This is a genomic window from Candidatus Zixiibacteriota bacterium (assembly GCA_016933955.1).
Classification (GTDB): Bacteria; Zixibacteria; MSB-5A5; order GN15; family PGXB01; genus JAFGTT01.
In genome coordinates this window covers 1-115343 of the sequence record JAFGTT010000014.1, presented here as the reverse complement: position 1 = coordinate 115343, position 115343 = coordinate 1, and the positions used below count along the sequence as shown (strand labels likewise).

Sequence of the window (115343 nt, the reverse complement as noted above, 5' to 3'; positions counted from 1 at the left end):
ATTTCGGCGCTATGGCTTGCGCCGCCAATGCCGCTTTTGTCAATCGGCAGTTGATAGTATATGGTATCAGAAAGGTATTCAGGGAAGTATTCGGAATCGGAGAAAAAGATTTAGGAATCGAGACAATTTATGATGTCGCGCATAATATCGCCAAGCTGGAGACTTATGTTATTGATGGCCGGGAGGAACAGGTCCTGGTCCATCGCAAAGGTGCCACCCGTTCATTAGGGCCGGGACGACAGGGAATTCCCGCCGGATATAAATCTACCGGGCAACCGGTTATTGTGGGGGGATCAATGGAGTCAGGGTCAGCCCTTCTCTGCGGAACCAATACAGCCGATACAGAAACCTTCGGTTCATCGCTTCATGGAGCGGGACGAACCATGTCTCGAATTAAGGCAAAAAAATCAGTCAGGGGAGACGCCGTAAAGGAACGTATGGCCAGGAGGGGTATTCTGGTCAAAACCGCTTATCTGCCCGGTCTGGCTGAAGAAAATATTGATGCTTATAAAAATATAGATGCAGTGATCAGAGCTGTCGATGATCTGGGTATTTCGAAAATGGTCGCCCGCTTCCAGCCAATTCTGAATATAAAGGGCTGAATTTCAATTGTCCAGCCGGATATGACGTCCCATATTCCGATTATCTACCAATAACTTAAGTGGAATTAACGAATATTGATAAAAAAGAGGGCGCTACTCTGGTTGGGTAGAGGGGGCTAGGAAACTACCCAGGGACAGCAGAGAGTCACCCTCAAAACATATCATAAAATACTACTGGAATAACATTTTATTGTCAAGCACTTTTTGTATAAAATAACGTCCCTTATCTCATAATTTCGTTTGTTTTAAATAAGTAAAATTATTTTCAATAATTACAAATATTTGACAAAATATACGATTTATTGTCCCGACAATCAGCCAGATTATCAAACTTTATAGATCATTTCGGCAATAATAAAACATTCTTTAGCAATGCAAAGATTTGATACCAAGCATGGGTATTAAATCCTAAATTATACCAATAATATTTCGAATTATATCAAATCTCGACCGGGTTGTTCTAAAATAATATCAATAGCGCACGATCTTAACCGGGACGGTTAAACGGGCATCGGATTTGTCGCCGAAATTAACCGTGAAATTACTGTAATGGGTCCCCCTTGGTAAGGATTCAAGCGGCTGAACATCAAGAATGGTTGAATCCCTGGAATCGATTTCACCCGAGGTTTTATTGACTGTGAATAGCGATCCCGGCTCAATTTCAAGATCGTATTTTAGTTTATCCTCGGATAAATTTATCAGGGTGATTTTCTTGGATTTGTGCCCGGGAAGATAAAACAATGACTGCGGTTCCACTTTGAAATATCGAGGGACCATACCGATAGCGGAGGCATACTCCAGCTCCACGGCCGGATTGTCGGGATCATTAGAATGCACCGTGATATGCCGGGTACTTGGTCCATAATAATTTTTGGTATCAAAAAGTATTTTGATAGTCGTGATCGAGTCGGGTGCCACCAGAGTATCCATAACCTGGGCATGAGTGCAATCACAATTGGGGACCAATTTATTAATTACCAATCCGGCCTGGCCATCGTTCCGTATTTGAAAGGTGTGGATCAGCTTATAATCTATGGGGACAAAACCGAAATCATAGAAATTATCAAGCAATTTGATACTTGGCTGCCGGGCTTCGGCCCCGAATCCAGTCTGGTTTATAAGCAAAATAAGAGAAATCATAAAAAGGGAAACAATATGGCGACCTGTCATGGAAATCAAACCTCCAGCTTTTCCTGCTTCAGCTTTTCTTCAATAAAACCGTTTTCCCTCATCCAGATATCATTATAACATTTACTTAAATACTTGGAGCCGGGATCAGGTATAATAACAACAATCAGATTGCGCTCATCCAGGTTACGAGCAACCCGGTAAGCGGCCCACAAAGCCGCCCCCGATGAACCACCCACCGAAATTCCTTCTTTGCGGGCGATTTGCCTCGCTGTCAAGAAAGAGTCCCGATCAGATACCGTGATGATTTCATCCACCAGATCAGGGTACATGGCCCCGGTTATACAATCGGTTCCGATTCCTTCGACTTTGTATGCCGCCGGTCTTACGATTTTTTTAAATTTAATGTAATCCGTGAACATCGAACCCTCGGGATCGACGGCAATGGCTTTTATTTCGGCCTTTTTCTCCTTTAAAAATTTAACGGCGCCGGAAAAGGTTCCGCCGGTGCCGATACCGGCCACGAAATGCGTGATTTTGCCGTCCGTATCATCCCATATTTCCGGGCCGGTAGAATAATAGTGGGCTTCGACATTATCCCGGCTGTGATATTGGTTCATATGGAAATAACCGTGTTTTTTGGCCAGATTAATAGCCAGCATATAAGCCCCCTGGGGATCCTCATGTTCCAGATCGGATGGTGTCACAATCACTTCCGCTCCAAAGGATTTAATAAGGTCCACCTTTTCTTTACTGGTTTTTTCCGGGGTCGTCAGAATGGCCTTAAGTCCCAGGACTGAAGCTACCATAGCCAACGCTCCGCCGGCATTGCCGGAGGTATTGTCAATGACAGTATCACCCGGCTTCAGCTGACCTTCGTCCAGGGCTTTTTTAAGGATGTAAAGAGCCATGCGGTCTTTTACAGATCCCCCGGGATTCAGAAATTCCAGTTTGCCCAGCATCAGGGGACCGCCCGAGGTTAAGCCGTTATTGATCCTGACCATGGGCGTTCGACCGATTAATTGCAATATATTTTCAGCATATTTCATAAATTTTATCCCTATGTTTATAACATTTTATGCAAATATTGTTTCAAATTCAACCGATTAATTTATTAGAGGTTCCGACCTGTTTACGGAATATTTTCTTTTAGCTTGACAAACATTTTAACGTCGGCCTTTATTGGCAAAGGTAAACAAGGAGGGTTCATGAAGAAGCTACTAATACCTTTTCTGCTTCTCGCAACTCTGGGATTATTCTATGGTTGCAGCAAGGACAAGGATGTTCAAGATCTGGAAAATGAAGTGATGGAATCGGAATCACAGGATTACCTATCCGATACATCCACGGCGGTTGCGACGCAACCGGCGGTACCGGCAGTTAAGGATTCGGTTAAACCGGCATATGCAAAGACTCCTGAAACGGCGCCTATCGAAAAAAACAGGGTTGAAACCAGCCTGCCCGAGCGTCAGGGAATCGGGGCTTACACCGTCCAGGTGGCAGCCGGAACCAATCCTAAATATGCCAAATACCTTGCTGAAACGTATATCAAGAGAGGTTTCGATGCCTTCGTAACCGAAGCGGTGGTCAATGGCGAAACATTTTACCGAATCAGAGTCGGCACCTATGATTCGTTTTCCCAGGCCAAGACGGCCGGGTTGGATCTCAAAGACCGTTATTCGACCGATTTCTGGATTGATAACAATTATTGATGAAAAGTTATACCGAATATTTAACCTTTAATACCAAGAAGAGACGCGAGTATTTAAACATTACCGATCAGGTCAACTCGGCCCTGAGAAAAAGCGGAATTCAGGAAGGATTCATTCTTGTTTCCACCATGCATATAACCGCGGGTATTTATGTTAACGACGCCGAAAGCGGTTTGATCGCGGATATAGATGACTGGTTACAAAAACTCGCCCCCGATGGGGTCGATTATCGGCATCATCGGACCGGTGAGGATAACGGTGATGCTCATTTGAAAAACCTCCTGATTGGGCATCAGGAGTTAATCCCGGTGACTAAAGGCAAGTTTGATTTTGGACCCTGGCAGCAAATTTACTATGCCGAGTTTGATGGTCGACGTGACAAACGAGTCATCATCAAAATAATAGGCGAATAAAAAACCCCGCTTATAAACGGGGTTTTGCGCACCTTTTTTAAGACCTTTTACCTCTTTAAGTATTTATCAAAAAACTCCACCATTTTTCGATATAGCGTCAGGCGGTTTTCCAGTTTGCCGACACCATGGCCTTCATCGGGGAATATCAGGGAATCGGCTATCCCGCCGCTTTCATTTACCGCATTGATTATTTGCCGGGCCTCATCAATCGGTACCCTGGGATCGTTTTCCCCGTGAATCACCAGAAGCGGCGTTTTAATGCGGCTGGCGCGATGGATGGGGGAGATGGATTCCAGAAATCCCGTATCATCAAGAGGACCATATTCCGCCTCACGCAGATTCCGCCGATAAGAGCGGGTGTTTTCCAGGAAGGTAACAAAATTAGCAATACCCACCTGATCTATGGCCGCAGAAAAAAGGTCGGGATATTCGGCAATACTGGCCAGGACAACATAACCACCGTAACTGGCTCCCTTAATACCGATCTGACCCCGGCTGGTATAATTCTTTTCAATCAGATAATCAACGCCGGCCTTAATATCCCTGATGGAATTGATACGGTTCTTGTAATTATCAAGATTCAAATACTCTTTGCCATATCCCGAAGAACCGCGGATGTTCGGGGCCAGTATACCATAACCGTTTAAAAGCAGGTAATTGAAATGCCGCTGGAAAAACGGCTGGAACTGGCTTTCCGGACCACCATGGACATGAATGATGAACGGTATCGGACTTCCATCATAATCCGGTGGAAGATATAGAAAGGCCGGAATTTCCAGACCATCAAAGGACTTGTATTTGATTAGTTCAGGCTCAACAAACAGCCCCATATCAATACCGGCATTGATAGAATGCGTGACTTTCGTCAATTCCGGCTCCCGCCAGTTCCAGAGCCAGATATCGGGGGCTTGGGTGGGGCTGTTAAACTGAAAAATTACCTTCCCATCATCAGTCAATACCGGTGACTGGATAATTCCATCCATCGGCGGACTTTGTACCGGTTGTCTAAGGATCATATCACGGAGACGCAACCGCATATATCCATTTTCGTTTATCAGCCAAGCCATATATCTGCGATCGGGGGAAAACTCCAGATAATCAACCGGCCAAGGAGAATCCGGGTCGATAAATTCCAGCGCACCGGTTTCAATATCAAAACGGGCCAGTTTAAGGATACCTTCGGGATTGTCATTGCTTATCAGGTAAACCGTTCTTTTGTCAGGCATCATAACCGGGTAATCATAAATCGTTTCTTCACCACCTGAGGCGATCATCCGGTTTTCCCCGGTAAGCAGGTTGACAAGATATATCTGGCTGGCATAATTGGAAACCAGGTGCCGAACCAGCATCAAAGTCCCGTCCCCGGATACGTCGGAAATGGCATTATTGCCTTCTTTATCAAAGATCAAAGTTCGTTCACCGGTGGTCAGACTATGTGAATATATTTTGAAATCGCGTTTGTTTTCCACATTGGAAGTATAAAAAAGACCGCTTTCATCTTGCCGCCAGAAGATTGTACCGTAACGCACCTTTTCATCGTTGGTCAATTGACTGATACGTCCGGTCCCGATATCAAGCAGATAGAGTTGCGCATCTTCGTTACCACCGATGGAAGCCCCGACGATTGCCTTATGGCCACCCGGAGAAACGTCATACCATTCTATGCCGTCATCGAAAATAGTCAACTGGTACGGCCAGCCTTCAACCGTCAGGCGATACATTTGGCTGATCCCGGACATGGCTGTCTTAAAAAAGATATCTCCGGTGGTGTTGGAAATATATGGGGAAGAGGCATATCCTATTTTCATAAAGGTCTCAATGTCAGGCACATATTTTTCCGGAACCGATCCGGATACTCCGGCTGAGCAGAGTTTTGAGTTGAACACCATTATGATAAAGATCGTGGAAAGCCATTTCAATTTGAAACATCTATAGAGCATTCTTCCTCCTGATAATAAAAAATCGATGGTCACACCGTATTATACGAAATTAATACGGCCATGCCACCGATAAATACTTGTTGTGCCTGATATTCGGTCAATAGAACCGAAAATCATCAGAATGATAGATTTTTAATATATCCGAACCGGTTTTTCGATTGTCCGTTCATCGATTTTATGATTTTCTTCGTTTTCAACCCGAAGATAGAATTCGCACAAGTAACACGACTGACGGCTGTTGCGGCAAATCGGATGATCTTCGTGCGAACCGCTGTGATTAACCATCCAGCAGGCGCGTCCGGCTCCCCGACCACCATTAATACCATCCAGTTTCATCACCTGAGCTACTTTACAAGTCCCATAAATCCCGGTCAGGACGCCGCCCGGTTCCAACCCGCAGTTTCTGAACTCCCAGCAATTCAGTTTCCGGCTCATCTTGACTACCTATCTTCTTCTTTGATTAACCGGAGGACAGGTTCAAACCTTGTGGACGATTTGAATTCGGCCAATTCGGCCGGTCCCGCAACCGTTTTAAAAGCGGCGTAGGTATCCCGCATTTTATTGATATTATCCCGGGCCAGGTAGTTCAGCATCATATACTGGTACAGGTAAGGATCGGAGGCATCGATTTTATAGGCCTTATCGAAATACTTTTCGGCTTTCTTGTATTCGGCCATTTTGAAATATGATACTCCGGCGCCGTATAGGGCGGGATAGAATTTGTCGTTAATATCAAGGGCTTTTTCAAAATCGTCTATACTTGTCCGATAATCGCCATTGTCGGCATAGGTTCCGGCCCGCCCGACATAGGCTGCGATACTTTTGGATGAATGCTGAAGGGCTGATGTGAAAGCCTTAATGGCCCGATTATTGTTTTTGGCCATCCGGGCAATTTCGCCCACTCGAATATAATCAAGGGCCGCCGACTCCGATTGATTACTCATGGCATATGCTTTGGCCCGGCCTTCATAGGCATCGACCGAACCGTGATTGTAATCTATCGCCTTGTCGAAATCGGCAATCGCCTGATCGATATTATTGGATGCCATGGCATCATAGCCGAGTTTAATATAGTCTTTTTCTGTGATTTTTGTCGCCTGAGTCCCCTGGCTTCGTTTTAAGGTAGCGTTTATGATTGTGGTTTCGCCCGGAACGACTTTTATGGTGGTAACAAAATCATCATATCCGGCCTTACTTAAAATAACCCGTCTTTCACCCGGTCTGATTTTGGAGTAAGTATTATTTCCGGCTCCCAGAATCTGCCCCTCAAGGTCAAATCGGACATTTTCAACGTTGGCTTCCACCTTAATTTTGCCATACTGATCGCCTGTCGTAGTGGAAGTCCCCTTATCGGCCCGGGTTTGGGATGTGGTCGAAGAAGGTTTTGAGGATGTGCCTAATGACGTCACCTGCGTGACGTCATTTTTTTTTTGGCTGTACTCCCGGCGTACAGGTTTATTAAAACTCATTACCGTTAATTGGCCAGCCGTTACGGTTACATTGCCCTGTCCGACATAATCATCGCCCAATTCATAAACAATTTCATAGGTTCCGGTCGGAATAAGTTCGAACCGGAAAAAGCCCTGCGCATTAGTTCTGGCGGCCTTGCCCAGGGAAGGAATCGACACCAGGGCGCCTTCCAGATATGGCTGTCCATCCTTATTCAGGATCATGCCGACAATTTCGCCCTCACCGGAAAGATTGGTTTTGATAAACTGAGAAGCGATTACTGCCAAAACGACAAACACCAGGGCGGCAAAGAGACCGATAGCCAATCGCTTGTCGAGTTTTTTGGTTCGAAGCAGGTAATGCTTATTGTTAACCACGATCTCATCGCCGTCATGGAGAAAAGGATTCCCCACAAGCTGGATGATGTTCTTTCGATAATAAGCGAGTCCTCGGGCTTTCTGACTGACTTGCTGTGAAACCGCAGCCAGCGCCGGATCGGAAATGGAACGGACTGTATCCGCTAAGGCCGTATCGGACTGAGCGGATTCATCCGAAATCCTTGGTCCGGGGGGGAGGTCGTTTTCGGCATAATGTTTGTTCAGGCGCTTGGTAACCTCCTCCGATCGAACCGGTTGATCAGCGCCGCTTTTCGCCTGCTTTTGCGAATCAGCATGCCAATCGATAGGCGGTATCTCTTTTTTGACCGGATTGTTCGGCTTTACCTCTACCGGACGCGCGGGCGCGGTGTCGGCAACGGAAGAGACAGTGCTTTCCTCTTGAGGCGGAGGAACCAGGTTTACCGGCTGGGCAGGAATATTATCATCAATATCATCGACTCCACCCAGGAGATCGGCGTTATTGGCGATTTCCAACCGATCTTCAGCCGGCTCCGTGGTTTTCTTCTTTTCTGCGGGGTTATCCAAAAATCCGTTTGACCCGGGACTGGCAGTCTCGGTCACAACAAAATCAAGTCTATCATCGGAGTCGTGCTCAGCGGAGATTTCTGGTTTGCCGTCCGCCTGATTGCTCAATGGACTACCGCATTCCTTACAGAATTGCGCGCCATCGAACGCATTCTCGGATTTACAGTTGGGGCAAATCTTCAATTTTAACTCCAAAAATTTAGGAATTGTTTAATCTAATTATCGACTTTATGCGTCATTTCTTTAGAAAATGATATAAGGGTGATTGGTCAGGATTTTAGGAGGGGATTTTTTGTATTTAGGTCTTGACAGCCTCAATTCTTTGAGGTATAATCGCTTATTAATTTTGAATGTTATTATGAGGAGGAATCAAATATATGTTCGGGCGCTTTAATGGCTTACTATTTTCAGGTATAGTTGTTTTGCTTTTATCCCTGTTTTTGGGATGTTCCCAGTCCGACGATGTTATTGCCCCAATCTCATTGAGCGAGTTCCATTTAAAGCCGGTCATGCTTCCCAATGCCCCGGCAGGATATCTTTATGAAATGTGGGTGATAGATACTCTTGGCAATTCATATTCTCTTGGCAAGTTCATATGGAATGCGGACTTATATCGGTTTTACGACAGCGATTCGAGCCGTATCGATTCTGTCTGGACCGTTGAATATGATATCCTGGATCCTTTCTATAAATATATGGCAGTATCACTGGAAACCCTGGATGATGCTCAGCCGGATACCCCGGGACCGATTATGCTCAGAGATGTTATCGTGGATCCTGGAGAACGCGAATTGCAAATGGTAGTACCCTTTAATTTCAGTCTGAGTACGGCCGGATATTGTGTCCAGACTCCAACCGACAAACAATCCCGACAAAAGGATGGTTGCGGAATCTGGTTTGCATATTATCAATATGCGGAGACATATTATAACGATACTACCAAAGTTATGCTGAGTAAGCAGGTTAATGACCGGCAACTTGATATCGCCAATACCTATTGGGATTGCCTTAACATTGATTGTTCCGAGCGTGAGGATGTAACTGATTCCGTTAAGGCCAATCCCTCATATCCATATGATACCCTGATTGTCGATACTCTTAATCTTGAGGAACTGGCCAATACGCTTGATACCGTAGCCATAAAGTGCACAACCACTGTCATTGACTCGTTTTTCGTTCCTGATACCTTGACTATGGATACCTTTATCCATAAGAGCATGTCTTTTGAATATGTCGATTTCCCGGTCAATGTCGGTGCGGCCAACATCGACACTTTTTACTATGATTCCTGTCTCGATGTAACCACCAACTTCACAATTCCACCTTTTAAGGATTATAATCATTCTATCTTTTATACTTATACCACGCAAACCCTGCTTCTTGACAAATTTCTCATCAATTATGAAGAGATGCCGGATTTGACCGGGTCTAACTGGCACTATAAAGGATGGGTTATCTCTCCGTATTTACCGGAAGACTGCACAGAACTGGGTCGTCTGACACCGCCCAACTGGCTGAAAGTTACGGTTGACCAGTATTTTACCGAGCCCGAAGAATGGCCGGTTATAACCACCGGTAGTTTCAAGGATTTCAGTCGGGCTGATGATGGCAACCCGTATTCGATGAATTTGAGGGTTCCCAATTTCCCGGGTGAGGATTTTATCCAGAATCTTCCCTGCGGGGCCGATTCGTTTTACTTTTCTTCTCAGGATAGCATCTATACCAGACACGGCAGGGTTTTTATAACTCTTGAACCGGATACCTACAATGAAAACACCAACTTCCCGCTTATTCTGTTTACCGGTCGGTATACCATGCCCAGTTATGTATCTGTTTCGGATACGACGACCAATCATTATCAGAGTCAGGAATTGCAGAATCAATCCAGTCGGGTCGATAACAATCCTTTTGGATTTCCCGGGATAAAAGTGTATATCGTGCAGGAATAGAAAGATTGACTTTTTATGACCGGCATAAGAAATTATGCCGGTTTTTTTATGTCCAAAACATGCTTGGATATTGTAACATTTTTGAATATTTTGCGTCAATTCCGGTATATTATGAAAATTGAAAATTATCACTAAATAATAAAACCAGGAGTATAATCATGGAAATGGAGAATAACAACTTGCCATCAGGGCCGGAATTGCCGGCCGAACCAAAATCCGGCAAACCGGCGGCCATTTTTAAAGTATTTTCCGAACCATCGGGGGTTTTTGGCACCCTGACAGGAAAACTGGATTGGCTGATACCGCTTATAGTCATTGCCGTTATCAGCTGTGCCCTGTGGCCTCTGACGGCACCCATAACCACCCGCGATATGCAAAAGAAAACGGTGGCTAATCTGGAGAAATATCGTGACCGACTTCCCGCAGACCAGTATGATAAAATCGTCAGTGATGTTAAAAAGAGATTCGAGGAAGGTGCCAGTTTCAAATGGTACACGCCGCTTATATTCCTGCTCTGGCCGTTTATTAGTATGCTGATTATATCCGTGATAGGCTATATCAGCGGCAATTTTGTTTTTGGCGGGCGATCATCCTTCTGGATAGTCATGAATGCTGTGGCCTTTGCCGCCTTGATCGGGTTTCTGGGGGATATTGTCCGGGGGCTTTTAATGTACTGGAAAGACACGATGTTTGTTTATACCGGTCTGGGTCTTTTAAAACCGGCTGAAGATGGCTCGTTTCTGCATTACCTTTTAAGGCAGGTGGATATTTTCGGTATCTGGAGAATCATTGTTACCTGTATCGGGCTCGGTGTTGTCTATAAAATGAAACCATCTAAATTCGGATTCGTATTATTTCCCATATGGATTGTCTTTATATTATTAGTTGCTATTTTGAACAGCACCATTATGATGGGCAATTTAATATATTAAACCACAGGAGAATAACGGATGGGATCCCTTTACCGCAAAACCTTATTGGTTATATCTATTATAATGCTGATCAGCGGATCGGCATTAGCCGAAATCTTAACCTTGGATGACTGTATCGAACTGGCCCTGAAGAAAAATCAGGATGTCATTCGCGCCCGGAATATGGTCAAATCCGCCGATGGCAATGTCTGGAACGCTTTCGGTTCTTTCCTTCCGAGTATTTCGGCCAGCGCCAGCGCCCAGCAAACCCGTTCAGATCGTTATATTGTCACCGACAGCGGTCACGCCATTTATATCCCTTCTGAACATGAAAACGACACTCTGGTCATACCGCCCGACACATTGCTTTTAATGCCCTATCAGTCAGAAGTCGAGATGGGTGGTGTTTCCAAGTCTTATTCGCTGGGAGCCTCGGCCTCGCTGACGGTCTTCAACGGCGGGCAGAATATATTTAATTATTTGGGTTCCCGCTCGGACAAAGAATACTATAAGTATCAGGCTGAGGCCTCGGAACAAAATCTGATTTATAATGTAAAAGCTTATTATTTCAACTACCTCAAGGCCCTGGATAGCCGTAAGATCAATGACGAGGCGGTTAAGAGAGGCGAGGAGCAATTAAAATTGGCCCAGTCCCGGTTCGATGTCGGAGCGGCTTCGAAATCCGATGTTCTCAAGGCCAAGGTGCAGTACGGGAATGACAAACTGGCCCTGATTTCAGCCGAAAACGATGTCAAAATCGCTCATGCCAATTTGACTTATTTGATCGGTCTTAATGTTAACACTGATGTCGATTTCGCCACCGATTATGAAAGCCGGGAATATAACAACAGCGAACTTGATGCTCTAAAATTCGGTATGGCCAATTATCCCGGGCTCAATGCTTCAAAAAGCAATCTGACTTCCGCCAAATACGCCGTTTGGTCGGCCTATGGCCGCTATTTACCGACTCTTTCGGTAAGTGTCGGCCGGTCATGGTCTAATTCGCGGTTCAGCGAGGTTACTAAATTCCGAAGCGAGGATGCCCACTGGACAATTCAGACCAGTCTCAGCGTACCGATCTTTTCTAATTTCAGCCGTAAACGAGATGTTACCAGTGCCAAAGCATCTTTCAACAATGCCCGCGCCGATTACTTTTATGCCGAAAACAGCGTGGCTCTAAATATAAAAGAGGCCTATCTCATTATCAATAAAGCCAAAGAAGCCCTGAAGGTTGCTGGTGAAAATGTGGCCGCCGCCGAAGAGGATATGTCTCTGGTGCAGGAAAAATATAATCTCGGGGCCGCTACCATCCTGGAGTTGATGGATGCACAGGTGAGTCTTATTACCGCTCAAAATTCCAAAGTGGAAGCGGAATTTGATTATAACCTGGCCGTAGCCAGGCTGGAAAACGCTATGGGTATAAAATAATTTTGGGGATACATAGGGGATTACTTCATGAAAAAAGGAAAAAAGAAACTCCTGATATTCGGGGCTATTGCCGTGGCGCTTATTATTGTCATCGCCAATATGTTGTCGTCAGGCAAGAAACTTACAAAGGTGACGGCCGAAGCCGTTGCGGTCAGAGACCTGGTCGAGGAAGTTTCCGCATCAGGCTGGGTTCAGCCCAAAAACAGAGTCAATATTACCTCGGAAGTGACAGCTGAAATAATCGCTATTCCCGTAAAGGAAGGCGATCAAGTAACCCGGGGACAATTACTGGTTCAGCTGGATACCACTCAGTTGAAAAAAGATTTCGACCAGTACCGTTATTCTTTGGATGAAACCAAAGCTCATACTGAAGCCTCCAGATCGCTTTTTCTCCAGTCCGAGGAGGAATTCAATCGCCAGAAGGAATTGTTCGAACGGAAGTTAATATCGGAAACCAATTATAATAATGCCGAGTATTCATACCTGAACAGTAAATATACTTATGAGGCAATGGTTAATCAAACCAAACAGGCTCAGGCAAGATATGAAAAAGCCGAGGATAATCTGAACAAAACCAGGGTGGCGGCACCTATGGACGGTGTCATAACTTATATGGATGCTGAGGTAGGTGAAATCGCCGCCGCTCAGACCATTTATAGCCAGGGCAAGACCCTGATGACCATCTCCAACCTTTCGGCCTTCGAAATTGAGGTCGATGTCGATGAGACTGAGATTGTCAAAGTCCAAATAGGACAACCGGCCAGGATTGAAGTCGATGCTTTTCCGGATACTATTTTTGCCGGAGAAGTCGTTGAAATTGGCAACACAGCTGTTATCTCGGGCGTGGGAACCACGGAACAATCGACCAATTTCAAGGTAAAGGTCCTTTTTACGGAAGGCAATGCCAGTATCCGTCCGGGGATGTCGGGGACAGTTGATATTACCACCAATCGGCGGGATGATGTTATGGCTGTTTCCTATGGTGCTATTGTCATGCGGGAACTGGATCCTGATTCACTTGAAACAGCCCAAAAACCCGAAATTGAAGGATCATCCACGACGGCCATAGCGGCCGAAACGACCTCAGATTCTCTGGCGGCCGACACCAATATCAAAGCCCCCGAAAAGACCGAAAAGAAAGAAGTCAAGGGCGTTTTTGTCGTCAAAGATGGTGTGGCCAAATTTATTCCAGTCGAAACCGGGATTGCCGATCAGAAAGATATTGAAATAACCAGCGGTATCAACAAGGATGATATGATCATAACCGGACCCTACCGGATATTGAGAACCTTGAAGAGCGGGGAAGAGGTCGAAATCTCCAAAGAATTTTTGGCGGGTGAAAACTGATGGCAATGATTGAAACCAAAGAAATCTGGAAAACCTATGATATGGGAGCAATCAAAGTGCATGCTTTGAGGGGCGTTTCCATTTCCATTGAAAAAGGAGACTATCTTGCCATTATGGGGCCATCGGGATCGGGGAAATCGACCTTGATGAATCTCATCGGATGTCTTGATACTCCCAGTAGCGGTGAATATTACCTCAATGGCAGCCTTGTTAGCCAGATGCATGACGATGATCTGGCCGTTATCCGTAATAGAGAAATAGGTTTTGTTTTTCAAACATTCAATCTCATGCCGAGGGCCACAGCATTGCATAATGTAGAACTACCTCTTGTTTACGGGGGAACCGGCAAGGCTGAACGGGTGGAACAAGCCAAAAAGGCGCTGGCCGAAGTTGATTTGGCTGACAGGATGTTTCATAAGCCCAATGAACTTTCGGGCGGTCAGCGTCAGCGGGTAGCTATAGCCAGGGCACTGGTCAATAATCCCTCCCTGGTTCTGGCCGATGAGCCAACCGGTAATATCGATACCAAAACCGGCCATGAAATTATGCAGTTGTTCTCTGAATTACATCGGAAGGGCAACACCATTATTCTTGTGACTCATGAGCTGGAAATAGCCCAATATGCGGATCGGATTTTGCATATTAGGGACGGCGTAATAGAAAAAGACGAGACAGTTCGTCATTCGGCGTGAATATTATGAATGCAAGAATATATCTTGATATTTTCCGAATGGCCGCCGATGCCATCTGGGTTAATAAACTCAGATCGACTTTAACGCTACTTGGAGTTATAATCGGTGTTACTTCGGTGATAACTATTATTTCGGCTCTTGAAGGATTAACGCAATCAATACAGGCGGAAATCGATCGGATGGGCCCATCTACTTTCATGGTCCGCCGAATGGGGATATTTAACACCGATGATGAATGGCGCGAGGCGCTCAAGCGCAAGCCCATTAAATTTGAGTATCTTAAAGCCATCGAAGTAGGCTGTGATGAGTGCGAACAGGTTGCCGCCCGTACTTTCACTATGGTCAATGTCAAAGCCGGGCGCAATAAATTGAGCCGCGTTTTTATTGCCGGGACGACCTCGAATTTTATCAATATTGTCGATTATGAAGTCGGTCAGGGGCGTTTTCATACGACCGAGGAAGATCACGCCAAACGTCGGGTGGTAATGATAGGAGATTTTGTCAAAGAGGAATTATTTCCCAATGTCGATCCCATTGGCAAGCATATGAAAATAGACAATATCAGATATGAGGTGATCGGGATTGCCAAAAAACAGGGCGCCAGTTTCGGACATAATAGCGACAATATCGTTATTATTCCCTACAGCACTTTTACCAAGGATTTTGGCGATCCCTGGAACAGCCTTGATCTGATGGTCAAGGCCAGGTCGGTGGAAAACATTGAAGTGGCTATGGATCAGGTTCGAGTTGTCCTCCGGGCGTATCGCCATGTTCCTTATGATAAACCTGACGATTTTGCATTGATTACTGCTGACAGCATTATGGAAGCCTTCAACAATGTGACTAAATATCTCAGACTTGGATTGGTGGGCGTAACCTCCATAAGCATTATTGTCGGTGGTATAATTATTATGAATATTATGATGGTTTCGGTAACCGAGCGGACAAGGGAAATAGGTATCCGCAAGTCAATTGGAGCCAAACAAAAGGATATTCTCTGGCAATTTCTTTTCGAATCTTTATTATTGTCTCTCGGGGGAGGATTGATTGGTATCGCCATTGGGATCATCTTGGGAGATGTTCTTATTGGCCTAATAAATATGAATATGACGCCCTCGCTATATGCCATTGCGATCGGTCTTGGAATTTCCACGGCGGTGGGTCTGTTCTTCGGCATTTATCCGGCCATGAAGGCGGCCCGGCTTCAACCCGTCAAGGCTTTAAGTTATGAGTAATGAAATATGACTCTTGTGGAATTAAAAGAAGGTATAAATATGGCCCTGGGGGCTATCTGGGGGAATAAATTTCGGTCTTCTATGACCATTCTTGGTGTTCTGATTGGAGTCTGGTCGGTAATTGCCATGACTTCACTGATAACCGGGCTCGATCAGGCCGTCCAGGGGTCGATCGATAGTATCGGGAGTAATGTTTTGTTTATTGACCGTTTTCCACCCGAGGTCCAGTGGGATGATTTGTCCGATGAGGAAAGAAATCGCAAATTCATGACGGTTGAGGAAGCCGATGCCATTCGTAAAAATTGCCCGGCGGTCGTGGCCGTATCCCCGGAAAATCATTATTGGGCACCCGGCGGAAATGTCGTCAAATTCAAGGGCAATAAAGCCAATCAACCTGCCATTGTCGGTGTTGTGCCGGATTATTTAAAGGTACATGATATTGAAATACATATGGGCCGCTTTATCTCAAGCCTTGATAATGAGACGAGGGCCAAGGTGGCGGTCATCGGTTCCAAAATCAAAGAAGCTCTTTTTCCGTATGAGGATCCCCTAGGCAAAGAGATTCGGATCAATAATGTCAGATTCACTATAGTTGGAGTCCGGGAAAAAAAGGGCAACCTGTTTGACGATGATAGCGAGGACAATAAAGTGGCCATTCCGCTGGAAACCTTCATGAAACTTTACCCCTGGGATGATGCCCTGACCCTGGTTGTCAGCGCCATTTCGCAGGATAAAATCGAAGAGGCCAGGGAACAGATAACCATGACCCTGAGAAAAGTCCGCAAAGTCCCCTACGACCAGGATAATGATTTTGCCATTTTCGGCCAGGAAAATATCCTGGAACTGATTCGGAGCATCACCCAATATATATATATAGCTATGATCGTTATTTCATCGGTTGGTTTAATGGTCGGTGGAGTTGGTGTGATGAATATTATGCTGGTTTCGGTCACCGAACGAACGCGTGAAATCGGGGTTCGTAAGGCCATTGGCGCCAGACGGACCAATATTCTCTGGCAATTTCTGATTGAGGCCATGACCCTGTCCGGGACAGGGGGAATGCTGGGTATCGGAACCGGGTTGCTGACCGCCCTTTTAATCGGGATTGTATCACCTCTTCCATTCGGTGTTTCTCCGCTTTATGTTACCCTTGGTTTCGTTGTGGCCATTTCCGTTGGATTGATTGCCGGCCTTTATCCGGCATACCGAGCTGCCACAGTCGATCCTATTGAGTCACTTCGCTATGAATAGACAACAAATTTGTTGCCTTATTTTTAATTCTGGTTTAACTTGATAGTTTTAAGCGTATAATTATTTGGAAGATAATGAAATTAATAAAACTAATGACATATTTTGGATGGCTTATACTTTCCATCTTTTTGAATGTCGCCGCTGACGGTCAGGATACTTACAACCGAATTGGGGAATTTAAAAGCAGCCTGTTTCAAATTGACTTTGCCCAGTTTAAGTCCGATGAACCGGACCTGGTACGTCTCGAGGTTTATTATAAAATATTTAACAAGGAATTACAATTTGTCCGGGATGGCTCCAATTACCGTGCCGAATACGAACTTACCGTAACAACCTACGATGATGACAATCGTCAACTCGATGCCTTCAGCAAAGATAAGACAGTAATTGTCTATTCTTATGAAAGCACGGTATCCATCAGCGATTTCCGTATCTCCCAATTCGATTTAAAACTCCCCCCGGGAAAATACAAAATCGAAGTCCACATCATTGATAAAAATGCCGGTACCGATTCACGCCGGATAATTAAGCCGGAACTTCATGATTTCAATGGAAGATATGCCGATCTATCAGGGATTGAATTTGTTCATGCCGTGGATACTTCGGTTATCGACTCGTCTTTTCTCAAGGGCAACATGACGATTATTCCGTCGGTAAGCCGACAATTTACAGGTGATACAACTGCCAGGATGTTATACTATTTCGAAATTTATCAGGGTACTGATGAGCAGAAAGAGGTCTTTGTTGAATCAAAAATCCTGGGGCGAAAACTGGAAGCCATATACTATGACAGTATGACCTCGGTATTCCCTGAGGGACAGACCCTCCTGCGTCAAATCAGGGAAATATCGTTGAACAAATTGAAGTCCAACGACTATTATGTTGAAATTACTTTAACCGGGAGGCGAGGACGCCAGATTGATCGAGTCAGTGAAAAATTCAATCTTTACTGGCATCCGCGCGCCATGGTTTTGAACGATTTCGAAACGGCTGTCAGTCAATTGAAATACATCGCCCGATCGGATGAAATAAAGAAATTAAAGGACGCTTCCACACCTGAAGAACGTGTTGAAAAATGGGAGGGGTTTTGGACTTCCCATGATCCTTCACCGGGAACGCCTGAAAATGAGCTTCAACGAGATTATTATAATCGCATCGCCTTTGCAAACCTGAACTTCGGAATTCTGAAAAAGGAAGGCTGGCGAACCGATCGCGGGATGATTTTTATCCAATATGGTTTCCCCGATCAGATTGAGGATTTCCCCTTTGAACTGGATTCGAAGGCCTATCAGATATGGTACTATTATCAACCCGTTTCGAGTTTTGACGAGCCTTCCAGTGAACCGCGCAAATTTATTTTTGTCGACGATTGGGGCGATGGAGATTTTCGTCTCCAGTATCCCTATGATGGACGACGATGGTAATATATGTTTATGGGTAATGAGGTGGGCAGGATGAAGATAGGTGTAATTTCATTATCTTTTTTGCTGATGAGTCTGATGCTTGTCCCGAATCGCGTTTCCGGCAGCAATATCAGCGTTCAGGCCGGGATTGTATCTTATCCCGATCCCCGGACAAATCCCGATGTTTATGTTGAATTTCCGTTCGCGGTTCATCGGAACCAGTTTCAATTCCTGCCGGAGAGCCATGAAGGGGGGGGGCTGTATGCGGGGATTTATGCCGATGTTGTACTTTATGATCAGAATGGGGGCGTGGCTGATTCAACCAGTACTTATTTTCTGACCAGGGCGAATGACTCAACTGGTGCCGCAAATTCTAATATAATACTTTTTAATCGGCTGACCATGATGGTTTCACCAGGCAACTATTCCGGGCGTCTGACCGTCATGGATGCGGTCAGCAAGAAAGAGGGATCTTTTCTATATGACCGGCTGGAAATAGATTCGGTTAATACCCGAGATTTGAATCTTAGTGCCCTGGAATTCGCCCATTTAATCCGGGATATCGATACTGCCGGAAATAGCGGTAATCGCCTGATAAAAAACGGGACGCAGGTTATCCCGAATCCCATGGGGATATATTCGGAAAAAGACTCGACCCTGTATATTTATGCGGAATTGTATAATCTGGATTACAGAGGCAATCCTGAAGATGACTTTTCGGTTCATTATCAGATTCTTGATGGAAACGGGGCTATATACCAGGATTATGGAGAGACGTTTAAGAATATGCCCGGATCCACTTCGGTTATCAGAAATGTCTTGAATATCACCGGCATTAAGGCTGGTCGGTATGTTCTTCGTTTGATGGCGCGAGACAATAATAGTGGCGCTGAAGATACGGCCATGGCTCGATTTGTTGTATTTACTTCGGGCGGAGACATACAAGAAGGAAATCTTGTAATCTATAATGTAATCAATCCCTATGATACGGCCAGCGGGGAAACCAAATACGAATTGGTCAAATATCTCCTGGCGCCTCAACAAATGGCCACTTATAAAACTCTTAATGAAGGCGGTAAAGGGCGTTTTATTGACCAGTTTCTGGCTGATCGGGACCCCGATCCTTCCACTTCGGAGAATGAGTTCATTGATGATTTATTTAGCCGTTATATCTACGCCAATGAGCATTTTTCGACTCTGCCGGGATTGAGTGATGGCTGGAAGACTGATCGCGGTCGAATTATCATGCAATATGGAAGATGGGATGAAAGGGAAGAGGCCAATGCTCCGGCTTATGGAAAACCGTGGGAAATCTGGCACTACTATGCCCTGCAGGGAGGAGTCATCTTTGTTTTTCAGGATGTCGATGGCTATGGCGATTATGAACTTGTGCATTCGACGGCTAAAGGTGAAAAATACGACAGCGATTGGGATGAAGTCCTGGAAGATTTGAATCCGGCCACTTTAAGATAGGAATCCCGTTAAAAAAGCAGTATTGCAAAGCGGGGGAAATTTAAATACTCCGCCAGAACAAATAAAAACAGCCCGCCTTGAATTGACGGGCTTTTTCATATCAATGAGAATAATATATTAATTGCTCGAATGCTCTCCCGTCGGCTGTCCGGGAATACGGATTGTCCGTTTAACTGGAATCGTAAATCGGGTTTTATTCTTATCGGACAGCTCAATGGTGAGTGATTTCTGGAATTCGTCAGTCACATACTTGTCGAATAATTCGATTTCGCCCTTCTCGGTTTTTCCAGCCTTGACCTTCTTGGGCATCTTTACCTTGAACATATTAACGGGCATATCAATTAGACTCACCTCAAGGTCATTCTCGGACATATTGATGAGTTCGAATTCCAGCTTCCGGCGTTCCTTTTCTCCAAACTGCGATATATCGAATTTATAAGGCTTTATTATTATCGGATAGGTGGAGTCGGGATTGGTTATTACCTCTGCCGAAATCTTCACATTCTTCACATCAGGACCCTCGTTGGTCGTAATTGAGGGCCGTTTGACCTGGGTGCCGCGATATGATCTAGTGTCGAATATAATTTCAAGCCTGGTGCTGTCACCGACAGCAAGCTCCTGTTTGTCGAGTGGAGCCTTAGCGCAGCCTCAGCCAGGCGACACTTTGATGATGTTCAGAGAATCCGTTCCGGTGGAATGTAACCAAAAAACATGGCTGATTTTGGAATGCTGAGGAACAAAACCAAAGTCGAAATCGGGTTCGGGAATGGCAAGTTTCGATTGAGACAGAACAGAAGTAGTCGCAGACAGAAAGAACACAGCGAGGAAGAGGAGCATGCTTAATTTATTCATATTATTCCTCCAAATATTGTCAAGCCTTTTTCTAAGCTATCGTCATAAAAACATGCTGTTTAAGCAGTTTATTTAATATATCAAAATTAATTTATCTGTCAATCTCTTAATTAATTACGTTTATAACTGTCAATTTTCCGGTTTAAAAATCTTTCTTTTTATCGGAATGGAATACAGCCTTGTTTCGGAGTCTTCGTTAAGATATTCAAAAGTTATGGCGGTTTCGAACTCATTTTCCAAACCCTTTTGATTCAAATTAATCCATCCCAGGGCAGAATCCTTCGGGGCCACATGAGTCGGGAAATCAAGCGTAAAATAATCATCCTCGGCGTAGGTCAGCCGAAAGGGAACATTTTCCTCGCAATTATTATATATTTTTATGGGGAAACGGGTTATGGCATTATCGCCAAACTGGGAAGCATTGACCGTATGAGGATCGACGAATATCCGTTTCTGGTGCTTTATTTCATCAACGACAAAAGCCATTACCCGTAATCGATAGCCCCGGTTGAATTTGTTAATATAAAAATGAGGCCGCCATTCCTTATTCCCGGAAAAAAAGGATGATTTGAAACGCAATTCGGTTACCAAACTATCACCCGGCATCAGAGTCATATTCTTAATTGGAATCTCAATACAGTCGCAATAGGTAATTACACTGTCGATTTGAACCGGGGCATCGCCAACAGATCTTAAAATCAATTTTCTGATAAGAGTGACATTCTGCGGTACCCGTCCGAAGTCGTATTCTTCAGTATTCGCCTCAATTTTGGGCTGAGCGACCAGGGAAGAGGTAATTGACAGAAACAGAATAATCACATAATTAATTAGACGCATAGCGTAATAATCCTTATTACTATTTTATAAGTTTTGAAATAATAATTGGTTCCCGGGAAAATGCAATAAATTTTTTAATTTAACTCCTTGCCAGTTTGATTTTTGGAAGTATAATACATATTTTCGAATTTGCCCGGTAAAATATCGGCCGGACGTCTATATAGAAAGGCGGCTGAAAGATTGGATAATCGTCATTTGTGACCTATAATTGAGAATTATATTTATTTAACCGGAGAAGTAATATGAATCCCAAAGAGTATCTTGATAAAAACAAACAGACCCGGCTTGACCAGTTGTTTGATTTCCTAAGATTTCCATCAGTGTCTGCCCGGAGCGAACACAAGGGCGATATTAAGGCCTGCGCCGAATGGCTGGCGACCCATCTGAAAGGCATTGGCATCGACGCCAGAGTCATGCCGACCGGGGGGCACCCTCTGGTTTTCGGCAGTCATATTTCATCACCCGATAAACTGACAGTATTGTATTATGGCCACTATGATGTTCAGCCGGTGGAACCGTTAAACCTCTGGAAAAGTAAACCATTCGAGCCGTTTATCGAGAATGGCTTTATTATTTCGCGGGGAGCCACCGACGACAAAGGACAGCTATTCACCCATTTAAAGGCACTGGAGGCTTATACCGCCACCAAAACCGAACTCCCTATTAATGTCAAGCTATTGATCGAAGGAGAGGAAGAATCAGGGGCGGAGAATCTTGCCAACTGGGTAAAAGAAAATGCGGATCTTCTCAAGGCTGATATCATTGTCGTTTCAGATAGCTCGCAATTTTCCCGTAATATTCCCGCTGTTACCTTTGGATTACGCGGTGTGGCCTCTGTCGAAGTTAAAATAACCGGCCCTAACCGCGACCTACATTCCGGCGGATTTGGCGGTGCGGTACCCAATCCGGCCAATGTCCTGTCTAAAATTATCGCCGCTATGCATGATGATAATGGGCGGGTTCTTATTGACGGATTTTATAATAATGTCGAACCGGTCTCGGATTGGGAACGGCGGCAATTCGCCAAATTACCCTATAATGAAAAAGACTATCTGGCCATGGTCGGTTCTCCTGGGTTACATGGCGAAAAGGGCTATACGGTCTATGAACAGGTTTGGTCGCGGCCGACTCTGGATGTCAATGGCCTGACCAGCGGCTACCAGGGCGAGGGAGGTAAAACCATAATCCCGTCCTGGGCCTCTGCCAAAATTACCATGCGGCTGGTGCCCAACCAGAAAGCCGACGAAATTTGCGGAAAAATCAAGAAATATATAACCAGAATATGTCCTTCCTATGTCAAATGCGATGTCACCATCCATGGCGGAGCCGAGGCGGTAGTTGTCCCCATCGAAGGACCTTGGCTTGAGGCCACGGCCCGGGCCATAAAAAAAGGATTTGGGCTGGAACCTGTTTTTATGAAGGAGGGCGGCTCAATTCCGGTGGTGGGAACTTTCAAACAGGTTCTTGGCCTGGATACCTTGCTTTTGGGATGGGGGCAAAATGATGATAATGCTCATTCGCCAAATGAAAGATTTGCAGTTGATGATTTCGAACGCGGAACTTATTCCTCGCTTTATTTGATTGATGAACTCTCCAGGGTGAAGGCATAAAATATGGACCTTGGTTTAAAGGGTAAACGAGCTCTGGTAACGGGAGCGTCGGCCGGTCTGGGATTGGCGGCCGCTGAAGCCTTGGCTGGCGAAGGGGCCGCGCTGGTGATTAATTCACGTTCGGAAGAAAATCTAAAAAAAGCCGCTTCCATTATGCAATCAAAAACCGGCCACAAACCTGATTTTATCGCCGGCGATTTATCGATTCAAGGGCGGGCCGAGGAAATCGCACGGAAGGCCATTGCGTTATTAGGAGGAATCGACATCCTTGTTTCCAATGCCGGGGGGCCGCCGGCGGGGAAATTCCCCCAGCATGATAGAGAAACCTGGGACAAGGCAACCACTCTGACGTTACATTCAGCCATTGATTTAACCAGAGCCCTCCTGTCCGGAATGAAGGAGCGGGGATGGGGGAGAATAATTTATATTACTTCGGTCGCGGTCAGGCAACCAATTGATAATCTGATTATCTCAAATACACTCAGGGCTGGCTTGACTGGATTTGCAAAGTCCTTGTCCAATGAAATGGCTGCCTTCGGCATTACCGTTAATACCGTTCTGCCCGGCTATACCGATACCGACCGTCTTAAGGTCTTGGCCCGGACTAATGCCGAAGTAAGCGGTCAGGATATCGATGCCATATATTCGGGTTGGACCTCAAGCATCCCGGCCGGAAGGGTCGGGCGGCCCGAAGAATTAGCCGCCCTGATAGCCTTTTTGGCTTCGGAAAAAGCCTCCTATATAACCGGAACAGCTATTCCTGTCGATGGTGGTATTGTTAAGGCGTTACTTTAACTTATTGTCGTAATATATTATATTGCAGAATATTAAAGCACTGCCGATGGTGATATTCTTTGATTGTCAATAAATTACCCCGGTCGATTGAATCAGGCTCGTTTTCGACCCGGTTTTTATACTCGACAATCCTGATCCATCAAGTAATAACCGCCATTGCCTTTCCGGTTGCCAAACTGGGCCTGAATGAAATCGAACCATATACCTACGCCTTTCTGCGATTTATAATTTCCTCGGCCATATATGCCCCGATATTATTTCACCTGAGGAAGAGGAAATTGATACCGATCCGGGATCATTTTAGAATATTCCTTTTGGGTCTAATAATAATACCACTCAACCAGGTCATATATCTGGTTGGTCAATCACTGACTCTGGCGAGCCATTCCGGTTTGTTATTTGCCATGGTTCCGATATTCATTTACCTTCTGGCTGTAATATTCCTGCGAGAAAAACCAACTGTTCGAAGATCGGCAGGAATTATTATAGCCTTTTCCGGCGTTTATATTATCCTTTCGGGCGGCAAAATAGAATACGATACCAATTATATTCTGGGTGACCTTCTGGTTCTAATGGCTGTGGTGGCCTGGGCGGCCGCAACTGTCATGGCCAAACCGCTGGCCTTGAAATACGGCGCCTTTCGAGTCACCGGTCTGGCCCTCCTGTACGGCTCCGTTTTATATTTGCCCTATGGTTTTTACCGGGCTCTGTCTTTCGATTTCGGTCATGTAACCTGGATGGGGTGGTTTTCAGTCTTGTATATGGCAATCCTGGTTTCGATTCTGGCCTATTTTCTGTGGTATTGGTTGTTAAAGAATATGGAGGCTTCGCGACTGGCCATAATGCAGAATATTCAGCCGATTATTGCCGCGGCGGTGGCGGCTGTCACTCTGGCCGAACCAATCAGCCGGGCCTTTGTAATTGGTGGAATAATAGCCCTGGCCGGCGTAATTATAACGGAAATCAAATAATGGGCTTGAGCCGATTCAGCATTTTGACGATTATTGTGTTATAATAGGGCGGATTATTAGAATATATGAAGGAGTTCTTTCTTTATGAAAAATGAAAATCATAAAGCGGATAATAGCCGGGGGCCAGGCAATAATATCCATACAGATCATGATCTCTGGTCGGTTTTCAGGATTATGTCTGAATTTGTCGAGGGTTTCGATACTCTCAGATATTTGAAACCGGCGGTTTCCATTTTTGGCTCGTCGGCTTTGCCTGAAAGTTCGAGGTATTATACGCTGGCACGGGAAATAGCCCGGAAATTGTCCGATTCAGGTTTTTCGATAATAACCGGAGGCGGGCCAAGTATTATGGAGGCTGCCAATCGCGGTGCTTTTGAAGGCAATTCAAAATCAGTCGGCCTTAATATTGAGGTTCCTTCGGAACAACTGGCCAATCAGTATCAGGATATATCTCTAGATTTCCGCTATTTCTTTGCCCGCAAAGTCATGTTTGTCAAGTATGCCGCCGCCTTTGTGATTATGCCCGGCGGATTCGGAACGCTGGATGAGCTGTTCGAATCATTAACCTTGATTCAGACCAAGAAAATATTTCATTTTCCCGTGATTCTGGTCGGTTCCGAGTTTTGGGGAGGACTCATTGACTGGATTATCTCCGGTCCGATTAAGGTGGGAACTTTGGCCAAGGATGATCTTTCATTGTTTTCCATGACCGACGATCCCGAAGAAGTCGTTCGGATTGTAAAGGACAGTTATCGCCAGGTTCGGCGATCGAAAGCCATATAAAAAATTATGATAGCAATATGGAAGGCCGGATTGATATCAATCCGGCCTTAATAATTTAAAGAACTATCATGATTTAAGATTTTCTTCGGAGAAGGCTTGCTCCAATTTGGGATCGGTGAAGATACCGTCCTTTCGAATTAACTTGTCATCGAAGTACAATTCGCCGCCGCCATAATCAGCCCTTTGAATCAGAACCAGATCCCAGTGGATAGCCGAAACATTGCCGTTAGGAGCCTCATCGTAACAGCAACCGGGTGTCAGGTGTATTGATCCTTTGATTTTCTCGTCGAATAGGGTATCTTTCATCGGATGCAGGACAAATGGATTCACGCCAATAGCAAACTCACCGACATAGCGGGCGTTTTCATCGGTATCAAGGATCTTGTTGAGTTTGTCCTCGTATGAAGCCGCGGTAGCTTTGATAATTTTGCCATCCTTGAAGGTAAAACTGATATTATTATAAACATAACCTTCGTGAAGAGAGGGCGAGTTATAGGTAATCGTGCCGTTGATGGATTCACGGACCGGTGCAGTATATACCTCGCCGTCGGGAATATTCCTGGTGCCATCGCATTTTACCACCGGGATACCCTTTATAGAAAATTGCAGACCAGTTCCCGGCGAAATAATATGCACCCGATCGGTTTTATTAACCAATTCCACCAGCGGATCCATAGCCTTCGACATTTTGGCATAATTCAGGTTGCAAACATCATAATAGAAATTCTCGAATTTTTCCTGCGAGGTTTCCGCCAGCTGGGCCATGGCATTGTTGGGGAATCTCAGAACACACCATTTGGTACGTTTAACTCGTTCCTCAAGATGAACCGGTTTGTAAAATATCTTCTGGAATTTATCAAGCTGAGCGGGGGGGATGTCCGCCAGATCGAAGGGATTATCCGAACCGCGCAGTCCCAGATAGGCCGAGGCCTTTTTCATCATGTCCAAATGATAATCGGCCATAATTTTCATCTGCTGTTCTGTCGCCGTCATAAGAAACTGGCGGCTGATTGATTCATCATTGTAATACCAGAAAGTGACCCCGCCTTTTTCCGTATTGATCCGGACTATTTCTTTGGCCAGTTCAAGCGTTTCCCTGCCTTTGATCTCAAGATAAAGAATTTCGCCCGGTTGGATTTTGCATGAATATTCAACCAGATTTCTGGCCAGAATTGAATTACGTTTGTCTTTCATAATATGTTCCTTTCAATATTTGCGGCATAATACAATAAAAATGAAAAGTTATCAAGGAGGCGAATTTCTTTTTTTCAGGCAGATTTGGTTTGAATGAACATTTGCCGGACATTTTTGTTTTCTTCTATATGAATTATGATAAATCCTCGGAAATATTGGTAGGGACATCAGGCTATAGTTATCAGGATTGGCTTGGGAATTTTTACCCTCAATTTTGTCCTCGCGCCGATTTTCTAAGATTTTATTCCTCCATCTTCAGGACGGTCGAGATCGATTCAACCTATTATCGTATTCCCAATCCAGACACGATCTGTCGCTGGCGCAATACCACTCCCGAAGGATTCGTTTTTACCGCCAAATTCCCATCGAGCGTCACCCATGAGGGTGATATTGAAACGCGCCTGGACAATGCCGGCGCCTTTATTGCCGGCATACGGCTTCTTGAAAACAAACTTGGCCCTCTCCTGCTTCAATTCCCCTATAATTTTAATCCCGAGGACCATTTCGATATTCTAAAACAATTGATAGAAAACCTGCCCGATGATTTGAAATTCGCAGTTGAAATCCGTAACCGAAAATGGCTGGGAAATAGCTTTTACGACCTTCTACGAGTGAGAAATATCGCGCTGGTTCAGGTGGATCATCCCTGGATGCCCCGACAGAGTGAATTTACGGCCGACTTCGCCTATGTAAGATTTCTTGGAGATCGAAAAAAAATACCCGGCGATTTCAGCTATATAAGGGAGGATCATCATGAGGATTTGAAGTGGTGGTCACATGTCTTAGAGGAATTCAGTCGTAGCCGGGGTGAGGTATACGCCTATTTTAATAATCATTACAGCGGTCATTCGCCGACATCAGCCCTGAAATTGATTGAGCTTGTTGGCGGGATATAATTGTCTTTAATTTATTCCTTCTATTTCCCCCAACTGATAAATAAATGGCGTTAATTTCATTAAAAGCGTATTTTGTATTAACTATCAGGCAAAATAAATAGCGGAATGATATAAATGTTGCTGGTTTCCATTGCCGATGTCGGATTGAAATGAAAGGTGAAAATATGAATCCAGGTAATAAAGGGCAGTATCTCTGCGCCAGAATAAAGGGATTCTGGATGGGGATCGAAGTTTCCCGGGTAGCCGAAATTATATCATCTGATATTGCCGGCGGTCCCGCAAATGAGCTTCATGGTGGAAACGGCACATTCGCTTATCGCGGCAATAATATTCCGATTATTTCATTGACCGGCATTCTTTTTGACGATTATATACATTATGAGCAGTCGAATAGGATTCTGGTCATTGAATGGGATGGTAACCTGTTCGGTCTGACGGTCGATTCGGTCGATGAAATCCTGAGGATTACCGACGAAAACGTTATTGCGGATCAGGGAAGTGAGTCGGATTTTAAGGCAGATATCTTTGAGGGTGCCATTATTCAGCAGAACAAAAAAATATTCGTGGTATCATTGGAACGTGTTTTTGACCTGGTAAAACAATCTTAAGAATCCATTGACCGGGATGATTTGACGGCGGGTTTGAGAATTAATTTCTTAGACCTGTTTTTTTTATGTACCGTTGGTTATTTTATGTTGATAATGGCTTTGAAACGCAACTTGGGCTAATAATGGCAAAATGAGAATCCTGAATATTATATATACCAACATAGGCCGCGGTCACCCCTTCTATCTTGATGGCGTGGTTGATTGTCTTAAATCCAAATGCAGCGATAAAATCGAACTGAAAATTAATGATGTTTTTCGCCTGTCGAAGGGTATTCCGCATATTTCATGGCGTTTTATCCGCTGGTTATATCGCGCTGGCAGTCAGGGAGGTTTATTGGGATACGGATATCATAGGCTAAGACAAAACCGCGCTGATAAAGATTACAGCCGGGCTGCCGGGATTCTGGCCCGCGATATACGTGATTATGTGATAAACGCAGACTCCCCAACACTGGTCGCCCATCCGGTTCTGGTAGGTATGATTGCCGATTTGGTGCCGACATTCTATCAACATGGGGAAATTGCGGTGCCACCGGAAGCTATCCGGAAGGGTTGTCGCAAAATATATGTTCCTCTTGGAAATGCTCGCGATTATCTGGTCTCGGCAGGAATCCCGTCGGCGAATGTGATTGCCACGGGATTATGTATTGAAAAGGGGCTGTTGAATCAGGCTGAAAATTGCTTCAAATCGAGGATTTCGCGAATAGATGATGACAGCCCGCTGACCGGAGGATTTTTCTCATCCGGCGCCGAACCGCGGGAACATGTCAATCGGATAATCCTTGGGGCCAGATCCTTGAGTCAATCGGGAAACCGGGCCTTGATTTTTTGTCGGCAAGACGGTTATCTGCAGAAGATGCTTACCAAGTACACCAGCTTACTGCAATATGATATTCAGACCGGTGAAAATGTAATTGAAGAGGCTCTGTCTTCAGGTGTACCGGTTTCCGTTTCCTTTGGGAGTGGAGAGGAGGAAAACGGGCTTGTCTCGCGGTTATTCCGCTATCTGGATTTCTTTGTAGCGCCCTCGCATGAACGGAGTAACTGGGCGGCCGGGCTGGGATTGCCGATGTTCATTCTCCATCCGCTGATCGGGACCTTTTCACCGTTTAACCGTCAATTCCTTATTGATCGGGGTGTGGCAGTCGATCTTCGGTCAAGGCGGGAGGCTGACGGTTTGCCGACTCTGATCAGAAAATTACGAACCGAAGGAGGATTGAAAGACATGGCCAATCGGGGATTTGGGCGGTTGCCCTTGGATGGTTTTGAAACTATTGCTGATGATTTGGTCGGGGAATTGATGCAGGCCTGAAATCTTTATGCTGACATATCTAAAACAATTCGACCGTCGTCTCTGGGTCCTGGCCATAGGTTGGATAGCATCCTCAGTAGGATTTTCCATCAGCATTCCCTTTTTATCTCTTTATTTTCATTCCACGCTGGGGATGTCGCTGACTCATATCGGTCTCTTTTTTGGATTCACAGCCATTATCAGGTCGGTTTTTCAATCTATCGGGGGAGAGCTTTCCGATCGTTTCGGGCGCTATCATCAAATGGTTTACTCCCAGATCATTCGATCGATTAGTTTCTTGGTACTGGCTTATGCCATCTATGGGGATTGGGGTTTCCGGGCCATTGCCGTCCTGATTATTTTCAATTCCGTTTTCGGAGCACTGTTTCAACCGGCCGCCAATGCCACAGTGGCCGATCTCGTGGGAATGGATAAAAGGACAGAAGGATATTCCATTATCAGAGTGGCGGGTAATTTCGGCTGGGCCCTTGGTCCGGCGTTGGGAGGTTTTTTTGCCGAGCAAACGTACGCCGTTTTATTTATAATTTCCGGTGGCATGACTCTCATTTCCAGCATTATTATCGCCCTGTTTCTGAAGGGAATCAAGATGGACTATATTTCCAATGATAAATTTCAATTCGGGCATATTTTTCAATTTAAGGGTTATGAGCTTATTGTTCATCATGCTTTATTGGTTTTTATACTGTATCTGGTGGTATCTCAATTTATTGCCCCATTTTCTCTATATTCCGTGGATTTTATGGGCATAACCAAAAAACAGCTTGGTTTTCTCTTTACCTTGAATGGGTTGATGGTCACTTTTCTTCAACTACCCATTACCCGCCTGCTTCGCAGTGTCCGGCTGTCAATTCAAATGCTTTTGGGTTCCGTGATATATGCCGTTGCATATATAATAATCGGTGCCACAGCCACATTTATGGCCTTCGCCATCGGTATTGCGGTTTTAACAATCGGGGAAAATTTTATTTCGCCTCCGGCTCTGGCCATTACCGCCAACTTGGCACCTCCGGGTAGAATAGGAAGATTTATGGGAATCTATGGGTTTTCGGTGACGGCCGGATGGTCGCTGGGGCCCCTTCTGGGAGGCCTGTTGCTTGATCTGGCCAAACCAGATTTTATATACTCCTGGGGCTTCGTCTCAATTCTCGCGCTTGTAGCCGCCGCTGGATTCGGTAACCTAACCCGCCGTATACCAAAATCCCTAAATTTACGCCAGCCTCATCAGTAGATGATAACGAATTTGCCCACCTGCTGACCATATTCAGAATCCACCGTAAAATAGTAAATCCCCGATGTGATGGACATTTCATTGCGAGAAATCAAATCCCAGCTTTCATGCATACTGCCCGGGTCACCGGGAACGAAATCATGTTCGACTTTATCAATAAAATCCCCGTCAATACTGAATATCCGAATAGTGCATTTTGGCGGCAGATTGGTGAAATGGAGGGCCCTGGTTCGTTCGGCCATTAGTTCAGGTTCCTCCCAGCCTTCATAATAACTTCGATAATTGCCGTCAATTCGATAGGGATTGGGGTAGACTATGATGTCGGGTTTTTCACTTAAAACGATATCGGTAGCATTCTGGGCAAATTCCCTGACGGCGCTTTCCGATGGATCGGTCTCGAGAGCGGGGAGGTTTTTATGAGGTTGCCCCTGGTCGAAAGCCGTTACCGCGACATAATATGGAATTGAGGGTATCAGTTTTTTCAAAGTGTATTCATACTCGAAATATTTCAAATTGCCCTCGGAAGTGACCTCATCCGGATAAAACATGTAAGCCGTGTCGAGATTAAGGGTCGACGGATATGGTTGATCCGGATAAATTTTGTGTATTCGGGTCGTATCGTAAAGATTCGATTGATTCCAGTCATGGTCTTTAAAAAAATAGGTTTCCCAATCACCCGTTGATTGATTAAAAAAGGCGAAGAGATGTTCGGGGTCGAAATAAGGCGCCGGATCAAAATCGTCGCCGTACATATTTCTCAGCAGTTTTAAAGTATATGGGGGATTTTTAATTACCCATGATTCAAGGTCGGTGTCATATTCATAACGATCATAATCGTCACAATCGAATGACGTCACCAGAGTGAAATCATTAACCTGTCCGGAGCGTGAAATATAAATCCGATAGCCCTCAAAATCGAGCAACTGGCTGAACTGATCTGCAGAAAGCTCCGTTTCATAGCCATTCCATTGAACCGTGATTTCCCCATGATTATATTCGTTTATCCGGGGATGGGTTTTTATTACGGGGCTTTTGGGTGGAACGGCTCCACGGAAATCGGGGATTCCATCACCTTTATACCAGAGGGTATCGCTTTTGGTGCAGGTATAAACGGTGTCATAGGTTGTATCAATCCCGGTTATTATAGTATCGATCCGCGACATTTTTGGATTCATGCAGAAGATATGGAATTCACCACTGTAACCATCACCATCGGTATCGACCCCGGGGTTGTCAAAAATCCATTGAGCCCACAGGGTATTCAGCTGGAGGTCGGTGAAGTCGCGCCAGGTCGGGGTACCGCCGATACCGCCATCAGAATAAAAATTCTGCCCGGCTACGATGGCGATGGTCAGGGGAAGGGTCTCACCGGGATCCATGTCAAATGGGCCGAAGGATAAAAGGTATCTGATTTCGGCTCCGCCGGCGATTTGCGAGGCAAAACTGGGCGGTGCCAGCCAGCCTTCCGCGGAACGATCATAATTGGCCGTTGATTGATCGTAATCGAATTCTCGGTTGGCCATCATGTAATAGCGATCCTCATCGGATTGTGGTGTCCCCAAACGGCGGTTGAAATACCTGACACCACTCGGACTATTACGCCGTGGTCCCCAATCATAATCGACATCCCAGCTTGTAATCCACCAGTTGAAGGTATAACCTGTCCGATCCGTCGGAGTCCGCAAGACCTTTGTCGCGATAACCGACGTAGGGGAAAACAGTCCGGCATACGTTCCCGTGAACGGATTAGGATCGCCATCGTTATCAGCCGCCCAGACAATATCAAGGGTATCCACCAGGCCGGGAATGTATTTGGAGTATAACGATTTTTTAAAGCCGCAAACATCATCGTCGCCGTAATATCCCCCGGTCCCGCAATCATTGTCGACATAAAAGCCGATATAGACATCATTCAGATGTCGCAGCTCAATATTGGAAATGTCGTAATTAATTATTACAAAATCTTCGGCGTAATCATAACCCCAGGTATAACTGCTCTGTTTAACTTCCAGCCTAAGGGGCCGATGCAGACGCCCGGTTTCATCATCATATCCGGTGATGTTGACATCGGTAATGGTATCGGTATAGACGGCCACAAAATCCTGCTGTGAAACGGCGCTGTCGAATTCCGGCGATTGTGGATCAAGCGTCGACCAGTGTTTTATATCGCCCTCGGGGTACGGAAGGGGCCAAAATTCATGAACGCCCCACCGACCGGATCCGCCTGCCGTCGATACCAAAGTGTCATGCCCGACAATGCCCCCTACCCAGAGAGCCGCTTCATAGAGATATTCCATGTTGTAATTGAGCGGAAAACTCAATGATGGAGCGGATTCGCCGGTCAATGGATCAATTGTCAAACCCATATCGGATAAACCCAGTATGCCTACATTGGATACCGTCAGACCAATCTTACCTATGTTATGGACGGCTATTGTGGCATAGGGGGGATCATCAACATTATAAAGGTGGGCCTGAATATCTTCCTGGTAGAGACTTCTTGTCCAGCCCGAAACACCGGCCAGCAGGACAAGGGCGGGAAAAATCTTTTGAAGTAATTTCATCTTTCATACCTGGTACCAAAAACTACATAATGATAACGATAGTCCCGATTTGATTCCCAAATTCGGATTCTACCGAATAATAATAAATTCCTGAGGCGACCATCTGTGTATTCCGAGTGATCATATCCCATCGCTCGTGCGAACTCTGCGGATGATCGGGAGGAACATCATGATCAATTACACGGATCAAATCTCCATCTATAGAGAATATTCTGATAGTACATTTTGAAGGTAAATTACCGAAATGAATGGAATGTATCCGATCATCGGCGAGATTGGTCTGGGCCACAAAATTTCCATGATTATCAATATAATCGCGACCCTCAAAACCGTATTTTTTATAGTCGCCGTTAATTCGATACGGATTGGGATATACAATCACTTCCAGACCCTTGTCTTCCACCAGACCGGCTGAATTTTGCGGCAATTCCGCCACATAGTTCTTCTGAGGCGGTGTTTCCAGAGAAAGCAAACCGCTGACAGGAGAGCCATAATCGAATGCAGTAACCGCCACATAATGTAATTGCGAGGGTAACAGGTTGCGCAATACATATTCATATTCATAATATTTAAAATATAATCCTTCGGCGGTCAATTCTTCGGGGTAGTATATTCTGGCGGAATCCAGATTAAGGGTTGAAGGAGGTAACTCATCCGCGTATATTTTATGAATCTGCATGGTATCCCTCAAATCCGACATATTCCAATCCTGAGCAGTAAAATAATAAGCCGAATCGTTCCAGTATAGAGGATTATCACGATTATAATAATAAGGGTTGAATCCGTTTCCGTACAATTGTTTCAATGAATCCAGACTGAATGGTGTCGCGGTTAATTCCCATATTCTGCGAATATTGTTCCAGGCGTAACGATTATAATCCTCGATATCATATGAGGCCAGAAGTGTAAACTCGGATGCGTTGGGTGAATAGGCCAGATATACCCGGTAACCCTCGAAATCAAGTTCCTTGCTGAAAACATCGCGGGTCGTTTCCGACCGCATTCCATTCCATTTGATACGCAGTTCACCCTGATTGTATTCATTTATATAAGGATATATCCGACTTCGCAGGGTATCGCCGGTGGTATCAATCACCCAGAGATCGGGTGCCGGAGGGGGGGAAGCACCCAGGAAGTCGGGGACACCATCGCCTTCATACCAAAATGTGTCGGCTACTGCTAATTCGTATCCACAGGTTGTGTCTACAATTGTATCAGGCTCAAATTGAATGGTATCATAATGGCAAATATAAGCCGAATCATAACCGCAAATCCGAAACTTGCCAAGATTTTCCCCGTCATTATCGGTGTCAATCCCCGGATTATCATAAATCCATGAAGCCCAAATCGCATTTCTGGCCAGATTGGAAAAATCCCAGCTTTCATAGAATTGATCCGGGTAATTGGCGTCATAATAGCGGTTATAGTCATCCGGATAGACGTGGATTTCATCCCCCAAAACCCAGGCAAAACTGACCGGCAGGATTTCTCCCGGCATAATATTAAAGGGTCCGAACGACAATAAGTAACGGGCATCATAACCGTTGGCCATATCATTGGCATTGGCCGGCCGGGGTAACCAGCCATCACCGGTATGATCTTTTGCCGCGAAAAGCTGATCATAATCAAATTCCGTGTGGCGCATGACATAATATTTATTTTTGTCTCCCAGAGGAACCCCGAGATAACCATCCATATCCCGGAATGGATCCTCCGGCGTGCCAACTCGTCGAGGTCCGAATTCATTGCTGGCATCATAAGCCCCGGCCCACCAGTTAAAGGAATATTTGAGCGAATCGGATGGTGTTCTGACGACTCTTATTCCGGCGGCGCCGCGAGCGGAATTCATATCAAAGGTCCCCTGATCATTGGGATCACCGTCATTATCCGTAATATATGCGATGTTGATTGTATCAACAAAACCGCATCCTTCAGGGGCCGGAAAAGTCCTTCGGAAACCGCATAAATCATCCCCATAGCCTTCTTCACCGAATAGGGATTCATGATGAACATCGCCGTCGACATAAACGGCCATATAAACCATTTTCAGTTCCCGCCGGCCGATATTCTTGATGGAATAATCAAACAGGATGAAGTCTTTGGCATATGAGTAACTCCAGCCATAAGTCCGCTGGGTCACTTCAATATCAAGAGGAATATGCGGACGACCATCATAATCGTCAACAAAGACATAGGTAGGATCGGTCAGTGTATCGGTATAGACAGCTATAATATCCTGCTCCGATTTGGCATCAATCGAATAAAACGGACTGGTCTCCTGAATCGACCTGCGTACAATACCGCCGCCATAAGGAGGAGCATCCTCTCCGGGATCCGGCCAGAATTCGCGGACATCATCACTGCCAATCCAGTCATTGACGCCGATAGAAACCAGGGTATCCCGGCCAATCACCGCGCCAATCCAGAATCCGGCAACATAAAGGTAATTAAGTTTGGAATTAGCTGGGTACATGCAGGATGGGGTTTGCATTCCGCTTATCGGGTCGACAGATGTCCCCAGAAATCCGCCGATGCCGAACTGGCCAATATTACTGACTGTAAGCCAGACATCACCAATATTATGTACTGCCACCTGAACGTTGGGAGTATTTATAACAGCTGGTTTAAGCTTCTGGGATACACCGATTTCGTGATAATCAGGCTTGGTCATTTGATGGGGGAATATCACAGGCGGGCAAAGAAGCAGTCCTGCTATAAGCCAGAGATATTTCATCTATGCAATCAAACACTCCCTTCTTCGTCCCACACATCTCCCGAAACACATCCTGGCGGTCATTCATTAATCAGTCCTATATTCGATTTGACAATTATGCATGAGGAAAATCCAATAATAACTTGTCAAAACCGAACAAATAAAATTTAACTAATTCGTCCCCGTATTGCAAGTTACAATTACAGCCCCCGGGATTAAAAAACCCGGGGTTGAAAACGAACTATCAAACCCGGGTCAAATATTAAAAATATACCTTCTACATAATAATAACGATTTTGCCGATCTGATTGCCGGATTCCGATTCCACCGAATAATAATAGATGCCCGAAACAATTGGCTGGGTGTTACGGGTAATCAAATCCCAGCGTTCGTGTGAACTCTGGGGATGACCCGCGGGAACATCATGGTCGATCTCCCGGACCAAATCACCGTCAATCGAAAATATCCTGATTGTGCATTTGGCGGGCAAATTGCTGAAATGAATCGAGCGGGTTCTATCATCGGGATATCCTTCCTGGGAAACCAATTCGCCCTTATTGTCGATATAGTCTCTTCCCTCAAAACCATTGGCTTTATACTGACCATCGATTCGATAAGGATTGGGATAAACATAAACATCGAGGCCCTCGTTTTCGACAATTGACGATGTGTTCTGAGGGTATTCCGCCACATAGTTCCGATAAGGCTGGGTTTCCAGGGATTCGAGACCGCTGATTGGGGAGCCAAAATCAAACGCCGTAACGGCCACATATTGAAGCTGTGAAGGCAATAATCCGGTCAGGATATATTCATATTCATAATACTTAAAAAACAGCCCGTCATCCGTTAATTCCTCAGGATGATAAATTCTGGTTGAATCGATATTGAATATGGTTGGAGGATCGGTAACCTCCGGGTAAACCTTGTGAATCCCATGTGAATCAAGCAAATCAGACTGGTTCCAGTCCTGGCGCGAGAAATAATAGGCCGTATCATTCCAGTATAAAGGATTATCACGATCATAATTTAGCGGGTTGAAACCGGTTCCATAAATGGCCTCCAGATTCTCAATCCGGAAAGGCGTTTCTTTCAACTCCCAGGTCGATTTAGAGGTATTCCAAATCCAGCGGTTATAGTCTTCGATATCATAAGATGATATGACCGAAAATCCGCCGGAGCTGGGGGCAAGTGAAATCCACACCCGGTAGCCTTCGAAATCGATCAAATCACTGAAAACATCTTCGGTTGTTTCTGATTCGAAACCATTCCAGCGAACCGCTATTTCACCCTGGTGATAATCATTAATACGTCCGATTACTTTGCTGCCCAAAGTATCCCCGGTAGTATCGACAATCCAGAGTTCAGGAGGAGGGGGCGGGGAGGCACCGCGAAAATCGGGAACACCATCGCCCTCATACCAGAACGTATCGGAATTGGTATATTCATAACCACAGGTTGTGTCAACAAGTGTTTCCGGTTCGAATTGGGTTGTATCAAAATGACAGACATAAACGGAATCATAACCACAGATACGGAACTTGCCGAAATTCTCGCCGTCGCCGTCGGTATCGACTCCAGGATTATCATAAATTTTGGAGGCCCAGACGGCATTTCTGCCTAGAGATTCGAAACTTAAAGTGTTATAATATTCTTCTGGATGCTGGGCGTCAAAATTATCAAAGGCGTTACAATCGGTGAAGAAAGTGTCGCCGGCGACATAAGCAAAACTGATGGGCAGGATTTCACCGGGTTCAATATCAAAAGGCCCGAATGACAACAAATAGCGGGTATCATAACCGTCCGCAAAATTGGATGACTGTGAATCCCGATTCAACCAGCCCTCTGAAGTATGGTCCATGGCACAGAAGAGTTGATCGTAATCGAATTCCTTATGGCGCATAATGTAATATTTATTGCGATCGCCTTCCGGTGTTCCCAGAAATCCTCCAAAATCCCGGAAAGGATCTACCGGAGTTCCTGCTTTACGCGGTCCAAAATCAAGTGCCGGAGTACCGTTAGAAATCCACCAGTTAAAGGAATATTCAAGAGAATCAGATGGTGTTCTAACAACCCTGGTGGCCGTTACTGCAGTCAAAGATGTGGTGGAATACGGACACTGATCCTGCGATGATTGCTTCCCGTCATTATCTGATATCCAGGCGATATTCACGGTGTCAATAAAACCGCAACCGGTACTTGAAGGAAGTGATTCCTTGAAACCACAAATATCATCATCAAAGCCTTCTTCGCTCCCTTTTGTTTTGACATCACCATCAACATAAATACCCATGTAAACACGGTTTAGAGTTTTACGGCCGATGTTTTTGATGGAATAGTCAAAAAGCACAAAATCGTCCGCATAACTATAGCTCCAGCAGTAACTCCTTTGAGTTACCTCAATGTTTAATGGTCTGTGCTGACGGCCATCAGTCGGATCGGTACTGACATAAGAACTATTGGTCACCGTATCCGTATAAACTGCAATAAAATCCTGCTCGGAGACGGCGTCTTCATCACCGGCATTATTTATTGATCTCTCAATAATAGCCCCGCCATACGGCGGATAACCTTCGCCCACATCCGGCCACATTTCACGAATATACTGCCACCCATCGGCACCAACTGAGACCAGGGTATCCCGCCCGACGACCGCTCCTATCCAGAAGGCGCCAGCAAAAAGATACTCCTGCTGACCGGGATAAGGGTATTGACAGGAGGGGACATCTCCCGGAGTGCTTGCAAGAAAACCGGTACCGAAATGACCCATGTTGGTAATTGTCAGGCCGATTCGCCCCTTATCATGCACGCCGATATCGGAAAAAGGAGTATTAGAGGCAGTAATTTTACCGGTCATAGCGTCTATCCGATCGATATCATAAAGAGCCCTTGCATAAGCCGGCCCAAAATTGAAAATCAGAATTAAGACAGCCGTTATAGCCAGAGAAACAGTGAATTTAGAAAATCGCATATATCTCCCTCTCACATTATTATTGCCAATTTTTAACCCTCAAGTTTAGCAAAATCAGCGGAAAATTGCAAGCATCAAAAGCAAGATTTATAAAAAAACCCTCAAAAACCTCCTTCAGCGCCGCCCATTATATTCCAATTAAAAAACGTGGCAATCAATATTTTGTGCAAATTTATTTGGTCAATTCGAATTTTGCGGGTAGTTTTTTGCCGTTTGAACAGGTTGAAAGGAATCGGGCAAAAAACCCGCCAATATAGATTGGCGGGCTTTTTCGAGAAAAATGCTATTGGTCAGGGTTTATCAAAAACCCCGGCGGGAATTTCAGGATTTATAATATACTCATTTATGGTCACATCGGCGATTTTCGATCCCTCGGATTCAATTGATACCGAATGAGGAATTTTAACCCCGGAAATATCCCGATAATCGGAAATATACTGGATCAAGTTACCCGGCCCCATGATGGTTTCGCCAAAATACATCTTTCCGATAGGCAAATAGGTTTCGGGATCGAGCGCCAGTTTATATGATAACGACCCATCGGCAGACATGATTTTAACCAGATTGGCCATTTTCCCGCCAACGTCCTCCTGGCCCATATAAATCGCCTGAAAATCGGGGCTGTCCAGTTTTTGAAATAGTAAAATTGTATTTCGGAATTGCTCTTTTTTATTGCTTTCAACCTGATCGGCAGGTAAATCTATCACATTTGGACCCTGTTTCATCCAGCCGCCATCCGCATTATTGACAGTAATAATTTCACCCATGGGCGTATTTATCACCTCTCGGTCAAAATCGGGAAGCTTCTGGATGGAACTTGCTTCGAGTGCCATTGAACCCTGGGGCGTATGAATTGACAGAGTGCTTTTGGACGATATTGACTTTATTTTTCTGAAGTTTTCAATTCCGCCGCAGGCCTTGACTGCCTTCCGGAGTAAATCCAGACCCTGAGCCAGAGTCTCATCATTCACCGATATTTCTTCATGGACTTCACCGCTTGGGATGGATATATCAATGGTGTCGACCGATCCCAGATCAGACAGGGGAGAATCGAATTGATCGGCCTTGCCAACTACCACAATATGCATTTGATCCGGGTGGAATTTTCTTTTAGCCACATCGATAACATCATTGGCCGTGATTTTTTCGATTTTATCCTTTACCGTAAAAAGAAAATCCTGCGGGAAATTGAAATAATCATAAGTCATCATCCGGTTGATTATTTCGCCCTTGGAATCGAAGTTGAAAACAAAGGAGTTGAGATAGCTATCCTTGGCCCGGGATAATTCTTCATCCGCGGGTGGATCGGTTTGCATTCTTTTGATTTCATTTAATACAGCCTGGGACGCTTTAACGGTTGATTCCAGCTTGGTTATAACAAAATTGTAGTAAATTCCCGGAAATGCGATGTTGGAAGTGAAATTAGCGCCGGTGGAATAAGCCAACCCCTGCCGGGAACGAACTTCATTGAACATACGATTGCCGAAACCGCCCCCCAGGACGTTATTGGCCACCGTCATGGCAAAATAATCGGGATCGCCAGTCAGCCCGCCGATATGCCCGATCAAAACGGTGGATTGGGTCACATCGTCTTTTTCAATGTAATGAACAGCCTTGGTATATTCATATTTCACTTCCGGAAGCGGAGGGACGGGACCGCTGCCGGTCGGCCAATCCCCAAAATATTTCCTGATCTTAGCCAGCATTTTATCTTTGGAGAAATCACCCCAGACAGCCAATCTGATATTTTCAGGAGTAATATACTTTTGATGGAAGGCAACCATATCATCACGATTGATGGCTACGATGGTGGCATATTCGGTCTGACGCGTATAGGGTGAATCTTTTCCGTAAATAACCTTACGGAATTCCCTGATTCCGACCTGAAGGGCATCATCATTGCGGCTTGAAATGGCGGTCCGTTCCGAGGTTTTGGCCAGATCGATTTTATCCTCATTGAATTGCGGAGTCCTCAGGATGTCCGCCAGAATTTCAAGTCCTGTATCGATATAGTCGGACAGAATGTTCATTCTGGCCGAGCCGCCCGTATTATCGATACGGACTTCTACCGAAGCGCCTATCGATTCCAGCGCTTCGTCGATCTCATCGCCGCTCATACGCGCGGTTCCGCCGGTTCTCATAACCTGACCAGTAATGGATGCCAGACCGGCTTTTTCCGCCGGCTCCAAGTATCCCCCGGCCGCCAGCATGATACTGGCCCTGACAATAGGCAATTCGTGGTCCTCAAGCAGGTAAACTATTATGCCATTATCCAGAACGACCTTATCAACCTGCGGGATTTCGATCTCATTCAGTTTGGGAATGGATATTTTATCAATGGTACGCTCAGCATAACTGATGGTCCCTGAAAGAAAAACCAGGCCCATCAATGCCAGACAACATAGGAAATATTTCATGTTCATAGTCCTCTCCTTAATTATGCTTCCGGTTTCTCGAGATAGGCAGTGACCCTTTTAGTGGTATCCATATACTTATTGGCGACTCTTTGAATCTCCTCCGGAGTCAACGAATTGACCCTATCAAGTAGTTTGAACAGCCGGTGCCAATCATCCTGCATGGTTTGGTACGAGGCCAGCTGGATGGCCAGACCGGAATTGGAGGCAAGCCCGTTAATTAATTCAGATTTGGCCTGGGCTTTGATCTTATCCAACTCCTCCACCGGGATCAACTCGGTGCGTAATTTTTCGATCTCCTCCAGTATCACAGCCTCATTGTCCTTATTGGTACTTTCATTGGAAGGAACACTGAGTATTGATAACATTGAAGGGTATTTGCTTCCGGGATAGCCTACAAAGGCCGCTACCTGAACAGCGCTCTTTTTTTCCTTAACCAATTTCTTGTATAAAACGGAGGTCCGCCCGGAACCCAAATAGCTACTTATGGCATCGAGGGCAATCCAATCAGGGTGTCTTTGAGAAGGAACATGAAATCCGGTGATCATCATCGGCTGAGAATTTTCGGATATTGTGACTTCACGGTTTCCAAAAGGCTCGGGTTCATCAATCATTACATCCCTTTGTTTGGGGCGTGCCTTTATTTTGCCGAAATATTTCTCTGCCAGCTTCTTAACCTGCCCGGGATCGACATCACCGACAATGGCGATTACTATATTACTCGGTATATAATACATATTGAACTGCTTCATCATAACAGGACGATTGTAATTCTGAATTTCCGACATCTCACCTATCATTGGCTGTCCATAAGGATGAGAATTATAGGCAAGCCCCAGGTATTCATTTACCAGGCGACCCGTTGGAGCGGATTCGACGCGAAAGCGCCTTTCTTCCGCAACGACCTGTTTTTCTTTAAAGAGCTCCCTTAATACAGGGTTGCTGAAACGATCGGCCTCCATAGCCATCCAGAGTTCAAGACGATTGGACGGATAATTGACATAATATATAGTATAATCGAAACTGGTTCCCGCATTCAAATCGGAGCCGCCGTTACGATCGACAATTTGCCCGAATGCATTGGTTTCAGAATACTGGAAACCGGAATCGGTGGCTTCGGCCATTTGCGCTCCAAGGTCCACCAGACGTGCCGAATCGGCCAGATATCCTTTGGCCCGTTCATTTAAAATCAGTTCGAAAAGGCTATCCTCCTTGGCCATCCAGAAATTTTCTTTCTTAATATCCTTCGAACCGATCTCGACGGTGCCTTTAAAGGCCATATGCTCAAACATGTGCGCCATACCCATATAGCCCTTGGGATCATCGGCGCAACCGGCATTGACCAGTGTAACAAATGTCGCCACCGGGGCATCGTGCCTCGGCAGGACAAGAAATCTAAGCCCGTTATCGAGCTTGAAATCAACAACCTTACTTTCGATTTGGGAAAAATCGAAAGCCATTGATGTTGAAGCAAACATCAGGATTAAAAACACAAGCAGTCTTCCTGTTGTCCCGAATTGCCTCATTACCTTCCTCCTTCTAGAATTAGTCTATTATATAGACTGAGCTGTAAATTTACTTATTGTTAAACGAAAGTAAATTTCTCATGTTCCAAATTTCATTGAATATTGGCACGCTGAATTTAAAAGTCAAGTCTACGAAATTTAATTTACGGAGACCGGTTAAAAAACCAATAAAAAAACGCCATCCGTTCTGGAATGGCGTTTAAAGGATTTGGTTTTTTACCACCATTTAATCAGGCGGGGGATTTTATTATGAATCAAGCGGTCATTTTTTGGCATAATTCTGGCGGCAATACCGAATCGACCTGATTCCCGGCATACCACCTCGGATCGATAAATATGGTGGCCTTCGCTGTCACTCTCCGATTTTGAGGCAATTACCGGGGCATAATTGTTCATTTGCTCCAGAGAATTGAGATTACCGGCAATAACTTCGACATTAACATCATCAGGAGATATTTGCCCCAGCGAGACTTTCAAGGTTACAGGAATCAGATCGCCAACCTTGGGCGATGAGATAATCTGGGATGTCTCGATTTCATCGATACTGACCTGCCTCCAATTCATTCCGAGAAAAGTTCGCCAGCGGGCCAATTCTCTGGATTCCCGATAATCCTCGGCCGAAAATAGATGCGAAGCCTTTATGGCCGGAATATAGAATTTTCTTGTATAGTCCTGTATCATACGATGCGAACTGAAATTTTCGCACGCCATCGCCATAGAATGCTTGACCATCTTAACCCATTCATTGGGGAAATTGGCCGCGTTTCTTTTATAGAAAAGCGGGACAGCTTCACGTTCCAGAACATCATATAAAAATTCGCTCTCCAGGTTATCCTGGTACTCGGAATTCTCATATTCCTCACCATTGCCGATTTTAAAACCGGCTTCCGGCGAATAACCCTCGCACCACCAGCCATCAAGAATCGAAACATTGACGGCGCCATTGATGGCCGCTTTCATACCGCTGGTTCCTGATGCCTCCTGGGGACGACGCGGATTATTTAACCAGATATCAACCCCCTGGACCAGGTAACGGGCGACATTGATATCGTAATCCTCAAGAAACACAATGCGACGCCGAAATTCCTCGCGGGAAGCGATCTGAAGGATATTGCGAATAATTTCCTTACCGGGATTATCCAGTGGATGCGCCTTGCCGGCCATTACAATCTGAACCGGCATCTCGGAATTGGAAATGATTCGCTTCAATCGTTCGGCATCCCGGAACAGCAAGAAAGCCCGTTTGTACGATGAAAATCTTCGGGCGAAACCGATAGTTAAAATCCTGGGATCGAGAACTTCGTCGGATAATTTAATATCATGGGCGCTTGCGCCGCGACGTTCCAGCTGTTTTTTGAGACGCTTCCGGGCAAAAAAGACCAGTCTTTCCCGGCGGCGCTGATGAACCCGCCAGAGTTCGGCATCAGGGATTTTATGGATATTCTCCCAATTATCGAAGGTGGTCGGTTGTTTGGTAAATTTGGGTCCGAAATAGGTGTCGAATAAATCGACCATGTCATGGCTTAACCAGCTTCGCAGATGCGCTCCATTGGTAATGGCATCAATGGGGACCTCCTCGGTTGGTAGATTGGGCCAGATATTATGCCACATCTTGCGGCTGACGACACCGTGGAGCTTCGATACGCCATTGGCAAAGGCCGACGATTTCAGGGCCGCCGCGGTCATATTAAAAGGCTCATCCTTGTCGGTAAACACGCGGCCAATTGATAAGAACTGATTCCAGGTTAAACCGATTTTCTGAACATAACCGGATAAATAATGCTCCATCAGCTTTGGATCGAACTGCTCGTTTCCGGCTGGAACCGGAGTATGTGTTGTAAAAATGGAGGTGGACCAGACCAGTTGCGCGGCTTCTTTGAAATTAAGTCCATTATTCTCTATCAGAGAGCGGACTCGCTCCAGCAAAAGAAACATGGAATGGCCTTCATTCATATGATACGCAGCCGGTTTAATTCCCAGTCTTTCAAGGGCTTTGACCCCGCCAATACCAAGAAGTATTTCCTGTTTTAACCGAGTATCTTTATCACCACTGTAAAGGACAGATGTGATTTCGCGGAATTTGGAGGGATTGTCCGGAATATTGGTATCCATTAAATAAAGGGGTGTAATCCCCACCATGACTTTCCAGATTTGGACATGGACCGGGGTTCCGCCGAAATCAACGGAGAATTTTATGGGATTACCAGTTTCATCTTTCTCCAGTGTCACCGGCATATGATACCAGTCGTTTTCCTCGTATCTTTCCTGTTGCCAGCCGTCAGCCGAAAGAAATTGGCGGAAATATCCATACCGATATAACAGCCCGACCGCCACCAGAGGTACACCCAGGTCACTGGCGGCCTTGAGATGATCACCGGAGAGAATACCCAGTCCTCCTGAATAAATCGGTAGCCCGGTATCAATACCGTATTCGCAGGAAAAATAGGCTATTCGAGTGTCCTTATGATCAGGAAATTCCTTTTCAAACCACCTTTTGGAATTGAGGTATTCCTGGAAACCTGTATAGACACGGTCAAGGCTGGCCAGAAAGGCTTCATCCTGGGCTACCTCCTCCAGTTTCTGCTGAGGCAAATAGGCCAGCATCTCAATTGGATTTTGATAGGATTTCTCCCATAATTCGGAATCAATTCGGATAAAGAGTTTGACAATATCCCAGTTCCATGAGAACCACATATTCATGGCCAGTTCCCGAAGGCGACTGATACGCTCCGGAAGATTCGGCAGGACTAAAAATTGTTTAATTTTCATATTTATTGTTTTCGGCTTTTTATTAATTCCCTTTTGCCAATTTCCTTAAAAACCCCGTAAATTATTAAAATCGAAATATAATATGAATTCGATTGTATAAAAGCAAAATCAATATAAAAATTATATTGACGATATTAAAATTACCGTCCGAAGTCTTTTTAAACGTGGGGGATGGTTTTAAGTTTATTTTGAAAGGTGGGTTCGTTAATGGAAAATAAGATACTCTTAGTGTATGGAATCACCAATGTCGGTGTGGTTCACAGGAATTTGCCGACACCGGCTCTTTACGCTGAATCGGTAAGAAACAGGGAAGGATTTATCGCCCATCTGGGGCCCTATGTTGTCAGAACCGGTCAGCATACCGGCCGCTCCCCTAAAGATCGTTTTATTGTTAAAGAGCCGACCTCCGTGAGCAAAATTTGGTGGGGTAAGGAGAATCGTCCCTTTGATCCCGAAAAATTCGATACTTTGTACTATAGAATTCTTGCTTATCTGCAGGGCAAACAACTTTATGTTCAGGATTGCTATTCCGGGGCGGATACCGAATACCGCATGGCTGTCAGAATTATCACCGAAACCGCCTGGCACAGTCTTTTTGCACGTAATATGTTCATTCGTATTCACGATCGACAGATGCTGAAGGACTTCATGCCGGATTTCACGGTTATTCATATACCTAATTTCCATGCCATGCCGGATCTCGATGGCACCAATTCGGAGTCTTTCGTGATTCTCAATTTCGAAAAGAAACAGGTTATAATCGGCGGAACGGCTTATGCGGGCGAAATAAAAAAGGCCATCTTCACGGTTATGAATTTCTTCCTGCCGCAAAAGAAAGTTCTATCCATGCATTGTTCGGCCAACATGGGTAATGACGGTGACACTGCAATATTTTTCGGCCTGAGCGGAACCGGAAAAACCACTCTCTCGACCGACCCTGATCGCAAGTTGATCGGCGATGATGAACATGGTTGGAGTGATAAGGGTGTTTTCAATTTCGAGGGGGGCTGTTATGCCAAGGTTATCCGTCTTTCGCCCGAAGGTGAACCTGAGATTTACGAATGCACTCGCAAATTCGGAACGATTCTGGAAAACGTGGCCATTGATATCGACACCCGACGGATTGACCTCAACGACTCCAGTCTGGCTGAAAACACCCGGGCCGCTTATCCCATTTCGCATATCGGAAATTCCGTTCTTGATGGCATGGGAGGTCATCCCAACAACATCATCCTTCTGACCGCGGATGCCTTTGGCGTCCTGCCCCCGGTCGCAAAATTGAGTCCGGAAATGACCCGCAAATATTTTCTGATCGGTTACACTGCCAAGGTGGCTGGAACCGAAGTGGGCGTAACCGAGCCTAAAGCGACATTCAGCGCCTGTTTCGGGGCACCTTTTATGGCTCTGGAACCATCGGTGTATGCGAACCTGCTGGCTGATAAAATTAAAAACCATAAGGTTAATTGCTGGCTGGTCAATACCGGCTGGATTAATGGCCCTTACGGTACCGGAAAAAGAATCAGTATTCAACATACTCGGGCCATTATTCGCGGGATTCTGAGCGGCGAATTGAAAAAAGCCAAACTCTGGAAAGATGAGATTTTCGGACTGGATCTTCCCAAGTCCTGCAAGGATGTCCCGGCCGAGATACTTAATCCGGCCAACGGCTGGATGAGTAAGGAAAAATATAATCGAGAAGCCGGAAAACTTGCCGAAACCTTTGAAAAGGTCTATCTTGAGTTTAAGAAAGATGATCAAACCGAACAAGTGGCAGGAATTCACTAAGACGGGGGAGCTATGGCCGAGAAAATGAAGCTGGGGGTTTTGACCGGTGGCGGCGATTGTCCCGGGTTGAACGCTGTTATCCGGGCCGTGGTAAAGACAGCTATTAATGATTATGATATGGAGGTGGTCGGGTTTCTGGATGGTTATGAGGGACTGGTTGAAAACAGATATCGAACCATGAAATCCGCTGATGTCTCGGGGATACTGACCCTCGGAGGGACCATCCTGGGAACTTCCAATCGGGCCGATCCCTTTCATTACCCGGTTCTCCAGGGAGATGAATATATCTACCTGGACCGGTCATCCCAGGTCCTCCAGAATTTCGAGCGTCTCGGGCTGGATGCCCTTATTGCGATTGGCGGTGACGGCACCATGGCGGCCTCGGAAGGTATGCGCAAACAGGGCATGAAAATCATCGGGGTCCCCAAAACAATCGATAATGACCTGCTGGGAACCGACCAGACTTTCGGATTCGATTCGGCCGTCACATCGGCAGTCGATGCCATCGATAAGATTCATACCACCGCCCAGTCTCATCATCGGGTTATGCTGGTGGAAGTCATGGGGCGGTATGCGGGGTGGCTGGCCCTGGCGTCGGGTATTGCCGGAGGCGGAGATATTATTCTCATTCCGGAAATCCCGTATCAAATCGACGCCATCTGCGACAAGGTGAAAACCCGTAACCGGCGGGGTAAGAATTTCAGTATAATTGTTGTCGGTGAGGGCGCCAAGCCGGAGGGCGGGGAGATGGTAGTCAAGAAGTTGGTTAAAAACAGTCCTGATCAGGTTCGCCTGGGGGGTATTTCCAACCAGCTGGCGGCCCAGATCGAGGGATTGACAACTCTGGAAACCAGGGTAACGATTCTGGGACACCTGCTTCGCGGCGGGACGCCAACCGCTTTCGATCGAATTCTGGCGACCCAGTTCGGCGTCGAGGCGGTCCATCTGGCCCACCAGGGGAAATTCGGCAATATGGTGGCTTTGAAAGGCAATCGAATTTCCCATGTACCAATTGCCGAGGTGGCCGGAAAAACCCGCAAAGTCGATTTCGATGCCCCATTGCTGAAAACCGCCCTGTCTCTGGATACTTCTCTTGGGGTGGACGATATCAGCATATCGAAAAAGAGGGCTGAGAAAGAAAGTGTCGAAGTCTGACCTGTCGACAGCAAGACGATATGATATAAAGGCCCCTTGCGGGCCTTTATCGTTTGATCCGCACAAGTTGACATTTGAATTCCAACCTGCTATCTTGCCCGGCGAAAATATGATATAGGCTTTCGACAGCATAAAATATTTGGGGAGGTTCAAATGGCCTACGGTCCAGCCCGAGAAATCTACCGGCAGACCCTCGATGACATTAAAAACCAGGGGCTGCTTAAAGAAGAACGATATATTCATTCGCCCCAGGCGGCGGAGATAAAGGTCGAGTACCCTTCGGGGGCCAAAGCCGAGGATGTAATCAACATGTGCGCCAATAATTACCTTGGTCTTTCGAGCCATCCGGAAGTAATCAAGGCGGCCCATGACGGGCTTGAAAACCGGGGCTACGGCGTCTCCTCGGTCCGCTTTATCTGCGGCACCCAGGATATTCATCGTGAGCTCGAGGGTAAGATCAGCAAATACCTGGGAATGGAAGACACCATCCTGTTCTCGTCGTGCATGGATGCCAACGCCGGGGTGTTCGAAGGACTTCTGACGGCCGACGACGCCATCATTGCCGACAAGCTGATTCATGCCTCGCTGATCGACGGTATCCGGCTGTGCAAGGCCGAGCGGCTTATTTACGAACATGCCGATATGAAGGACCTCGAAGAAAAATTGCGGGCGACCAGGGATAAACGCCTGCGGATGATTGTTACCGATGGGGTATTTTCCATGGACGGTGATCTGGCCCCGCTGGATATGATCTGCGGGCTGGCCGAGTTGTACGACGCCATGGTACTGGTCGATGACTCTCATGCAACCGGATTTATCGGTAAAACCGGGCGCGGCACTCATGAGCATTTCGGTGTCATGGGCCGGATCGATATCATCACGACCACCCTGGGCAAAGCCCTCGGCGGCGCCTCGGGCGGCTGTGTCAGCGGTCCCAAAGAAGTGGTGGCGATGCTTCGCCAGAAAGCCCGGACCTACCTGTTTTCTAACTCGCTCCCGCCGGTTATTGCGGCCGCGGCCAGCAAGGTGATGGATATTATTTCCGCCACCACCGAGCGGCGCGACAAACTCGAGGAATTGACTAAATATTTCCGCCAAGAGATGACCAACCGGGGATTCGATATCGTTCCGGGATTTCACCCGATTGTCCCGATCATGCTCTACAACGCCAAGCTGTCTCAGGATATGGCCCGTGATCTGTACTACGAGGGGATTTACGTGATTGGATTTTTCTACCCGGTGGTTCCCAAGGGACAGGCGCGAATCCGGGTCCAGGTGTCGGCGGGTCATGATATGAAACATATCAAGAAAGCGGTCGAGGCCTTCGCGAAAGTGGGGGAGAAGTACAAAATCCTGGGTAAGACCAAAGACCAGATTATCGAGATGTACGGTTTGTAATATATATGGCATTGTGACAATATCTCAGTTTACGATATAATCGGGCGGCGGGTAAATGGTATTCCGCCGCCCGTTTTATTTTGGGATATTCGGCAGACTTATTTCATTTATCCTCCATTTATGGCTGTAACGCAATGTACTATTGGCGGTTATGACAAAATGGGTTCGTTTCATCCTCCACAAATTATTTTGATGCAGTGTCATTGTTGAGGAGGCCATGAAATGGGTTCGTTTCCTCAGTAAAAATGTTTTTGGTGTCATGAATTTGGGGTAAATGGGTTTTCATATAAATAGGGGCGGGGGATGGATTAGGGGTGATTTGGTGGGGAAAATGATCGGGGAGATAATTATAAAATGAGCAATCAATTTAAAAGTCGGGCCGGGCGGGCGTGAAAAAAATAAACATGTCGAAACCACAGGGGATTTTGACCTACACGGATGTGTCGCGATATATTCAGAAGAATGAAGAAGCCACCCGGAGGATGGATCACCGTGGCTATTTTATTTTGAAACACTATCAGAAAATGTAGATTGCTGTTGCACAAACCTGATTATTCCTTTATATTAAATTTATAAAGTCTAATAAAATATTTCATCTTTGATTATCCAGCTTTGATTTAATCCAGAGGCTCGACCGGCATTCCGATCGGGTCATACACCAGTTGTACGTTGCCAAATGAGGAGGTAAAAATGAGCAAAATCCTGTTAATTGTTCTTCTATTCGGTCTGTCCATGTGTGCCATGGCCATGATAGTACCGCCTGATGATGCCGACCTGAATAATCCCGACTGGCGTTCCAATTGCTATAACTGCTATAACTACGCCGTAAATTCCGCATGGCGGGATTTTGCCCAGCCGGGAAGCCTATCGGATCTTGAAGGTTGTGACAAAATAGCAAATGGCGCTCACGATGACAATCTGGTTCGCGTTGTCTGGAATGAAGGAGATCCCGAACCGACATGTCCCGAAGGCTGGCATTTGGTGGCGTTTGCCTATGATTCGGATGCCAGTTGCGGTATCAAAGATTTTCACTGGTACCGCAAAAACGGCGATGGGACATGGTCACAAAAGCACGGCGGATTACCTGCCACCGACAGGGGAGACGATGGCTCAAGACCATTTGATCCCAGAAACGCCCCGGCAAGAGGAGATTATGATACATTCTGCGGATATTTTTGTGTACGTCCTGAAGGACCGACCTTCCGTCAGTTCAATCCCTGTGTTAATGAAGATGAAGTTAAAATAACGAGATTGATGTATTCCGGAATTTCGGGACCGTTTACTCTACTGAACACGCAGGGTGAAATCGATGAACTGGCCAGCCATTTGCCGACGATGGTTTCAGTGGCTCCGCCGGCCTGGTGGGATTCGGTTAATCCCGTTGGCTATGGCGTGATGGCCGGCGAATCGGTGATTGGTTTACCACCCCAGATGGTAGTCTATAACGGTGTCGTGGCATATTTCGCGGATATGAGTGATCCGGCAATCGATTTTTATCAGGATGACCGGGAACTCGAAGTCTATCTTGCACGGCGTTTTATGCCGGTTCCATTATTATCCAATTGGGCGATTCTGGTTCTAACAATTATTCTTATAGGTGTTGCTATGTTTTTAATGAGAAAGAGGATATTACGAAAAATGACCGCCGCGACTATTATCATTTTTACGGTTGCGGTTTTCGGAGGTTCCGTTTTAGCGGACCAAAAGGCCGTTACGGCAGATGTAAATAAGTCTATTTGTATCAAGAAAAATACACAAATTCAGATTACAGTCAATTTCTATAAAATTGAGAGTGGCACTTTGACGTTAATTGAGCCTCCTTCACCGGTTGTTGTGACATATACGAATGCCTCGGATGAAGATCTGGTGCAACCTGTAAATGTAAATGCACCGGCAGGGGCGAATTATTCCACCCAGTCACAGAAACGTCTTCAAAAGGGGAGGGCTGTCGGAGGATTATTCCAGCTGGCAACTCTGGCCGATCCGGATTTGATATACCTTAATTCCTGGGTTATCGAAAATGTTCCTGAAGGTTCTCCTTTCAGTTGTCCCATGTTTGAAGCGGATGTAAATGGTGACAGCCAAATTGATGATAAGGATACTCTGTACGTTGGGGTGATCCTTAGCGACTACACGGGTTGGGCTGATCCGGATTGCGGATGTGACTGCGGGGAGTTTGGCGCTTTGGGCGGTTTTGTCACCGAATTACCCGGTTATATTTTCAGCACAACTCCTTTGACGATAGATTCGGGTCTCGGCTTTGTTTCCGACTCGCCTTTTACCGGAGATGTTAATGTTATAGCCATCGATGATTATGGTCTGGCCAAAAGAGTCCCGGCATTGACGAACTGGGGAGTTGTTTCGCTAATAGTAATTCTACTGCTATCGGTTTTGTATATGTATTATCGACGGTTTGCACGGGAATCGAAATAATCCAGGCGGGAAGTTATTTTTGTCTTTTCGGGGATGCTGGATAAATCAGGTATCTCACGGCTTGCCGTAGGATGTCATATTTTAATTTGCTTAGGGTAGGCAGTGAGGTACCGGTCGATCTTTCAATATTACCAGATTTGAGTTTTTGTAGGTTGTCCTACAAGTCTTTACACATCCCTAAATCCCCTCTCAAGAGGGGACTTTAAAATCGCAATATGCCAGTTTGGCTTTTATACATCTGAACGTCCTTCGCTTCGGACCTTCGGCAGGGGTTTCGACCCACAAGACTGGATTCCCGATTGCTCGGGAATGACATTAAAAGGGGGCGGGAATGGCAAAGAAAGGGGCGGGAATTACGGAAAAAAGGAAGAGTGCTAAAAAAGGGAGGAGCAATAAAAAAAGTGGAATGATAGGAAATGGTATGGGAATGGGGGCGAAAGGGGCGGCGGAAGGCTGGGAAATATATTTAATTCTCCTTGCCATTGGATTTTTAATAGGATTAATTTGCTTCCAATCAGCCGGTGATATTGCGTAAATGGCTTGATATAAATACAAGAGGAATTATTAAAATCCTATGACGCCGAAAAGTATTAAGCGACTTGCCCGGGCCAAAGCCAATAAGTATCTGGCTTACTATAAACCGGAAGAATGTTTTGTCAACCTGGCGGGCAGTTATGATTATCTGGAACTGCCCTACTATGTCTCCATGGACCTGGAGCGGGAGGGCAAAAAGATATACCCGACCTGCAAAGAGATGCTTGACGCCTATGTCACCCCGCTGTTTCTCGAAAAGGCTAAACTGGCCTCGCTTCCGGTACCGGAATATTATATCAGCAACGGTTATTTCGAGCCGCCGGTGGTGCTTGACCCGATCAACCCTTTTATGGTAAAAAGCCGGACAGTGATCAAACCGGGCCATCACGAGACCATTTCCCGTTCGATTACCCGCAATTTTACATACGCCGTCTGCTGTCAGGAAATTCCCCCCGGCGGCGAGGTCAAGCATTTTCGTTCGATTCTGGGCTGGACGGTATCGGCCCGGTTTCGCGAGGCGGCGGTGGTTCTCTGGAAGGTGTTCCATATCCCGCTGGCCAAAGTGCGGGTTATCACCCAACCCAACGGCAATATTCTTTTCAGCGATATCTCCCAGCTTCCCATCGATAAACTGAGCGGTCGGGAGCTGGATTATATCGAGGAGAAGGTGACATGGGAAGAATAGGCATTTATGTGGAACGATATACCATCTCCAGTTCAGGCGAGATGGAAGCGTTGATGCGTCTGGGGCAGGTCTCCCGGAAACTGGGCCACCGGACCGATTATATTTTTCGCCCGGATATGTATAAGATACCTCAGTTCGATGCTATTTTTATCCGTTCGCTGACCGATCCGCTCAATTCAGCCTATGTGGCCTCGCGTATGGCCGAGATGAATGGGCTGAGGGTGATCGATGATCCGGATTCGATTATGATATGTTGCGATAAGGTTAATATGTACCAGCATTTGATTAAGGCCGGGGTGCCGATGCCGGAGACACGGTTTCTTGATGAGGATGATTTGACCCTGCAGACAGGGGCCCGATTCCTCGAGGAAATGGGGAATCCGCTGGTTCTCAAGGCACCTAACAGCAGTTTTTCGATGTATGTCGAGAAGGTCGGCAGTCCCAGGGAGTTTATCAAGATGGGGACGCGGTTTTTCCGGCGGTCTGACCGGATTGTGGTCCAGAAATTCACGCCCTCGGAGTTCGACTGGAGGGTGGGGGTGCTGGGCGGTAAACCGCTTTATGTCTGCCAGTACCGGATTCCCAAACGACGCTGGAAAATCCTGACTTATACCATCGACGGTCGGACGATCGAGGGGACGGTTAAAAGTTATGACCTGGGCGAGGTGGACCCGCGTCTTCTGGAGACCGCCTGCCGGGCCGGGGCGGCTATCGGCAGGGGTATGTACGGGGTTGATCTCAAGCAGGTGGGCGGCGATTTCGTGGTTATCGAGGTGAACGACAACCCGACCATATACTCCGGGGATGAGGACCAGAAGGCGCCCCATATTTATGAAGCGATCATCCGCTATTTGCTGGATTAGATAATATCATGACATCCGAGACATTGATCCGCGAGGCTGTTTCCGGCGATCTCGAACGCCTGGTCGAGCTGGAAGAAAAGGCTTTTAAAAGCGACCGGTTTAAAAAACGGCAATTCCGATATTTGCTGAAAAAAGGGCGGTGTTCGATTTTTATCCTGGAGTATCAGAAACAGGTGGCCGGGATGGCTATTATGCTCTGGCGAAAGAAAGTTTCGGTGGGGAGGCTGTACGATATTATCATCGACCCGGTCTTTCAGGGAAAGGGCCTGGCCAAATTGCTTCTGGAGAAATGCGAGCTGGAAGCGGTCAGGAAAAAGCGGCGGGGGATATCGCTGGAGGTCCGGACGGATAATAGGGCGGCCATAGTCTTTTATGAAAAGCACGGTTACCGGACATTGGTGACAATCAAGGATTATTATTCGGATCACAGCCCGGCATTGAAGATGCTCAAAGATTTGAATCCGTGGTCCCCGGCGGAGATGAAACTCAAGGTGCCGTACTATGCTCAGACCGAGGAATTTTCCTGCGGTCCGGCCTGCCTGATGATGGCCTTCAAATATTTCAAACCGGAACCGGGTCTGGGGCGTCTTCATGAGATGATTCTCTGGAAGGAAGCAACGCTGATTTATATGACCTCGGGTTTCGGGGGGACCGGCCCATTCGGTCTGGCGCTGGCCGCCAAACGGCGGGGGTTCCCGGTCAAGGTGATTATGTCCCGAGAGCAGACCCCGTTTTTCTCATCAGTAAGGAATCCCGAAAAGCGGAAAGTGATCCGGCTGATTCATAAGGATTTTCGGGCCAAGGCAGAAACTTACGGAGTTATGGTCGATTATCATAATTTCAGTTTTGATGAAATTGTCGAGGAGATGAAAAAAGGATGGCTGCCGATTGTCCTGATCAGCACCTACCACCTGCATGGCGACCGGGCTCCGCACTGGGTGGTGATTACCGGTTACGATGCCGAGAACGTTTATTTTCACGATCCGTATGAGAAGTTCTATGAAGACGAGAAAGATTTGGCCAGAAATGTGAAAATACCGCTGGCGGAATTCAGGCAGATGCGTCGCTATGGACGGGATTTGTATAAGAGTGTCCTTTTTATCGGTCCGCCCGAGGGCAAACCGACGGCGGCCATGGATGGTACCGATCTGAGTCTGGTGAAGACATCGTAGGATTTCTTATTCCTTTGTCATAAGATAAAATTCGAGATAATCGCGGCCTTTATCGGTCAGGCGATAATAGGTGTGGTTGCGGTGTTTGATCCATTTATTGTCCACGATTCCCTTGCGGTAGCGCATCATCAATTCCGGCACCCGTTCGAGTAGTTTCATTTCCCGCAATCTGGTATGGCAATCGAAGACCGATTGTCTGGTCAGGTGATGCATCGCGGCGATTTTAAGGGAATAGTCGACACCGTAAATTTTATGATGCTGAAGGATCTTGAAATCGATTTCCTCGAGAAGATGGTAATCATCATCGGGCTGAAACTCATTGGGAGCTATAATGTCGTTCCATTCCAGTGGCACCAGACGCTCGGGATCGGCTTTTTTCAGGTTGGCGCAATCCGCTTTGTGGACCTTGAGGATATTATTATGGCTGTAATAACCAATGATAGTCTCGCCGGGTTCGGGGTTACAGCAATTGGCCAGAATATAATCATCTTTGAGTCGAGGCATAATTAAATTTATCCCATTCGGCCGGAATCGTCAAGCCTCCGGAGATACTTATTCGGGATAGCCGATCGGCATTATCAACAGGGCCGCCTCGGATCGCCCATCAATGTCCAGAAAGCGGTTCAAGGCGTCATCGTTGAAGGCTCCGACCACGGTAGTTCCCAAACCGAGAGAGACAACCTGGAGGCTTATATTTTCGCATATGGCACCGGCCTCGATGTACGTATAGCGGTATCCCCGATCGGAATATTTCCGGGTGGAACGGTCGAAACGGGCGGTCAGGATAAGGCCTACCCGACCGTTTTTAACGACTTCCTGCCGAAAGGCGGCATTAAGCAGGGAATCACCCGGGGCGCCGGTTTTTATCAGTTCCAGGCTACTGTCGGAGACCCGGTAATGGTACAGACCCGGAGCCAGCGAATCGACAGATGTTACCGCCAGATAAATATCTATCGGGTTAAGGGCGCCGCCGGACGGGGCGGACCGGAGCGCGAGGCCGTTCAAATCGTGGGTAAGGCCATCGGCCGACTGCAATATTTGTGAAATCTGGTTTAAACTTAACGGTTTTTCCTTAAAGGAGCGAATTGAACGGCGGATGGCGATGGCTTTTTCAACCGACAGGTTGTTATCTGCGGGATGAGGCAACTTGATTCTGGTCGCGTCCGGATATTCCTTGTAAAGGGGAATATTTTCTCCCCAGCTCGGGTTTACGGCTTTGGAACCATCATCCCCGAAACCGGTTTCATAATGAAAACGTTCACCAATTGACATGGTACTATCATCCTCCGCTTTAAGTCCGATCGATAGAAGAAATATGGCCATATTTAAAAGACAACTTGAGAAACGCATAAAATGCCCCCCCTGATCATCAAAGGTAATTTGTCATGCACCTTGATTTTTTATGGTAAATATCATAAATTCAATTCAACCTGAGCATAATATACAAGAGAATTTTAATGACCACAAGTTCCATCGAAATATTACAGGTCTACTTCGGTTCTGATATATGAAAATATTCCGGCCATACATAAACAAAGCGACTTTAATTGCCGGGGGAATAATAATCGGGCTGGCAGTGGCGATCCGGTTTTTATGGCTCGATGCTGATCCGCCGCCTTATTTTTACAATACCGGACAGGCCCTTCTGACTGATCCATACAATGTTATTTATTATGCCCGCAATAAGATTCTTTTTGGGGAGTGGGATATATTCGGTTATGACCGCTGGATTGTTTTTAAATACTCGCTCTCATCGATATTTGCATATCTGTCATTTATGGCAGGGGGTGTCTCGCGAATTACGGCCAATCTCTCGGCAGTGATTCTCAGTCTGGCCGGACTGGGGTTTTATATCGCCGGGCAAAGCCGGCATTCGCGCCGGGCGGCCTTTATCACGGCGATTCTTTTATTAACCAATATGACCTTAATGGTCTATGGCCGGTATCCTTTTCTGGAAAACGGCATGATTTTATTCTGCGGATTGCTATACATGATATTTCAGCGATATTATCCGCAGCGCCGGGTAATACCAATCGCCGGATTTATCCTGGCTCTGGCCATAATATCGGGCAAGCTGTTTGCGTTTGTTCTGGCCGTGCCGATCGGACTGGTTATACTGGTCGAGAACCGGCAGGAATTTTTCAGGGAATTAGGTGTGTTTCTTATCAGTCTGATCATATCTCTGGCAGTAATTTCGGTTTTATTCTACGGCAGTGCTATTGGCGTGGTTTATAATTATCTGAGTGAACAGACGGTCGGGATGTATGGTTTTCCCGATTCGTTGAAATCGCCCCTGAATTTTCTGGAACGGTACGTCACCTTCGCTGGCGATTCCCGGTTTTTTAATTTCTCACCGTTTTTCCTGACATTGGGATTGTTATCGATTCTGGGGCTGATATTTAGTACCAATTTGAAAGCCCGCCTTCGGGCCGATAGAGCCTTGTGCTTCAATCTCGGCTGGTTTCTGGCCGGTTTCTTCCTGCTGATGGTGGTCAATTACCGGCCGCTCCGATATCAACTTTTTTTACTTCTACCGCTGGCCGGGATTATCTCCTCGATGGCAACTCGATCAGATGAAAAACCATCCGTGGCCAAAACCGGCTGGTTAAGGGCCGTTTTTACGTTGCTTCTAATCTGGTATCTGATAGTTCAGGCGGCGGTGACTATTTATCTTCGTCTTGACGGAACATTATTGGAGTATACCGTCTGCTGGTATTTATTTATTCCGGCGGTATTATCGACCGGATTGATTCTATGGCGCCGGAATATAACTCTCCGGGGATTGTTTTTCCGCAATTACCTTTTTATGATTTTGATAATTCTGGCCGTGATACAGCAGGGTTGGTGGCTGGGTCGCTGGTATGAAACGAAAAGTTATTGCCTGAAACAGGCGGGCGAGGATGTGGCTCGGTATGCAGGGGATGGGGCGGTGATAGCGGGACCATACGCCCAGGCGGTGACCATCGACAATAATTTAAAGTCTTTCGTTTATATGTTCGGACTGGCCAACAAGGAACCGGACCTGTTTGCTCGTTTTCCTATCACGCATCTGGCAATGGATATCAGTAACTGGGACAAGGCGGTGGGGGATTATCCTTATCTGCTGAAATCATCACGGGTTGCCCAGTACTGGATACGGGATATCGAATTGAGTCTGATTCGGGTTTACGGCGCTGTGCCATCGCCGCCGGGATGTCACTATGAGTTGACCGACTATGAAAAAGCCCAGGAATTTTATATTCGGGCGGGTGATCCCGACAGTATTTATTATTATACCTCAAGATTTTATGCAGTTCACCCGAAAAGCAAAGCCGGTTTGAAACTTCTTGGAAATTATTATATGGCGAAAGGGGCGGTTTCCAGCGGATTTTCCATGATCGATCGGCTGATTGCTTTATATCCCGACGATTTTTCGACTTATTTCGATAAAGGCCGGGCCAATTACCTGTTTTACCTGACCAATGGCACTCCGCAATTTTTAAAGGAGGCCGATCGTTATTTTGGCCTGGCAACAGAGCGCAACCCCTATATCGAAAAGGATATCGAGTATGCTAAAAGGCATGCCGACAGTCTGGTCAACCGCCGGCGGTAATTAATTGTAATGTTGGTTCTCTCAATTGCCGCTGCTATCGGGAAGGGGTGACCATTCACCGATATGCTCGGTGACAATTTTGCATGGTCCCCGAGACTGCCATATTTCATTGGAATTGTAATTCCATTCGAGAAACTCCGAACCTCCGCCGCCGATGGTCGTAATCAGGAACCGATTATCGAGGTAGCCGATGGCCGAAGCCTGATTGGCCGGAGAATCGCTGTCGCCGCCGGAGGGATCAATGGGAATCCAGCCATAGTTGGGCAGGTACACCTCGACCCATCGATGAAAGACATCATCGGTCGAAGCATCATCACCACGAATAACCACCGAGCCGGCGTAACGGGCCGGGAGACCGGCGGCGCGGCACAGGGCGATATAGACGAAGCTGTACTCCGAGCAGGAACCATTACCGCGTTTGAGAACAGTCGGAGCGACATTCCATCCCCCGGCCAGCTCATATTTCATATTGGCGATCAGATAATTGAAAATCCGGCGGGCAATCCAGTAGCAGTTGGTCTCGTCGCCGACAATGCTTTCGGCGGTTTTCTTAATATAGTCATCATCGACCCAGTACTTGGAGCCATCGATCAGGTACAGCTTTTTTATATCCGCGGGTATCTGGTTTAAATTTCCGACTTTATCGGGGTGGATATAGAACCTGGTGCGGTACAATTCGGCCCGGGCGGTCATTGAAACCGTAACGACTTCTCCGGCCGGGATATCCCGATAATGGTAATGAGCTACCTTCTGGCCCCACTGGTCCTCGCGATAATCATCCGGCGGCGGATTGAAGACCAGGGTGTCGAGTAATTTCTGGAAAGGAAGATCGCGGGGAAGGGCAATATAGATATCCAGGTCGGTTAACGATCCGGGACCGTAGTTGCGGACCTGGTGGCTGTACTCCAATATTTCCTTTTTGCCGTCAAACTGCCTGAACAGGGAAGTGTCATCGACGACAATCTTATAGAGGCTATCGCTCTGGTAATCGACATTCCAGAGGAAGCGGCCATCGTAAGCGATTCCCCTCGGGTATTTGGAAGGGGATTCGAAATTCATGACAACCTCGCCATTATCCGGCGTAACCATGTAAATCATATCGCGGAAACGATCCGAGACCCAGAGATATTTACCGTCAAAAGCCAATCCCTGCGGAGTTCCAGAGGGCGCCTTTATTTCGGACATGGTAGTCCCATCCTCGGTAGAAATCCGGTAAATTTTATCATCCTGATAATCAGCCACCCAGAGATATTGCCCATCCCAGGCCAAACCCTGGGGTGAATTACAGGGGACATAGATGGTTTTTTCAACAATTCCCGTGGCCGGATTTAATTTCAGCGCGACCCCTTCTTCGATATCCAGCACCCAGAGTCGGTCGCCTTCGGCTGTTAAACCCTCGACTCGAAAACCAGGAGATTCAAGGGCTTTGACAACATTCCCATCGCCAGGATCAATCATATAGAGGGAATCGGTCTTACGATCGGCCAGCCAGAGATTTTTACCATCGAAGGCCAGACCGGTGGGACAACTTCCCGGGGTCGGGAATTGAATAACAACATCGCCCGGAGCGGCTTTGGCGAGGCAATCGGCCAATACGATAAATAACGCCAATGAATAAAGGGCGTACTTATAGAACCTCACACAAACCTCCTTAAAATTAGAGAATGAAAAAGGCCTTTCGGTTTACCTGGAAAAGAGATGTGTGAATTCATCGTAGGTGATGACCGGCCAGGTTTCGGTTTCCAGGACTCCGATATTATTGATTTCGGAGGCAACCCGAAAGGCAATTGTCTGATCGACGGCGTCGAAAACAGCCAGGTAATCAAAACGGCCGAGAGTGGCATAAAGATCGTCAACCTTGACATTATTTCGGCTGAAAACCTCCAGCGAATCACTAATCTGGGCCGAGAGATCAGGGTGTTGTTTCTTGGCGCCGGGGTTAATTTTCATTGCCATAATAAATGTGGCCATGAGACTACCTCCCCTTGTTGATTCTACTAAAAATATACGAAAGGGTCAAACGAGGTCCAAGTAAAATATTTGGTCTGGAAAGAGTGATTATAATCAGGGCATGAAGTCGGCAAATTGGCGGGTGTAATTGGCGTATTTGCTTTTATAGACGACGAAGATATCATCGAATTCCGGCTTTTTGCAATAAACCCGGCTACCCTCGGCATTGATCTTTGCGAAGGTCAGCTGATGAGTCGAACCATCGGTCAGGGTGACTTTCAAAATCAGTGAGGGATTTGCAAAATCAATCAGGCCGCTGTCGGCGGCATTGGCAAAATCAACGGCATCGATCCGGACAATGGCCCCGATAAATGATTCGGCCTTCATGGAGTCGGCCGTCAGGCTGTCCTGATAGGGCTGTTTGGAGATATACCAGAGGGAATCATGGAATGAGAGGCGGTAAGCTTTATCCGGATAGGCTATATCAACCGAGGCAATGGAACCGGGGATAAAGGAGAAAATGGTTTTATCGTACCATTGGGTGCGTTTGCGATCAAAAACATAACGAATCAGTCCATTGGCCAGATAGACCTGGTCGGAACCGGGAATCCGCACATATGTATGGGCGTAATCGACCGATGGTTTACCGGTAATAACCGAGGCCAGCAGATTATCGTCATGATAGAAACGGATCAGGATACCCGAGGCGGTATCGACCTGGAATTCCGTTTGACGTTCCGGATTTTCAGAAATAACATCACCAACCACGATCCCAGCGCCATTATTTATTATATTTTTCATGGCCATACTGTCGGCCCGCCGGGGAAGAGAATCGTGAAGATACCAGTAAGCCTGGTCGCGGGTGAATTCCAGGGTGTCATCGGGTTTTTCAATGACAATTCGGTTGACATCGGGAGCGGACAGATTTAAAAAGTTTTCGACCGTGCGCCCGGCCATCTGGCGGTTTTCCATTCTATTTTGAACCAGCCAGGCGATAAGGATGATGATAAGAACTATGAGGGGTATCAGAAGCCGTTTCATAAGCCCGCCTTTTTCCTCCCGGCCCGTTTGAACTGCCAGCGGAAAATACCGAAAAGAACCACTACCAGGGGCATGGCAAACATATTGACATATTTGACAATCTTCTTGGTGCCATCGGAGGTAACTTCCAGCAATCGGGCTGTGGCCTGTTTGGAGCGGATGGAAATCAATCCTTTATCCTGAGTAAGCCAATCGGCGATATTCAGTAGAATCACGAAACTGGTGGAATTGCGCCGGTAATCATCCATGATAAAGGATCCGTTGCCAATAACCACCACCCGGGAATCCTCGACAGAATCGATTTTATCCGGGAGGGTATCGGTACTGACGGTATCGACTCCTGAAAAAGCCGGGATGGATTTATCGTTGAAATAGCTGTCGAATTGCCCGGTTATAACGGCACCCAGGGGGAGATTTTTCATGGTAAAATCGCTTTCCTGGTATTTCTTTTCCGGGGAAATATCGACCGGGATGGTGCGGATGCCGGAATGTTCGGAACTGGTGAAGATAACCTGTTTGGTATTCTGAGTTTCATCGGGGTTGAAGATAACCGGGCTGATAAACAGTACTTCGAAAGTTTTCAGAGCCTTGACGATCGGATTTTCCGGGTTAAACCCGGTGATAGCCAGGAAAAAGGGATAATAAACCATGCTCTGCATCTGGAACTGGCCCATATCCCGCATGACGGGAACCATTTTGCACTGCTGATCGATAACCAGGTTTTGCTGGACGGCCACGCCATAGTGATACATCAGACTGTCCAGCCCGCTTTCCACCGGCAGAACCAGGGATTTCTGGACATCGACCCGGAACTTGTCGATCAGGAAAGCCAGTTTACCGCCGCGCATGAGGAACTGGTCCACCAGATAGGTTTCCCATTCGTTGAATGCGGTTCTGGGATTGACAATAAAGAGAACTTCGACCTCCGGGGGGATGGTTTTCATGTTGGCCAGATTAAGATACTGAACGCGGAATTCTTTCTGGAGCAGTTGATTGGCCCAGTTCAGGCCGGTGGACATATCCGGTTCTTCGTGTCCGGTGGTGAAAGCGATGGTCGGAATTCGGGAGAGGGTCAATTTATTGATGGCTCGCGACAGGTCGTACTCGAGATTGCCGGTATTTTCGATAAAGGGAATCACTTCCTGGCGATCACCGTAAATCAGAACGACGCCTTTGTACCCTTTGATATATTCGGTTTTATCGTTCCGGTAGACATTGAACTGAAGCGGAGGAATACGGAAACCCATAGCCTCATCTTCCTTGTCCTCCTTAACCGGATCGATGAATTCGTACTTGAGGTAACCATGCGAATAGGCCTTATAATCGTCGAGCAGATCTTTCAGATAACGGGCATCACCATTATGCGGGGCCGGGAGGTCCTCGGTAATATAGGCCTTGACAGTCAAGCGATCGTTAAGCCGCCCGACCAGAGTCCGCGAAGCGTCCGAAAGGGAATAGATCTGGTTGTCGGTCAGGTCGGCTCGCGAGAACAGGTTGATGGAAATCAGGTTGATAATAACCAGAATCGCCAGAACAATAATAATCAGCAGACCGGCGGTTGATTTGGTTTTGACTTCCCTGGCCATTACTTCCACTTCCTACTTTCGAGCGATTGAACGGTTAAAAACAGAAACAAAAACATCAGGGACAACAGGTAAAAGACATCGCGGCTGTCGATCACGCCGCGGGCCATGTTGTTGTAATGGTAGTCTATGGAGAGGAATTCCAGGAGATTGGCCACGAAACCGGGGAAGAAGAAGATTATTTTATCCAGGACATAAAAGAAAAATATAATCACAAAGGAAACAATGAAGGCCACAATCTGATTCTGGGTCAGGCTGGAGGTGAAGGTTCCGATGGTCAGATAGACGCCAACCACCAGGAACAGACCGATATAACCGCCCATGGCGGCCCCGAAATCGGGCTCGCCGAGGGCGTTAATCGAAAAATAGTGGATCAGAGTCAGCAGCAGGGTAATAACGACCAGCAGATAGGCGGAGAGGAATTTCCCCAGCACCAGTTGCCAGTCCTTGATCGGAAGGGTCATCAGAAGTTCGATTGTCCCCAGCCTCTTTTCCTCGGAAATAAGGCGCATCGACAGGGCCGGTATAAAGAACAGCAGAATAAACTTAATAATGCCGAACAGACCGCGCAAATCGGCGGTATTATTCAAAAACATTCCGGTCGCAAACTGCCAGCCGGCAATCAACAGGAAGAGAGTGATGACCACATAGGCGACGGGTGAATCAAAATAGGAGCGGAATTCCTTTTTGGCCAGGACCAGTATCTGTTGCATCCTATTCTTCCTTTCGGGTCAGCTTGCGGAAAATATCTTCAAGAGAGGTAACCTCGCGGGACATTCCCAGCATAACCGTTTCATTGGCGATACAGAGCCGGAAGATATCTTCCCGGGGGTCAACATCCTTAACAGCTTCTATTTCCACCTCGGCCAGATTATCGGTGATACGGCGGAGGTTGATTATTCTTTCCACACCCGCGATGGTCTGGACCTTTTCCGCAAAATCGGAGATGTTATTTTTGATCTGGACATGAATCCGGTCTTTGCCCTCGAAGGAAGCTTTCAATTCGTCCGGGGTGCCATCGGCAACAATTTGCCCCTCGCTGATAATCAGGACGCGATTACAGGTGGCTTCGACTTCGGGCAAAATATGTGAGCAGAGAATAATCGTTTTATTGCGGCCGAGTTCTTTGATCAAGTTTCTTATTTCGATAATCTGATTGGGATCGAGTCCCACCGTTGGTTCATCGAGAATCAGGATTTCAGGATCATGCACCAGCGCCTGAGCCAGGCCGACCCGCTGGCGGTATCCTTTTGACAACTCGCCGATTTTTTTATGGGTTACCGACTCAAGACCGCAGATTTCGATTACTTCATTAATCCGCTGGCCGTTGGCCGCGGCGCTATCGCGTCTCATGGCCTGCATAAAGCGAATATAGTCAACGGTATTCATATCAAGGTAAAGCGGCGCGCTTTCCGGAAGGTAACCGATTCGTTTGCGAACTTCCAGGGAGTCGGTCAGAACATCGAAATTGTCGACCAGAACTGTTCCTGAGCTGGGGGAGAGGTAACTGGTGATGATCCGTACGGTAGTTGTTTTGCCGGCCCCGTTGGGACCCAGAAAACCAACCACGGTTCCTTTTTCTATTTCAAAGGAGACGTTTTTAACAGCCGCTGTGGCGCCGTAATATTTGGTTAAATCCCGGACGGAAATCATAACTAAAAATCGCCTTAATTATTGCGAAGACCCAAAATATATAAATAAGTTGTTTTGTCAAGTTTTCAAATTTGATTTTACCAGAATGATGTGAAACGGTTCCCGAAAATTAAAAAATCCTCGCGCAGGCCGCGGGGAATTTTAAAAATATCAGGGAATTCACGTAATTTAATAAAATCCCATGACTTCAAAAAACGTATGACTGGAATTTGCCTTAAGCCAGCTTGGTACCAAAAAGATTTTCCACCGATGATTTATCAAAAAGGGCAATTATGGTGCCCATTATGAAAAACTCGGTTATATCAAAATGGGTATTGGCACAGATGGCATAAAGTTCTTTGCCGGAATTGGCCGAGCCGGCAATACGGCGGTCGAGCAATTCGGAAAGAGTGCATTCGAGATATTCGGGAACACCAAATTTAAAATGGTCATTGAGAATTTCCGACCAGGAACCAACCAGGCTGTTGAGAACAATATTGCCGACTTCGGTGACTGTTTCTCTTTTGCCCGATTGAATTTCGGCGGTATCATTCAAGTATTGGTTGAGGCGATGGGTTAGAAGCAAACCGCTGTAATTGGAGAGAACCAGGATTGCCTCACCCTGTAAATTACCCTTAAAATTCTCCGTTACGGAGATAATCCGTTCATCCTTGAAAATCTCCATCTGTCCGTGAATTTCGCCGGCCCGGAAAATATCAACTTCCGGGACCGTCAGATTCACCCTGGCCCCGACCAGTTCGCTCAGAACCACACAGGCTCTCCCGATGCCGATATTCATGATTTCGACCATGTAGTCTTTTCGCGCTGTATCCATGATGTCTCTCACAATTTTGGCGTGGATTTCAGACAATTTGTCAGAGCGTTCTTAAGATCGTCCGTTTTAAAGGGTTTGTTAAGAAAGGCCGCGGCTCCAAGCTGGGCGCACTGTTTTTTAGTTTCGCCCTGGATATCCGAGGTGATGACAATTACCGGAATGTCCTGATTGAGGTTTTTAAGATTACCCAGAAATTCAATTCCATCCATCTCCGGCATATTGAGATCGACCGTAATGCAATCCGGTTTTACGGAGTCGATAAGGGTCAATCCTTGCTGTCCATTTTCGGCTTCGGCGGCCTTATGTCCGAGACTGGTAACCGCCCGGGCAATCCACTTCCGCTGAAAACTGGAATCGTCAATAACCAGAATTTTAGCCAAGATTACTCTCCTTACTTTCTAATACAAATCAGTAAATCTGGGACATAATATCCCGGCCTTTTTTCAAGAATTGGTTTTTCCGTTTACCCGGTAGAATGGTAATTTCCGGTTTTGTTTGTAAAATCAGGTTTTCTTTTGGACCTCCGGGTTGTCGAAAAATCCGACAATTCAATTTGGCTATAACCAATTATCGGTTTCCGGGATTTTTTCTTGATGGGTTTGGGACCCAAAGATAAAATAAAAAAGCCGAGGGGTTTGAATATGATCACCCCGGCTGAGATTGTCTAATATTTCAACAGGTCCTTTATTGCCTCAACAACGTCAGACGTTTGCGGCAGGCAGATTTCATCGCCATCCTTACCATACGCCACCCGGCAATCCTGGGCATGTAGAACTTTAACCGGGGCATCCAGGTAATCGAAAAGGTGTTCGGCGACATGGGCCGCAAGGGTGGGTCCGACGCCCCCATAAAAGCGATCCTCAGAGACAATCAGAACCCGGGAGCATTCTTTAACGGCCTCATCAATCGCCTCGAAATCAATGGGTTTAACAGTGCGCAAGTCCAGCACCCGGATTTTTATTCCGGATTCATCCAGAATTTCGGCGGCTTTCATCGACATTGGCAGTTGAATGCCATAACTTATTATAAGAGCATCAGTTGCCTCAGGATGGAAGATTCTCGCCCGGCCAAATGGGATTAATTCTTCAAGCGGAGGATATTTGGCCAGAATGTTGTATCCTTCCCAGTCCCGCCGGTTATAAAGAGCGACAGCCTCGCAGTGCAGGACCGGATCGCCGCAGACAAAAGCCGTTCGGAGTAATCCGGCGGCATCGGCGGCATTGCTCGGCACCAGGACATGCAATCCGGGGATATTTATGAAAGCTCCCAGGTTGGCCTCGGAATGCCACATGGCCCCGGCGCCCTGTTTATAACCACCGTAAGAGGTTCGGATAATGATCGGGAGATTGATTCTGGCATTGGAACGCTGATGAGCCGAGGCGATACGGTCTTTAAGCTGCTGGTATCCGGGGCTCATATAATCAATAAACTGGATTTCCGGGAATGGTATCCGGCCCTGGTAAGCATGGCCGATGGCTCTGCCAAGAATTCCGGCCTCATCGAGAGGAGTGTTGAAAATTCTTTTTGGTCCGAAGGCCCGCTGAAGATTCTGGGTGGCCAGAAAAACCCCGCCCTTGCCCTTCAAATGGTTGATGACTTTTTCGCCTTTGATAAAAGTTTCGACCGGGAAATCGGCAACGTCCTGACCGAACAGGAGAGTGTCTTCGGACAGGATAAAAAAGTCAAACAGAGAGTAATTGATAGCTTTCCGAAGGGTCATCGGGGGCTGGTCCTCGGGGAGATTATAAGAGTCCAGAATTCCCCGGGCGGCCAGTTCTTTATACTTTTCGATACGCAGGTTCTTTTTCTGCGAGATAATCTTTCGCCATCTGGTTTCGGCGGTTTCAGGGTGATAGCTGTAAACCTTTGAAAGGACATCCTCGGGTTTCTTTTCGTGAATATCGGAAGTAACCTCATTCGATACGCGCCTGACCTCATTGTCGACCTCATCGAAAATCTTGATGATTTCATCGATCGTAAAAACGCCATCAGCGATGAAAGTCTGGGCCGCCTTACGGAGAGGATCGTTTTCGATATGGTAATTCTGCATCGCCGATTCCATGTAATGAGACTGGTCGTCGGAACCGGAATGGGATTCGAGACGAACGACTTTGACATTGGCAATAACCGGCCCCTGCCCGGAGCGGACATAATCAATCAGCCCTCGTAATTCCCGGATCGATTCCTTGATATCGGTGCCATCGAAATCGGCGATTTTAAGCCCGAACCGGCGATATCCTTCATATGGTGTGGTGGGATTGCCTTCGGGGAACTGCTCATTAACACTGGTAGCGATGGCCCAGCCGCAGTTATAAATGGCAAAAATATTGGGGGTTCGATTGAAGACGGAATAGAAAACCGCCCGGCCGAATTCGGGGGATGAGGTAGCACCTTCGCCAATAGAACAGTACACCACGGCCAGGGAATCAAACCGGCCGCCGGGAAAGCCGGTATCGCCGGAAATGCGAAGATCGCAATGAATGGCATCACCCAACCCGGCCGCTTCCAGGGCATGGGACCCGGTCGGTGAAGCCTGGGGCATGATGGCCAGTTCGGGGTAGTTGGAATGAGCCGGCTGTAACATGCCACCGGTTGCCTGACCGCGGCGGTCACCAACGGCTTCGTATATTTTTTCTTTGATGGAAACCCCGCGATGCATATCGAAAGCTTTATTGCGGTAATAGCCGACCTGGGGATCGTTTTTCTCCAGAAGCTGGGCGGCCACGACATCGACCAATTCCTTGCCGCCGCAACCGATAACGAATTTGCATAATCCTTTTCTGAGGAGCAGTTTTTCTTCGAGTTCAATCCGCCTGGCCAGAACCATGGAGCGGTACATCAGCCGCAGACTCTCACGCTCCAAGCCGCCGTATTCATCGAAATCCGGCTCTTTTGTCGTTTCCGGCTCAATAAGGTCTTTTATCCAATCTCTAACCTCGTAATAGGCCAAATCTATCCTCCATCTTCCTTTTTATCGAGCGTAACAATATTCTACGTTGCCGATTTAAGCTATATTGGCCGGGCAGGCAAGTAAAGGCAAAAATATGGAATGGTGATATCCGAAGTCCGGCCATCAGCTTTTCAGAAAGGGATTAAATGAAGAATAATACCTTCGGGATCACGCAAATAATAATTATGTAAGGAAGGTCCAGAAGTCAACTCCTCGCATCCGGAGCAAATTAGTCGTGAAACGGCGGCGGGAATATCATCGATCCTTAATTCTATAACAGGTCCAATTCGTCCGGTTTTATCGGGCAGATGAGGAATCCGGGGCAAAGGTGCGGCAATTAATTCGTCGAGGCGGAGAATTTCAAAACCCATAACATCGCTATAAAGATTAATGGCTTTCAGGATGGTATGAGTCGGAAATATCCTTAAAGGAAAGATTGGCTTGTCAATATCTTCCTCCGTTTTTTGATCTATATCAAACAAGAAAGAAATTTTAATATAATAAATACCTCAGATGATGGCAAGTTCAAAGGTTACAACTATTTATTGACAAAGCCGTGATTTTTATTAACTTATATAAGTTACTGTTTACCGGTCCGTTATAATGACGAACTACCGACCGCTTTGTTTAACCATCTTGAGAGAGGCTTGTCATGAATAATTCCAGGGCTGTGGCCGTGCCGACCAAATATGGAATGATTTCCTTTTGGTTATTGATATCGATCTTATTGCTGTTGCCGGGAGTCATCCGGGCGGTTGATTTTAATATAAATGATGAAGCCGCCAGACAAGCGTACATCCGCAGTATCCCGCGGACCATCTGGCCCGAGCAGGATGGCAAAAAACCGACCACGTATGAGCAATGGCAGGCGCGAGTCGGGAAGTCGGGAGCATTTACAATTGAACTGATAAGTGAATCAAAAACGGCTCTCAAGGGGGATCCGGTCGGGTTTGCAATCATTGTCAACACCGCTCTTTATCCCGGCATTGAATCATCAATCGATCAATATATTATCGATTTGACGGCGGATGTTTACGATGTCAAGCTGTTCACCTCGGAGGGAGGAACACCGATGCAATTTCGGCAGTTTCTTCAGACGGAGTACGCCGAAGGGATGGAAGGGTGTCTGCTGATCGGTGATCTTCCGGTAGCGTGGTATGAGACTTACTGCTGGGATGAATATGATTCCTTTCCATGCGATTTATACTATATGGATTTGGACGGTGAATGGGGTGATGACGACAGCGATGGCCTGTTCGATTCTCATTCCGGGGATCGTGTTCCGGAAATCTGGTTGGGACGCCTGACGGCTTCCACTTTGGCTTATGGCGGAGCGGGAGAAGCGACCCTGGTTAATAATTATTTCGTCAAGAATCACAATTACCGGACCGGGCAGTCAAGTTTGCGGTTTCGCTCGCTGGCCTTTATTGATGATGATTGGGAAAGTGCCGCGCCGGATTGGGCGGGGGCCCTCGGACAGGTCTATGATACCCAGACTGTATATACCAGCGGCGCGGCGACAGTCGATTATAATTATGAAGCGGAGCTGGCAAACAATTACGAGGCGATTCTTCTTTGTTCTCATTCCAGTCCCAACTGCCATTATTTTAAAATCGGCAATCAATGGACCGGGGGGACGACCTGTTATGATGAAGTCACAACGATCGATCCGCAGGTGTATTTCTATAACCTGTTCGCCTGTTCCAATGCCCGCTATGTGGAATACGATTACATGGGTGGGTGGTATGTTTTCTGCGACACTTACGGCCTGGCCAGTGTGGGCAGTACCAAAACCGGATCGATGCTTTATTTCGAGTATTTCTACGGGCCCTTCGCGATGGGCCGGACCTATGGCGAAGCCTTCCATGACTGGTTTACGGTCGTGAATGGCTGGGGTTTTGACCAGGAGATGCTATGCTGGTTTTACGGGATGACCCTGTGCGGTGATCCAACCCTGAAGCATTCCGGTTCGGTCCCGGTGTCGATAACCATAACTTCAGTTGCAAATGGTACCATGAATGTTGCCTACATTGATACTCTTGAGGCTGAAGGCGGATATCCGCCGTACGTCTGGTCGGTTATTTCCGGGCAATTACCGGATGGGCTGGATTTGAATGCTCTATCCGGGATTATTTCGGGGGTCCCGACTGCAGTGGGGACTTTTGAATTTACCATCCAGGCCCTGGATTCAAAAATTCCCCCCAATACCGATACGCAGGAATATAGTATTGAGATCAACATGATATGCGGTGATGCCAATGGATCGGGGGGGATAAATATTCTCGATGTCACTTTCCTGATTGCCTATCTGTACACCGAAGGTCCGGACCCGGTCCCATACATAATTGCCGACACCAACGGATCGGGGGCGGTGAATATTCTCGATGTCACTTATCTAATAAATTATCTTTATAAGAGCGGTCCGGCGCCGTTATGCGACTGACGGACCATATCGACAGATAAATGTTCATTATAGAAACCATGACCGCGGATGATATCCCATTCGCGGTCGGGCTGACCGATTTCGAAAAATGGGGCTACCTGCCATCCGATTTTGAAAGACTTATCGATCTTAGCCCGGAAGGATGTTTTGTAGCCGTTAGCGACGACCATCCGTCCGGAATAATCACGACAATTTCATACGGCGATTATGGCTTCATGGGAACGCTGATTGTCTCGGCAAGCGAGCGGGGTAAAGGCATTGGCGAAAAATTATTGCGTCGGGCAATCGAGTATCTTCAGAACAAAGGTGTCAAAAGTATCGAACTGGATGGTGTTTTCGCGGCGGTATCGTTATATCGCCGGTATGGCTTTCAGGATAAGTACCTTTCAATCCGAATGAGTCGTAAACCCGGCATAGGTAAGGCTGTTCTGGGATCCTGCCCGCCTGATCTTCTCGGGCAGATTATTGCCTTCGATCGGGAGAAGACCGGATTAAACAGGAGGAAATTGCTTGTCCGGTATTTTGAGGAGACGCCGGATATGATATATGCCGTCCGGAAACGCCGGGTGACTGCCTATGCCATTGTCAGGACGCGGGCGAATAATTGTCTTTCTGTCGGTCCCGTGGTGGCCGAGAAGATGGCCGATGCCGAAACTCTGCTGGCGGCGCTGATTAATAAATTCGGATCTCAGGCAATTTCTATCGGGATACCGGATATCATGCATAAAATACCGGAATTTCTGGCCGGACAGGGATTTGTGTATAATGCGCCATCGTTGAGGATGTATCTTGGGGAGCGGCGGGATTATGAAAATCATGTTTTCGGGATTTTCGGCCCCGAGAAGGGCTGAATACGGCGAAAAGGTGACTCCAATAGGATAAGCCACCGAGCGGGATCGAACCGCTGACCTGCTGATTACGAATCAGCTGCTCTACCATCTGAGCTACGGTGGCCTGCAGGTGCCAATTTAATCATATCGGCCCAAAACGCAATAAAAATATTCGGCTATCCGGCCCTTCGATATTTCAGGAAAATGGTTGACTTATAACGGCTTATTGTTTTGCCCGGGGATTTGCAGGGGTGATTGTGGATAAAACCCTTAACATCTCGTAATAAAAATTATATTTTGCGCTTGAGAATGCGATAAAAGGTTCTTGTTCCTGCGGATCAGCTATTGATCAAGAGGAACCTTCGGTGGGTTTAAATTCCGCAAGCCACATCCCCGTTTTTTAATCATTTTTGCTATTAATAAATTCTGATCATGAAAAAAGTACGGTGAATACGGGATTTTTGGATATGGAGTGAGATTATGTGCAGGAAGTTGATTTTTGGTATTGTTTTGGCGGTCGTACTCTGCGGCGGAATGGCCGCGGCGATGGCTATATATGTGGATATTCCTCCTCACTGTTTATGAGATGATGCCGGAACAATGAGGCTCCGGGCTAATATGTTATTTTATGTCGACATAGGTGTTTATAATAGCGGGGAAGGTGATATAAACAGGTTGGATACTCAAATGGCCATCAGATTGTATGGTGCTGGAAACGTTACCAATATAATTCATGTCGACAAAGGGTATTCACTTACTCCCGGCAGCGATCCATCCGACGGCAGTATTCATTTGTTGAATGGTTATGAAACCGGCGGTTTTTGGAATATAATCAATGCTGTTTCTTTCTATAATTGGGACGGCAATTTTGCCCGATACGCTTTTACATATCGGCTCAGGGAATCCTGGCTTTCCTGTGGGTCATATTGGACCCAGTGGCTATGCACGAATGCGCCTTTATTTACTTATACCGATGGGTTACTTGCAAACCGGGACCTTATGTACTGATGCCTGCACTGAAATAAATACCCCGACAGGATTCTTTGGTTGGCTATTCGATGATCCGCAACCCGAATGGGTTTCCGCTTGCTGGTCGGTTAAAGAAAGCATTGTTATCATGTACGATGTGAATAGCGATGGAAATACTAATATTCTGGATGTCACATTTCTGATCAAATATTTGTATAAAAATGGTCCGCCGCCTGTATTGTTTAATGGCGGTGATGTGAATTGCGATGGGAAGGTCAATATTCTTGATGTGGCTTTTCTTCTAAAATACATATACTGATGTGTGAAATTAACTAAAGTGGTTTGAAGTTATCCAGCATTCGGCCACATACACTTCGGTGATGCTTTATATGGCGGGTGATTTGGCGCAGAAAAATCTCAATGCCAAGGCAGGGGAGTTGTTTGAGTGGCTGAGAACGGTGATAGAGGAAGAGGGCGAAAGGCCCTGCCATTACTCGGAAGATTGAGCGATCGGTAATCAATAAAAAATGGCGCCCCCCAGAATCGAACTGGGGACACACGGATTTTCAGTCCGTTGCTCTACCAACTGAGCTAGGGCGCCGTTATCCATAAAAATCGGATTTTGCTAATTAATTCTTTTTTCGACCGATGTCAACCTATTTTTAGGCTTTGAAATAATGTTTCCGGACCTGCGGAAGCAGGATGCCCACCAGTCCGAATATGGCCAGGAGGCCCCAGATAATACCGTAGATGTCGGTATATTTGAAGGCTGACCAGACGACCACGAATGACATTACCGCCAGTAAACCGTACCATCCCCAGAGACGTTTATTACGGAATCCGATGGCCATTGTCAGGACGATAAAGCCATAAACCAGGATGACCAGGTTTTGCTGAAAATCCTTGTAGGTACGATCAAGGATGGAAAGAATGATACTGATCGATCCCCAGATCAAATAGGTTGCGGCCAGGACGGCTCCAAACCAGAAAATGATATTGATTTCGAGGGGCGGCTTTTCGGTTTTCGGGTGCGGTTCGGGTTTTGCCGCGCCCGTCTTTTTACCTTTGGACATGTCAGACCTGCTTTTTGGTTTTATATTCGCCCAGCAATCCGGCTCCGATAAAGCCGGCATCATTACCCAGTTCGGCTTTGAGAATTCTCAGATTCTCGGTGGCGGCCCCGAAAGCCCGCCGTCTGATCTCCGCGCCGACAGTTTCGATAAAACCGGCACCGCCATCTATTATACCGCCGCCCAGCACCAACGCTTCAGGATTAAGCAAATTAATAACACCGGAGAGTCCGGCTCCAAGTATTGTAGCGGTTTCCTCGATCACACTCAGGGCGATTTCGTCACCCTTGCGGGCTGCGGAAAAGAGCTTGCGGATATTGAGATTTTTGGGTTCGCCGTTTAAAACATCCTGTAAAATATCGCTTATACCATCCTTAATTCTGGATTCGGTTCGGGCGATTATGGCCGCCGATGAGCAAAGGGCTTCGAGACATCCACGGTTACCGCACAGACAGGCGGGGCCGTTGTAATCGATGACCAGGTGGCCGATTTCACCGGCCGAGAAACTGCTTCCGCGCCAGATATCGCGGTCGATAATAACGGCGCCTCCGATTCCGGTTCCGACGGTGATACAGATAGCTGAATTGAACCTCCGGAGAGCCCCGAAACGGAGTTCGGCCAGGGCCATAGCGTTGGCATCGTTATCGACATAGACGGGCATATTAAGATGGGAGCTCAGATGACTGCCGATCGGAGTCCCCGGCCAGTCAGGAATATTGGGCGAGGCGCCTTTGACCTCCCCGGTGATATTGTCGATCGTTCCCGGGGAACCCACTCCCAGCCAGCGAACCGGCAAATCCTCCTCGGCCGCCCGATAGAGCAGATTTTCCGCGATATTGGTAACCAGGTGAAGAAGCGGTTTGGCTCCTTTTTCGACCATGGCCGGTTTCTGATCCCGGAAAACCACTTGTCCGGTGGAATCAACCAGACCGTATTTTATATTAGTCCCGCCGATATCAATACCGGCGTAGTATTCGGATTCACTCATGGCAACAAATCAGTTAAAAATCATTACTTAAAGGATTATATCAAACATTTTGAAGTCTGATGTTTACTGCCGGTCACTTTCGGGAATTAAAGGCCTCGACTCCATGCTTGAGAATTTTCATAGCGTCTTTTAAATCATCGGTATTTAACACGTATGCAATCCGGCATTCGTTTTGACCCATACCCGGAGTGGCATAAAATCCCGGTCCGGGCGCCACCATCACGGTTTTACCCTTTTCATCGAAATCGGTCAACATGAAAGCGGCGAATTTTTCGGCATCATCGACCGGCAGTTTAGCCATAACATAAAACGCTCCGCCGGGATTGATGCACACGGTTCCCTCGATTTTCATCAAGCCCTCATAGACCACATCGCGGCGTCTTTTGTATTCCCCGATCATTTTTTCAAAATAGGTGTCGGGCAGTTCATAGGCCGCCGCCGCCCCGACCTGTTCCAGAGTGGGGGAGCAGAGCCGGGCCTGACCAAGATGCAGAGCGGCCGTGTAAACCTCTTTATTTTTGGTTATCAGGTTACCCACCCTGGCGCCGCAGGCCGAATAGCGCTTGCTGATGGAGTCGAGCATAATGGCCCGGTCAGCGATGTCCTTCAGCGACAATATTGAAATATGATGGCCTTCGTAAATGAATTCCCGATAGACTTCATCCGCCAGTAAAAAGAGGTTGTGTTTCAGGACCAGTTGGCGGAGGTTTTCCAGTTCATCGGAAGTATAAACCGTCCCGGTGGGATTGTTGGGATTGCAGTACATGATACCGCGGGTCCGGTCGGTAATGGCTTTTTCTATTATCTCTTTTTTCGGCAGATGAAAACCATGTTCGGCGTGGGTCGCCAGAGGAATCAGTTTTATCCCGACCTGAATGGCAAAACCGTTGTAATTGGTATAAAAGGGCTCGAAAACAATGATTTCATCACCGGGATCGCAGATCGCCGTCATGGCGAATACGATGGCCTCGGAACCGCCGGTGGTGACGATTATATCTCCCGGATCCACGTCAAGCTCCCGGCGACGATAATAAGCGGCCAGTTTCTGGAGGTATTCGGCCAGCCCCTGCGAATTACCATAGGCCAGAACATTTTTGGAGTAGTTCTTGACGGCCTGCCAGAAAACGGGAGGAGTTTCAATATCGGGTTGGCCTATATTCAAATGATAGACATGGATTCCGCGTTTTTTGGCGCCCTCGGATAGGGGGATAAGCTTCCTGATGGGTGATGCCGGGAGAGCCAGGCCCCGTCGGGATATTTCCATAGCTGACATAATCACCTCATATCGCGCCGGTCGGTTACCCGATTCGGCTGTTTTCTGTATCTTACTCAATCCGTACAACCTTTCAAACTTGTGAAGAAAATAACATAAGGCGTAATTGTTGTCAAATTTTATTTCGCCCCGTTATCGCCGATGGCATTCTTCTCGACCAGCCATTAATAGAATCGCAGGTCTATATTATGCGGGGAAATGATCATTATTATTTGGCTTTCAGCGGGATCGCCTGACCATCAGGTAAACCGCCAGAAGTAAAAGCAGGTAAATCAGAATAGTCAGTATTTCTAAAATGGTCACATCAAAAACAGCCTTCTGGACGAATATAAACAGGTAATTGATGAAGGCATGAATAACAACCAGGGCGAGCCAGACGATAATGACTTTAATCCATCCCCGGTGGAGGGCATAACCGAAAGCCCCCCCGGTAACGGCATGAAACAGGATGGTCATAAGGTATCGAAACATGGCCATCGAGAAAATTGACAGTGCGCCCGATTGATAGGCCGCTCCGCTCAGGGATGCGGCTTCGTGAATTCCAAAACCCAGTCCGCAAAAAACGCCCAGGGCAATCGTCAGGTTCCGGCCCGGATGACGCCACATGAAAAACAGGGCGACAGGGATAAGTTTTAACGTTTCCTGAACCAATCCGGAAATAAGAGCGCTGTAAAGACCATAATAGTAAATCGATCCGCCCGATTTTATGCCGGGGATCATGTAGTTTTCGGCAAACCATCTTTGAAGGGGAAGCTGGATTTGGTTAATTAACGGGAAAAGGAAACCGCCCAGGATCAGGATCAGGTACAATTCGGGCTGACGGAAATATTTCCTCAGAAACGGTATGGCAAAAACCAGACCCACCGCCAGGCAGACCAGATACACCGGTATCCGCCAAAAGAAGTCTTCAAAACCGAACGGTGATTTCGGAGGAGCCATCTTATCCAGCGGACTTTCCGACAGGATCACTTCCAGCTTTTGGGAGGGCTGGGACAGTTTGATAATTTTTTTGTCACGGGTGAAATACATGGTCTGATCATTGGGCAGAAGAAAGCGGCAAACATAAGCGCTGTCGGCCATATCCCCGTAGCGGACCGGGATAAAATTCTCGATGACAATTTTAAAAGCCGCCCGATAGAGCGATTGAGGGATGAAGATGGTATCGCTGAGGGTATCGCCGATACGGATATTGTGCATCGCCAGGAATATTTCATATTGGTCGATTAAGTTGTTATCGACGGCAAAAAACGGAATTGCCATGGGCAGGTTGACTTCCTCACGGTTCTGATTCCGAGTATAATATCCGGCAACACCATCGCCTTGAACCCCGAGATGGAGAGTCTGAGATTGCCCGGATGATTTTAATTTCATTTCATCGCCGACATAATAACCCCGATCATCGACATAATGGCGGTTGTCGATATCGAGGACATAATCACGTCCGAAAGCAGAATAATCGAGATGAAGTTTTTCATCGAACCGGTACGACGGCCGGTCATCAAAATCCTTTTCCCCGGCGCATTTTGATTCCAGCCGCCCAAATTCCTGTTCATTCATATAGAAGATATATTTCCGGACCGATCCCCGTTCGCGGAATTCGGAAATACTCCGGCTGGCTCTCAGGGCCGCCCATCCCGATGCGGCAATAAAAATCAGTGCTGTCGTTATGAGAATGTATCTGAGGCGCATATTTTAGACTCCGGCATGTTTTTGCAGAAGGTTTTGCAGATGGATAATCATATCGGCCCGGCCGATAGTTTCCTGGACATTTTCGGCCTTGAGCCATTCCTCCCGATCGCTGACATCTTTTGACAATTCCCGTCCGGCTCTTAAATCCTTGATGGTGACTCGGCCATTCTCGAATTCATTGGACCCGGCAATCACGGCCAGCGGAATCCCTACCCGGTCGGCGTATTTCAACTGCTTGTTTATATTCCTGGTTTCACCCATATACAATTCGGCCCTGATTCCGGCATCGCGAATCTGGTTCACCATTTCAATATATTCCGATATTCGAGATTTATCCATGGTGGTCACCAAAACCTCGGCGGTGGCTCCCGTCAGTTCGATAGCATTCAAGGCTATCAAAGCGGCCAGCATGCGGTCAACTCCGAAGGAGGAACCGGTGGCCGGAATATTCTGTCCCGAAAAGCGGCTGACCAGATTGTCATAACGTCCCCCGGAAAAAACCGAGCCATAATCCGGCAAATCAACGAGGGTGGTTTCAAAAACCGGACCGGTGTAATATCCCAGCCCGCGGACGATGGTAATATCCACCCGGGATTTATCCTCAGGTGAATTCATCATGGCCAGATATTCCCGAATCTGTTTTAGTTCCTCGATACCCTCCACGGAGACCTTGATTTCCCCCAGGAGTTTTTCGGTTTCATCCAGAATGTTATTGGATTTCGATTGAGCCAGGTCGAGAAAATCGGTCAGCAGGCCGATCTGTTTTTCGGTCAGGTTCAAACCGGGTATTTTATCGCCCGAGACATCGATCCGTCCGGGACCAAGTTCCTGAATGACCGCCTCGCGGCCCTGTTTTTCGAGTTTGTCGATGACCCGGAAAACATCGGCCGCCTTGCCGCCCGGGATACCGGCGTATTCGGTCAAGCCGTTAATCAGTTTGCGATTGGAATAGCGGACAATAAAGTTTTTAATCCCCAGGGTTTGCATGACATCGACCATGACCGTGATAATTTCGGAATCGGCCAGCATCGATTTGGTTCCAGCGATATCAAAATCAAACTGCATAAATTCTCGGAAACGGCCCGGTCCCGGCTTATCCACCCGCCAGACATTGCCGTACTGGTAGCGTCGAAAGGGGAGAGGCAGTTGGGTATTCCCGGCCACATAACGGGCCAGCGAAACGGTAAACTCGTAGCGGAGGGCCATATTGACATCCTCGGGTCCGGTGAAACCGAAGAGCTCTTTAAGATTATCATCGGTATAATGGGGACCGAGAAGGGTTTCGGCAAATTCGAGCGATGCGGTTTGAAGCGGCAGATAACCGTATTTTTCATAGACTGCCCTGGTTTTAGTAATTAGATTTTGACGCGCGATTTCCTCTTTCGGGGGGTAATCGCGAAATCCTTTCAGAACCCGGGGCATAACCCGCTTGCTTTTATCATTGGCGGTCATAATTTTTGCAATTTATGATTTTTTGTCATCAAGGAAAGCTATTTTTTTAAGTAATTCGCGGGGATGGAATTTTGAAGATTATGACCGAATTCGGTTGATTTTTTCGGTTTCAGTTAATATGTTCGATATCGTGAAATTGTTCACAATTGATTGATTCTAAATGCGAGGTTATTTATGGCAATTGTGAGGGCCTTTAGAGGTTTGCGCCCGAAACCGGAATATGCCCAGAAGGTGGCGTCGCCGCCATATGATGTTTTAAGCACCAGGGAAGCCAAGGAAATGGCCCAGAATAACCCTTATAGTTTTCTTCGGATCAATAAGGCGGAACTGGAATTCGATGATAAGGTCAATCCATATAGTGAGGAAGTCTATCAGCGCGGCCGGGATAATTTAAGACGTTTTATCAAAGACGGTATCATGATCCGTGATGAGAAGCCCTGTTTTTATCTCTATCGACTGACCATGAATAAAAAGAGTCAGACCGGGCTGGTGGCGCTGACCTCAGTGGATGAATATGATAACGGAAAAATAAAGAAGCATGAACATACGCGGCCGGCCAAGGTCAATGATCGCAGCAATCATATCACTTATCTTGAGGCCCAGGTGGGACCGGTATTTACCACTTTCAAATTCAATGCCCGGGTTGATGGTATTTTAAAGGGGCTGACATCGCGAAAACCCGAGGTGGATTTTACGGCCGGGGATAATGTCCGACACGAACTCTGGGTGGTCAACGACGAAAAAAGTATTCGGGATATAGCCGAGGCCTTCGCGGTCATACCGGAATTGTATATCGCCGATGGTCATCATCGGAGCGCCTCGGCCAGTGAAGTCCGCCGCCGTTACCGGGAGAAAAATCCGAACCATACCGGTAAGGAGATTTATAACTTTTTCCTTAACGTTCTTTTCCCTGATCGGGAACTGAATATTCTGCCTTATAACCGGGTGGTCAAGGACCTGAACGGTATGACTCTGGAGCAGTTATTAAAACGGGTTGAGGAGAAATTTGAAATCTCCCGGAGTAATAAAGAAATCAATCCGGCGGAGCCTCATACCTTTGGATTCTACTGCGAAAAACAATGGTATCTGTTGAAATCCAAACCGGGGACATTCGATACCGGCAGTCCGACCAAATCGATCGATGCCGCTATTCTGGGTGAGAACCTGATCGCCCCGATTCTTGGAATCGAGAATCCTAAAACCGATGACAGGATCGATTTCGTGGGCGGGATCAGAGGTACCCGGGAATTGGTCAGACTGGTCGATTCAGGCGAAAACAAGCTGGCTTTTTCTCTTTACCCGACGTCGATTCAGCAGTTAATTAATGTGGCTGATGCCGGAGAGGTGATGCCACCCAAATCAACCTGGTTCGAACCGAAACTGCGCAGCGGTATGGTTGTTAATTTATTAACCGAATAAATCATGAGGTGTGAAAATGTTGATTCTACTTTCCGATGCCTTTGATGCCAGCCTGCCGGGCAAACTGAAAAAATACGGCGAAGTTACCGATGACAAGGCCCGTTTACCGGAAGCGGAAATTGTTCTTATCAGAAGTAAGACAAAGGTCACCCGGGAGTATATCGACGGCGCTCCCAAACTCAAGATGGTTATTCGCGGCGGGGTTGGTCTTGATAATGTCGATCAGGTGTATGCCAAAGAAAAGGGGATTATCGTTTATAACACGGCCTCGGCCTCATCGATTGCCGTCGCCGAGTTGGCTTTCGCCATGATGATTGCCATGCCAAATCGGTTGGTCGAAGCCGATACTTCCATGCACGCCGGGCAGTGGCTGAAAAAGGAGTTGAAACGAACCGAACTTTACGGCAAGATATTAGGAATTCTGGGACTGGGACGGATTGGAAGTGAAATCGGTAAAAGGGGCAAGGCTTTTGGAATGAAAGTGATTGCCTATGATCCTTTTGTTAAAACCAGTGAGGTGGCGGAAATGAAATCGTCCATCAAGGATCTGCTGGCGGTTTCGGATTATATTTCGCTCAATATGCCTCTGACTGATGATACCAAGGGTATGCTGAATAAAGAGACTCTGGCTCACTGCAAGAAAGGCGCCCGGATAATAAACACCGGTCGCGGCAAATGCGTGATCGAGGAAGACATCGTAGCGGCTCTTGGAAGCGGTCAGCTGGCCGGTTATGCCACCGATGTCTGGTATTCGGACCCTCCGGAGAATTCCCCCTTGATGAAGGCTCCCAATGTCTTGATGGCCCCGCATATCGGCGCCTCAAGTAACGAGAATTTGTTGAGAATTGGAGAGATTGTCGATGAATTGATTGGCAAATATGTTAAGAAATAGTATAACAATAACCTGGAATATATTGTTAAAGTGAGGCTTTAATATGACTAAGAGAGTTTTCAATTTCAATCCCGGACCTTCGACGCTTCCTCTGGAGGTGTTGAAAATCGCCCAGGAGGAGTTTCTTGACTACCGCGGAACCGGTATGTCGATAATCGAAAGCTCCCACCGTTCGGCCGAATTTGAAGAAATCAACAACAGCGCCATGGCTCTGGTGCATGAGATTTTCGGTCTCGGCGATAATTACAAAGTGTTGTTTATGGCCGGTGGGGCATCGAGCCAGTTTGCTTTTATCCCTCTCAATTTTCTGAATGAGGGGCAGGTGGGGGCGTATGTCGATACCGGAACCTGGTCATCCAAGGCTATCAAGGAGGCCAAGTTAATCGGCAATGTTCATCTGGCCGGCTCTTCCAAGGAAGCCGAATACAAATTTATCCCCAAGATGTCCGATATCAAGTATCCGGATAATACGGCCTATCTGCATTTCACGACCAACAACACGATTAAGGGGACGCAGTTTCACCAGATACCGGAAACCGGAAACGTGCCCCTGATTGCCGATATGTCCTCGGATATTGCTTCCCGGCGAATGGATTTCAAGAAGTTTTCGCTTATTTATGCCGGGGCCCAGAAAAATATCGGACCAGCCGGCGTAACTCTGGTTATTATCCGCGATGATCTTCTGGCCAAAGCCAAGGACGGGTTGCCGACCATGTTCAGCTATAAGACGCATGCGGAAAATGATTCCCTGTACAACACCCCGCCTGTTTTCGGGGTTTATATCATGAAGCTGATCTTTGAATGGATTAAAAAACAGGGCGGTCTTGAGGCGGTCGAGAAGGTTAACCGAGAGAAAAAGGATGCTATTTATGGCCTGATAGACCAGAATCCTGATTTCTTCAAGGGTACGGTTCAAAAGGACAGCCGGAGCTGGATGAATATAACGCTTCGCCTGCCCAACGAGGATCTGGAGAAGAAATTTATCTCCGAGGCTAAGGCGGCCGGATTTATCGGTCTCAAGGGTCACCGTTCGGTGGGCGGAATCCGGGTGTCGCTTTATAATGCCCTGCCTTTGGATGGAGCCAAAAAACTGGCTGAATTTATGGAAAAATTCCGTAAAGCCAATCAGTAAATATATCCATATATTTTTAAGGACCGGTATTTATGCCGGTCTTTTTTTATAACGTCCCATCATTATTTTCTTTATTCCCCGGCCGATAATTATATAAGTAAACCGGAATTATTATTCCTGTTTATAAAGAGTTGAATTTGGACCATTATTATAAAGGATAGGAAAGGGGGTATTTATGGCCGATAGTCTATTTCTGAAGGAAACCACCAGTGAGATGAAACTGCTCATTTTCCGTCTCGGCAAAACACCCTACGGCATCAATGTCGATAAGGTTCGCGAAATCATTCCCCGCACCAAAACAACTGTAATTCCCCATGCACCCCGGGCGGTTGAAGGGAGTTTTATGCTTCGCGAGGAAGTCCTGACATTAATCAACCTGGGGGAATATCTTGAGATTGAGGGCGATGCCACCTCTCATGGAGAGGGAGCTATCATAATCGTCCAGTTCAATAAAGTCCGTTGCGGCATCCTGGTCGATTCGGTCGAGGTCATTCATACCCTCAAATGGGATCAAATCGAACCGCCCTCGATATATCTTACCGATCTTGGGGCTCCGTTGACCGGGATTACCAAGGTCAATGAGCAGACGGTCTTGATCGCCGATTTCGAAAGTATAATTGGCCGGATTCTGGGAACGTACGGGGATGATGCCGAGGATGATATACAACCGCAGGCGATAACGCCCAGGGATATCCATATTCTTCTGGCCGATGATTCGGGGGTTTTACGGAAATCGATGGTGAAATTTCTCCATCGGCACGGATACAACAAACTGACGGTTTGCAGCGATGGACTCGAGGCCTGGGAAAAACTGCAACGGATGAAAATGTCCGGCGGGAATAAATGTCATGCTGTTGTCAGTGATATCGAGATGCCCCGGATGAACGGCCTGATGCTGACCTCCAGGATTAAGGCCGATCCGGAGCTTAAGGATATGACGGTCGTCATTTATTCATCGATGATAACAGCGGAGAACACCGAGAAGGGAAGGACGGTAGGGGCCGATGCCCAGGTGGGCAAACCTGATAGTCTCGAGATGATCCATGCGCTGGAAAACTGCCTGATCCAGCGGGGTCTTCTGGAACCGGCGACCGATACGGTGATGACTTGAGCCGGGTGAAGCCGGGGGAATGGGAAAAGCCAATTTGGAGGCCGGGTTTTACCCGGCCTTTTTATATGGCGTCGGATGGCCAAATGGATTGAAATCTCTTGACATCGGGGCGATTATTAGATATAAAATAGAGCTTTGCAGTTGCTGGGGTAGCTCAGTTGGTTAGAGCATCAGATTGTGGATCTGAGGGTCGAGAGTTCGAGTCTCTCCCCCAGTAGAGAATTTAAAAAAGCCCCATTTTGTGAATGGGGCTTTTTTACTTTGGCAGACCTGATTTCGAACGGCAGGAAAGCTATCCGCGAGTTATTCGATATATCGCAAACCGGCCAGTTTGATGGCTCCGCGATGATATCCCATCGGGAAAAGCCTTTCCAGTTCGCCGATTTCGATATGATTGTTCTCGCAACATTCATAGACGGTGGCCACGGTCGTATCGCGTTTGAATCGGTCTCGGAGATAATTAATTATATCCCAGTGGCGATCGGTCAATTTCAGATTGAATTCGGCCGCCCGGTTGATGGCAAAGATTTCATCCCATTCGGACGGATCGACCAAAAATCCGAGGACATTGATCCGGTATGTTTTTCTGGAAATGGGGATCCGGGTGATTTCTTCCTTGATTTCGGTTCGAAGCGCATGGGACGGCTCACCGAAATAGTTAATCAGCCGGTTTTTGTAGGTTATCCCGGCCAGCAGACAAGCCCCACGGAGATAGCCGGTCGGAAAAAGCCCTCGAAGAGATTTAATGGTCAGTTGATTGGCCCGACATGTTTCGTACACCAGCGGACAGACGCCGTTATCGCGAAAATAATCCCTGATAAAACGAATTATCTTCCAGTGCCGCTCATCCAAATTTCGCTCAATTTTCAAACGCGGTGCCATCCCGACGGCAAAAGATTCATCCCAAGTTTCGTAATCGACCAGAAAATTCTGATCATCGACATCGAATGTCCGGCCATTAAAAGTTGCTTTGGGCATAAGTTTTCCCTCCACCTGATAATGAAAACAGCCAATATTTGGACCGGTTTTGATATTTTTCGGTCATAATAAATATACCCGTTTTACCCGTGCCCGCAATGATAAATATTGGCATATGAGATCTACCTTGATAAAATTGTACTTGACCCCCGGCATGGGATTGGGCTAAAATGTATTTATAGGTCCGAAGGGCCATCACTTTTATTTCCAATAAATATCGGGACTCAAACCTTAATATTCTCTTCACAATTACCTTGGAGGTAAAAATCATGAGGCGAGCATTGATAGCTTTTTCGGGCGCGATTATTTTAATAACACCAATTCCGTCCCTGGCCGGCAGTTGTGGCGATGTTGACAACTCCGGTTCAATAAATATATTGGATATAACTTACCTGTTACGTTATCTCTACAAAAGTGGTTCAGAACCGAATTGCGGAACATCCTATGCTGGTCTCTGCGGGGATGTCAATAACAACGGTTTCATAAATATCCTGGACGCCGCTTACCTTATTAATCATATTTATAAGGGCGGTCCTGGACCGTATTGCGGTGGAACAGGTATTGTTACAGATATTGACGGCAACATATATAAAACCATAAAAATAGGCGATCAATGGTGGATGGCAGAAAACCTGAAGGTCACCCACTACCGTGATAATAGCCCTATTCCCAATGTCACCGATCTCCATATCTGGGAGAATCTTGTGACCGGGGCGTATTGCGAATACGATAACGACCCGGAGAACGGGGAGATTTACGGCAGTTTATATAACTGGTATGCGGTAGCTGACATCCGGGAGATAGCGCCGGAAGGGTGGCATGTGTCGACAGCATCCGAGTGGAATGTATTACGCGATTATCTTGGTGGCAGCCAGGTAGCAGGCGGAAAATTGAAGGATACCGGAACTGCTTATTGGTGTGAGCCTAACGAAGGCGCCACCAATGAAAGCGGTTTTACGGGTTTGCCCGGCGGTTTCCGCATGAGCAGTGGGGGTTATGACAATATGTGTATTTGGGCTATGTTCTGGTCGTCCACATACAGCGATGGTAACGGAGTAATGTGGGAGTGCCTGTATTCGAGTGAACCTTCTTTGGGCAGCGGCTACTACGATATGAATGGCGGCATGTCGGTTCGTTGCGTGGAAGACGCGGAGGATTAGAAGGCATACCTGATCCTTTAAAGGCTTGTTCTGCATATCCGGATGCGTATTTTGCGAAATCCGGGTTATGGGGTTGAGAATTTTGGCGCGGTAAAGGCCGCCAATTGGGGACATAAGAATAAGATGGACAAAAATCCATTTTGGCTTATATTATATCAGGTTACTGCAATTTAATTGCTTTTGACATCCATATCAAACGGGAGTAGTAAGGTTTCCTCACGAAATTCCCCGGCGGAATTTCCCTTCCCCAGAAAAGGCCATGAAAGGAGCCCGGCATGCAAGACAGTTCAAGAGTCTTCTCCAAACGTAATGTTTTCGTCAACCTTCCCGTAGCGGTAATAACCCTGTTGGCCATTTTGGCCACCGCCTCTTTTGGGGGCGAGATCAGGCTGGACTATAGTTTCGATTATCCGCAAATCGAACAGGTCATGATCGCGAACGATCTTTATGATCGCATAATTATGCCGGGGGCGCCCAACGGTGGTCAACCAGGTGAACCGGCCTTACCGGCCCGAGGAGCCTCCATTTTGATAGCCTACGGCGAGGAAATTACCGGGATCAGTCTGATACCGGGCGAGCGGATTAAAGTGACCGATGGTCTTCTGGTGGAGCCGGTCGGCCGGCCCTACCCGCTGTCAATCGACCCATCCCTGGTCAGTCCGCCGACACCCGACAAGACGATCTATGCATTGAATCAACCGATTCCGCAGGATCGTTTCAGAAAAATCACCACCCAGACATTCCGCGGCTATGATTATGTGACTTTGCGACTCAATCCCGTGGAATATATACCGGCCAGCGGAGAGCTGTATTATTATCCAAGAATGCAGGTAGTGGTCAGTACGGCGGCCACCGGCAAGGCGGCTCCGATGTACCGGGGATATGCAGAAGACGAAAGACTGATTGAGGCCAGAGTGGACAATCCCGAAGCCAGCATCAGCTACCGGGCGGCATCAATGCGCGCCGACAGAAGTTACGATTTACTGATTATCACTACCTCGGCCATGAGTGTTTTCTTCCAGACTCTCAAAGAATACCATGACACCACCGGGATTCCGACCGAAATCCATACGCTGGAAAGTATTGGTGGAAACGACCCGGAGACCATCCGCAACTATATCCGCGAACGCTATTTGAATGATGGTATCCAGCATGTTTTAATCGGCGGCGATGATGACATTATTCCGGCAATAGATCTTTATATTGAATCCTGGCCGGGCCCCGATAATTATGTCGATTATAATATGCCCGGAGATCATTATTTTGGATGTCTCGATGGAACCTACAATTATGATGGCGACGGTTACAATGGCGAGCCGACCGACGGAGAGGGCGGCGGCGAGGTTGATCTGGTGGCTGAAGTATATGTGGGCCGGGCTTCAATCAGTTCGGCGCCGGAGGCGTATGCTTTTGTCAGCAAGACAATTGCCTATTTGAGCAGTGAAGACGATTATCTCGATGATGTTTTAATGGTCGGGGAGCAGTTGACATTCGGCGGCTGGGGGGAATACGGCGGGTATTCTTGTGATGAAATTATTGACCATTCGGAGGCTCATGGTTATGCCACGCAGGGGATACCATCCAAGATATACAATGTGGAGAAACTCTATGATCTGACCTATCCGGGTAATGACTGGCCGCAGTCGGCTTTCACCTCGCGGGTCAACGGCGGAGTCCATCTGGTCAACCATTACGGGCATTGCAACACCAGCTATGCCCTTAAAATGACCAGCAGTGATTGTCTGAGTCAGTTTACCAATAATGATTTCTGTTTTATTTATTCCCAGGGCTGTTATGCCGGGAATTTCGATGATGCCGAATGCTGGGCGGAATATGCCACCATCAAGGGGGATCATGGAGCCTTTGCGGCTATTATGAATGCCCGTTACGGTTGGGGCGATTATAACACGGATGGTCCCTCGCAGAGATTCAACCGCGAATACTGGGATGCCATCTATAATCCCTCCGAAGCCAAACCGGAAATAGGTTATGCCAATCAGGACTCCAAGGAAGACAATATTTATCGGATCGACGAAAGCTGTATGCGGTGGTGCTTTTATCAGCTTACCCTGTTTGGTGATCCGACCATATCATTCAAGAAGAGAAATGGTATTACATTTAATTATCCCGACGGACTTCCGGAATATGCCTTGACCGGTCAGGCAACCGGTATCGAAGTTGATTTGATTCCGGTCGGGGATGCCACGGCCGGAGTCGATAGCGGGGTGTTAAAGTATCGTATCGATGGCGGCGACTGGCTGGAGACATCGCTCATCAGCCAGGGAGGCACGTTATATCAGGCAGAAATCCCGGCCCTTGAATGCGGGCAGGCCGCGGAGTACTACCTTGTGGCTACGGAAACAAGCGGAGAGGAATCATTTGTCGATCCCGATCCGCTGGCCCCATATACGCTGTATGTGATCGAGAGTGAGATTGCGCTATTTGAAGACAATTTCGAAACCGATAAGGGCTGGACGGTTTCCGGGGGACTCTGGGCGCGCGGTATCCCGACCGGGCAGGGTGGAAGTGATCAGCAATATCCTCAACCGGACCCGACCTGGGGAAGTAATGGGGATAATGTATACGGTTACAATCTGAACGGGGATTATGAAAACAGCATGGTTGAGAGGCATCTGACCAGTCCGGTTATCAATTGTCAGGGGCATGAAAATATCCGTCTTACCTTTGACCGCTGGCTGGGGGTGGAAGGCGGCGGATACGATCATGCTTATGTTCGGGTGAGCAATAATGGTTCCGACTGGACCACGGTCTGGGAAAACAGCGCCACTTTAACCGACCTGGAATGGGTTCCCTGCCGGGTGGATATTTCTGATGTCGCCGATGGAGAGACTACGGTTTATATCCGTTTCACCATGGGAACAAGCGACAGCTGGTCACGTTATTGCGGCTGGAATATCGACAACCTGGCGATCATGGCCTACGATTGCCAGTCATACGTATGCGGTGATGCCAACGGCAACGGGGCGGTGAATATTCTCGATGCCACCTATCTTATTTCATACCTGTACAAGAGCGGTCCGCCACCGGTACCGATGGGGGCCGGTGATGCCAGCGGCAACGGGGCAGTGAATATTCTCGATGTCACTTACCTTATTTCGTACCTTTATAAGAGCGGCCCGGCACCGATTTGCCCATAGTTTAAGCTCGATAAAATGCCATTAAAAAGGCGGGATGGAAACCTATCCCGCCTTTTTTTTGTTGAATTCATAGGCGCTATCGGCCTCTTTTAATTGTCTCCAGGATATCGGCCCCGCCGGGGTAATTCGGATTCAGATGCAGGCCCCTTTCGACATAGACGAAGGCGGAATCGGAACGGCCCATAAGATAAAATACCTGCCCGATTTTAAAACAGGCGCCGGCCGATTCGGGGCGTATCTTTATAGCCTGCTGAAAGGCCGATACCGATTGAGATAGAGAATCGAGATCACGATAGGCAACACCCAGTGAGTAGTAAGTCCCATAATTAACCGGATCCATCCGGGCGGCTTTTATAAGATAGGGAAGACTGCTGTCCGGGCGGCCCTGGAGAATCATTAGATCACCCGCCATCTGATAGAGCTTGATGGCATTGCTGTCAATAGCCAATCCCCGGTATATATTGGCCATAGCCTCGGCCGGACGGCCCTGATCGTAAAGGGCACGCGCAATTTTGCCATACACGCGGGCGTTTTTGGCCGAACCCTCGATTGATTCCAGCAATCGGAGAGCTTTGTTGTTATCGCCAAGGCGGGAGCTGTAGTAATGAGCCAGAAGCTCGGTGGCATAACCGGCACCGCGATCTGACAATTTAAGCAGACTTTCGGCTCGATCAAGCTGACGCTTCTCAGAAGCATTGAGGGTGATCCAGCCGGACAGGAAAATAATCGGCAGAGCGGCAAGGATGAGTTGACTATGTCTTTTGATATTATTAAGAGAGATTCGGGAAATCAATAGCAGTGCAGAGCCCAGGCCGACAGCCGCGGCGGGAATAGAGAAAAGATCCCAGTCGCGGGCATAACCCAGCTTAGGATCAAGCAAGAGAAGCATGGCCAGAGAGGAGATGATAATCACTATGGAAAAAACCGTAACGGCTCGATGGTTACTATTACTTTTATATGAAATAAAAAGAATCGGCAGAATTAAAAATGGTATCGGGGAAATAAGGAGAAACTCATTAAGGACATCAAGCAGATGTCGGGGCGATATAATGGCATAACTCCCGGGAGAATATATCGGCAAAATGCCCCCCGAAAGCTCGGGCAGGTATTCCGCGACATTGAGACGCAGCCATATTTCCATACCGATCACTGCCATTGTCGGTACGATAACTATGAGAAAGGCGACAATTCGACGGGAAAAAGCTATCTTTGGTTTTGTTTTATTGCACTTGAATGCAAGATATAGGTACGATGGAACGAAAACCATAGCCGCTTCATGCGAAACCAAAGCCAGGGCCAGTATGATCGAAGCGGTTAACAACCTCCGACCCGAAAAAAGAGTATCACTTGCAAAAAACAGGTAGAGCAGGCTGAATGCATAAAAGAGGCTGTATGATTCGACATAGCCGAAAAATAACTGTAGTCCTCCCAGGGCGAATAAGGCGACTTTGATGAATATTCTCGTTTCCGGTCTGGAATCGAAATCGGGTCTGACAAAGAAGACGGTAAGGACAAAACCGATACCGGTCAGGATACTGAAGAAAATATAAACCCATTCGGCGGAAAACTTGCCCAAAAGGTTAAGAAAGCGATAAAGGATACCATGCAGGAAAAAGTCAAGAGTTTCGGTATGGAAGAAAAGGTATCCCTGTTCAATTTGATAAATTCGCTGGTAACCATCACCCAGCGAATACACATGAACCCGGAAGAAATAGAAAATAACCGCGGAGATGGTAAAAACCAGGATTACTTTAACGGGTCCGGGCAGGCTTTTAAACCGGTCCGAGAAGGTGGTCAGCAATTTATTTATGCCGTTGCTGGTTGCCGGAATAAGTATGCATAAAAACAGCAGAGCATAGATAAGTGTTACAAAAGGGGGGAAATATTTAAGATGGTTGAATCCCCAGAAAGATTCAAGGGGAATGGTCCCGGCCAGTATAAAAAAGAGGCATAAGATCATGGCCGCGGCTATTATTGCCAATTCCGATTTTTTGTAGTTCTTTGCGTTCATATAATTTTCGACACTTCAACCGGAAATAGTTGTATTTCGCTTATATCACTCTTTTGACTTTTGCCGTACAATTATATATAATTTGTAGATTTAAGTCAAAAGGTGAGGTATCTATTATGATTGACCGTTCGACCGCCCTGGCCTTGATGGAATCAAAAATAAAGAATAAAAATCTGCGCAAACATATCCTGGCCGTTGAGGCGGGGATGATCGTTTTGGCCGAATATTTCGAGGAGGATAGGAATCTCTGGGGCCTGACGGGTCTGCTTCACGATCTGGATTATGATCTTACTCTCAAAGAAGAAGCCCGGCATACCTTTATAACCGAAGAATGGCTGAAGGAATATGTTCTTCCGGAGGAAATGATTTACGCTATACGCTGCCATCCCGGTCATGCTCCCTGTCGGAGCCGGCTGGACTGGGCGCTTTACGCGGTCGATCCGACTTCCGGTTTTATTGTTGCCTGCGCCCTGATGCATCCGAGCAAGAAGTTGATCAATGTCAATGGCGAATTCATGATGCGGCGTTTTAAAGAGAAACGATTTGCGGCCGGGGCAACCCGTGAGAATATCGCCGCCTGCTCCCACCTGGGATTGGAACTGGAGCAGTTTCTTCTGTTGATCAGAGAGGGGTTGTTAACCATAGCGGACAAGCTGGAACTTTGAGTAAATCCGTGTCCATTTTTCGCAAAGAAGTTATCAGCTGGTCGCTATATGACTTCGCCAACACCATCTATTCCATGAATATCCTGTCGCTTTATTTCAAGCGCTGGGTGGTGGAGGATCTGAAGCGTGACGGACTTTATTATGATGTAGCCTACTCGATGTCCATGCTTCTGGTGGGCCTGATTTTGCCGGCCCTGGGAGCCATCTCCGATCATTCGCATAAGAAGAGGCTGTTTCTGGTCGTTTTTACAGTTTGCTGCTGTTTGTCTTTAGGATTGATTCCCTTTATACCGCTGGAGATGTTCGCCATCATCATTATTATGTTCGGGCTCTCGAATTTCTTTTATGAAGGCGGGATGGTTTTTTATAATTCACTTCTCTATTCGATCTCCGACGGACTCGAAGCCAGACTGGTTTCCGGATTCGGGGTGGCGCTGGGATATACCGGTTCGATTTTTGGAATGGTTATGGTTCTTCCCTGGGTCACGGGGGGGATATTCGGCATAGATGTTCCGGGAATAAATGGAAGCGGCAAAACCGGCGCTTTTCTTCCCTCGGCCGTATTATTTCTGATATTTTCCATTCCGCTTTTTGTCTGGGTGAAAGAAAAAAAGGAGCAGGTACGAGAGACTTCGATTGAGTTAATAAAAGCATATCGGGAAGTCTGGGCAGGTATTCGGGATACCCGCAAATATCCCGGGGTTCTGCGTTTTTTGATAGCCGATTATTTTTTTGAGGATGCCATCGCCACGGTAATCTTAAATATGGGCATTTATTCATCGATCGTTTTCGGGTTTACCGATACTAATCTGACAGTTTTTCTGATTATCTCGACGGTGTCGGCCATGGTCGGGTCATTTTTGATCGGCCGAATTGCCCGGAAAATGGTATTGAAGAAACTGATGTTTTTAATTGTCGGGGGCTGGGTGATTACCCTGGGACTTTTGATTTTCAGTGAAAATCAGATAATAATATATATTCTGGGTTCTGTAATTGGAGTTCTACTGGGTGGTATCTGGACGGTATCACGACCGCTTCTGGCCGAAATGGTTCCCAGAACCGAATTGGGCCGTTTTTTCGGTTTATATTCGCTGTCGGGAAGAGCGGCCGCGATTATCGGTCCGATTATCTGGGGAGTGGTGGTATATTATTTTGGCTTAGGCAGTAAATCCGGACAATATCTGGCCGGCGTATTCAATCTTTCGGCCGAGGCGGCAGTCCGGTTGCCATACCGGCTGGCTGTTTTTTCATTAATCCTGATGATGGCTTTCGGTTTATTTATTTTCAGAAAGATTCCGGCCGGAAAGGAGACGATGCCCCTACCATGATTAAATCCGGTGATTATTTTGAATACCAGGGATGCATTCATATCCACACGACAGCCTCGGATGGAACCAAATCTATCGAAGAGGTGGCCGAAATTGCGGCGGCGGTGAAGCTCGATTATATCCTGATCGCCGATCATATGACCCTGAAGGCACGGGATGAGGGCCGTGAGGGTTATTACGGGGAAACCCTGGTACTGATCGGGTATGAGCATAACGATCCCGATGACTGCAATCATTACCTGATTTTTGAATCCAAGAAGGTTTTCCCGGCCGAGATGACGCCCAAAGAATATGTGGCGGCCGGGGCCGGTGAGGGAGCGCTGGGGATTATTGCCCATCCGGATGAAATCAGACCCATGACGGGCAAATACCGTTCCTATCCCTGGACAGACTGGGAAGTGGACGGTTTCGTGGGGATAGAAATCTGGAATCAGATGTCGGAATGGATGGAAAATCTCAATTCCTATAACAAATTGAAAATGCTTTTCTCACCGCGGAAATTTCTCCGGTCGCCGACTGACAGAATTTTAAATAAATGGGACGAATTGAATCGGGAGAAAAAGATAATCGGGGTGGCGGCCATTGATGTCCATGCTTTTCCGTACCGCCTGGGTCCGATTAAAATAGTCATTTTCCCATATAAGGTGCAATTCAAGTCGTTGCGGACTCATTTGTTGTTGCCCCGTAAGTTATCCCGCGATACAGTCGAGGCGAAGCGGCAGATTTATGATGCCATTCTCAATTGCCGGGCTTTCGTATCCAATTATCGCTGGGGTGATGCCGCCGGTTTCGAGTTTACCGCCAGTTCCGGTGACCGAACGGTGGTATGCGGCGGCTCGATAGCATTATTCAAGGATTGTTTGATTAACATTCGGATCCCGAAAAAATCGCGGGTGGTATTAATCTGTAACGGGGAAAAAATTCTGGAAAAGAGGACTACCTTTATCGAATATAAGCCTCAATACGGGGGGTTGTACCGCGTGGAAGTGTACAGACATGGTCGAGGGTGGATTTATTCCAACCATATCCGCATCGGTATTTAGGGAACAAAATTATTGTACCGCAGGCGGAAACAACAGACGGAACGGAATCAGGGATCGATTTAAAAAATGATAGCGATTGATAATGATTTCACAAATAATTGTTGACTTGATTAGTTATAACATCTATAATTTGCAATTTAAAGACGACGTGGATTTGAAATATGTTTGAGATCTTATTTCCGATTTTCTTTCTTGTGGCTTTGTCCACAATTATTGCCGTGGCCATGTTCGGCGTCAGCCTGTTTCTGGGCCGGCGGACGGTTGAGGGGGCCAAGCAGGAGCCTTATGAAAGCGGCATTGTTCCCAAAGGCGACACCCGGGAAAGGTTCCCGGTCAAATTCTACATGATTGCGGTTTTATTTATCCTGTTCGATATCGAAGTCGTGTTTCTCTACCCGTGGGCGGTAATCTACCAGAAACTGGGAATGTTCGGTTTCGTTGAAATCCTGGTATTTATCGTAATACTGCTGGTCGGTTATTTTTATGTTCTCGGTAAAGGAGCCCTGAAGTGGGATTAGAAGAAAAAATACCGGATTCAATCATATTGACGACGCTGGATAAAATGGTCAACTGGGCCCGCAAGAGGTCTATGTGGCCGTTCGGTTTCGGTCTGGCCTGTTGTGCTATCGAAATGATGTCCACCTTCGGACCCAAGTATGATCTGGCCCGGTTCGGGATGGAGGTCATGCGTCCCTCGCCGCGACAGGCGGATTTGATGATTGTGGCGGGACGGGTTTCAATGAAAATGGCGCCAATAGTCAAACGGCTTTACGAACAGATGCCCAACCCGAAATGGGTGATATCGATGGGGGCCTGCGCATCCTGTGGAGGAGTTTTCAACAACTATGCCATATTGCAGGGAGTGGATCGGATTATTCCCGTGGATATGTATATCCCCGGATGTCCCCCCCGGCCGGAGCAGTTGATCGAGGGGATCAATAAACTATACGATAAGGTGATGAAAGAATCCTTGTCCGGCAAAAAAGACGGCAAACCCAGAGGGCTTTAAAACGGCGATATTTTTATAATGGTTTCTGATGCGCGATAAACTCAGAGAATATCTTGAAAAGAATTTCGGTGATGCCCTGATCCGGGAAGATGATTTCCGTGATCAGCAGTCTTTTTACATAAAAAAAGATTTTTTTCTGGATATCTGTCGGGCCCTGCTCAACCATGACGAATTCCAGGTTAAATTTTTAAGCGATATCTGCGCTCTCGACTGGTTTGGCGACCGGGAGGAAAAAGACGGTCGCTTCGAGGTTATTTACAATCTTTTTTCTCTGAAATTCAAATACCGGTTTTTCCTTAAAGTCCGATTGGACGGGGAAGACCCGGAAATTGATTCTCTGTCAGACCTATGGCATTGCGCCGACTGGCTGGAACGTGAAGTCTATGATCTTTTCGGAATTGTATTTATAGGCCATCCGAATCTTGTCAAAATCGTCACGCCCGGAGAACTTCAGGGCTATCCACTACGCAAGGATTTCCCCCTGACTTACGAGATTCCCCAATTCAGCTACAACAAGGATGAACCGCCCGAGGTGCTTCAGTGAGCGAAGGAACCAAGACCAAAAGAAGGACCATGAATATCAACATGGGGCCGCAACACCCGGCCACCCATGGTGTCCTGCGCGTGGAACTGGAGCTGGACGGGGAGACGGTGGTCAAGGCGACGCCGCATATCGGGTATCTTCATACCGGAATAGAAAAAACAGCCGAATCGAAATTGTACTATAAGGTCATTCCGACCACCGACCGGATGGATTATCTGGCCCCGATGTCGAACAACCTGGGATATTGCCTGGCGGTTGAAAAACTGCTCGATATCGAGGTTCCCGAGAAAGTTAAATACGCCCGGGTTTTGTTGACCGAACTGACCCGGGTAATGTCGCACCTGGTCTGGGTCGGAACCCATACGATGGACCTGGGAGCGATGTCGATGATGCTGTATGCTTTTCGTGATCGGGAGTACATTATCGACCTGTATGAGGCTTGTGCCGGGCAGAGAATGATGACCACTTATTTTCGGATCGGCGGACTGGCTTATGATCTCCCGGCTGATTTCGATGCCAAGGTGAAGCGTATTTTAAAAAGAATTCCCGAAGCCATGACTGATTATGAACGGCTTTTGACCGATAACCGGATTTTCCGCAATCGAACCATCGGGGTGGCCAAAATCTCGGCCGAGGATGCCATTAACTGCGGCCTGACCGGCCCCTGCCTGCGCGGGTCGGGAGTCAATTACGATGTCCGCAAGGCTAATCCGTATAGCGGCTATGAAAAGTTCGATTTTGAGATTCCACTGGGACACAACGGGGATACCTATGACAGGTATCTGATTCGGCTGGAGGAGATGCGGCAATCGCTTAAGATCGCCCGTCAAGCTCTTGAGGGAATGCCAGAGGGTCCATACCGGGCCCATGTTCCCGGAGTGGTTTTACCACCCAAGGAGGATGTTTTATCCAGGATGGAATCATTGATATTTCATTTTAAGATAATTACCGAAGGTTTCAAACCGCCCCGGGGGGCTGTTTATCAGGCAATTGAAGCACCCAAGGGCGAGCTGGGTTATTATATCTCGTCCGATGGCTCCAATAAGCCGCACCGGATGCGTGTTCGGCCGCCTTCGTTTGTCAATTTATCGGCCCTGCCTAAGCTGGTCGAGGGCGGACTGGTGGCTGATGTTATAGCCGCTATCGGGACGATTGATATCGTATTGGGCGAGGTGGACAGATGATTTTGACCGATGATTCGATTCGCCTGATTAAAGAAAAAATGGGGCGGTACCCCCGCCGGAAATCGGCCATATTGCCGGCCCTGACGGTGGCTTATTTCCAGCTTGGTTATCTCAGTCCGGAAATTTATGAAGAGATTTCGGAAATAATCCAAATCCCGAAAGTCGAAATTGCCGAGGCGGCCAGTTTTTATACCATGTTCCCCAAGGAGCCGGTCGGGAAGTACCTGATTCAGGTATGCCACAATATCAGCTGTGCCCTTCTCGGGGCCGAGGCCCTGATAGATTATCTGCAGGCGAAACTGGGAATAAAAAAGGGGGAGACAACCGCCGACGGGCTCTTCACCCTGATTACGGTTGAATGCCTGGGCAGTTGTGCCAGTGCGCCTATGATGCAGATCAACGATCGGTACTATGAGAATCTGACGCGCGAAAAGGTCGATCGGATTTTGGAAGAATTACGGAGTCAGGCCTGATATGGAAACGCGGGTATTGTTTAAATATATCGACGATCCGAATCAGATCAATATCGATACTGCCGTGGGACATGGCGCCTACAGGGCCTGGGAGAAGACGCTTCGGGAGTTGAAACCCGAAGAGGTGATTGAGCAAGTTAAAAGCGCCGGTGTCCGGGGCCGCGGGGGAGCGGGATTTCCGGCCGGTGTCAAATGGGGATTTATCCCCAAAAGCAGTCCCAAACCGAAATACCTGGTTTGCAATGCCGATGAATCGGAACCGGGAACATGCAAAGACCGGGTATTGCTGGAGCATGACCCCCACCTGGTGGTCGAGGGCATGGCTATCGCGGCCTTCGCCATCGGCTGTCATCTGGCCTTTATTTATGTCCGCGGGGAATTTGTTTATCCGTATCGAACGATGGAAAAGGCCATTGCGCAGGCCTATGAAAAAGGTTTTTTGGGTAAGAATGTTTTTGGCACCGGGTATGACCTGGATATGATTGTTCATACCGGAGGCGGGGCCTATATCTGTGGCGAGGAAACCTCCCTTTTGAATTCGCTGGAGGGCGAGCGGGGGATGTCGCGAATTCGGCCGCCATTTCCGGCAATTGAAGGTTTGTATGCCTGCCCGACGATTGTCAACAATGTCGAAACCCTGGCCAGTGTGCCGGGGATTATAAATAACGGGGTCGAGTGGTACCGTCAATACGGGACGGAAAAATCGCCCGGCACCAAGATTTTTTCATTGTCGGGGCATGTCAAGCGGCCGGGCAACTATGAAATCGAACTGGGAACACCGCTTTCGGTTCTGATCAATGACCTGGGTGGCGGGATGATTGATGAAAATCACAAGCTCAAGGCTATTATCCCGGGCGGGTCATCAACCCCCATGCTGCTTCCGGATCAGATTGATATTCCCCTGGACTATGAATCCCTGGCGGCGGCCGGATCGATGCTTGGCTCCGGTGCGGTGATTGTTATGGATGACCGAACCTGCATGGTCTGGGCGGCCAGAATCCTGACTCATTTCTACCGGCATGAATCGTGCGGAAAATGCACTCCCTGCCGCGAGGGGACCGGCTGGCTGGAGCAGTTGATCGGTCGTATCGAGCGAGGCGAGGGTCATCCCGGCGATGTCGAAAAGATCGAGTCGATCTGCGACAATATTCTGGGCCGGACGGTCTGCCCTCTGGGTGATGCCGCGGTGATGCCGATTCAATCCTCGATCAAACTCTTTCGGGATGAATGGCAGTATCATATCGATCATAAAAAATGCATGGTCAAAACGGAGTTTGAATTCAAATAATGGCAGATAACGACAACAAGGTCACTTTTACTATCGATGGCCGGGAGGTCACGGTTCCCCGGGGAACAACGGTTCTTGAGGCGGCCAAATCGATCGGGATCGAGATTCCGACTTTCTGCTGGCATCCCAAGCTAAAGCCGGTTGGGGCCTGCCGGATGTGTTATGTCGAGATCGAAAAACGGCCCAAACTGGAAGTTTCCTGTTGTACCGAGGCTATGCCCGGCATGGTTGTCCATACCAAATCCGAGAAAGTGCTTAAAGGACGCAAGGCAATTATTGAATTCACTCTGTTAAATCACCCGCTTGACTGCCCGACCTGCGATAAAGGCGGGGAATGCGATCTGCAGGATTTGACATTCGCGCACGGAATTGATGATTCGAGATTCGATTTCAACAAATATCGTTTTATCCGTGATAAGAAATCGACTTTTGATGACTATCGCCTGGGACCGGAGATAATTCGCAATCAGAATCGGTGTATCCTCTGTTATAAATGCGTCAGATCCAACAAGGAAATTTTCGGAGAATACGATCTGGGGGCCTTTCAAAGAGGCAATATAACCGAGATCGATGCCTCGCCGGGGCAACAGGTGGACTCCATATATTCGGGGAACCTGGTGGAAATCTGCCCCGTGGGCGCCCTGACCAATACCGATTGGCGATACAAGATTCGGGTCTGGAAAACAAAAACCGCCGATTCGATTTGCCAGTACTGCGCCGATGGATGCAACATAAAGTTGTGGGCGGGACGTAACCGTATTTTCCGCGCCACTTCGAGACGCAACGATGATATCGACGAGGGCTGGATTTGCAATGTCGGCCGCTACGGCTACCAGATTGCCAACCCTGAGGGCCGTCTGACCACACCGCTGGTTAAAAAAGGCGATACCCAGGTTCCGGTCAGCTGGGAAGAGGCTATCGGCCTGGTGGTCAGGAAATTCAAGGAAATTAAAGATCGCAAGGGCGGGGTTTGTATCGGTGGTATGATATCGTCCATGCTCGACTCGAGATCTCTTTATTCCTTTTCGAAGTTTTTCCGGACGGTTTTGAATTCCAATAATGTCGATTTCAGAATCGATTATAAGATGCTTCCGGAAAGTTACGGTGATCTTTACACCCGAATGGCATCATGCAAATTCTCCATTGCGGATATAGAGAAATCCGACCTGATTTTGGTTATCGGTTCCAACCTGATCAAGGAACACCCGATCACTAATCTGCGGGTTCGCAAAGCCGTTACCAAACGCGGGGCCCGGTTGTTTACCATAAATCCGATGGCGACTAAGTCGGGGGATATTTCGACTGATGAAATCATCTATAAAATCGGCAACCTTCAGGCACTCATAAATGGCCTTTGCCTGAGTCTGGCTGATGGAAATACGGCGGTACCGGGAATCGATGCGAGACAACTGAAAAATCTTATTGAACCCACCGATCTCAAGGCTATCGAGAAACTGACCGGGGTCGGAACCGAACGGATTCAGGCGCTGGCCGGGGCCCTGACGCAGGCAAAAAATGTTACACTAATTGTCGGTGAAATTATTACCTCATCGGCCGCCCGCGATCAACTGGCGGCGGCCATCAATAATTTAATATTGATGGCCGGGATTCAGAATAAGGGCCAGATTGGTTTCCTGGCCAGGTACAGCAATAGTGTCGGGGCTCAGAAACTGGGCGTCATGCCGTTTCTGCCGGTGCCGATGATTGAAAAAATGAAGGAAATCTGGGGGACTTATCCTGAAAACGCCGGTCTGGCCGCGGATCGCATGATTCTATCGGCCAAAAAGGAGGATATCGATTCCCTGTTCGTGATCGGAGCTAATCCGATCGTGACCTATCCTGACGGCCAGTTCGTCAACCAGGGTTTTGAGAAACTTGATTTTCTAGTGGTGGCTGATCTTTTTGAGACGGAAACAAGCGCTATGGCTGATGTGGTTTTTCCTCTTTCAAGCTGGGCTGAGGACGACGGGACCTTTATCAATCTCGAGGGCCGTGAACAAATCTTCAAAGCCGCCTTGAAGCCGGTTGGTCATTCTCTTCCGGTTTATGAAATCATGAACCGGATTGCAGGGGGAATGAAGGCGAGGCTCTATGAAACCAAAGATTCGCTTGACCGCGAGATAAAAGACATTCTGGATATTTATAAACCGGGCGTTCCGGATATTCAATTAAGAGAATCCCATTTTATTCCGGAAAAAATCAATCCTGATTATCCGATTCCGTTACTGGTTGTTGATGAGACTCATCACATAGGGCATTTGACGGAAAAATCGAAATCGCTTTCGGCCTTTTGTAATGAATCTTTCCTGGAGATATCCCCATCGATGGCAGAGGAATTGAATATTGCCGAAGGAACTCTGGTCAGGGTGGAATCGGAGATCGGCAAAGTTGTTTTGCCGGCCAAGATATCGGAGATTCTGGATAATGAGGTTGTCACGGTGACCCGGAATTTCTCTGCCCGCCCGGTGAATGTCCTTCAGATGAGAAAGCGGCGGATCGACCGGGTAAAAATAACCGGGGTTGAAGAAAAATGAGTATGACGGCTTTTATAATTGCCACCATGATCAAGGCGACGGTGGTGGTCCTGGTGGTTCTGACCGGATGCGCCTACAGCACCTGGCTGGAGCGGAAGTTGCTGGGACGTCTTCAACATCGTATCGGTCCCAATGTGGCCGGACCGGCCGGCCTTCTGCAACCCATTGCCGATGCCATCAAGCTGGCTTTCAAGGAAGATATTGTCCCGGCCAAGGCTGAAAAACTTACCTTTGCCCTGGCGCCGTTGATAGCCTTTATACCATCCCTGCTCAGTTTCGCGGTGATACCATTCGGTAATACGGCGACGATCATGGGTTATCAAATTGACATGGTGATTTCCGATCTCAATGTCGGTATACTTTTTATATTTGCCATCACTTCGCTGGGTGTTTACGGCATTGTCCTGGCCGGATGGTCTTCGGGCTCGAAGTATTCGCTCCTGGGGGGAGTACGCTCCTCGGCCCAGATGATATCCTACGAAATAGCCTATGGTCTTTCGATTATCGGGGTTCTGGTGATTGCCCAGAGTCTGTCCCTGAAAGAAATAGTGGCTCAGCAATCATCCTTTTTCGACTGGTTCATATTCCGGCAACCGGCGGGCTTTATTATTTTCGTAATTTGCGCCATTGCAGAAACCAACCGGGCCCCGTTCGATCTGCCCGAAGCCGAGTCGGAACTGGTCGGGGGGTATCATACAGAATATTCCTCGATGCGTTTTGCCCTGTTTTTCGTCGGGGAATACGCCAACATGATAACCGCCGCGGCGGTGGTGACAACCATCTTTTTAGGTGGCTGGCAGGGACCGTTCTTCCCACCCGTTGTCTGGTTTGTGATAAAAGTATTTTTATTTATGGCCTTTTATATCTGGGTGCGCGGAACCCTGCCGCGATTCCGTTACGATCAACTGATGAGTTTCGGCTGGAAGGTATTGTTTCCGCTGGCCCTGCTTAATGTGCTGATAACAGCCCTGATTTACAGGATATAATAGAATATGGCGTTTGGTTTCATAAAGACAGTTTTCCTGGCCTTTCCGAAGGGGTTCTATACGACTATCAAGCACCTGTTTAAAAAACCGGTGACCATGCAGTATCCCAAAGTCAGGGAACAGATGGCACCCAGGTACCGGGGCAAGCATTATCTTGAGGTGTATGATGACGGTACCGAGCGCTGTGTGTGCTGTGGTTTATGCGCGGCGGCCTGTCCGGCCGATGCCATCTATATGGAACCGGCCGAGAATGAAAAAGGCGAACGGTACGCCGGAATATATGAGATCAATTTAATCCGGTGCATCTTTTGCGGTTTTTGCGAGGAGGCCTGTCCGGAGGAAGCCATATTTCTTGGACATGATTATGAGTTTTCTGCTGACAAGCGCGATTCCTTCATTTATACTAAGGACCAAATGCTGGCGAATCGTCCCAAAGAGAAACCGTTCAAGAGAATAATCCGCAAGGTCAGGAGGATTTTCTAACCTTATGATGCTGGAGACAATCATATTTTACTTCGCGGCGGCGGTGGCGGTCGGCGGTGCGGTTATGATGATAATGCAGCGTAACCCGGTTGCCTCGGTGCTGTATATGGTGGTTTCCATGGTTGCCCAGGCGATATTATATGTGCAACTCCAGGCTCTTTTTCTGGGTGCCCTGCTGATAATTGTTTATACCGGCGCGATTCTGGTTCTTTTTCTTTTTGTTATCATGCTTCTGAATTTGCGGGGGGAACATTTCGATCAGAAGAGGGCGGCTATGAGCCTGACCTCGAAATTCGGGTTGTCATTTTTATTGTTCGTGGAGATTCTGGTTTTGATCAGGCAGAAATTTTTATCCGAAGATGTTGCCTCGCGGATCGCCGGGGTGGCCGAGGATTTCGGTTCGGTGGAGATGGTGGCGGCCAGGCTGTTTCGGGAGTACCTATATCCCTTTGAACTGACTTCGATTTTGCTCCTGGTGGCAATTGTCGGAGCGGTGGTGGCCGCAAGGAAAATTCGTGCCGATGATGAGGGGGAGGTCTGATGATACCGATTTCGAATTATTTGATTGTCAGTGCGCTCCTGTTTGTCGTGGGAACGACCGGGGTGATTATATCCCGCAATTTGATCATCATGTTTATGTCGATTGAGGTTATGCTCAACGCCGCCAATCTGGCCATTATTGCTTTCTCGAAGATGAACAATGTCGTGGATGGTCACATTTTTGTTTTTCTGATTATGACCGTGGCGGCGGCCGAGGCGGCGGTCGGTCTGGCGATTATCATCATGATATTTCGGAATCGTAAAACGATCAATTCCGATAAATTTAACCTGTTGAGGCAATAGGGCTATTTCGGGGAAGACCACAGGATAAGAACTATGACAGGACAATCATTATACCTGATACCGCTTTTTCCGCTTATCGGTTTCCTGATTAACGGTTTATTGCTGGGGCGTCTGAATAAAAAATTGATTTCCCTGGTCGCCTGTGGTTCGGTGGCTCTTTCTTTTATTTTCGGTTTGAAATATTTCCTCGATATACTTAACCTGCCACCCGCGGAACGCATTATCGAAAACGTGGTTTTTACCTGGATTCCGTCCGGGCAATTCAATGTCAATTTCGGATTTTTATTCGACCCATTGTCGGCAGTAATGGTGCTGGTGGTTTCGGGAGTCAGTTTCATAATTCATGTTTATTCGATCGGTTATATGCATGATGACCATGGTTACGGGCGTTATTTTACATATTTGAACCTGTTTGTGTTTTCCATGCTGACTTTGGTCCTGGCTGATAATTATCTGCTGATGTTTGTCGGCTGGGAAGGGGTCGGGCTGTGCAGTTACCTTTTAATCGGTTTCTGGTTTGAGAAGAAATCCGCCTCGGATGCCGGAAAGAAGGCTTTTATTGTCAACCGGATCGGTGATTTCGGTTTTCTGCTGGGAATGTTTATAATCTTCTGGCAGGTCGGATCGCTTCGGTTTGCAGATGTTTTCCAGGCGGCTCCGGGCGTTTTTATCGCCGGAGGTGGACTGATTACGGCGACGACTCTGCTTCTTTTCCTCGGGGCAACCGGGAAATCGGCCCAGATACCGCTTTATGTCTGGTTGCCGGATGCCATGGAAGGTCCTACCCCGGTTTCGGCCTTGATTCATGCCGCTACCATGGTAACAGCCGGGGTGTATATGATTGCCCGCTCCAATGTGCTATATTTGATGGCTCCCACCAGCCTTATGGTGGTGGCCATAATCGGGGTAGCAACGGCGATTTTTGCCGGGACCATTGCCCTGGCTCAGAATGATATCAAACGGGTCCTGGCTTATTCAACGGTCAGTCAGCTGGGTTACATGTTTGTAGCTTGCGGGGTGGCCGCCTTTACCGCCGGGATATTTCATTTGATGACCCATGCCTTCTTCAAAGCCCTGCTGTTTCTTGGATCCGGTTCAGTGATACATGCCATGGCCGGTCAGCAGGATATGCGGTTTATGGGTGGTTTGAAGAAGAAAATGCCGACAACATACTGGACTTTTTTGTTGGCCACCCTGGCCATTACCGGGATTCCTGGATTTTCAGGCTTCTTTTCCAAGGATGAAATTCTCTGGAAATCGTTTTCATCTGATTACGGATCCACCGTTATCTGGGCGATCGGTCTATTTACCGCCGGTTTGACGGCCTTCTACATGTTCCGTCTGGTCTATTTGACCTTTTACGGAGAAGGCCGGATGGATGGCCATACAAAAGAGCATTTGCATGAATCGCCGAAAATAATGACAGTCCCATTGACCATCCTGGCGGTGCTTTCGGTTATTGGCGGTTATATCGGTATTCCGCATGTGTTGGGCGGAAGCAACCGTTTCGAACAATTTCTTGAACCGGTCATGCAGGCAGGACAGAAAACACCGGAGATGGAACATGCCCTGGCCTCGGTGGGCGGTCACAGCGCCTTAACGGAGATGCTTCTGATGGTGGCGTCGGTAGCCCTGGTCCTGGCCTTTATTTACCTGGCATATCATTTTTATCTTAAAAAACCGGAGTTGTCGGGTAAGGTGCGCAACAAATTTTCCGGGGTGCATACTTTATTGTATGGCAAATATTTTGTCGATGAGCTCTACGGTACCGTCATAGTCCGTCCGCTGGTCAATGGTTCGATATTTTTGTGGAAGATATTCGATGTTATTATCATCGATGGTATGATAAACGGGATGGCTACCCTGATCGGCGATATTTCGACCGGTCTCAGGCCGGCGCAATCGGGGATTTTAAGAACTTACGCCACGATCTTTCTGGCCGGGGTAATAATCATCATAGGCTATGTAATTTTTTTGAGATAGTATGGAAAATCAAATTCTGACACTGGTGACTTTCTTTCCGTTGATTGGCGCGGGACTGCTTCTTTTTATTCCGCGAAGTCAGCACCAGTCCATAAAATCCATTGCTCTGATCATAGCCTTTATCAATTTTCTGTTTTCGGTCTGGATGTATGCCATGTTCGAACCGGTGGCGACCGGAATGCAGTTCGAAATAAATATCCCCTGGGTAACCGGGTTTGGAATCAGTTATCATCTCGGAATCGATGGTATCTCATTATTGCTGATTATGCTGACAACGATTCTTTCCATGATCGTAATGATATCCTCATGGAAAGCAATCACCACCGGTATCAAGGGCTATTTTATTTCGATGCTTCTTCTGGAAACGGGAATGATCGGCGTGTTCGTAGCGCTGGATTTGTTTTTGTTTTATGTTTTCTGGGAAGCCATGCTGATTCCGATGTATTTCATAATCGGAGTCTGGGGCGGTCCGCGGAAAATCTATGCCGCCATCAAGTTTGTTCTTTTTACCATGTTCGGATCGCTTCTGATGCTGGTGGCCCTAATTTACCTGTTTTTCATGTATCATGGTTATGCCGGCGAATACAGTTTTGATATGCTCAAATTATACCAGATGCCGATACCGCTGGGGGCCCAGACTTATATATTTCTGGCCTTCGCCCTGGCCTTTGCCATCAAGGTTCCGATCTGGCCCTTCCATACCTGGTTACCTGATGCGCATGTCGAGGCGCCGACCGCCGGTTCGGTTATCCTGGCCGGGGTTTTGCTTAAGATGGGAACATACGGCTTCGTCCGTATCTGCCTGCCGATGTTTCCGGAGGCGACCCTGCAGTTTGTCCCGTTGATCTCGGTCCTGGCCATAATTGGTATTATATACGGCGCTATGGTGGCAATGGTGCAACGCGATGTCAAATCGCTGGTGGCCTTTTCTTCGGTTTCGCATCTCGGTTTTGTCATGCTGGGGATGTTCGCCCTTAATATTCAGGGGCTGGAGGGCTCGGTGTTGCAAATGCTCAATCACGGAATTTCCACCGGCGCCCTGTTCCTTATTGTGGGCATGATATATGAACGGCGGCATACCCGGATGATTGCCGACTTTGGGGGATTATCAAAGTCAATGCCGGTTTTTTCGACATTCTTTATGATTGTCACGCTGTCGTCAATCGGTTTGCCGTTGACCAATGGCTTTGTGGGCGAGTTTTTAATTCTGCTGGGAACCTATAAGGCCAACTCGGTATATGCCATCCTCGGCGCGACCGGTGTAATTCTGGCGGCGTGTTATATGCTCTGGATGTTACAGCGGGTGATATTCGGCAAGATAACCCATCCGGAAAATGAGAATCTGAAAGACTTGAGCGGTCGGGAAAGACTGATTTTAATTCCTCTGGTCATATTGATTTTCTGGATCGGAATCTACCCGAAACCATTCCTCAATCGGATGGAGCCGGCCGTCAAGCAAATTGTGACCACCGTGGAAAACGCCCGCCAAGCCAGGGCGGAACGGGAACTTGAGAGGACGCAAATTTCGGAAGACAAGGTTTTGGAAATAATACCGACAGTAACTGCTGTCAAGGGTGAATGACGTATGCCCGATGTGACCATATACACTAAACCGGGGTGCCCGTACTGCGCCAAAGCCGTCGAGCATTATTGCACTATGGGGACCGCTTATCGCAAGATAGATATTTATGCGATCCCGGGGCCAAAGATAAGGCGCTTCAAATTTCCGGCGGCAAAGCAATGGTACCGATCATTGTCGATAAAAGCAAGGTTCAGGTCGGATTTGGCGGTGGATGAGGAGTTTAACCCGTAATGTCCGTGAGACATCACCACTGATAGAAGAGATCATATGGATACCAGTTCAGCAACTCTAAGTTTCGGAATCATCTCCCCGGAAATCGCCCTTCTGGCGGCGGCCATGGTAATATTACTGGCGGGCAATTTTATTCGGAATACCGCCCTGGTCGCCTATCTGGCCATAACCGGTTTGGTTATCGGGATGGCTCTGGCAATCGGCCAGTGGAATCAACCTCAGACCGGTTTTTTCGGAATGGTGACGGTTGACAATTTTTCGGTGATGTTCAATATCATCTTTATCACGGCCTCCATTATCACCATCCTGATGGCCCGCAGTTACCTCATCTCAAGGGGAATCGATCGTTTTGAATTTTATGCCTTAATTCTCTTTTCATCCGTCGGTATGATGATTATGGCCTCCAGCGCGGACCTGATTGTGATATTTCTCGGTCTGGAGATAATGTCGATACCGCTCTATGTGATGGCCGGACTGGCCAATCATGATCCCGAATCCAATGAAGCCTCGATTAAATATTTCATGATGGGGGCATTTGCCACGGGTTTTCTGCTTTACGGGATCGCCCTGGTATTCGGGGCCGCCGAAACGACCGATCTGCGCCGAATAGTCACCGATTTCGATTTTATCATGATGAAATCGAAAATGTTCATGTTACCCGGTATATTTATGATTTTGATCGGTTTCGGTTTTAAGGTGGCGGCGGTACCGTTCCATATGTGGGTTCCCGATGTTTACCAGGGGGCGCCGACGCCGGTAACAGGTTTCTTCTCAGTGGCTCCTAAAGCCGCAGGATTTGCCGCTCTGTTGAGAATTTTCGTTTACGGCTTTCCGGCGGCCGAGGGCTTAACCTGGATTCTCTGGATTCTGGCGGTACTGACGATGGGAGTGGGCAATCTTCTGGCTATTTTCCAGGATAATATCAAGCGGATGCTGGCTTATTCATCGATTGCCCATGCCGGTTATATTCTGGTTGCCCTGACATCCGGGGGAGATGGTGCGGTTTCCTCGGCTATTTTCTATTTGCTGGCCTACACTTTTTTCAATCTGGGTGGCTTTACAATCGTCAGCATGATCGACAGCCGCACCGGAAGCCAGGCTACTATTGCTGAAATTAGGGGTTTGTCGAGCCGTTACCCATTCCTGGCGGCAATCCTGGCCCTGTTCATGTTTGCCCTGGCCGGTTTTCCGCCGACGGCCGGATTTTTCGGGAAGTTTTTTATCTTTTCCGAAGCAGTCAAGAATAATTATATCTGGCTGGTAATTATCGCCGTCATAAACAGCTTTGTATCCGTTTTCTATTATTTGCGGGTGGTCGTGGCGGCCTATTTCGGAAAAGCCGAGCGCGAATTCAGCCCGGTTACCTATCAACCGGCTCTGGTGTTGGTGCTGCTTATAACAACCATAGGAACTCTGGTCATGGGTTTGTTCCCGCAGTACTGGTTGCAACTGACCAGATTATGCAGTTTCCCCTTTATTTGAAAACAAAAATATAGTACAATAAAAAATGCCACCCCGGTGGGCGGCTTTTTATTTTCTCGCGATTAAAGGAAATATATGCAGGGGGCCGGTCCGCTTTTATAAAGATAGCTTATCAAATAAGTAACATCGAGAATATTGGTCGATCCACTGCAGTTGACATCACCCTCTTCAGGTGGGTTCGGAGCCGAACCGCCCCGGTATAGATAGGCCAGAAGATAGGTGGCATCGAGAATATTAATCCCTCCGTCGCCATTACAATCGCCTGACATTTCGGGAGTAATACTCTGAGTGAAACAGACAGCCGACAGGGCGGTTACCACATTTTCCAGCGGGATCCCATTATCGAAATACGGTTCAATGGCGCATTCCTCACTACTGATACCTATCAGAGCCGTATATTCCTGACCGGTATTTCCCGGATTCAGATATTGCATGCTAATATCACCATAGCTGGTCAGAATGACCTGGAAAGTAGTCAGGGTATCATAGGGCGAATTGTAATTACCGACCTGGTACCATTCGATGATGGTCGAATCATTGCCAGGCGTATGATAATAGTAAATATTACCGTGTCCACCGCCATGGCTGTAATCGCCAATAATCAAATCATTCCAGAATACCGCGACCAGTGTGCCGAATTCATTTCCCGGAATATTCAGGTTTTCATAATAGCCATTTTTGTTGACATTGCTGTCGGTAAATGACAGAGCACCATTGACCCCGATGAAAATCCGATCGTAGTCGGTTCCATAGAAATCGAAATTAAAGGGCAGGTCGATCGGTCCGGCGGTGCCGTCGTCAAGCGGATTACTGGCCGATCCATTATAGAAATCATCATAAGGAATCAGCGTGCCGATATCTTTTATCTCAATCCAGTCGTAAACCGGACCATCGGGATCGCCGCTTGAGGTAACGCTGAAAGTCGTGTCATCGACACAAAAAATATCAAGAAAAACCGGAACCAGGGTAAGAGAATCAAGGGTCCCTCCGCTGGAACCCCAATTGATTTCGATAATACCCTTGTAGGTATCCAGACGCGGCTCAAGCATGGAGGCATCGAGTGTCATGGTCAGTTCAAGTGAATCCGCGGCGGGCAATGAACCCGATTCGGGCGTGACAGTCAGCCAATCGGACATCTTGGTCAGGCTGTCATTACCTGTCACGGCGAAATCCAGTCCATAACTACCGGAACGATTATGGATCCACACCGGGAAAATCGCTGTTTGTCCAGCCTCGAGAATGGTATCGAGATAGATTGGGTCGGTGAACAAGGACGGGGGAGTAGTCAAAACCGGGATGGCGGCGGCCAGATCGGGGCGGGGACCGATATGCTGTCCGGTGGTATCACCCTGCTGGGCGGAACCGGTGGCATTTAACACCTGCAAAGCCTGATCGGCCGTCAGGGGAACACCATAAGTGGCCATGTAATATCCCTGAAGACAGGCCACGGTTCCGGTAACGATGGGTGAGGCCGATGATGTTCCCGCAAACACGGATGTATAGTATTGATCGGGATCATCGGAACTGCCATCGAAATAATCGCCATAGCCGGTGGTAAAGACCTCCCGGCCATAACCCTGAAGATTTACCCTTTCGCCGTGATTGGAGAAATCAAGCCGGGAACGATCGACACCGTAATTTCCGCTGGGCGGCGCTCCGGCCCCGGCCATGATGGCATGGGAGTTACGATATGTGGTGTCAAAGAGCGAGCCATAGAGAACGTCATCAAAATTTTCGGCCCCGTTACCGGCCGCCTCGATAACGATAATGCCTTTGGCCCAAGCATATTGGATGGCATCGAAAACCGACTGCCAGTATTCCATACAGACATAACCCAGTTGATCGGGTCGATATTCAAAATCATAGCGCGGTCCGGGAGCATGGAGTTCGATCAGGATTAAATCACCGCGTTCAAGGGTATCGGCGGCCATTAAGATGGCCTCATCGGTACCATAAGTACTAACCGAAATCATACCGATATCGGCCCCGGGGCATATCCCTGTCACGCCATAGCCATTATCGCCGGCGATCATTTCCCCCAGAACGGCGGTTCCATGATCACCGCTCTGGCTGTTGCCCTGGCCTATAGTACCGCCCAAAGCTTTTTCGAGGTCCTCATGGGTTTCATTCCAGCTTATTTCAATATCCATAATTTTCACCCCGGTCCCATCGCCCCCGGTCAGGGTGTTGGCATAATCGGCATCAACACCGGTGGGTGCCGCAAGCCGGTAATCCTGAAAAGTTACAAAATCCGGAGTGGGTGGATAGATATCCTCGGCCACCTCCGCCCTTGGCTCAGCATAGGCAATTTCCACAATATCCAGGCGATTAAGAGAATTAACGATTTCTTCCGCTTCGGACGGACTCGAAATATCTATTCTATAATAAAGATTGAAATCGGCCAGCCGCTGTCCGGAAGCCATTTCACAGGTGATTTTCTCTTTTTCCACTGCTTCCTCGGACTTTTCAATAAGGCGGCTAATTCGATTGCCCCCGGCTTTGTACTTATCCAGCAGACTATTAAGTTCAACCACCGACCGTCTTTTTAATGAAATAAAAGCGTTATCGCGCAGTCTGACAGAGGAACCTTCCTTAAACTTAACAACTACTCCGGCAATATCGGCCTGCGGAGAAATCTTTATGGAAACCGGTTTGACTGGTGTCACGCGTTGCTTGAGAAGATATGATTGCGTTTGATTTGAATCACGGCCGCGGGCCACGGTTTGTCCGCCGATCAGGAACAGGGTGAGGATTGGGAAAATATAAAATAATCTGTGAAGCTTTTTCATTTTACCTCCGATGTTGCTCCGGCATATGGTCTTATATGGTTTTCCCAAATATGTTTGCGAGTAGCAATTGATATATCATAATAAATATACTTGCTTACCCGCATTTATCAAAGCTCATTTTTAATATATCGGATGGCAGGGAGGAAAAATGGAGGTCTCTCTCAGACCTTTTCCAGCCGTAATTTATCCTGATTCTTTTCGATTCGCAAAGGGTACTTTCCAGAGAAGCAGCTGACACAAAAGTCACCATTGGGCAAAGACGGCATCGACAACATCCCGTCAATCGAAAGGTACCCGAGGGAGTCGACCTCAAGATATTTCTCGATTTCTTTAATGGTTTTGGTCGAGGCGATTAACTCGCCCCTGGTCGGCATATCGATACCGAAGAAACATGGGGAAATGATGGGAGGCGAAGAGATTCGCAGATGTATTTCTTTGGCGCCGGCCGAACGGATCAGTTTGACCAGTTTGCGCGAGGTGGTCCCGCGAACAATGGAATCATCGACCACCACCACCCGGCGGCCCTTAAGGACGCCTTTAACGGGATTGAATTTGATTTTGACATCAAGGTCTCTGATTTTTTGTTCGGGATCAATAAAGGTCCGTCCGACATAGTGATTACGAATCAGGCCGATTTCAAACTTGATACCCGATTCCTCGGAATAGCCGAGGGTTGCGGTGTTGGCCGAGTCGGGAACAGAGATGACTATATCGGCATCGGCCGGATGTTCTCGGGCCAGCTGGCGTCCCAGGCGGCGGCGGATTTTGTCGACATTCTCGCCGAAAACGATCGAATCCGGCCGGGAAAAATAGATATATTCAAATATGCAAAAGGCATGCCTGTGTTTCTTCAAAGGAAAAACGGATCTCGGACCTTCATGGGTAATTTCGATTACCTCACCCGGTTCGACATCACGGATATACCTGGCGCCGATTATATCGAAAGCGCAGGTTTCCGAGGCGACGACATAGCTGTCGTTGTACTTACCAAGGGCAAGGGGACGGAACCCGAGGGGGTCACGGGCGGCAATAATGGATTTTTCGGTCATGAAAAGCAGGGAATAGGCACCCTCGACCCGGGTCAGGGTATCACAAATCCTCGTAAAACGGGATCTTTTTTTAGACATGGCCGCCAGGTGAAGAAAAATCTCGGTATCGGAAGTGGTCTGAAAAATGGAGCCTTCTTTTTCCAGCTTCTGCCTCAGATAAAATGAATTGGTCAAATTGCCATTATGAGCAACGGCCAGTTTTTTACTGCGATTGGTGATTAAAAGCGGTTGGATATTGGTCAACGATGATGCCCCGGTGGTAGAATAACGGGTATGACCGATGGCAATATCTCCCTTCAGACGTTCCAGATTTATCTTTTTGCTGAAGACTTCATTGACAACGCCCATCCCTTTGTAGATATGGACACCGCCGTTTCCCGAAGTGACAATGCCTGCCGATTCCTGCCCTCGATGTTGCAAGGCATAAAGTCCGAAATATGTCATTTCGGCGGCCCGAGGGGTTCCTATTATTCCAAAGATGCCGCATTTATCATTTTTCATATCCAATCCACCCATACCGCGCAATCCTTGAAAAACAACAAATTTAATCTTTGGCACCATTATTGTCAAGCGACAAGGTAAAATTTTAAATGCCGCAAATGTGAAATAAATTGCAGAATAATATAGACAGGTTAAATTCCTATTCAATCGACAGGCAAATATATATCCTTCATTGACCGGCAATATCCAAAATATCATTAGGTTAACCAATCCCATTGATCGTTTTTTTTTATTATCTATATATATTTCTAAAGGCATGCATTTTGCATTTGGCCGGGATGGGTATTGTAATATGACCGATGAAAAGAAATATCTTGGGCAGTTTGAAGTCATACGAGATATCGTCATGACGTCATATGCGGGCGGCGATGTCTCCGACGCGGCCAATAAGGTTTTAAAACAGGTTACCGAATTGGTCGGTCTATCCGCCGGGACTCTGATTCTATGGGATAAGGATAACAAGCCGGTCTTAACAGTCAGTCATGCCAAAAATGAATCGGATCGCCTTATTCTTGATGAACTTGAGAAGGAGCTCTTTTCCGGCTTGCGAGATAGCCGGAATCTTGTTTCGGCCTATCTGTCATTCGGGGGAGAAGATCCATCGGCCACATTCACTCTGCCTCTAAAACGTGGCCGGACGGTATTCGGAGCAGTAATCGGAATTCAGAAAGGTTCGGAATCACTTATCGGCCATGATAAATTCCTGGAAACCCTGGCGGCCGGGCTTTCGGCGGTATTCCTGTTAAGCCAATCAGAGGAATCCCTGGAGAAGGAAAAGCTGGAAGTTCTTCTGGCCACGGCGACAACCGTTAATCATGAGATCAACAATCCGCTTCAGGCCATTCTGGGTATTGTCCAGTTATTGCCCAAGGATTGGCCGAATCTTGATGAAAAGCTTATCATGAAACTTGGGGTAATTGAAGAATCGGCCCTGGCTATTATGAAGGTAACTCATCGGCTGATGAATATTTCGGAAGTCGAATTCGATAAATATATCAGTAATGTAAAGATGATAAAACTACCCGAGGACACAGACTCCTCATAGTTCCCTCTTATCCCTACCTCACCCGGATGGGTCAGCCGTATGGGGCTGGCCCTTTTATTCACGCGTCAAAAAAAAGGAGCTGTCTCAAAGACAGCTCCTGATAATAGATAGGTCTAATATCCAGACGATCAAGTCCCGGTGGTGCCGCATTTCGGCGCCGGACCACTCTTGTACAGGTAGTTGATCAGGTACGTCGCATCAAGAATGTTGATAGCGTTGTTA

The 115343-nt window shown here is 47.3% G+C and carries 93 protein-coding genes and 3 tRNA genes (1 of these 96 running past the window's edge); 59 read left to right on the top strand and 37 right to left on the bottom strand.

The window, feature by feature from the left end; genetic code table 11:
* Positions 1 to 602, top strand: partial view of an RtcB family protein gene (locus JXQ28_04935; protein MBN2277073.1) — the end only. It extends 853 nt beyond the left edge of the window; only the last 602 of its 1455 coding nucleotides appear in the window; the start codon falls outside the window, past its left edge; it ends in the stop codon at positions 600 to 602.
* Between the two features lie 471 nt (positions 603 to 1073).
* Here the strand turns inward: JXQ28_04935 and JXQ28_04930 are convergent, their stop codons facing one another.
* Both JXQ28_04930 and JXQ28_04925 read right to left on the bottom strand, forming a co-directional pair.
* Positions 1074 to 1772 (bottom strand): DUF1573 domain-containing protein, encoded by a 699-nt coding sequence (locus JXQ28_04930; GenBank protein ID MBN2277072.1) that lies wholly within the window; start codon positions 1770 to 1772, stop codon positions 1074 to 1076.
* A 5-nt stretch (positions 1773 to 1777) separates the two neighbouring features.
* Positions 1778 to 2779 carry a cysteine synthase family protein gene (locus JXQ28_04925; GenBank protein ID MBN2277071.1) on the bottom strand — a complete coding sequence of 334 codons (1002 nt, stop codon included), beginning with the start codon at positions 2777 to 2779 and terminating at the stop codon, positions 1778 to 1780.
* 159 nt (positions 2780 to 2938) lie between these two features.
* Here JXQ28_04925 and JXQ28_04920 point away from each other — a divergent pair, with 159 nt between their 5' ends.
* Complete coding sequence (locus JXQ28_04920; GenBank protein ID MBN2277070.1) at positions 2939 to 3442, top strand: SPOR domain-containing protein; 504 nt, start codon at positions 2939 to 2941, stop codon at positions 3440 to 3442.
* Positions 3442 to 3855: a YjbQ family protein gene (locus JXQ28_04915; protein MBN2277069.1), complete on the top strand. Its 414-nt coding sequence runs from the start codon at positions 3442 to 3444 to the stop codon at positions 3853 to 3855. Before JXQ28_04920 ends, JXQ28_04915 begins: the two co-directional genes overlap by 1 nt.
* Before the next feature lie 47 nt (positions 3856 to 3902).
* On the opposite strand, the gene JXQ28_04910 is transcribed toward JXQ28_04915, so the two are convergent.
* The 3 genes from JXQ28_04910 to JXQ28_04900 form a co-directional block, all read right to left on the bottom strand.
* Complete coding sequence (locus JXQ28_04910; GenBank protein MBN2277068.1) at positions 3903 to 5663, bottom strand: S9 family peptidase; 1761 nt, start codon at positions 5661 to 5663, stop codon at positions 3903 to 3905.
* Positions 5664 to 5927: 264 nt separating this feature from the next.
* Positions 5928 to 6230 (bottom strand): hypothetical protein, encoded by a 303-nt coding sequence (locus JXQ28_04905; GenBank protein ID MBN2277067.1) that lies wholly within the window; start codon positions 6228 to 6230, stop codon positions 5928 to 5930.
* A gap of 5 nt (positions 6231 to 6235) precedes the next feature.
* Positions 6236 to 8275, bottom strand: coding sequence for a tetratricopeptide repeat protein (locus JXQ28_04900; GenBank protein ID MBN2277066.1), 2040 nt, complete (start codon positions 8273 to 8275; stop codon positions 6236 to 6238).
* 269 nt (positions 8276 to 8544) lie between these two features.
* Between JXQ28_04900 and JXQ28_04895 the strand changes: the two genes are divergently transcribed.
* The 9 genes from JXQ28_04895 (at position 8545) to JXQ28_04855 (ending at position 19856) form a co-directional block, all read left to right on the top strand.
* Positions 8545 to 10116, top strand: a complete 1572-nt coding sequence (locus tag JXQ28_04895; GenBank protein MBN2277065.1) for a hypothetical protein — start codon at positions 8545 to 8547, stop codon at positions 10114 to 10116.
* Between the two features lie 158 nt (positions 10117 to 10274).
* A complete protein-coding gene (locus tag JXQ28_04890; GenBank protein MBN2277064.1) occupies positions 10275 to 11048 on the top strand; it encodes a YIP1 family protein in 774 nt (257 codons plus the stop codon).
* Positions 11049 to 11066: 18 nt separating this feature from the next.
* On the top strand, positions 11067 to 12455 hold the full coding sequence (locus tag JXQ28_04885; GenBank protein ID MBN2277063.1) for a TolC family protein: 1389 nt from the start codon (positions 11067 to 11069) through the stop codon (positions 12453 to 12455).
* 27 nt (positions 12456 to 12482) lie between these two features.
* Positions 12483 to 13802: an efflux RND transporter periplasmic adaptor subunit gene (locus JXQ28_04880; protein ID MBN2277062.1), complete on the top strand. Its 1320-nt coding sequence runs from the start codon at positions 12483 to 12485 to the stop codon at positions 13800 to 13802.
* 5 nt (positions 13803 to 13807) lie between these two features.
* A complete protein-coding gene (locus tag JXQ28_04875; protein ID MBN2277061.1) occupies positions 13808 to 14494 on the top strand; it encodes an ABC transporter ATP-binding protein in 687 nt (228 codons plus the stop codon).
* 5 nt (positions 14495 to 14499) lie between these two features.
* On the top strand, positions 14500 to 15729 hold the full coding sequence (locus JXQ28_04870; GenBank protein MBN2277060.1) for an ABC transporter permease: 1230 nt from the start codon (positions 14500 to 14502) through the stop codon (positions 15727 to 15729).
* A gap of 6 nt (positions 15730 to 15735) precedes the next feature.
* Entirely contained in the window at positions 15736 to 16980 is a 1245-nt protein-coding gene (locus JXQ28_04865) for an ABC transporter permease (GenBank protein ID MBN2277059.1), read from the top strand.
* Between the two features lie 794 nt (positions 16981 to 17774).
* Positions 17775 to 18404, top strand: a complete 630-nt coding sequence (locus JXQ28_04860) for a GWxTD domain-containing protein (protein MBN2277058.1) — start codon at positions 17775 to 17777, stop codon at positions 18402 to 18404.
* Positions 18405 to 18434: 30 nt separating this feature from the next.
* Positions 18435 to 19856, top strand: coding sequence for a GWxTD domain-containing protein (locus JXQ28_04855; GenBank protein ID MBN2277057.1), 1422 nt, complete (start codon positions 18435 to 18437; stop codon positions 19854 to 19856).
* 117 nt (positions 19857 to 19973) lie between these two features.
* On the opposite strand, the gene JXQ28_04850 is transcribed toward JXQ28_04855, so the two are convergent.
* From JXQ28_04850 to JXQ28_04840, 3 genes are all read right to left on the bottom strand, one after another.
* A complete protein-coding gene (locus JXQ28_04850; protein ID MBN2277056.1) occupies positions 19974 to 20366 on the bottom strand; it encodes a hypothetical protein in 393 nt (130 codons plus the stop codon).
* A gap of 138 nt (positions 20367 to 20504) precedes the next feature.
* A complete protein-coding gene (locus tag JXQ28_04845; protein MBN2277055.1) occupies positions 20505 to 20708 on the bottom strand; it encodes a hypothetical protein in 204 nt (67 codons plus the stop codon).
* Between the two features lie 129 nt (positions 20709 to 20837).
* Complete coding sequence (locus tag JXQ28_04840) at positions 20838 to 21545, bottom strand: DUF1573 domain-containing protein (GenBank protein ID MBN2277054.1); 708 nt, start codon at positions 21543 to 21545, stop codon at positions 20838 to 20840.
* A gap of 242 nt (positions 21546 to 21787) precedes the next feature.
* Here JXQ28_04840 and JXQ28_04835 point away from each other — a divergent pair, with 242 nt between their 5' ends.
* The 4 genes from JXQ28_04835 (at position 21788) to JXQ28_04820 (ending at position 25704) form a co-directional block, all read left to right on the top strand.
* Positions 21788 to 23155, top strand: coding sequence for a dipeptidase (locus JXQ28_04835; GenBank protein MBN2277053.1), 1368 nt, complete (start codon positions 21788 to 21790; stop codon positions 23153 to 23155).
* A 3-nt stretch (positions 23156 to 23158) separates the two neighbouring features.
* Positions 23159 to 23950, top strand: a complete 792-nt coding sequence (locus JXQ28_04830) for an SDR family oxidoreductase (protein ID MBN2277052.1) — start codon at positions 23159 to 23161, stop codon at positions 23948 to 23950.
* A 59-nt stretch (positions 23951 to 24009) separates the two neighbouring features.
* On the top strand, positions 24010 to 24921 hold the full coding sequence (locus JXQ28_04825) for a DMT family transporter (protein ID MBN2277051.1): 912 nt from the start codon (positions 24010 to 24012) through the stop codon (positions 24919 to 24921).
* Positions 24922 to 25005: 84 nt separating this feature from the next.
* Complete coding sequence (locus JXQ28_04820) at positions 25006 to 25704, top strand: TIGR00730 family Rossman fold protein (GenBank protein MBN2277050.1); 699 nt, start codon at positions 25006 to 25008, stop codon at positions 25702 to 25704.
* Between the two features lie 66 nt (positions 25705 to 25770).
* Here the strand turns inward: JXQ28_04820 and JXQ28_04815 are convergent, their stop codons facing one another.
* Complete coding sequence (locus tag JXQ28_04815) at positions 25771 to 26898, bottom strand: aminopeptidase (protein ID MBN2277049.1); 1128 nt, start codon at positions 26896 to 26898, stop codon at positions 25771 to 25773.
* Positions 26899 to 26987: 89 nt separating this feature from the next.
* On the opposite strand from JXQ28_04815, the gene JXQ28_04810 reads away from it, so the two are divergent.
* The 4 genes from JXQ28_04810 to JXQ28_04795 all read left to right on the top strand — a co-directional run bounded on the left by JXQ28_04810 (position 26988) and on the right by JXQ28_04795 (position 30942).
* Entirely contained in the window at positions 26988 to 27794 is an 807-nt protein-coding gene (locus JXQ28_04810) for a DUF72 domain-containing protein (protein MBN2277048.1), read from the top strand.
* A 164-nt stretch (positions 27795 to 27958) separates the two neighbouring features.
* Complete coding sequence (locus JXQ28_04805) at positions 27959 to 28402, top strand: chemotaxis protein CheW (protein MBN2277047.1); 444 nt, start codon at positions 27959 to 27961, stop codon at positions 28400 to 28402.
* Positions 28403 to 28532: 130 nt separating this feature from the next.
* Positions 28533 to 29714, top strand: coding sequence for a hypothetical protein (locus tag JXQ28_04800; protein ID MBN2277046.1), 1182 nt, complete (start codon positions 28533 to 28535; stop codon positions 29712 to 29714).
* A gap of 7 nt (positions 29715 to 29721) precedes the next feature.
* Entirely contained in the window at positions 29722 to 30942 is a 1221-nt protein-coding gene (locus JXQ28_04795; protein ID MBN2277045.1) for an MFS transporter, read from the top strand.
* On the opposite strand, the gene JXQ28_04790 is transcribed toward JXQ28_04795, so the two are convergent.
* The 6 genes from JXQ28_04790 to glgP form a co-directional block, all read right to left on the bottom strand.
* Entirely contained in the window at positions 30936 to 33506 is a 2571-nt protein-coding gene (locus JXQ28_04790; protein MBN2277044.1) for a hypothetical protein, read from the bottom strand. The two genes, JXQ28_04795 and JXQ28_04790, sit on opposite strands and share 7 nt — an antisense overlap.
* A gap of 22 nt (positions 33507 to 33528) precedes the next feature.
* Positions 33529 to 36240, bottom strand: coding sequence for a hypothetical protein (locus tag JXQ28_04785; GenBank protein ID MBN2277043.1), 2712 nt, complete (start codon positions 36238 to 36240; stop codon positions 33529 to 33531).
* 256 nt (positions 36241 to 36496) lie between these two features.
* Complete coding sequence (locus JXQ28_04780; GenBank protein MBN2277042.1) at positions 36497 to 39187, bottom strand: hypothetical protein; 2691 nt, start codon at positions 39185 to 39187, stop codon at positions 36497 to 36499.
* A gap of 290 nt (positions 39188 to 39477) precedes the next feature.
* Positions 39478 to 41610: an insulinase family protein gene (locus JXQ28_04775; GenBank protein MBN2277041.1), complete on the bottom strand. Its 2133-nt coding sequence runs from the start codon at positions 41608 to 41610 to the stop codon at positions 39478 to 39480.
* Between the two features lie 14 nt (positions 41611 to 41624).
* Positions 41625 to 43127, bottom strand: a complete 1503-nt coding sequence (locus tag JXQ28_04770) for an insulinase family protein (GenBank protein ID MBN2277040.1) — start codon at positions 43125 to 43127, stop codon at positions 41625 to 41627.
* A gap of 216 nt (positions 43128 to 43343) precedes the next feature.
* Entirely contained in the window at positions 43344 to 45896 is a 2553-nt protein-coding gene (gene glgP / locus JXQ28_04765) for an alpha-glucan family phosphorylase (GenBank protein ID MBN2277039.1), read from the bottom strand.
* A 207-nt stretch (positions 45897 to 46103) separates the two neighbouring features.
* On the opposite strand from glgP, the gene pckA reads away from it, so the two are divergent.
* From pckA to JXQ28_04720, 9 genes are all read left to right on the top strand, one after another.
* Positions 46104 to 47681 (top strand): phosphoenolpyruvate carboxykinase (ATP), encoded by a 1578-nt coding sequence (pckA, locus tag JXQ28_04760; GenBank protein MBN2277038.1) that lies wholly within the window; start codon positions 46104 to 46106, stop codon positions 47679 to 47681.
* Positions 47682 to 47693: 12 nt separating this feature from the next.
* Positions 47694 to 48836, top strand: coding sequence for a 6-phosphofructokinase (locus JXQ28_04755; protein ID MBN2277037.1), 1143 nt, complete (start codon positions 47694 to 47696; stop codon positions 48834 to 48836).
* Positions 48837 to 48989: 153 nt separating this feature from the next.
* Positions 48990 to 50234: a glycine C-acetyltransferase gene (gene kbl, locus JXQ28_04750; protein ID MBN2277036.1), complete on the top strand. Its 1245-nt coding sequence runs from the start codon at positions 48990 to 48992 to the stop codon at positions 50232 to 50234.
* Between the two features lie 389 nt (positions 50235 to 50623).
* Positions 50624 to 50764 (top strand): hypothetical protein, encoded by a 141-nt coding sequence (locus JXQ28_04745; GenBank protein ID MBN2277035.1) that lies wholly within the window; start codon positions 50624 to 50626, stop codon positions 50762 to 50764.
* A 160-nt stretch (positions 50765 to 50924) separates the two neighbouring features.
* Positions 50925 to 52667, top strand: coding sequence for a TrbC/VirB2 family protein (locus JXQ28_04740; protein ID MBN2277034.1), 1743 nt, complete (start codon positions 50925 to 50927; stop codon positions 52665 to 52667).
* Between the two features lie 331 nt (positions 52668 to 52998).
* Entirely contained in the window at positions 52999 to 53202 is a 204-nt protein-coding gene (locus tag JXQ28_04735) for a hypothetical protein (protein MBN2277033.1), read from the top strand.
* Positions 53203 to 53241: 39 nt separating this feature from the next.
* Entirely contained in the window at positions 53242 to 53886 is a 645-nt protein-coding gene (locus JXQ28_04730) for a RimK-like ATPgrasp N-terminal domain-containing protein (protein MBN2277032.1), read from the top strand.
* A complete protein-coding gene (locus JXQ28_04725) occupies positions 53874 to 54749 on the top strand; it encodes a RimK family alpha-L-glutamate ligase (protein ID MBN2277031.1) in 876 nt (291 codons plus the stop codon). The genes JXQ28_04730 and JXQ28_04725 overlap by 13 nt, the downstream gene beginning before the upstream one ends.
* An 8-nt stretch (positions 54750 to 54757) precedes the next feature.
* Positions 54758 to 55921, top strand: a complete 1164-nt coding sequence (locus JXQ28_04720; GenBank protein ID MBN2277030.1) for a GNAT family N-acetyltransferase/peptidase C39 family protein — start codon at positions 54758 to 54760, stop codon at positions 55919 to 55921.
* Between the two features lie 6 nt (positions 55922 to 55927).
* Here JXQ28_04720 and JXQ28_04715 read toward each other — a convergent pair whose 3' ends face one another.
* Both JXQ28_04715 and JXQ28_04710 read right to left on the bottom strand, forming a co-directional pair.
* Complete coding sequence (locus tag JXQ28_04715) at positions 55928 to 56425, bottom strand: DUF2250 domain-containing protein (protein ID MBN2277029.1); 498 nt, start codon at positions 56423 to 56425, stop codon at positions 55928 to 55930.
* A 48-nt stretch (positions 56426 to 56473) separates the two neighbouring features.
* A complete protein-coding gene (locus tag JXQ28_04710) occupies positions 56474 to 57271 on the bottom strand; it encodes a SagB/ThcOx family dehydrogenase (GenBank protein MBN2277028.1) in 798 nt (265 codons plus the stop codon).
* Positions 57272 to 57428: 157 nt separating this feature from the next.
* Here JXQ28_04710 and JXQ28_04705 point away from each other — a divergent pair, with 157 nt between their 5' ends.
* The gene (locus tag JXQ28_04705; protein ID MBN2277027.1) at positions 57429 to 59513 is read left to right on the top strand and encodes a hypothetical protein; all 2085 of its coding nucleotides are present in this window, start codon (positions 57429 to 57431) and stop codon (positions 59511 to 59513) included.
* 21 nt (positions 59514 to 59534) lie between these two features.
* On the opposite strand, the gene JXQ28_04700 is transcribed toward JXQ28_04705, so the two are convergent.
* From JXQ28_04700 to JXQ28_04660, 9 genes are all read right to left on the bottom strand, one after another.
* Positions 59535 to 61154 carry a transglutaminase gene (locus JXQ28_04700; GenBank protein ID MBN2277026.1) on the bottom strand — a complete coding sequence of 540 codons (1620 nt, stop codon included), beginning with the start codon at positions 61152 to 61154 and terminating at the stop codon, positions 59535 to 59537.
* Between the two features lie 42 nt (positions 61155 to 61196).
* Positions 61197 to 61484 (bottom strand): GYD domain-containing protein, encoded by a 288-nt coding sequence (locus tag JXQ28_04695; protein ID MBN2277025.1) that lies wholly within the window; start codon positions 61482 to 61484, stop codon positions 61197 to 61199.
* A 93-nt stretch (positions 61485 to 61577) separates the two neighbouring features.
* Positions 61578 to 62504 carry a DUF4340 domain-containing protein gene (locus tag JXQ28_04690; protein MBN2277024.1) on the bottom strand — a complete coding sequence of 309 codons (927 nt, stop codon included), beginning with the start codon at positions 62502 to 62504 and terminating at the stop codon, positions 61578 to 61580.
* A complete protein-coding gene (locus JXQ28_04685) occupies positions 62501 to 64090 on the bottom strand; it encodes a GldG family protein (protein MBN2277023.1) in 1590 nt (529 codons plus the stop codon). Before JXQ28_04685 ends, JXQ28_04690 begins: the two co-directional genes overlap by 4 nt.
* The gene (locus JXQ28_04680; GenBank protein MBN2277022.1) at positions 64090 to 64800 is read right to left on the bottom strand and encodes an ABC transporter permease subunit; all 711 of its coding nucleotides are present in this window, start codon (positions 64798 to 64800) and stop codon (positions 64090 to 64092) included. Before JXQ28_04680 ends, JXQ28_04685 begins: the two co-directional genes overlap by 1 nt.
* A 1-nt stretch (position 64801) precedes the next feature.
* Complete coding sequence (locus tag JXQ28_04675) at positions 64802 to 65740, bottom strand: ATP-binding cassette domain-containing protein (GenBank protein ID MBN2277021.1); 939 nt, start codon at positions 65738 to 65740, stop codon at positions 64802 to 64804.
* A 214-nt stretch (positions 65741 to 65954) separates the two neighbouring features.
* Positions 65955 to 66554 carry a hypothetical protein gene (locus JXQ28_04670; GenBank protein ID MBN2277020.1) on the bottom strand — a complete coding sequence of 200 codons (600 nt, stop codon included), beginning with the start codon at positions 66552 to 66554 and terminating at the stop codon, positions 65955 to 65957.
* Between the two features lie 8 nt (positions 66555 to 66562).
* Entirely contained in the window at positions 66563 to 66934 is a 372-nt protein-coding gene (locus JXQ28_04665; GenBank protein ID MBN2277019.1) for a response regulator, read from the bottom strand.
* Positions 66935 to 67218: 284 nt separating this feature from the next.
* Complete coding sequence (locus JXQ28_04660; protein ID MBN2277018.1) at positions 67219 to 69504, bottom strand: hypothetical protein; 2286 nt, start codon at positions 69502 to 69504, stop codon at positions 67219 to 67221.
* A gap of 652 nt (positions 69505 to 70156) precedes the next feature.
* Here JXQ28_04660 and JXQ28_04655 point away from each other — a divergent pair.
* Both JXQ28_04655 and JXQ28_04650 read left to right on the top strand, forming a co-directional pair.
* Positions 70157 to 71947, top strand: a complete 1791-nt coding sequence (locus JXQ28_04655) for a putative Ig domain-containing protein (GenBank protein ID MBN2277017.1) — start codon at positions 70157 to 70159, stop codon at positions 71945 to 71947.
* 20 nt (positions 71948 to 71967) lie between these two features.
* Complete coding sequence (locus JXQ28_04650) at positions 71968 to 72798, top strand: GNAT family N-acetyltransferase (protein MBN2277016.1); 831 nt, start codon at positions 71968 to 71970, stop codon at positions 72796 to 72798.
* Positions 72799 to 72828: 30 nt separating this feature from the next.
* Here JXQ28_04650 and JXQ28_04645 read toward each other — a convergent pair.
* Positions 72829 to 72901 (bottom strand) — tRNA-Thr (locus tag JXQ28_04645).
* 711 nt (positions 72902 to 73612) lie between these two features.
* On the opposite strand from JXQ28_04645, the gene JXQ28_04640 reads away from it, so the two are divergent.
* On the top strand, positions 73613 to 74065 hold the full coding sequence (locus tag JXQ28_04640) for a dockerin type I repeat-containing protein (GenBank protein MBN2277015.1): 453 nt from the start codon (positions 73613 to 73615) through the stop codon (positions 74063 to 74065).
* Between the two features lie 209 nt (positions 74066 to 74274).
* On the opposite strand, the gene JXQ28_04635 is transcribed toward JXQ28_04640, so the two are convergent.
* The 6 genes from JXQ28_04635 to hisS all read right to left on the bottom strand — a co-directional run bounded on the left by JXQ28_04635 (position 74275) and on the right by hisS (position 80218).
* Positions 74275 to 74347: transfer RNA gene (locus tag JXQ28_04635), tRNA-Phe, on the bottom strand.
* A 61-nt stretch (positions 74348 to 74408) separates the two neighbouring features.
* Positions 74409 to 74819, bottom strand: coding sequence for a hypothetical protein (locus JXQ28_04630; GenBank protein MBN2277014.1), 411 nt, complete (start codon positions 74817 to 74819; stop codon positions 74409 to 74411).
* Between the two features lies 1 nt (position 74820).
* Positions 74821 to 75804 (bottom strand): ROK family protein, encoded by a 984-nt coding sequence (locus JXQ28_04625; protein ID MBN2277013.1) that lies wholly within the window; start codon positions 75802 to 75804, stop codon positions 74821 to 74823.
* Positions 75805 to 75877: 73 nt separating this feature from the next.
* A complete protein-coding gene (locus tag JXQ28_04620; protein MBN2277012.1) occupies positions 75878 to 77068 on the bottom strand; it encodes a pyridoxal phosphate-dependent aminotransferase in 1191 nt (396 codons plus the stop codon).
* Positions 77069 to 77296: 228 nt separating this feature from the next.
* On the bottom strand, positions 77297 to 78766 hold the full coding sequence (locus JXQ28_04615; GenBank protein MBN2277011.1) for a PrsW family intramembrane metalloprotease: 1470 nt from the start codon (positions 78764 to 78766) through the stop codon (positions 77297 to 77299).
* A gap of 3 nt (positions 78767 to 78769) precedes the next feature.
* Complete coding sequence (gene hisS, locus JXQ28_04610) at positions 78770 to 80218, bottom strand: histidine--tRNA ligase (GenBank protein MBN2277010.1); 1449 nt, start codon at positions 80216 to 80218, stop codon at positions 78770 to 78772.
* Between the two features lie 174 nt (positions 80219 to 80392).
* Between hisS and JXQ28_04605 the strand changes: the two genes are divergently transcribed.
* From JXQ28_04605 to JXQ28_04585, 5 genes are all read left to right on the top strand, one after another.
* A complete protein-coding gene (locus JXQ28_04605; protein MBN2277009.1) occupies positions 80393 to 81637 on the top strand; it encodes a DUF1015 domain-containing protein in 1245 nt (414 codons plus the stop codon).
* Between the two features lie 16 nt (positions 81638 to 81653).
* On the top strand, positions 81654 to 82529 hold the full coding sequence (locus JXQ28_04600; GenBank protein ID MBN2277008.1) for a hydroxyacid dehydrogenase: 876 nt from the start codon (positions 81654 to 81656) through the stop codon (positions 82527 to 82529).
* A gap of 43 nt (positions 82530 to 82572) precedes the next feature.
* Positions 82573 to 83661: a 3-phosphoserine/phosphohydroxythreonine transaminase gene (gene serC, locus JXQ28_04595; GenBank protein MBN2277007.1), complete on the top strand. Its 1089-nt coding sequence runs from the start codon at positions 82573 to 82575 to the stop codon at positions 83659 to 83661.
* A gap of 175 nt (positions 83662 to 83836) precedes the next feature.
* On the top strand, positions 83837 to 84772 hold the full coding sequence (locus JXQ28_04590) for a chemotaxis protein CheV (GenBank protein MBN2277006.1): 936 nt from the start codon (positions 83837 to 83839) through the stop codon (positions 84770 to 84772).
* Positions 84773 to 84915: 143 nt separating this feature from the next.
* Positions 84916 to 84989 (top strand) — tRNA-His (locus JXQ28_04585).
* 86 nt (positions 84990 to 85075) lie between these two features.
* On the opposite strand, the gene JXQ28_04580 is transcribed toward JXQ28_04585, so the two are convergent.
* Positions 85076 to 85750: a TusE/DsrC/DsvC family sulfur relay protein gene (locus tag JXQ28_04580; GenBank protein MBN2277005.1), complete on the bottom strand. Its 675-nt coding sequence runs from the start codon at positions 85748 to 85750 to the stop codon at positions 85076 to 85078.
* A gap of 269 nt (positions 85751 to 86019) precedes the next feature.
* Between JXQ28_04580 and JXQ28_04575 the strand changes: the two genes are divergently transcribed.
* Positions 86020 to 86910 carry a hypothetical protein gene (locus JXQ28_04575; protein MBN2277004.1) on the top strand — a complete coding sequence of 297 codons (891 nt, stop codon included), beginning with the start codon at positions 86020 to 86022 and terminating at the stop codon, positions 86908 to 86910.
* Positions 86911 to 87185: 275 nt separating this feature from the next.
* Complete coding sequence (locus JXQ28_04570) at positions 87186 to 90068, top strand: choice-of-anchor J domain-containing protein (GenBank protein MBN2277003.1); 2883 nt, start codon at positions 87186 to 87188, stop codon at positions 90066 to 90068.
* 76 nt (positions 90069 to 90144) lie between these two features.
* On the opposite strand, the gene JXQ28_04565 is transcribed toward JXQ28_04570, so the two are convergent.
* A complete protein-coding gene (locus JXQ28_04565) occupies positions 90145 to 92079 on the bottom strand; it encodes a hypothetical protein (GenBank protein MBN2277002.1) in 1935 nt (644 codons plus the stop codon).
* A gap of 119 nt (positions 92080 to 92198) precedes the next feature.
* Here JXQ28_04565 and JXQ28_04560 point away from each other — a divergent pair, with 119 nt between their 5' ends.
* The 18 genes from JXQ28_04560 to JXQ28_04475 all read left to right on the top strand — a co-directional run bounded on the left by JXQ28_04560 (position 92199) and on the right by JXQ28_04475 (position 109737).
* Positions 92199 to 92744 carry an HD domain-containing protein gene (locus JXQ28_04560; GenBank protein ID MBN2277001.1) on the top strand — a complete coding sequence of 182 codons (546 nt, stop codon included), beginning with the start codon at positions 92199 to 92201 and terminating at the stop codon, positions 92742 to 92744.
* A complete protein-coding gene (locus tag JXQ28_04555; protein ID MBN2277000.1) occupies positions 92741 to 94072 on the top strand; it encodes an MFS transporter in 1332 nt (443 codons plus the stop codon). The genes JXQ28_04560 and JXQ28_04555 overlap by 4 nt, the downstream gene beginning before the upstream one ends.
* A complete protein-coding gene (locus JXQ28_04550) occupies positions 94069 to 95115 on the top strand; it encodes a histidinol-phosphatase (protein MBN2276999.1) in 1047 nt (348 codons plus the stop codon). Before JXQ28_04555 ends, JXQ28_04550 begins: the two co-directional genes overlap by 4 nt.
* Positions 95116 to 95276: 161 nt before the next feature.
* Positions 95277 to 95633, top strand: coding sequence for an NADH-quinone oxidoreductase subunit A (locus JXQ28_04545; GenBank protein MBN2276998.1), 357 nt, complete (start codon positions 95277 to 95279; stop codon positions 95631 to 95633).
* On the top strand, positions 95624 to 96124 hold the full coding sequence (locus JXQ28_04540) for an NADH-quinone oxidoreductase subunit B (GenBank protein ID MBN2276997.1): 501 nt from the start codon (positions 95624 to 95626) through the stop codon (positions 96122 to 96124). The genes JXQ28_04545 and JXQ28_04540 overlap by 10 nt, the downstream gene beginning before the upstream one ends.
* Positions 96125 to 96152: 28 nt before the next feature.
* Positions 96153 to 96668, top strand: a complete 516-nt coding sequence (locus tag JXQ28_04535) for an NADH-quinone oxidoreductase subunit C (GenBank protein MBN2276996.1) — start codon at positions 96153 to 96155, stop codon at positions 96666 to 96668.
* A 29-nt stretch (positions 96669 to 96697) separates the two neighbouring features.
* On the top strand, positions 96698 to 97852 hold the full coding sequence (gene nuoD / locus JXQ28_04530) for an NADH dehydrogenase (quinone) subunit D (GenBank protein MBN2276995.1): 1155 nt from the start codon (positions 96698 to 96700) through the stop codon (positions 97850 to 97852).
* A complete protein-coding gene (gene nuoE / locus JXQ28_04525; protein MBN2276994.1) occupies positions 97849 to 98325 on the top strand; it encodes an NADH-quinone oxidoreductase subunit NuoE in 477 nt (158 codons plus the stop codon). The genes nuoD and nuoE overlap by 4 nt, the downstream gene beginning before the upstream one ends.
* Position 98326: 1 nt before the next feature.
* Positions 98327 to 99613, top strand: a complete 1287-nt coding sequence (gene nuoF / locus JXQ28_04520) for an NADH-quinone oxidoreductase subunit NuoF (GenBank protein ID MBN2276993.1) — start codon at positions 98327 to 98329, stop codon at positions 99611 to 99613.
* Positions 99613 to 102147, top strand: coding sequence for an NADH-quinone oxidoreductase subunit NuoG (gene nuoG / locus JXQ28_04515; GenBank protein ID MBN2276992.1), 2535 nt, complete (start codon positions 99613 to 99615; stop codon positions 102145 to 102147). The genes nuoF and nuoG overlap by 1 nt, the downstream gene beginning before the upstream one ends.
* A 2-nt stretch (positions 102148 to 102149) precedes the next feature.
* Entirely contained in the window at positions 102150 to 103133 is a 984-nt protein-coding gene (nuoH, locus tag JXQ28_04510) for an NADH-quinone oxidoreductase subunit NuoH (protein MBN2276991.1), read from the top strand.
* A 6-nt stretch (positions 103134 to 103139) separates the two neighbouring features.
* Positions 103140 to 103616 carry an NADH-quinone oxidoreductase subunit NuoI gene (gene nuoI / locus JXQ28_04505; protein MBN2276990.1) on the top strand — a complete coding sequence of 159 codons (477 nt, stop codon included), beginning with the start codon at positions 103140 to 103142 and terminating at the stop codon, positions 103614 to 103616.
* Positions 103617 to 103620: 4 nt separating this feature from the next.
* Positions 103621 to 104157 carry an NADH-quinone oxidoreductase subunit J gene (locus JXQ28_04500; protein ID MBN2276989.1) on the top strand — a complete coding sequence of 179 codons (537 nt, stop codon included), beginning with the start codon at positions 103621 to 103623 and terminating at the stop codon, positions 104155 to 104157.
* Complete coding sequence (nuoK, locus tag JXQ28_04495; protein ID MBN2276988.1) at positions 104157 to 104459, top strand: NADH-quinone oxidoreductase subunit NuoK; 303 nt, start codon at positions 104157 to 104159, stop codon at positions 104457 to 104459. Before JXQ28_04500 ends, nuoK begins: the two co-directional genes overlap by 1 nt.
* Positions 104460 to 104492: 33 nt before the next feature.
* Entirely contained in the window at positions 104493 to 106442 is a 1950-nt protein-coding gene (gene nuoL, locus JXQ28_04490; protein MBN2276987.1) for an NADH-quinone oxidoreductase subunit L, read from the top strand.
* A 1-nt stretch (position 106443) separates the two neighbouring features.
* Complete coding sequence (locus tag JXQ28_04485) at positions 106444 to 108024, top strand: NADH-quinone oxidoreductase subunit M (GenBank protein ID MBN2276986.1); 1581 nt, start codon at positions 106444 to 106446, stop codon at positions 108022 to 108024.
* Positions 108025 to 108027: 3 nt separating this feature from the next.
* Positions 108028 to 108255, top strand: coding sequence for a hypothetical protein (locus tag JXQ28_04480; GenBank protein ID MBN2276985.1), 228 nt, complete (start codon positions 108028 to 108030; stop codon positions 108253 to 108255).
* A 36-nt stretch (positions 108256 to 108291) separates the two neighbouring features.
* On the top strand, positions 108292 to 109737 hold the full coding sequence (locus JXQ28_04475; GenBank protein ID MBN2276984.1) for an NADH-quinone oxidoreductase subunit N: 1446 nt from the start codon (positions 108292 to 108294) through the stop codon (positions 109735 to 109737).
* Positions 109738 to 109799: 62 nt separating this feature from the next.
* Here the strand turns inward: JXQ28_04475 and JXQ28_04470 are convergent, their stop codons facing one another.
* Positions 109800 to 112526, bottom strand: a complete 2727-nt coding sequence (locus JXQ28_04470; protein MBN2276983.1) for a S8 family serine peptidase — start codon at positions 112524 to 112526, stop codon at positions 109800 to 109802.
* A 161-nt stretch (positions 112527 to 112687) separates the two neighbouring features.
* Positions 112688 to 114091, bottom strand: coding sequence for an amidophosphoribosyltransferase (locus JXQ28_04465; protein ID MBN2276982.1), 1404 nt, complete (start codon positions 114089 to 114091; stop codon positions 112688 to 112690).
* A gap of 277 nt (positions 114092 to 114368) precedes the next feature.
* Between JXQ28_04465 and JXQ28_04460 the strand changes: the two genes are divergently transcribed.
* Positions 114369 to 115121: a hypothetical protein gene (locus JXQ28_04460; GenBank protein ID MBN2276981.1), complete on the top strand. Its 753-nt coding sequence runs from the start codon at positions 114369 to 114371 to the stop codon at positions 115119 to 115121.
* The last annotated feature ends 222 nt before the right edge of the window (positions 115122 to 115343 follow it).

Excerpts from the sequence above, each read along its gene's own strand:
- JXQ28_04885 (MBN2277063.1), top strand. The coding sequence starts at position 11,067 with ATGGGATCCCTTTACCGCAAAACCTTATTGGTTATATCTATTATAATG.
- JXQ28_04535 (MBN2276996.1), top strand. The coding sequence starts at position 96,153 with ATGCGCGATAAACTCAGAGAATATCTTGAAAAGAATTTCGGTGATGCC.
- JXQ28_04485 (MBN2276986.1), top strand. The coding sequence starts at position 106,444 with ATGGAAAATCAAATTCTGACACTGGTGACTTTCTTTCCGTTGATTGGC.
- JXQ28_04820 (MBN2277050.1), top strand. The coding sequence starts at position 25,006 with ATGAAAAATGAAAATCATAAAGCGGATAATAGCCGGGGGCCAGGCAAT.
- JXQ28_04840 (MBN2277054.1), bottom strand. The coding sequence starts at position 21,545 with ATGCGTCTAATTAATTATGTGATTATTCTGTTTCTGTCAATTACCTCT.
- JXQ28_04735 (MBN2277033.1), top strand. The coding sequence starts at position 52,999 with ATGGCAAAGAAAGGGGCGGGAATTACGGAAAAAAGGAAGAGTGCTAAA.
- JXQ28_04910 (MBN2277068.1), bottom strand. The coding sequence starts at position 5,663 with ATGAAAATAGGATATGCCTCTTCCCCATATATTTCCAACACCACCGGA.
- hisS (MBN2277010.1), bottom strand. The coding sequence starts at position 80,218 with ATGACCGCCAATGATAAAAGCAAGCGGGTTATGCCCCGGGTTCTGAAA.
- JXQ28_04670 (MBN2277020.1), bottom strand. The coding sequence starts at position 66,554 with ATGGATACAGCGCGAAAAGACTACATGGTCGAAATCATGAATATCGGC.
- JXQ28_04930 (MBN2277072.1), bottom strand. The coding sequence starts at position 1,772 with ATGACAGGTCGCCATATTGTTTCCCTTTTTATGATTTCTCTTATTTTG.
- JXQ28_04575 (MBN2277004.1), top strand. The coding sequence starts at position 86,020 with ATGAGGCGAGCATTGATAGCTTTTTCGGGCGCGATTATTTTAATAACA.
- JXQ28_04785 (MBN2277043.1), bottom strand. The coding sequence starts at position 36,240 with ATGAAATATCTCTGGCTTATAGCAGGACTGCTTCTTTGCCCGCCTGTG.
- JXQ28_04615 (MBN2277011.1), bottom strand. The coding sequence starts at position 78,766 with ATGCGCCTCAGATACATTCTCATAACGACAGCACTGATTTTTATTGCC.
- JXQ28_04890 (MBN2277064.1), top strand. The coding sequence starts at position 10,275 with ATGGAAATGGAGAATAACAACTTGCCATCAGGGCCGGAATTGCCGGCC.
- nuoI (MBN2276990.1), top strand. The coding sequence starts at position 103,140 with ATGGCGTTTGGTTTCATAAAGACAGTTTTCCTGGCCTTTCCGAAGGGG.
- JXQ28_04925 (MBN2277071.1), bottom strand. The coding sequence starts at position 2,779 with ATGAAATATGCTGAAAATATATTGCAATTAATCGGTCGAACGCCCATG.
- JXQ28_04480 (MBN2276985.1), top strand. The coding sequence starts at position 108,028 with ATGCCCGATGTGACCATATACACTAAACCGGGGTGCCCGTACTGCGCC.
- JXQ28_04795 (MBN2277045.1), top strand. The coding sequence starts at position 29,722 with ATGCTGACATATCTAAAACAATTCGACCGTCGTCTCTGGGTCCTGGCC.
- JXQ28_04630 (MBN2277014.1), bottom strand. The coding sequence starts at position 74,819 with ATGTCCAAAGGTAAAAAGACGGGCGCGGCAAAACCCGAACCGCACCCG.
- JXQ28_04600 (MBN2277008.1), top strand. The coding sequence starts at position 81,654 with ATGTTGATTCTACTTTCCGATGCCTTTGATGCCAGCCTGCCGGGCAAA.
- JXQ28_04725 (MBN2277031.1), top strand. The coding sequence starts at position 53,874 with ATGGGAAGAATAGGCATTTATGTGGAACGATATACCATCTCCAGTTCA.
- JXQ28_04740 (MBN2277034.1), top strand. The coding sequence starts at position 50,925 with ATGAGCAAAATCCTGTTAATTGTTCTTCTATTCGGTCTGTCCATGTGT.
- JXQ28_04685 (MBN2277023.1), bottom strand. The coding sequence starts at position 64,090 with ATGGCCAGGGAAGTCAAAACCAAATCAACCGCCGGTCTGCTGATTATT.
- JXQ28_04620 (MBN2277012.1), bottom strand. The coding sequence starts at position 77,068 with ATGGAAATATCCCGACGGGGCCTGGCTCTCCCGGCATCACCCATCAGG.
- JXQ28_04570 (MBN2277003.1), top strand. The coding sequence starts at position 87,186 with ATGCAAGACAGTTCAAGAGTCTTCTCCAAACGTAATGTTTTCGTCAAC.
- JXQ28_04845 (MBN2277055.1), bottom strand. The coding sequence starts at position 20,708 with ATGAATAAATTAAGCATGCTCCTCTTCCTCGCTGTGTTCTTTCTGTCT.
- JXQ28_04830 (MBN2277052.1), top strand. The coding sequence starts at position 23,159 with ATGGACCTTGGTTTAAAGGGTAAACGAGCTCTGGTAACGGGAGCGTCG.
- JXQ28_04655 (MBN2277017.1), top strand. The coding sequence starts at position 70,157 with ATGAATAATTCCAGGGCTGTGGCCGTGCCGACCAAATATGGAATGATT.
- JXQ28_04695 (MBN2277025.1), bottom strand. The coding sequence starts at position 61,484 with ATGGCCACATTTATTATGGCAATGAAAATTAACCCCGGCGCCAAGAAA.
- JXQ28_04565 (MBN2277002.1), bottom strand. The coding sequence starts at position 92,079 with ATGAACGCAAAGAACTACAAAAAATCGGAATTGGCAATAATAGCCGCG.
- JXQ28_04580 (MBN2277005.1), bottom strand. The coding sequence starts at position 85,750 with ATGCCCAAAGCAACTTTTAATGGCCGGACATTCGATGTCGATGATCAG.
- JXQ28_04860 (MBN2277058.1), top strand. The coding sequence starts at position 17,775 with ATGACCTCGGTATTCCCTGAGGGACAGACCCTCCTGCGTCAAATCAGG.
- nuoK (MBN2276988.1), top strand. The coding sequence starts at position 104,157 with ATGATACCGATTTCGAATTATTTGATTGTCAGTGCGCTCCTGTTTGTC.
- pckA (MBN2277038.1), top strand. The coding sequence starts at position 46,104 with ATGGAAAATAAGATACTCTTAGTGTATGGAATCACCAATGTCGGTGTG.
- JXQ28_04905 (MBN2277067.1), bottom strand. The coding sequence starts at position 6,230 with ATGAGCCGGAAACTGAATTGCTGGGAGTTCAGAAACTGCGGGTTGGAA.
- JXQ28_04715 (MBN2277029.1), bottom strand. The coding sequence starts at position 56,425 with ATGCCTCGACTCAAAGATGATTATATTCTGGCCAATTGCTGTAACCCC.
- JXQ28_04675 (MBN2277021.1), bottom strand. The coding sequence starts at position 65,740 with ATGATTTCCGTCCGGGATTTAACCAAATATTACGGCGCCACAGCGGCT.
- glgP (MBN2277039.1), bottom strand. The coding sequence starts at position 45,896 with ATGAAAATTAAACAATTTTTAGTCCTGCCGAATCTTCCGGAGCGTATC.
- JXQ28_04815 (MBN2277049.1), bottom strand. The coding sequence starts at position 26,898 with ATGAAAGACAAACGTAATTCAATTCTGGCCAGAAATCTGGTTGAATAT.
- serC (MBN2277007.1), top strand. The coding sequence starts at position 82,573 with ATGACTAAGAGAGTTTTCAATTTCAATCCCGGACCTTCGACGCTTCCT.
- JXQ28_04875 (MBN2277061.1), top strand. The coding sequence starts at position 13,808 with ATGATTGAAACCAAAGAAATCTGGAAAACCTATGATATGGGAGCAATC.
- JXQ28_04705 (MBN2277027.1), top strand. The coding sequence starts at position 57,429 with ATGAAAATATTCCGGCCATACATAAACAAAGCGACTTTAATTGCCGGG.
- nuoL (MBN2276987.1), top strand. The coding sequence starts at position 104,493 with ATGACAGGACAATCATTATACCTGATACCGCTTTTTCCGCTTATCGGT.
- nuoF (MBN2276993.1), top strand. The coding sequence starts at position 98,327 with ATGGAAACGCGGGTATTGTTTAAATATATCGACGATCCGAATCAGATC.
- JXQ28_04465 (MBN2276982.1), bottom strand. The coding sequence starts at position 114,091 with ATGGGTGGATTGGATATGAAAAATGATAAATGCGGCATCTTTGGAATA.
- JXQ28_04895 (MBN2277065.1), top strand. The coding sequence starts at position 8,545 with ATGTTCGGGCGCTTTAATGGCTTACTATTTTCAGGTATAGTTGTTTTG.
- JXQ28_04545 (MBN2276998.1), top strand. The coding sequence starts at position 95,277 with ATGTTTGAGATCTTATTTCCGATTTTCTTTCTTGTGGCTTTGTCCACA.
- JXQ28_04690 (MBN2277024.1), bottom strand. The coding sequence starts at position 62,504 with ATGAAACGGCTTCTGATACCCCTCATAGTTCTTATCATCATCCTTATC.
- JXQ28_04470 (MBN2276983.1), bottom strand. The coding sequence starts at position 112,526 with ATGAAAAAGCTTCACAGATTATTTTATATTTTCCCAATCCTCACCCTG.
- nuoE (MBN2276994.1), top strand. The coding sequence starts at position 97,849 with ATGATTTTGACCGATGATTCGATTCGCCTGATTAAAGAAAAAATGGGG.
- nuoD (MBN2276995.1), top strand. The coding sequence starts at position 96,698 with ATGAATATCAACATGGGGCCGCAACACCCGGCCACCCATGGTGTCCTG.
- JXQ28_04475 (MBN2276984.1), top strand. The coding sequence starts at position 108,292 with ATGGATACCAGTTCAGCAACTCTAAGTTTCGGAATCATCTCCCCGGAA.
- JXQ28_04625 (MBN2277013.1), bottom strand. The coding sequence starts at position 75,804 with ATGAGTGAATCCGAATACTACGCCGGTATTGATATCGGCGGGACTAAT.
- JXQ28_04770 (MBN2277040.1), bottom strand. The coding sequence starts at position 43,127 with ATGAGGCAATTCGGGACAACAGGAAGACTGCTTGTGTTTTTAATCCTG.
- nuoG (MBN2276992.1), top strand. The coding sequence starts at position 99,613 with ATGGCAGATAACGACAACAAGGTCACTTTTACTATCGATGGCCGGGAG.
- JXQ28_04790 (MBN2277044.1), bottom strand. The coding sequence starts at position 33,506 with ATGAAATTACTTCAAAAGATTTTTCCCGCCCTTGTCCTGCTGGCCGGT.
- JXQ28_04590 (MBN2277006.1), top strand. The coding sequence starts at position 83,837 with ATGGCCGATAGTCTATTTCTGAAGGAAACCACCAGTGAGATGAAACTG.
- JXQ28_04915 (MBN2277069.1), top strand. The coding sequence starts at position 3,442 with ATGAAAAGTTATACCGAATATTTAACCTTTAATACCAAGAAGAGACGC.
- JXQ28_04880 (MBN2277062.1), top strand. The coding sequence starts at position 12,483 with ATGAAAAAAGGAAAAAAGAAACTCCTGATATTCGGGGCTATTGCCGTG.
- JXQ28_04800 (MBN2277046.1), top strand. The coding sequence starts at position 28,533 with ATGAGAATCCTGAATATTATATATACCAACATAGGCCGCGGTCACCCC.
- nuoH (MBN2276991.1), top strand. The coding sequence starts at position 102,150 with ATGACGGCTTTTATAATTGCCACCATGATCAAGGCGACGGTGGTGGTC.
- kbl (MBN2277036.1), top strand. The coding sequence starts at position 48,990 with ATGGCCTACGGTCCAGCCCGAGAAATCTACCGGCAGACCCTCGATGAC.
- JXQ28_04650 (MBN2277016.1), top strand. The coding sequence starts at position 71,968 with ATGTTCATTATAGAAACCATGACCGCGGATGATATCCCATTCGCGGTC.
- JXQ28_04500 (MBN2276989.1), top strand. The coding sequence starts at position 103,621 with ATGATGCTGGAGACAATCATATTTTACTTCGCGGCGGCGGTGGCGGTC.
- JXQ28_04870 (MBN2277060.1), top strand. The coding sequence starts at position 14,500 with ATGAATGCAAGAATATATCTTGATATTTTCCGAATGGCCGCCGATGCC.
- JXQ28_04835 (MBN2277053.1), top strand. The coding sequence starts at position 21,788 with ATGAATCCCAAAGAGTATCTTGATAAAAACAAACAGACCCGGCTTGAC.
- JXQ28_04855 (MBN2277057.1), top strand. The coding sequence starts at position 18,435 with ATGAAGATAGGTGTAATTTCATTATCTTTTTTGCTGATGAGTCTGATG.
- JXQ28_04920 (MBN2277070.1), top strand. The coding sequence starts at position 2,939 with ATGAAGAAGCTACTAATACCTTTTCTGCTTCTCGCAACTCTGGGATTA.
- JXQ28_04680 (MBN2277022.1), bottom strand. The coding sequence starts at position 64,800 with ATGCAACAGATACTGGTCCTGGCCAAAAAGGAATTCCGCTCCTATTTT.
- JXQ28_04605 (MBN2277009.1), top strand. The coding sequence starts at position 80,393 with ATGGCAATTGTGAGGGCCTTTAGAGGTTTGCGCCCGAAACCGGAATAT.
- JXQ28_04780 (MBN2277042.1), bottom strand. The coding sequence starts at position 39,187 with ATGCGATTTTCTAAATTCACTGTTTCTCTGGCTATAACGGCTGTCTTA.
- JXQ28_04720 (MBN2277030.1), top strand. The coding sequence starts at position 54,758 with ATGACATCCGAGACATTGATCCGCGAGGCTGTTTCCGGCGATCTCGAA.
- JXQ28_04460 (MBN2276981.1), top strand. The coding sequence starts at position 114,369 with ATGACCGATGAAAAGAAATATCTTGGGCAGTTTGAAGTCATACGAGAT.
- JXQ28_04710 (MBN2277028.1), bottom strand. The coding sequence starts at position 57,271 with ATGCGTTTCTCAAGTTGTCTTTTAAATATGGCCATATTTCTTCTATCG.
- JXQ28_04550 (MBN2276999.1), top strand. The coding sequence starts at position 94,069 with ATGATTAAATCCGGTGATTATTTTGAATACCAGGGATGCATTCATATC.
- JXQ28_04755 (MBN2277037.1), top strand. The coding sequence starts at position 47,694 with ATGGCCGAGAAAATGAAGCTGGGGGTTTTGACCGGTGGCGGCGATTGT.
- JXQ28_04775 (MBN2277041.1), bottom strand. The coding sequence starts at position 41,610 with ATGAACATGAAATATTTCCTATGTTGTCTGGCATTGATGGGCCTGGTT.
- JXQ28_04640 (MBN2277015.1), top strand. The coding sequence starts at position 73,613 with ATGCTGTTTCTTTCTATAATTGGGACGGCAATTTTGCCCGATACGCTT.
- JXQ28_04805 (MBN2277047.1), top strand. The coding sequence starts at position 27,959 with ATGAATCCAGGTAATAAAGGGCAGTATCTCTGCGCCAGAATAAAGGGA.
- JXQ28_04865 (MBN2277059.1), top strand. The coding sequence starts at position 15,736 with ATGACTCTTGTGGAATTAAAAGAAGGTATAAATATGGCCCTGGGGGCT.
- JXQ28_04730 (MBN2277032.1), top strand. The coding sequence starts at position 53,242 with ATGACGCCGAAAAGTATTAAGCGACTTGCCCGGGCCAAAGCCAATAAG.